The following is a 115,343-nucleotide window of genomic DNA, read 5'->3' on the forward strand; positions in this document are numbered from 1 at the left end:
AGAGGTCACACCCGTTCCCATACCGAACACGGAAGTTAAGCTCTTTAGCGCCGATGGTAGTTGGGGGCTTCCCCCTGTGAGAGTAGGACGTCGCTTCGCTTATTTTTTATGGAGGATTAGCTCAGTTGGGAGAGCACCTGCCTTACAAGCAGGGGGTCGGCGGTTCGAGCCCGTCATCCTCCACCATTTTGGTCCCGTGGTGTAGCGGTTAACATGCCTGCCTGTCACGCAGGAGATCGCCGGTTCGATCCCGGTCGGGACCGCCATTTTTTTATTGCCGGTGTAGCTCAGTTGGTAGAGCAACTGACTTGTAATCAGTAGGTCGTGGGTTCGACTCCTATCGCCGGCACCATTCCCTTGGAGGGGTAGCGAAGTGGCTAAACGCGGCGGACTGTAAATCCGCTCCTTAGGGTTCGGCGGTTCGAATCCGTCCCCCTCCACCATTTTAGGGGCATAGTTCAACGGTAGAATAGAGGTCTCCAAAACCTTTGGTGTGGGTTCGATTCCTACTGCCCCTGCCAGGTATTGAGGTACTCGTTCATATATGGCTGTTATTATATAGTGGCGGTTGTGGCGAAGTGGTTAACGCATCGGATTGTGGTTCCGACATTCGTGGGTTCGATTCCCATCAGTCGCCCCATTTTAAAATTGGGGTATAGCCAAGCGGTAAGGCAACGGATTTTGATTCCGTCATGCCTAGGTTCGAATCCTAGTACCCCAGCCATTTTTTCTTTTACGAGCCATTAGCTCAGTTGGTAGAGCATCTGACTTTTAATCAGAGGGTCGAAGGTTCGAGTCCTTCATGGCTCATCAGTATTTATTATTTTTGCGCCCGTAGCTCAATTGGATAGAGCGTCTGACTACGGATCAGAAGGTTATGGGTTCGACTCCTGTCGGGCGCGCCAATTTATTCATGTTATCGGAATGTAGCTCAGCTTGGTAGAGCACTTGGTTTGGGACCAAGGGGTCGTAGGTTCGAATCCTGTCATTCCGACCATTTATAAATGGGGCCTTAGCTCAGCTGGGAGAGCGCCTGCCTTGCACGCAGGAGGTCAGCGGTTCGATCCCGCTAGGCTCCACCATTTTAATATTTTTGGAGGTATACCCAAGTCTGGCTGAAGGGATCGGTCTTGAAAACCGACAGGCGGGTAACACCGCGCGGGGGTTCGAATCCCTCTACCTCCTCCATTTCGGGTCAGTAGCTCAGTTGGTAGAGCATTAGATTGAAGCTCTAAGTGTCGGCGGTTCGATTCCGTCCTGACCCACCATTATTTGCGGGTGTAGTTTAATGGTAAAACCTCAGCCTTCCAAGCTGATGTCGTGAGTTCGATTCTCATCACCCGCTCCAAAATGGGCCTATAGCTCAGCTGGTTAGAGCGCACGCCTGATAAGCGTGAGGTCGATGGTTCGAGTCCATTTAGGCCCATCATTATTCCGAAGTAGCTCAGTTGGTAGTAGCACCTGACTGTTAATCAGGTTGTCGCAGGTTCGAGTCCTGCCTTCGGAGCCACGGCCCGTTGGTCAAGTGGTTAAGACACCGCCCTTTCACGGCGGTAACACGGGTTCGAATCCCGTACGGGTCATCAAGCATGTAGCACAGTTGTGTGTTACATGCTTTTTTTATATTCTTCATAACAGACATCAAAGCTACGTTTAGTTGCTTTTTAATGTTAGGTCTAAATCCTTTCCTTCTAATAATCCCTCTCTTTCTATAGGCTTGCTATAGGAAGCGTTACAATTCCATTTCAATCACTACGGGAACATTGTTTCATGTAAAATTTGAACAAACTATTTCATATATGAAATATGTATGTTTTTTCACTAGCTATTTTCATGGTGCTTATTGCCTTGTTCCTCTAATATGGGGATAAGTGGAGGAATCAATATGAATATACAGGAGATACAATGTTTTTTAAATCAATACCAGCAAGAACAAAATGAATCCGAACTTTGGTTAGAACATAGATTACAACAGATTAAAAGAGCAGGGGAATATAAGCCTACAACAGAAGAGCTAATTTTTGGTGCACGAGCTGCATGGCGTAATAGCAATAAATGTATTGGACGGTTGTTTTGGCAATCGTTGCATGTAGTAGATGCAAGAGAAGTTTTAGATGAACAGAGCATTTTTCAAAAGTTACTAGAGCATATAGAGTATGCCACAAATCAGGGGAAAATCCGTCCAACTATAACAGTGTTTGCAAATGATAGAGTACGGATTTGGAATCATCAGCTAATTCGTTACGCAGGCTATGAAACAGAAGAAGGCATCATTGGGGATGCACATTCTATCACTTTTACAAAAGTATGTGAATCGATGGGCTGGAAAGGCGAGCGTACACCCTTTGATGTGTTACCACTAGTTATACAGGTAGATGGACATGCTCCACAGCTATTTACAATTCCTACAGAGTATATTTTAGAGGTTCCAATACGTCATCCAGAATCGGAAGCTGTGGAGGAATTAGAGTTAAAATGGTATGCTGTTCCTATTATTTCGAGTATGCGTTTTCAAATGGCTGGCATTGATTTTCAAGCGGCTCCATTTAATGGCTGGTATATGGGAACTGAAATTGGTGCACGCAATTTAGCCGATCATGACCGCTATAATATGCTGCCAGCTATTGCGGACATATTTAATTTGGATACTACTAAACAAGCCTCTCTATGGCGTGATCGTGCATTAGTGGAGCTCAATATTGCTGTTCTTCATTCTTTTAAAGAGGACGGTGTGAGCATTGTAGATCATCATACTGCTGCTCAGCAGTTTAAATTATTTGAGGAAGCTGAGAAATCGGCAGGACGAGAAATTACGGGTAACTGGACATGGTTAATCCCACCACTTTCCCCTGCGACCACTCATATATTTCATAAACCTTATATAAATACTTATCATACGCCCAATTATTTTTATCAAAAACCATGTTATTAACTTGAAAGGAATTGTTTTAAAACCAACAGCTTCTAAGTACCGTTTTGGGGGAGGGGCAATTCAAGATGTTGAACCAAAATATTTCGAATATCCCTTGGCAACAATTGACGACACCTTATGGCAGAGGAACAGACATTCCTCGTTTAATTGAACAAGAACAATATCAAGAGCTGACAGAACTAATCGAACATCAAGGAACACTTTGGCAGGTGACGCCATGGGTTTTACTTATTCTTTTAAAAAAGCTCTCAAGTAAAAATGTAGAGGAAGTCTCCTTAGCTGAAATAAAGCTTTATTTAGCTGTGGCTCATGCAATAACTGAGGATTATCAAGATTCAACACATAACGTTTCAACGATGCAGGAGCTATTGGATACGAAATATTTATGGATAGAAAATGAAGATGATGATGAGCTGGAGTGGGAGGGAGATCCGCCTAGAGGTTATGAGCCAGAAGCTTTTTTAGGCTATTATTATTTTAGTTTTTTACTCCTTCAAGAGGCGATCCCTGTTTTTACTACTATTAAGGCATATATCAAGAGCGCAACAGAGGAACTTTCGGAACTACTAGCCTTACTAAAACATTAGAAAAAAGGAAATGATATAGACAAAAAGCAGATGGTTCAGCTTCCCCATCTGCTTAAATCTAATGGACATATTCATCTTTAGATGCTCGCATGGAGCATAAGAAGAGTGTCATAGCTACAACAACAAAGAGCCAACCTGCAATATTCCAACCACCAAACAGATCATGGAGGTATCCGAAAAGAATTGGACCAATGGCAGCGAATAAATAGCCTAATGATTGTGCAAATCCTGATAGATCAGCGGCTTCAAATGCTGTACGCGTACGGAGTGTGAAGAACATCATTGCTAATGCGAATGAAGCCCCACCTGCTAAACCTAGAAGAATCATCCATAATATCCCCATAGTTGTCCACTCCATCACAACGCCGACAAATCCTACTAAATAGAACGATGTAAACATGAGGACAAGTGGTCTCTGTGAAGTCATTTTACCGGCAATAATAGGGACAACCAATGCCATGGGAACTTGTGAAAATTGCATAATAGAAAACATCCAACCAGCTTTATCAGGAGCCAATCCCTGCGCAATATAAATTTCAGGAATCCAAGCTGCTGTTGTATAAAATAATAAAGATTGTAACCCCATTGCACCTGTTACTGCCCATGTAACAGGTGATTTCCAAAGAGGTTTACCTGTTTTTTTGGAGGTAGTAGCTGGTTTTGGCTTATTTAATTTCAATTGAGGTATCCAGATTAAAATGGTTAATACGACTAATATAAGCGCCACAGCCAATGCCCCTTGCCAACCTAGTGAAGAATTAGCTATTGGATAACTAATACCAGCTCCAAGCCCCGCTGTTAAGTTCATCGACATAGTGAAAAATGCCATCAATAATCCTACATGATAAGGAAATTTTAATTTTAATAATCCTGGAATCAACACATTTCCAAATGATATTGCTACGCCAATGAGCACTGTACCAAATACAAGTAACCCTGTTGTACCGAGGGAGCGTAGTACAATACCTAAGGCCAATAAAATAGTGGATAAAAATAAGGTTAGCTCAAGCCCAAGTTTTCGTGCTACAACTGGTGCGAACGGTGATATGATGGCAAAAGCAAGCAATGGTATAGTTGTAAGAAACCCGGCTAGAACATTGGAAATACCAAGGTCGTCTCGTATAAAGGATACAATTGGACCCACAACAGTTAGTGGCATGCGTAATGTAGATGCTATAAATATTACGCCAAAAACTAATAATAAAGTTGTTCCCTTCCAGCTAATTTTTCTACTTGGGAAGCTGGAGGAATGATCATTTAAAGTCAAAATAATTCCCCCTGTTATAACCATCCTAATTGAACTACTATAACACTTTATCACACTATTAAAAATAGTGGAAAATTCACAAAATACAGAACTTTTATAGTTATATTGAAATGTCTTAGGTCTTATGTTAATATAGTAAACATCATAAATTTAATAATTATATGCCTCATGTTTGTATTGAGGTAGAGGTCGCGATATTTATAAGTAAGCTAATTGAAATGACAAGCATTGAAGAGATTAGCTGAAAGGAAATATTGCCGAAGTGTGAGGGGACTTGAAAACCTCATGCTGGGGCTGTCTCCGAAAGGAACAGAACTGTCACGTTTGTACAACGTGTTGAGCTATCATTTAGGAAAAACTGAGGATTAACTTAGCCATCACATTGTTCATGTGATGGCATTTTTTTGCCTCATAAATAGGAAGGAAGCTATATCGTGAGTGAAATAAAAATCAATCAGCTCGGCCATAAAGCACCGAAGCTGAAAAAAGAATTAAAAAGCCGTCATATCACAATGATTTCTTTAGGCGGTACAATTGGTACGGGGCTATTTTTGGCCAGTGGTGGTGCTATTGCACAAGCCGGTCCGGGAGGCGCATTGCTTGCCTATGCCTTAATCGGTATTATGGTATATTTTTTAATGACAAGTTTAGGTGAAATGGCTGCCTATATGCCGTCCTCAGGATCTTTTAGTACGTATGCGACAAAATTTGTAGATCCCGCTTTAGGTTTTGCACTGGGCTGGAACTACTGGTATAACTGGGCAATTACGATTGCGGCAGAGATTGCGGCAGTATCATTAATTATGAAATATTGGTTCCCAAATAGCTCATCAGCACTTTGGACAGTATTATTTATTGTGATTGTACTGACATTTAATTTATTGTCTGTAAAGAGCTATGGGGAAAGTGAATATTGGTTTGCCATGATTAAAGTGGCTACGGTCATTGTATTTATTATTATTAGCTTATTAATGATTTTTGGTATTTTGGGTGGACAAGCACCAGTAGGTTTTACAAATTTCTTTATTAGTGATGGGCCATTCCATGGAGGCTTCCTTGCAACATTTGGTATTTTCCTTGCGGCAGGATTTTCATTCCAAGGAACAGAGCTACTTGGGATTACTGCAGGTGAAACAGATGATCCAGGAAAAAATATACCGAAGGCAGTAAAATCTGTGTTTTGGCGAATTATTTTATTTTATATTTTAGCCATTGCTGCTATCGGGATGTTGATTCCATTTACAGATGAGCGCTTATTATCGGAAGATATCGCTGTATCCCCATTTACACTCGTTTTTGATCGCTTAGGTATTGCTTTTGCTGCTTCCTTAATGAATGCCATTATTTTAACGGCTATGCTATCAGCAGGTAATTCTGGATTGTATGCATCTTCACGTATGCTATGGCAATTAGCAGTGGATGGTCATGCTCCTAAATTCTTTGCAAAGTTAAGTCGTCGAGGCATTCCAATTTATGCACTAATCGCAACATTAGCTGTAGGCTGTGTAGCGTTTTTAGCGTCATTCTTTGGTGATGGGGTCGTTTATATTTGGCTTTTAAATGCCTCTGGGATGTCAGGTTTTATTGCTTGGCTAGGTATTGCATTTAGTCATTATCGTTTCCGTCGTGCCTTCGAAGCTCAGGGCTTAGATCCAAAGCTATTACCGTATAAAGCAAAGCTATACCCATTCGGTCCACTATTCGCCTTTACGATTTGTATGATTGTTGTAATTGGACAGAATTACACAGCGTTTATCGGTGATACAATCGATTGGTATGGTATCCTTGTTTCTTATATCGGTATTCCCCTGTTCCTATTGCTATGGCTGGGGTACAAAATTAAACATAAAACAAAAATGCTTCCTCTTAAAGATTGTGATTTAAAAGTAGAAAATTAAACGAAAAGCTGTTCTATAAACCGTTGTATGATGGTTGATGGGACAGCTTTTTTATATATAGACCTTTAAAATTATTACTAAACCAATATCATATATATGGTAATATACTATAGATATGGAAGTGTGATTTTTGACTTTCTGGTAGGGAGAGGTGCATGGAAATGCAAAAACATATTTTACTAGTGGAAGATGATGAGGCTATTCGCGATATGGTAGCGAATTTTTTATTATTGGAAGGCTTCGATGTCACCACTGCAAATAATGGAGAAGAGGCATTACAATATTGTTTAAATCAAACTTTTGATTTAGTTATACTAGATATTATGATTCCTAAGCTTAATGGATTAGAGGTTTTAAAAGTAATTCGAGAACAGGCAGCACTTCCAATCATCATTATGTCTGCAAAGGATAGTGATGTAGATAAAGCGCTTGGGTTGGGATTAGGGGCAGATGATTATATTGCTAAGCCATTTTCTATGCTGGAATTCTCTGCTCGCGTAAAGGCCGTTATTAGACGAGCAACAAAATACGCTGGCCAAACAGATCACAAACAAGATGTAGTAGTCATAGGCCATTTAAAGATAGATATTGTTAATTTTTCTATAAATAAAAATGGACTGGAAGTAAAGCTAACATCAAAGGAATTTGCCATCTTAAAGCTATTTGTAACAAACCGAAACCGAGTTTTTACGAAGGAGCAAATTTATCAGCTAATATGGAAAGATGCATATTATGGTGATGAAAATATTATTAATGTACATATTCGAAGGCTACGCGAAAAAATTGAAGATGATCCATCCAACCCCCAGTACATTAAAACACTGTGGGGAATTGGCTACAAATTTGAAGGATAGCAGATATGATCATCATTCTATTCATTATCATTTTGGTGCTTATAGGAATTGTTATTTTTCAATGGAAAACAAAAAAAGAACAAAATCAGACGGTCCAATATATGTATGAAAAACTTCAAATCATCGTTCAAGAACAAAGTAACGAAAAAATTTTGGTAACTACGAGCAATACACAAGTTCAACAGCTACTTATTTCAATAAATGCTTGGCTGGATTATCACCAAAAAGTTCAGGCGACCCATCGGAAAATGGAAGATTCCATGAAAAAAATGTTGGCCAACATTTCACATGATTTAAAAACGCCCTTAACGGTTGTGCTAGGCTATATTGAAATGCTTCAGCTCCAAGGCTCAGCTAGTGAGGAAGAACGCCAAAGACTATTAGCAGGCGTGCATGCTAAAACATTAGAAGTATTAAAAATCATTCATACATTTTTTGATCTTGCCAAATTAGAGGCTGGAGATACAGATTATCCAATCACTAAAATCAATGTTTGTGAAATTAGCCGAAAAAATATATTATCATTTTACGATATGGTGACGTCGATGGGATTAGATATCAATATTACAATTCCTGAAACGCCTATGTATGCCCTTGGCAATGAAGAAGCATTAAATAGGGTTCTCAACAATCTTTTATCCAATGCTCTTGCCTATGGAGCGGATGGCAATGTAATGGGCTTAACTATAAGAAATGATGACACGAGTATTTATATAGATGTATGGGATTGTGGTAAAGGAATTGATGAATACCATATTGATAATGTATTTGAGAGAATGTACACGCTAGAGGACTCTCGCAATAAATCCTTTCAGGGGAGTGGCCTCGGTTTAACGATTACAAAGCGATTAGTGGAAATGATGGATGGTTCCATCCAGTTATCAAGTATTCCCTATAAAAAGACCATTTTTACCATTGCTTTAAAACGAATGACGTATTGAAATCACATGCTTGTAGAGCTTTTATGGTGCTTTACAGGCTTTTATTATTCTCTTAAGAAATTTGTAAGAATCAAGTAATAAATTAGAGAGCTTCATTTTTTATAATGACAATAGCCACATTTGAGGGAGAGATTGACATGACATACATTGTGAAAACAAACCAGCTTACGAAAGTGTACGAAGGAAAAGAAGTGGTTTCTGCTGTCAATATGAACGTGAAGAAGGGGGAGATTTATGGTTTTTTAGGCCCTAATGGAGCGGGTAAAACGACAGTGATGAAGATGCTAACAAATTTGACGAAGCCAACAAGCGGAGATGTTGAAATATTTGGTGAGAGGTTGACCGATCAATCGTATGAGATATTAAAAAGAATGGGAACGATTATTGAATATCCTATTTTCTATGAAAAATTAACGGCTAGAGAAACTTTAGAACTGCATTGCGAATATATGGGGTATTACAATAAGCAGGAAATAGCTCATGTACTTAACCTTGTAAAATTAACAAATACAGAGGAAAAAAGGGTAAAAGATTTTTCACTAGGGATGAAACAAAGACTAGGTATTGCCCGTGCTATTATTACAAAGCCAGAGCTCCTAATTTTAGATGAGCCAATTAATGGACTAGACCCTATTGGGATTAAAGAGTTGAGAGAGCTTTTCAAAATGCTCTGTATGGAGTATGGCATTACAATTATTATCTCTAGTCATATATTAGGGGAAATTGAACAGTTGGCCGATACAATTGGTGTCATCAAGGAAGGTAGACTCATTACTGAAGTAACGATGGATACGATAAATCGTAATCAAGCCGACTATATTGAAGTGATTGTAAACGATGGCAAGAAGGCTGCCTTTATTTTAGAAAGTAAATTAAAAATGGCTAATTTCAAGCTGATGGATGACAATTCTATACGAATTTATGATTTGACAGTATCCCAAAAAGTTCTAACAAAAACATTGATTGAACATGACATTGAGATAGAGGAGATTAGCAAGAAAACAAGCACATTAGAGGATTACTTCCTTAAGCTAATAAATGGAGGGATTGTTCATGCTTAATTTAATGCGTTTAGAAATGAAAAAATATCATTTAAGCTCCTATTTTAAAAGTGCTATGTTTGCTAACATTATTATTTTAGGTTTTATGTTTATGATTTTATTTATTTCTAAAATAGAAGAGGAAGTTGGTATTGAAAATTATGAAATGGCTTTAAGTGTCATTGATTCATTTGTCAGAGCGGTATTTATTATTTTTGCAGCTACTTTAATAGCTAAGCTGATCATTGGAGAATATAAGTTTAAAACAATCACATTGGCCTTCATGTATCCTGTAAGCCGAAAGAAATTAATCGCTGCTAAGCTTGCAATTGTCATGATTTTTACCTTTAGTGTAATCATCATTTCCAATGTCTTGATTACAACCATCTTTTGCATCGTAAGCGATAAATTTGATTTAATTCCTGATGTATTATCTAATACTTTAATCATGCAACATATACCATCTGTATTCATGAATGCAATTGCTGCCTCAGGGATAGCATTAATTCCGTTGTATTTCGGTATGAGAAAATACTCTATTCCAGCAACAATTATTTCAGCTATTCTAATTGTATCAGTGACTTCATCCAATACAGGTAACTTCACATTAAATGACATCATTATTATTCCAATCTCACTAGCAATCTTAGGTGTTAGTATTGCCTACCTAGCTATCCGTAATATTGAGAAGGTCGATGTTTAATGAAAGAGCCAGTATAAGTTTTGTTGATATCGAACGATGATGATAGCAATTTGATCGTTTGTAACACTCACATAGTTGGTCTTGTAAAATAGGTAACTAAACTTATTAAATATAAAAAGAAATTAACGTATAGCAATAAAAATAAGTAATTAGAATCCCATAATAGAAATTTAATTAAAATAGAAAAGGAAGTGGCCAATAAAATAGTTAATAACAGATTTCCTTTTTTGGCATAGTGGCATTGTATAACTATTAATACAATAATAATAAGTATAGGAATATAAAATTTCATGAAAAAAACCTCCTATTTATAATTAAAAAAATTACTAAAATGTAAATGTGTGTCATAAAAATCTTATATTTATTTGTAGGTGATTACAATGAAATTAAGAATTCTACACTTGTTGCTGTATTATCAACTGTAGTTTCTGCAACTGCTTCAGCTGCCCCACAAGATGTGTCTACTTAAGGTTTCCCTTTTGCATGCACCGGTCCTTGTAGGGATAGATAATATCCGAGAGTATTAAAATCAGCTATAATTGTCTCCTATAGATGGTTATAGATTATCAACAAAAAGGCATCGAGATTTTTCTTCTCGATGCCTTTTGTTAGTCTATTAATTCACTATTTTATCCAAATATTGTTTCGCTTAGTAAGTAAATATTTAATGCCACTACGATCACAACTACAAACCAGCCTAAAATAGTAGTAATACGGTGGTTCACTAAACCGCCCATAATGTCCCGTTTGCTTGTAAACATAACGAGAGGGACGAGGGCAAATGCAATACCAAAAGATAACACAACCTGACTAAGAACAAGCGCATAGGTTGCGTTTACACCAGATGCAATAATCGCTAGCGGCGGGACCATTGTAATGGCTCTCCGTAAATAAAGTGGTATTTTTCGTTGAATAAAGCCTTGCATCACTACGTCACCTGCTAATGTCCCTACAGAGGAGCTAGCTAGCCCAGCAATAAGTAAACCAAGACCAAAGGAAACGGCAGCCATTGGACCGAGAGCATCCTTTAATCCGTTATAGGCAACGTCTAAATCCTCTACTACGATTCCTTGTGTGTGAAATACTGCTGCCGCGATAATGAGCATACTCATATTGATGGCTCCAGCAATAATCATAGCGATGATAATATCAATAAATTCAAAACGGAAGATTCTTCTTTTTTCTTCTTCATTACGACCGATAATACGACTTTGTGTTAAAGAAGAATGTAAGTAAATAGCATGGGGCATGACGGTCGCACCTAAAATACCAGTTGCTAATAGTAATGAGTCCACCCCCTCAAACTGAGGTGTGAACATACCAATTGCTACTTCGCCCCATTCTGGCTGAGCTAAAAACGTTTGGAAGGCAAATGCTAAAACCACAATTAAAACCATACCAGAAATGCCTGCCTCAAATGCTCTGAATCCTCTTCTTTGAAGCTCTAGAATAGCAAATGATCCAATCGCTGTAATGATAGCTGCTGGAAGCATAGGGATATTAAATAACAAGTAAAGCCCTAATGCTGCTCCGATAAACTCAGCAAGGTCGGTAGCAATAATGACTAATTCAGCCTGAATCCAAAGAAATATAGATGTTTTTTTAGAAAAATGTTCACGTGCCACCTCAGGTAAATTTTTCCCTGTCGCAATCCCAAGCTTTGCAGATAAGGATTGGATGAGCACCGCCATTAAATTAGAAAAGGCTATTACCCAAAGGAGTAAGTAACCATACTGAGAGCCAGCTGTAATATTTGTGGCAAAATTGCCAGGATCAATATAGGCGACCGCTGCAATGAATGCAGGCCCAAGAAAAGGCAAAAAACGTCGCCAACCTTTTATATCTCCATCTAAAACTGCCTCGGCAGACGATTTTGTGACTTGTTTATATACCATATTGTTCCCTCATTTCAAAAAGTATCGTTCGAGAAATAAAGTTTCCTAGAGGAAAATGAGATAATAGTATTCTAACGCTAGGATTAGAAAAAGGGAAGCGCTTTGCTTAAAACTTTAAAAAAATAAGTATGCACACTTCTCATCAATTTCTAATTAGACTTTCCTTACCTCTATCGTTTACGATGAAAGAAAAGGTGAAGGACTGATTCGACGTGAGCAATCGAATTTTAATTATAGAAGATGAAGAAAATATTGCGAGAGTGCTGCAGTTAGAGCTTCAATTTGAAGGCTATGAAGCGGTGATAGCCCATACAGGAGCAGATGGTTTATTGCAATATCGTGAGGAGCAATGGGATTTAATCTTACTGGATATTATGTTACCCGAAATGAGTGGTATAGATGTGCTAAAGCGGATTCGCGCAACAGAATCAAAGACCCCAGTTATCATGCTAACTGCTAAAAGTGAGGTAGAGGATAAGGTAAAGGGCTTGGATTTAGGAGCTAATGATTATGTGACAAAGCCCTTTGAAATTGAAGAATTACTGGCCCGTATCCGTAATGCACTACGGTTTTCTCAAAATGCTAGTCCAACAAAGGTCGGTGTATCGTTTGGACAGTTATCGATCAATGAGCAGACAAGAGAAGTGATTTATTATGGTAAGGAAATCCAGCTGACTCCTAGAGAATACGATTTATTGCTGTATCTTATGAAGCATCCTAAGCAGGTGCTCACAAGGGAACAAATATTAGAGACTGTATGGGGCTTTGATTACTACGGAGATACAAATGTTGTGGATGTTTATATTCGTTATGTACGCCAAAAGCTTGAAATCGCAAATGCAACGCCCATTATTCAAACAGTTCGTGGTGTAGGTTATGTGCTAAAGGAAAATAAATCATGAAGCTTAAAACAAAAATTCATCTACTGACCACTTTGTTAATGCTAGTAATTTTAGTGGCAACTAATAGTGGAATTTATTTTTTGTACGAGAAATTTGCCTATAATACGGAATATAGTCAACTTCATACACGAGCGAATGATTTAAGCTCAACATTAAGTCAGTTAAATGCACAAACCAACCTACAGCAAGTATTAAGAGCGTACATGCCAGCTGGTGGTGCAATCTATGTTTATGATGGAGAAAATTTGAAGACGAAGGTTCAGGCTACTCTAGATATGCCCGATGTTACTTCCATTACCTATACAATGCCTACTATTTGGATAGATGGGACAATTGTGGACATCACCTTACAACAATCCATGGAGGAAGTAGAAAGTACATTGGATTTATTAAAGGCTATTTTGATAGTCGTGTCCATTATTGCCACCATTCCAATCTTTTTAGCGAGCCTAGCACTTGGTCGCCTAATTTTGTTACCACTAGAACGCTTAAATGCGACAATGCGCAAAAGTGCATCGACGGGGAAATATGAAAAAATGGACATCCCGGCTAAAGGTGGGGATGAATTAGCAAAAATTAATCGAACTTTCAATATGATGATGGAGAAGCTTGAACAGCACTATCAAAAGCAACAGGAATTCGTTTCAAATGCTTCTCACGAATTAAAGACGCCTATTACTGTCATCGAAAGCTATGCAAAGTTACTCTTACGAAGAGGCTTTGACAATCGTGAAGTAGCGCAAGAATCGCTTCAGGCTATTGCAAATGAGTCTTCTCGTATGCATGAAATGGTATTGCAATTGTTAGAGCTAGCAAAAAATAATGAGCATATAGAAATTCATATTGAACAGCTAGAGCTAGCTCCCTTTTTAAATAAAGTAGCTGCACAAATGCAGCAGGCGTATCATAGAGCTTTTATAGTCGATGCAAAAGCACCACAATTTATCTATAGTGATGAAAAAATTTTGAAGCAATTACTCTTTATTTTGCTTGATAATGCTAGGAAGTATAGTGAGGGGGATGTTTATATTTCCACAGCAGAAACTACTACACACGTACGAATGACTATTCAGGACTTTGGCGTCGGTATTCCTAAGGAGCATATTCCGCATTTGTTTGAGCGTTTTTACCGTGTCACAGAGGATCGCAATCGTAAAACAGGTGGTTCTGGTTTAGGGCTTGCGATTGCACATAATCTTGCAGGACAATTGGGCATCACCATAGATGTGGAAAGTACAGTTGGGGAAGGATCAAGTTTTACCTTATGTATACCGAAGGAGGGGCAGCAATGAAAAAGTGGGTTGTACTAATTATTGTAATTGTCCTTCTTTGTAGCGGAGTGCTTTGGTTTATTCAAAATCGCTATTTTCAAAAGGAGTCTCTCAGTGAAGAAGAGGCGATTCGCCATATCGAAGCTATTTATAAAGGTCAAGTTTCAGAAGTAAAGAAACATGGAAATACATTTGAAATACAATTTACACGTGAGAATTTGAAATATACAGCCATGCTTGATGCTACAACACAGCAGGTTTCTGATCTAACGTTGCAAAAAGGGCAAAGTAAATTATTGTTAACAGAAAATCAAATAAGAAAAATGGTGAAAGAAAAATATGGTGAGGTAGAAAGCGTCATGCTCACGGAAACCATTTATACCGCACGTGTTGAAAAGGAACATAAGCAAAAAGATATCACAGTAGATGGCTATTCGGGTGAAGTGTTATCTGAAAAAGATGTAGAACCATTAAATCAGCCTGAAAACCCCCACATTATTACCGAACAGCAAGCCATTGATATAGCGCTGCAACAATTAACCGGGAAGGTGGATTCTGTAGATTTTGAAGATACGGCGGAGGGCGGTTATTATTTAGTTGAAATTGAAACAGAGCATGAAGAAGCCACGTTCCAAATTCATGCTGTATCTGGAAAGGTCCTTTCTGTTTCATGGGACGATTAAAGAGTTTTCTCATGAAATTCTAATGTTCCTCTTATAGTTCTATCATCTTTGCTTGGTAAGCTAAAAGCAGATAAAACAAAGGAGAGATGAACATGAAAAAAATAATTATGATTCCTGCATTAGTGGTGACTCTTGGTGTTGGAGCGGCGATTGGCTCTACAACTTTATTATCAGGAAGTGCACAAGAAAAAAAGGTCCTATCCATGCAAAAAATCGAAAAGAAGGCATTGGCAGTAGTAGAGGGGACAGTAGTAGATATTGAACTTGATCAAAATAACTACCGCTCTGTTTATGAGGTAGAGGTGCATACTGATACAGATGAGTATGATTTAAAATTCGATGCCTATACCGGAAAATTACTTAAGCAGAAGAAAGAGCGTCAAGATGACGACGATAATGAATGGGTTAACACTAATACTGCTACCAACCTTATAAGTAAAGAAAAGGCTATTGAAGCGGCTCTAACAAAAGCAAAGGGTACAGTAACAAAAATTAAATTAGATGATGGGATTTATGAAATCGAGTTAAAAGATGGCCAATATGAATATGAGGTTGATGTTGATCCGATTACAGGAGAAATTGTTAATTTTGAAAAAGATATGGAAGACTAATATTGGTTGTTGCCTTAAAAGTAGAGCATACTTTTAAGGTTTTTTTTGTTGTAAAATCCCTTTAAATTAGGTGTTTGCGAGGAAATTAATTTCTACCACGGATATTTACCATGAGTTCAAAATGTCTATGTATTTCACTTGTGAAAAAGAAAAATTTTCTTCTTTACTTTTTTAATTGACAGGCGTAATATGGCATCATTATTAAAGTTTCAAATTTCTAAATCGCTGAAGCAAACTAGACGCGGGGGACCCATTTTTGACGGAGTGCATAAGCAATTCTAGGGGTGAATCTCTTCTTTTGAAGGGTAGGGCTACTCAGGCCCGAATCCGACAGCTAACCTCGTAAGCGTTAAGAGCAGAAAAGTTGGAGCTTGGCAGACAGATGAGCGTCTACAAGTCTTATTTGGTGATGACTTGTAGGCGTTTTTTGATCTCATTTAGGAAGGCGAAACACAATCTAAGAAACTAGAAGGTGTTTATTGATGAAATCCTCATTTAAACGTTATGTAATCGGCAAACCATTAAGATCCGATGCGTTAGGGGAACAAAAGCTTAGTAAAACAAAGGCATTGGCCATATTATCGTCCGATGCTTTGTCTTCCGTAGCCTATGGACCAGAACAAATTTTAATTGTCCTGATGACTGTGGGAACATTAGCATTTTGGTATTCTTTACCGATTGCTGCAGGGGTTGTTGTCCTTTTGGTGGCACTGACTTTATCATATCGTCAGGTTATTTTCGCCTATCCACATGGAGGTGGCGCTTATATAGTATCTAGGGAAAATTTAGGTGTGAATGCGGGTCTTGTAGCAGGAGGCTCATTGCTCGTTGATTATATTTTAACGGTAGCGGTAAGTGTATCTGCAGGTACAGACGCAATTACATCGGCATTTCCAAGTCTGCATCCATACAATGTGCTAATCGCTATTATATTTGTGATTTTTTTAACGATCTTGAATTTACGTGGTGTAACAGAGTCCGCCTCTGTTTTGGCATATCCAGTCTATCTGTTTGTAGTCGTTATGTTAGTGTTAATTGGGTTGGGGCTCTATAATGTTGCAACAGGTCAGGTGCCAGCAGAGCTGCATCCAAAGATTGGTACTCCAGTAGCAGGGATTAATTTATTTATTTTATTAAAGGCATTTGCGTCAGGAAGCTCAGCCTTAACAGGTGTAGAGGCTATCTCGAATGCCATTCCTAATTTTAGAAATCCTGCCCCTAATAACGCTGCTAAAACATTGTTAGCGATGGGGGGAATCTTAGCGGTTTTATTTATCGGTATTGTTAGTTTAGCGTATTTTTACGGAATTGCGCCAACTTCGGAAGCGACAGTCGTTTCCCAACTGGCAGAAGCAAGTGTTGGTCGAAATATCTTTTATTATATAGTACAGGGTGCAACAGCGATGATTTTGGTACTTGCAGCAAATACGGGCTATTCTGCATTTCCTCTACTTGCTGTCAATTTATCAAAAGACGGTTTTATCCCGAGAATATTTCAAATGCGTGGGGATCGCCTTGGTTATTCGAACGGCATTATGATGCTAGGGCTAGCAGCCATTATCTTAATCATCTTATTTGATGGGACAACGGAACATTTGATTCCACTCTATGCTGTTGGGGTATTTATTCCGTTTACATTAGCGCAAACTGGTATGATGAGAAAATGGTGGCGTGAAAAACCTACTGGCTGGATGGCAAAATTTACGATCAATACAATGGGTGCAGCCATTTCATTCATCGTAGCGATGATGTTTTTTGTGACAAAAATGCCTCAAGTATGGCCAGTGTTTGTCTTTTTACCAATTATCATTTTCGTATTTCATCGAATCAAGCTTCATTATCAAGCCGTTGGAGAGCAGCTGAGATTGAGTAAAGAGGAACTGGCAACCATTGAGGGCAATGTTTTCATTGTACCAGTAGCTGGTATAACGAAGGTGGTTGAAAATTCTCTTCATTATGTGAAATCACTAAGGGTTGATAAAGTTATTGCCTTTTATGTGGCTTTCGATCCAGCAGATGCAAAAGCCTTCGAAGAAAAATGGCAGGCTTGGCAACCAGATATTCGATTAGTAACCTATTATTCAGCATATCGTAGCATCACACAGCCATTGATAAAATTTATTGATAAAGTGGACCATCAATGTGCGAAAACAGGTCATAAAGTAACGGTTGTTATCCCTCAATTTTTACCGAAAAAAGGCTGGCATCATATGCTTCACAACCAATCAAGCTTATTAATACGTACGACATTGTTATTTCACAGAAATGTCGTGATTATGACAGTACCTTTTCATTTATCAAAATAATGCTAGCATGGTAGAAAATTGTCTGTTATAATCAGTACGTTGATTGAAAACACGAACGTTTACAATTAAAAAGTCGCAGAATACCATTAAATTCCGAAAAATCAAACTTTTTTTAGTAGAAGTTATAGGCTTCTACCGAATATAGTGATGAATTGGGTATTCTGATAGATTCATACAATTTTACTCATATAATAGCGAGGATATGGCTTGCAAGTTTCTACCGATTTACCGTAAATAAATCGACTATGGGTAGCAATGCTTTTAGAGAACTTCTTACATGATGTTTTCTATTCCTTTCGACGTTTTAACGCTGAATGCTTTGCTCCACTCGTAGCTGAATGGGACCAAGGTGTTCAGCTTTTTTTATTAATATTTAAGAAAGAAGGATATGACAGAAATGAAGTTATTACACGACAAAATTATGCAAGAGGGTAAAGTTCTATCTTCTTCAGTATTAAAAGTAGATTCATTTTTAAACCATCAAATTGATCCATTGTTAATGAAAGAAATTGGCCACGAATTCGCAAACCGCTTTGCTGACCAAGTAATTACAAAGATTTTAACAATAGAATCTTCAGGTATTGCTCCTTCTGTCATGTTAGGACTAGAAATCGGTGCACCAGTAGTGTTCGCTCGTAAACGTAAATCATTAACACTTTCAGATAACCTTTATACGTCAAAAGTACATTCATTCACAAAAAATGAAACAAATGATATCTCAGTATCACGTAATTTTTTAAGTGAGGACGACAATATTTTAATTGTTGACGATTTCTTAGCAAATGGTGAAGCAGTAAAGGGCTTACTTGATATTGCGGCTCAAGCGGGTGCCCATGTTGTAGGAGTGGGCATTGTTATTGAAAAAGGCTTCCAAGATGGGGGCAAATTATTACGTGAGCAAGGTGTCCGCGTAGAATCATTAGCGATTGTAGATTCTCTTGAAGATGGCAAAGTGACATTTGCTACGGAGGCTCGCGCGTAATGAATACCTTTAAATCAACGACGCTAGCAATTCAACATTTACTTGCGATGTATGCTGGAGCCATCCTAGTGCCACTTATAATTGGAGGGGCAATTGGCTTTAATTCAACACAAATGACGTATTTAGTGGCGATTGATATTATGATGTGCGGGGTTGCAACACTTTTACAAGTTTACTCGGGTAAATTTATTGGTATTGGTTTACCTGTAGTACTTGGTTGTACATTTACAGCGGTAAGTCCAATTATTGCTATAGGTACAAACCCAGAGCAAGGTATCACAGATATTTATGGTTCCATTATTGCATCTGGTTTGATTGTCGTGATTATTGCCGGCTTCTTCGGGAAGCTAGTGAAATTTTTCCCACCAGTAGTAACAGGATCTGTCGTTTCTATTATCGGTATTTCTTTATTGCCAGTAGCTTTAAATAATATGGCAGGTGGACAAGGAGCAGAGGATTTTGCATCCGGCTCAAATATTGCATTAGCATTTATTACGCTAGTAATCATTTTAATCGTCTATCGTTTTTCTACAGGCTTTATCCGTGCTATTTCCATTCTAGTTGGGCTAGTAGCGGGTACCATCTTAGGGGCATTCATGGGCAAGGTTAATTTTCACCCAGTAGCAGAAGCGGATGTATTCCATATGGTACAACCATTCTACTTTGGAATGCCAACATTTGATGTAACAGCTATTATTACAATGACTCTTGTAGCTATGGTATCTCTAGTTGAATCATCTGGTGTTTATTTTGCACTAAGTGATATTTGTAATAAAAAACTAGATTCAAAAGATTTGGCTCGTGGCTATCGCTCAGAAGGTCTTGCATCTGTAATCGGTGGTATATTTAATGCCTTTCCGTACACAACATTCTCACAAAATGTAGGACTTACACGTATGTCAGGCGTAAAAGACCGCAAAGTCATTTACATCACGGGTGGTCTACTGGTAGCACTTGGCTTCCTACCCAAAATCGCAGCATTAACAACGATTATTCCAACGTCTGTATTAGGTGCGGCCATGCTTGCGATGTTCGGTATGGTCATTACACAAGGTATGGGTATGCTAGTACCTGTGATGAACGAATCTGCTGAAAATGCGATGATTGCTGCGATTGCAGTCAGTTTAGGTGTCGGTGTATCAGTCGTTCCTGGTATTTTTGATGCCCTACCAGATAAAGTGTCTATTTTAACTTCTAACGGTATCGTCTGTGGTTCAGTCACAGCGATTATCTTGAATATTTTATTCAATATGATTGGACCAAAGCATAAAAAAGACCCGATGCATGGGGAAGTATAAAGAGATCATTCAATAACATATATCAGAATACAAACACATAAAGAACGATGTCACCTACTTTTATCTATTATTTAGATGGGAGGAGGTGGCATTTTTTTATGCAAAAAAAGGCAGGAAATGTTCGAAGAAAAACATTAGGTACTAATAAGCAAATTTCTTGTTTATCGTGTGTCTGATCAAACTTGGGAAAAATACTTCTTTGACCAATTAAGAGGGGAATGGTTGAAAGGAGAAGAATAGAATAAATCATAAGAGTTGGAAATATATGGATAATCTACTACAACATTTCCGAAGTGTTGGCGTACATTACCTAAAAAAAAATGATAGTGTAATGATGCTAGAGATTTTAGAGGATAGACTTGATTTTACCGCTGAGATAGATGTGTTAATAAATGAGCTTTTAGATAACTTACAGAGTAATGGTTTAGAAAAAGTTAGGTTTGAATGTCCGAAAGTTCTTTTAGATAGCTTGAATTGTACAAGAACTAAAATGAAAATTGTTGATAAAAGAATGGCAACTTGGAGCAGTATTTATCAAAGGACGATTATGAAGGGGTAAAATCTCAATTAGATACTCTAAAAAATCATCCGAAGAAAGATGAACTTTTAGACCGTCTAGAAGCTATTAAGGATAAGATAGACAAATTGACTGCCGAAGAGGAAGCGGAAAAAGCTGTAGATAACGCTGAAAATACTCTTGAAGAAGATGATTATGACAAAGCTAAGGATTTAGTAAACAACCTTGAGGATGAAGTAAAGAAAGGTGAACTTCAAGATCGATTAGATATTGTCCTAGAAAAAATCGATGCTATCGAAGCAGTAGAAAACGCTGAAAAAACATTAACTTAAGAGGACAAAAATTCAGCTCAATCTAAGGTAGATAAACTTCAAGATGGTGAATTGAAGCAAGAACTTCAAACCCGCTTAGATGAGGTACAGAAGAAAATCGATAATTTATCTGCTGAAGAGAAAGCTGAAAAAACTGTAGAGAAAACTGAGTCTACGTTAGATGAGGGTGATTACAATACTGCAAAAGATTTTGTAAACTCCTTAGAAGAAGGTATAAAGAAAGACGAATTAAAAATCGTCTTGATAAAGTTAAAGACCTTATAGATTTAATTAGAGAGATTGATAAAACGTTAAAAGAAGCAGAGAATACTTTAAACACAGATAGTCTGAGTAACGTCCAAGACAAAATTAACGCTTTACCTGACAGTACAATAAAAATAACCTTACAGGCTCGTTTAGATAACCTACTTGAATACAGAGAAGCGGAAAACCTGGTATCTAAAGCGGAAGAAATGAAGGTGCAGTCCTACAAGGATAAAGCTCAGGAGTCAGTTGACCTATTAAAACCTTGGAAGTAAAGATTACTTGCAAGAGCGTTTAGATAAGCTTCAAAATGTGATTGACCAAAAAGAGGGCGACTTAATTGACAAGATATTAAATGACCCTGACAACGTAACTTCTCAGGAATTGGCTGACTACATAGATAATGATGTAGTAGATGAAAAGCTTAAAGATTATATAGACAACATCATTGAAGAAGCCGAACACGGTAATATAGAGAAAGGTGATGATGTACAAATTGTTCGCTTAATCACCTTCTTAGAGCGTTCAAAACGATCATGGCTGAGAAACACATCACTAAATATGAAGCAGAGTTTTTAAGGACAACAGTTTCTGCAAAATCTAAGTCCCCTAATCCGTCTGTACTAAGGTCCTTTCCAAATTATCTTAATGATGCTTTAGATTTGCCAACTCTTGCACAAGAACTTTCAGATCTTTTAAATAGGCCTTTAGAGGATGTATTGGCTGAACTAGAAGCATTATTAGGTTCAGATGAGGTTATTACTTTATCTTACTTAGTTAAGTATGTAACAGAAGATGGTGATGTTATTTTAGAGCAAACTAAAGAAGCACCAACTGGTACGATAACTGTCAATGCTCAAGCTCTTGAAGGATACGAGCTAGTGTCTGAAAGAACACAAACATTTGAATTAAAGGAAGATACAAAAGGCACAGTTATTACTTTTATAGTAAAACCTGTGAAAGACGTAACAGAGATAACGCAAGGAAGCTACACAATCGAATATGTAACACTTGAAAATGAAGTTGTCCATACAGAGACAATCGAAGAGGTTAAATTGGGTAATATCGATATTGTAGCTCAATCTCCTGAAGGTTATGAATTACTCGAAACGGAAGAACCTTCATAAACCATTGAACTATCAAAAGATATTCCGTTTGAATTACTACGTTTTGTAGTAAAACAAAAGGAAACATCTATAGAAACACCACCGACCGATGAGGGTAAAGAAAGTGTCAAAAAACCTGACACAGAAGAAACAACTACTGACGAAACAAATGTAGAATCAAGTGAAGTAGAAGAGACACCTTCAACTCCTGAAGAAATAATTGAAGAAACTTCTGTTGAAACAGTTACGGCGCCAACAATCGGAGAAGAGACGGCACTTGTACGTTCCTTCTTAGTTGCTTCATTAGATAATGCATACTTTACAGCAACTGTTCAAAATACAGGTGTAGGTCACAGTCAATATTTATATGATGTATCTCAATCAACGGTATTAGTTAGGGCATTCTTAGCAAATCCAACCGATGAGACAAGGTTAGAAGCTAAAAATTTCATCTTAGGGAACTTATACGCAGGCGAGTTTAAAACAACATTGTTGAAATTATTAGCATTACCAGGTGAGGAGATTCCTGGTTTTGATGAGGATATTACAATCATACATCCTTCTAAACCACCAGTAGATCCGAACCCACCGGTGGAACCGCCTGTAGTTATTCCAAAACCAGAGATTCCTACTGTTTTACCAAAAATACCAGGAGGTATTACCGTAGCAGAAACTGTTGATTACAATGAAGGTAAGTGGACAATTAAAAATCCTGCATCAGATATCATAGAACTTAAACAAAAAGATATTAAAATTAAAATTCCACTTGAAATCGATGCAAAACTTTGGGAAGTCGAATGGATATTAAAAGCCAATCAACATTATCAACTTCGCATTTGGGCTGATGGTAAGGAAATCACTGTATTTAAGAAGCCAATTGAAATCACAAAAACATCGAAAAAAGCGTATGTGTTCCGCTTTGAAAACGGCCAATATACAGCTATTCCATTTACTTTTGCAGTACCGAACCAAATTCAGTTTAAGGTGACTGAAACAGGGGAATTCCAATTCTCTACAAATCAAATTACATTTAAGGACATTGATGGAGTCTTTAGTCAACGTGCAATTGAGGAGTTAGCAGGCCGACATATTGTTAAGGGTACAGCTCCTGACTACTACAGCCCTTACGAGTCACTAACTAGAGCACAATTCAGTGCGATGTTAGTAAGAAGTTTAGGAATTGATACATCTAATGTTGTAAACGGAGTCTTTAAAGATGTAAAGTCTAAAGATTGGTTTTCTAAAGATGTATAAGCATTGAAAAAATACGTGAGGAATATTTGAAAAAAAGAAAAAACAATAAGATAAATAATATAAATGACAACATAGGAAGGCTATCACTTTAATTATGTCTAATTAGAAATAATATATTTAATTAATGTTAAATTTCGCTTAATTTATACTATATTTGCTTATTTTTGTAAAACAAATTATACTAATGTGTAAGATATTTACTTTAGAGTAATAAATATGGATAAAGAATGTGAGAACATGAGGATAAACTTGCTATATTATTTCCAAGTATAGCTAGTGTAGATACAATTATACTTCAGCTAATAATTTGCAAGAAAAAGTAAGATAAGACTTTTTCATTAGTAGCTAATTTATGATGTGGTTTATACACTAATATATTATTCAGATATAACTTAATTTCAATGCTTCACCAATAAATTAAGAGAATTAAGTTAAATTCCGGTAGAAAAGGATGGAACTAAGTATTGGCCAATCCATTTAAGGTTGATATGTTTGTTTTAATACAAGAAAAACATGTTATAAAATCCATCAACCCCCGTTTCTCCCATTGCTTCCACCAGGTTTCTAAAACTAAGGATTTACCATACTATCTCTCTGTAAAATCTCTGGCAAAAAATATTCCCACTTTAATACAGTTTCTCTTCTATACTATTACGTCTCTTTGGAGTTTTTAGTAGTATGACTATGCATTTGAGGTTAATTGAGATAATTGTACTAGATTTAATATGCTTACTTTACTATTATTATTTGTATAAAATGGGATTTACAGTTTTTATTGTTATAAGTAGGATCAGCATTCAATTATTAGAAAAGTATTCTCGTAATTTTATGGAGAAATGTTTGCACTCTAGATAGAGCAAAGTAAAGTGTGGAGAATCAACTAAAATTTTTCTTGAAACAACCCATAGTACTAATCATGCTAGGAGAATTCTTGTAATGAAGAAAAATATGATCGTTGAAAAAAGCCCCATTAGTAATATAGGGACGGAATTTTCTGAAATGATAATATATAACGAATATTAAGATTTTGACGACAATATTCCATAAAAAAAGCACTTAATAAATTGCAAAGTGTAAATAGTTCTAAAAATTTTATTCAGATTATTCTTTGAATTTCATAATGTTGATAAATACATCCATTGAATATGGTCTGTATGATGATATTCATAAAAATCTTTTTGAATACCTTGAGTGCTGATAGAAAATGGAGGAGGTAATAAATTGTTTTTAGCTGAAAGAATAAGGCAATTAAGAATACATAAAGGAATGAATCAATCAGAACTAGTCGATGGTATTTGTTCTATAGCTTATTTAAGTAGAATAGAAAATGGAAAAATAAAACCCTCAAAACAGTTCCTGGAAAAAATATCAAAAAAACTCGATATTGATTTACATTATCTTTCTGATTTGGATACATTTAATTTTGAGTCTACTATTCAAGACATTTCGAATAAATATAGACTAAATAATTCATTAACAGATAAAGAAGTATCCCTTTTAGAAATTTATTCATTAGAGATGCACTCAGTCCCAATTCTCTTGCAAATTTATGGGGTACTTATTCATTACTATATATTGAATCAAGATATTAAAAATGCAAATCGACATTATGAAAAATCACTAAATCTTTTACCTGATAGAGGGTTAGAATATTTTCCTGAGGATTCACTTTTCTACTTTATAGCTTGCGGTAACTATTTCTATAGTAAACAAAATTTTAATAAAGCAAATGATTATTACACAAATGCTGATAAATTGTTAAAGGAAGAAGATGGAATTCTAAGAGCAAACTTATACTATAGTTTAGGTTTGGCTAAGCAACGCCTCTTTAAAAGTCAACAAGTGAGTAGACAGTATTCATTAAAGGCATATGATTTATATGAAAATTTAAATTATACTTCTAACATGATTTCAGTACTAAATACTCTAGGAGTTCAATATTATTTGGACAATATGTTTGATGAGGCTAAAAAATGTTTAAAAAAAGCTGAGGAGCTTATTAATCTAAATGAGAACCAAACTTTAATGGGCATGATTAAATATAACTATGGTCGAATATATCAGGGAATGAAGGATTTTGATAGAGCTATAGCTTACTTTGAAGACAGCTTGAAGATTAATCAAAACAGTAAAAAAGAAAAGGTATATTCTTTAAGGGGTCTAATTGAAGTATATTCTGAACTGAAAAATTGGAATAAAGTAAACATATATTTAAATGAGGCTATTCAAATAGTGGAAGATCTGAATCATCTTACATATCTCTATGTTGATATTCGTGCTTTAGTTGCAGAGTTATATAAAATACGTGGGGATTGTTATAGTTATGAAAAGGAGATGCAACAAATAATTTCATACTCTCAAAAAAATGATCAATTATTACTGATAAAAAAACTCTCTATTGATTTAGCTAATCATTATTTTAGTGTAAATGCCTATAAAATGGCTGCAAAATACTATCAAACGGCATTGAAGTTTGAAAATTAATTATTGAATCTCTGCTACTACTTTTATTTTCTCCTTTTTTCTTTAAATTCTTCTCCTGCAAATGGTGAATTCTTTTATGATTATTTTTTGTAAGCAAACGTATAAGCATCAGATTTTTCTCTGATAATAGAAACATAATTTAACTTGTAGAATAAACCACCAGTTAGACTGGTGGTTCTTTTTTAATACCAATTTAATGTAGCCTCTTACTCTAGGTAATGTAATATGCTTCTTTATTCCGTTGTACAGTAACCTCTGATTTTAAACTACTTGTCATTAAGTAGTTTATAGAGAGGGCTTCACATTTTATTAGAACTACCAATACTATGATTGAGTATTTACTTTCGAATCACCTTTCTGCAACTGTTTATCCACGACTCTTGATTATCCTCTAGAGATTCTTTCATTCTTTATTTAGTTGTTCCAGATTTATTACTTTGTAAAATTTCACAGGTAAATTTATGAGTTAACCTTAAAATTATTAACATTATTTTACTCGTTTCAATATACAAAATGATTGAGTTATAGTTTTCTTACAAACACATCGCAAAAACTGAAGGGGGGAATAGAGATAAAACCTGTAAATCAACAAATGTCGTCAAAAACAGTTACGAATGCTTCGTTAACTCGAAATGGATATATTAAATTTCGAATTTTCAAAGAGACTGAGCCATTTAGCGAAATAAATTCCTTTGAAGAGGTAGATGTACCAATAATTCATATAAATACATTGGCCCAAATTATGTATGAAGCTCTAAAAGGCTATGATTATGAAAGCTTACCAATAATTCCTACTATTATTATTTTAAGTGGGAATACTGTATGGGGAATCAGTGACGAAGGTATATACTTGATTGATTTCTATAAAGAAATTTTATTTCCTATTAAGTATATTGAAGAAGATTGGAATGCTATAAAAAAAGAATCAAAGTCCACGCTAGCTATAGGCTATTTAGAAAGAAAAAATGTTATTAAAACACAAAAATTTAAAGAAGTTGTTGAGGAGATATCATTAAAGATGAGACAAGTCATAGAATTACATGGTGAACTTTCAGATATCATAACTGAAAAAAAAGTAGGATTGAATATATTGCCTATTTCCTCTATTCAATGGATAAGAAAAAAGAGATTTTAATAAAATTAATAAAATAAAATTTAGAAAATTTTATTTTTCTCTAGTCAATATATTATTAATATTTAAACCCAAGATCGAGGGCCACAGGATATAAAAATAGGAGGAACAAAAAATGGTTGAGAACAAAGAACAAGTAACATTAGAAGATTTAGAAATTCGCTTTTCTGAACTACGTGATGAAGAGTTAGCAGCACGTCCAACACAGCACGTAGGTCACTAAAATTCTAGCTAAAGGAGGAACAAAAAATGGTTGAGAACAAAGAACAAGTAACATTAGAAGATTTAGAAATTCGTTTTTCTGAGCTACGTGATGAAGAGTTAGCAGCACGCCCAACACAGCACGTAGGCCACTAAAATTCTAATTAAAGGAGGAACAAAGAATGGTTGAGAACAAAGAACAAGTAACATTAGAAGATTTAGAAATTCGCTTTTCTGAGCTACGTGATGAAGAGTTAGCAGCACGCCCAACACAACACGTAGGTCACTAATTTTTGGTACATAAGTATCTAAAATTATAAAAAACGTATATTCTGTGGTTTTCGATCTTGAGTTTAAACAATAAGAGGAGGAAATACTTTGAACTTTTATAGTGAATTAAGTAAATCAACTAATAATTTTTTTAGTCCATCATTGTATTCAAATTTATCTGATTTGGATTTAGCTGCTGTTTATGAAGCACCAATCAAAACACTTTTAGAAATGTCTAATTCAGTAGAAGATACAACCTATAAAAACAGCCTACGTATCTACGTCAATGGAGAGTCCAGAGAGGATTTAGAAGAGTATATAATTAAAAATCCACCTCAAAGTTTTTCTAGCCTTGAGGAATGGGGAAAAAAGATATTTGGAGAAGAAGCAGATTATTTAATTATATTAAACCGAGTAGAAAAGTGGCATGACCCTATAGTTAAGTGGTGTGGGGACTTATTCCATTCAGCAAATGGGAAGATTCATGAAGATTTATTACACCTGGAAGCCACATATTTTATTGGTAATACTACCTATACACCATTTGGAGTTCACATTGATGATATTTCTGATGCATTACATTTAAATCTGGGTCCAAATAAAAGGTATATGCATTTATGGACACCAGAGTTGTACAAAGAAAAGAGGGGATCATTGGAGCCTTTAATTAATCCTAATAATAGCTTTTTGGCTAGTTCAGATCGATTTGAGATTAATCCAAATAACTGGTTCTATCTACCAGCCAGTAGATTCTACCATGTTGGAGAAAATACAGATTTTAGTGTATCTCTAGCTATAGCTTTAATTAGATTTGATTCTGAAACAATTTTTAAAAGAGCTATAACAGAAGGTATAGTCAATAAGGAAGAAACTAATTCTTTAGATGTTAATCAACTAATAAATAATGTTTTGAAAGAAGTGGTTCAGAGTAGAGATGGGATAATTTCTTATGAAAAAATTAGTACTCTAAATAATCATATTGAAGAGGAAGTTATAAAATATACATTACGTATTCAAAGTAATTTAGGATTTCGAGTACCTACAAAAAGGACCTCCCTGGATTTAACTGATCAAGTAATATGGGAAAAAAGTTTAGTCTCTATTATGAAACCTTTCAAAATATTGACTCTTGTGAAAGAAGATAAAATACATATCTTTGCTCGGGGAAATATGATTAGTTTAAGTAAAAATTATTCAGTTTTAAGTTTTATTAAGATGTTGAATACAGAAAATAGCATTGAATTTCAACAGTTATTGGAAAAATATAGTCATAGTCTAAGTGAGGAGTCTCTTAATTACCTTATTCAAACATTATATAAATGTGGAATTTTAGAGGTGAAAAGTCTTGAGTATAAATAATGAGAATTTTGTTATTAATCCTAGTGTATTAGTTAAAGATAGTGATAAAGATGTATTTATTATTTTACCTCACGAGAAAAAAAAGATTCAAGCAAGTAAACATATAAATAAAGTATTAAAGACTATTGAAAAACCAATAGATTTATTATCTATGGAGAAACTAGGTATTAATGTTAGTGTTATTAAATTTCTATTAGATGAAACAATACTAATTCCCGAAAATGAAGTTAAATTACATAAAAATGGTCTTATAAGGCACCCTAGAAATACAATTGGTCAAAAGATAGACATTTTTAAAATTGAATCAAATGCTAACTTTCACGGGCAGTTTTGCTTCTTAGGTATCCCGGTTTCTTATGAAGTAAATGGGTTATATAGTCCACTACATGGTACTTCACAAATAAGAGCTAATATTCAACTTTTTGATAGTCTGGATTCTTTTTCAGAATTGCAGAGGAAAGAGGAATATATAATAGATTTAAATTATTCTAAAACATACATTGGTAGTGAAGTGTTGCCTTATGACTTAGGTGATATTAGCTATGATGCACGAATTGAGTCAATAAGTGATATTAATGAAAAAGTTGAATTTCTGGTGAAGAAAATGGCTGAACATAATCTAAAACCACTTGTTCTTGGAGGAGACCATACAATCACTTATCCAGTAGTTGCTACCCTTTTAGAAATCCATAATAATCTAACTATTATTCATTTTGATGCCCATACAGATCGTTATGAAAACCGTTTAAGAAATATACAGGGCCTAACTATAGGAAATGTCTTTAGTGAATTAATGAAAGAGAAAAATTTCCACCAACTAGTACAGGTTGGAATAAGGGAGTTTGAAAAAAGAGATCATATATTAGATCATCTTGATGATAGATTGAAAGTTCATTCTGCTAATAAGATTCACTCCCTAAACGATATAACATCTATTTTTTCTACATTAGATAAAAATAATCCTATTTATCTTTCGTTTGATGTAGATGTTCTAGATCCAGCTTATGCGCCAGAAGTAGCGTGGCCAGTCATCGGAGGTCTTTCGTATTATCAAACTTCTACATTGATTGATTACTTAAGTAGAAATTTTAACATTGTAGGAGCTGATTTTGTTGAAGTTTGTGCTGGAGAGAGAAAACCAAATTTAGCAGCCTTATCCTCCGCAAACCTGGCCACCTTACTTACACTTAATCAAAATAAAAAAGCAAAAGCGAGGTAACATTTCATGCTTATAACAAATGAAAAAAGTAACATAGAAATATTTGCTAAAGATTGGATGGAACAGCTTCTTAAACATACAAAAAATTTAAAAGATTATGCCTTAATACCCGATTTGTTAGTGCAGCCTGAAATTATAAATAGTGAGTTAAAGTACACTATAAGCCAGTTCAAAAAAAGCGATGATAAGCCTATATTAAGGGTTTTTACGGATAACGGGCAACGTTATGATTTATTAGAAAAGATTAAAAGTACAACATTTCTTCCAGAAGCAGATTTGGATTCTTGGATAAAAGAGACAATAGGATATGACGAATATTGTCTTACTATTAATGGTATTACTAAATGGAATAATCAATTACATACTATTTTAACTACAGAAATAGTTAATAAAGTTGTAGAGAGCGTAGGCGTTCCATTAGCGGGAGTTGATACTTATGCATTTATAGCTAAAGGAGGATATACACCATTTGGAATCCATGAGGATCCTGATCATTCTTTGATTTTTCATCTAGGCCCTGATGAAAAACACGTTTGGATTTGGAGAAATGCAGAGTATTTAAAGTTAACAGGTGGGAAAAATGATCGCCGTTTTGATTTTGAAAATCTTGTACCTCATGCGGAGCATCTTGTAATGAAACCAGGTGACTGTTTATTTATTCCTAAAGGCGATTTCCATGTATTTGAGAATGTCGGTTATTCTTCTTTTTTAGGATTTATATTATATCCTTCGAATTCATTAATAATAGGTAATGCTGGTATAAATATGTTAGTGGAAATAAATGGAAATGATTCTTTGTATTTTGTAAAAGAAGAGGAACTAAAGGATTGTATTTATCAACAAATGGACCGGATCACTCAATCACCTATCTCTGTGGAGGAAGGAATAAAGCAGGGGTCGTATTATTATCATTTATTACTCAGAAGCAATGGCTATGCCATACATAAGCCAATATTAAATAAGATTCTAAAGGATGAATATTATGACAAAACGTTAATCAGACCTCTTTGTTTCCCAATTCTATATGAAATTTATAATGGGAAAATAACGATATTTATTAGAGGTAGATTATTAGAGCTTAAACATCTACAGGGTGTAGTTGAAGCTATTGAAGTAGTAAATACTTATCAAGAAGTTACTTATTTAAAATTATTAGAGAATCTGAAAAATATAGTCCCACTAGAAGTTGCAGAGTTCTTATTAGATTGTATTATTCAATATAAGGGATTAACTGTTAAGGAGAATATATATGAATAGAACAGTAATCGATTGTGATTTATTTCAAGAAACAAATGACCTTAAAAATACAAGGTTATGGAGAAATTTTGTCAGTGAGAAAATTGATTGGTTGGAGATTTATAAAAATTTTATATTAAATTTACAGAATAGCGGTAAAATACCGACTGTTAATATTAATGTAAATAATTCTGTAAAGCCTTGGTTAAAAACAAAAATATTTGATCATAAAGTCAGTGACTATAATAACCTTGAGGACTGGTTTATTAAATGGCTGGACGATGATGATTTCTGTATATTATTTGACCGAATTACAGATTATAGTGAGGAAGTATTTAATCTTTTAGTATCAAAAATTATTTCAGGTCTAGGAGATAGGAATTTTAGTATTGGAGCAGATTCTTATGCTATTTTTGGAAATTACGGGTATACTCCATTTGGAATACATCCTGATTCTGAACCAATTTTCCTTATACATTGCGGACCGGGTAGCAAAGATTTATGGTACTGGGAAGAAAAACCTAATGAAGAATATATAGGTAGACATGATATCCTTGAGCTTAATGATGATTGGAAAGAGGATGCGGTTCATGTAGTGCTTGAACCAGGTGACATGATATTCATTCCTAGTCAAGTTTACCATCTACTTTACACTAAAGATTTTTCTATAACGCTTGGCACTGCTATATTTCCTGGAAATGCAAGTTCCTTAGTTCGTACAGGTATTTCTAATTTACCAATCTTGAACTCTACAAATAATGAGGTAACTGTTACATGGTCTAATGAAGAGACTATGAAAAGTGAATTTAATAAAATTTTAACTGAAGATTTTGGCTTTCAATATATGGATTTAGGAGAAGCAGTATATCAAGGACTATTAGACCAACAATATAAGTTGAGAAGTAATGGTGGGTTTATCGGAGCTCCTATTACAAATATGGAAAGCAAAATGGATTATAAAAATAATTGTTTTAAATTGAAGAAAAATACTGAAATTGCCTTTAGAAAGAAAAATGATGAATTAATACTTTATCTAAGAGGTAGAATTTGTAAAATTGGTTACAACTCTCTTATAGAGAACGTTCTAAACTTAATTAATACTAAACCTAAATTTTCCTTTAATAATCTTTTAGAAATAGTAGAAGATGAAAAAGTTGTTTCTAAACTTTTAGATTTATTTTACCAACATAAATGTATTGAGATTGCTTGTTGCTGCAAATTGGAAGGAAATCCTCAGCATGTCTAAGGAATTAACAATTAATGAAGGTAATTATTATCTTGTTAAACGTTTTTTACTTGAGAGTCAAAAATTAGATTGGTTAAAAGTAATAAATAAAATTGAATCAATCAATATAGGGAGAGATAAATGATTTTAAGTAAAAGTAGATATCTCTTTAAAGATAAAAACTTCTTTTTATTTTGGTTATCTCAGGTTATTTCCTCAATTGGAAATACTATGATACCAGTAACGATTACATTTGCTGTATTGGAAGTCACTGGGAGTGCTACCAAACTCGGTATGGTGCTAGGAGCACTTTGGATTTCTCGAGTTATATTTGTTATGTTTGGGGGAGTGCTAGCTGATCGTATTCCCCGAAAAAAGATTTTAATTATTGCAGATTTATTACAAGGAGTTAATCACGTAGTAGTAGGTATTCTATTTTTTGTAGGGTCTATAGAAATGTGGCATTTAACAGTCTCTGCCTTATTTTATGGAGCAGTAAGTGCTTTTCATTCTCCTGCATCTAGCGGAATATTACCTCAACTAATTGATAAGGAAAAATTTCAAAAAGCAAACTCCGTATTGAGTATAGCAAATAGTATCTTCGAAATAATTGGACCTGCATTAGCGGGTGTAATGGTAATTTTTTGGGGCTTTAGCACTATATTTTTTATTGATGCAATTACCTTTTTTATTAGTATGATATTAATGTGCCTTGTTATTGAACGATATAAAAGTGAACCTCGAACGGAAGAATCTTATTGGGCAGACTTGGTTGGAGGGATAAGGGTTGTAAGGAATTACTCCTGGATATGGTCTACGTTAATTATATTTTCTACATTAAACTTTGCAATTGCTTCATTTTACGTTTTAGGACCTATTATTATTTTAGAAAACTTTGGAGACCCTAAAGCTTGGGGACTAATTGTAATGGCTAGTTCAGTTGGAGGATTAATTGGTGGAGTCGTGTCACATAATATTAAGCTTAAAAATCCTTTAAGAGTAAGTTTTATTATTATGCCAATTTTCGTTTCATTAGAGATTCTTGTATTAATTGGTCCTATGTCTTCTTGGATAATAATGTTGGTAGTTATGTTCACTAGCGCTAGTATTGTTATTGGTGGTGTATTATGGGATACATTTGTTCAACATAACTTACCACAAAATCTCTTATCAAGAATTGGATCTTTAGATTCTTTTGTCTCTTTTGTATTTATGCCACTAGGTTTCGTTTTAGCCGGTCCACTTTCCAATTATTTAGGAATGACTTGGACACTACTTATAATCTCTTCTTTAGTAATAGTTTTAAGTTTTTTATTTTTATATCTTGGAGAGAGTTTTAAAATGAGAGCTGAGAATAAAAATGAATTAGCTTAAATACGCATTGTATCTATTTAGCATAGAAAATAATAATAAAGATGACATGGTAAATTATTAAGAAAAAGAGAATCCCACATGAAAGCAATCTTTGCTTTTCGGTGGGATTTTATATTAGAACATACATCCGATGAATGTTTTTATGGAAGTGTCTCTATACTGATGAATCGGTTGGAAATACAGTTAATAAATGTTAAATGAAAAACGAAATATTATCATCACGACAAACCTTCAATCCGGTCTGTCAGTGTAACCACATGCTATTGGGAATCAAACATTCGCAGAGTTGGTCATCCACTTGCTCACTGGCCATTCAACAAATCTGTTCATTTTCACAAGTGAAACGATTGATATCGCAATTCAAATATATGCAGTTAACAATTAGTATTGGCAAGTGGTAACTAAATTATTAACATCCATTCAATTGGTGAAGATATAAAGGTTTAAAAAATTTAAAGGAGCGTATATATGCAATCGATAAAAAAGGATTTAGTAATAGATAATTATCATGGTACACTGGTTGCTGATCCATATAGGTGGCTTGAAAACTTAGACTCGTTAGAGACTATTAAGTGGTGTTCTGAAAGGAAAATAGAATACAACAACTATTTTTTTAAAAAAATAACTCTAAATACAGATAGAGAACGTTTAACTGAATTATGGAATTGTCCAAAATACTTTGTTCCTAAAGTGGTTAAAAATGATATGTTTTACCTTAGAAATAATGGATTACAAAATCAACCGGTTTTATATAAAAAAATGGGAGAAGAAGAGATTACTATTTTAGATTTAAACTCTTTTTGTAAAGATGGAACCGTTGCTTTAATTGATTATTCAATCAGTAATGATGGACGTTATGTTGTATTTACGACATCAAAAAAAGGTAGTGACTGGCAAGAGATAAGGATAAGAGATATATCTACCTTAACAGATTTATCTGATAATCTTAAGTGGGTGAAATTTACTTCGATTGCTTGGTCACCTGATAGCAAAGGTTTTTATTATAGTAGGTTTCCGGAACAAGGAAGTGTAAAATCAGGCGATGAGAATAAATATAATAAAGTTTATTATCACGAAATCGGTAAAAGTCAATTTGAGGATACCTTAATCTTCGAAGATCCTAGAGATCCGGAATTGAGATATTTACCGATTATATCGGAAGATGAGAAATATCTTTGCTTACATGTTAAGAAAGGCACATCATCAAAAAATAAATTTTATTTAAAAAATTTACAATTTGATTCTGAATTTGTATTTTTATTGGACGATCTAGATGCGGAGTACTCATATATTACAAACGTTGATACGACTTTTTATTTTAAGAGTAACATTGATTCACCTAAAGGTTGCGTAATAGCTGTAGATATAAAAAAACCAGAAAGGAAAAATTGGGTTGTAATTCTTCCTGAACAAGAAAATGCGATAGATGGAATTATATACATAAACAATTTATTTGTTATTGCATTTTTGCAAAATGCCTTCCATAAATTAATTGCATTTTCACTAGAAGGGGTACTTGAGTACGAAATTAATCTTCCAAGTATTGGATCCCTAACCGGGTTAACTAGTAAATTGAAGGGTACTGAAATCTTTTTTGGTCTAACTTCCTACTTAACACCCGCATATATCTATAAATTTGATGTAATCAAAAGAAAGATGACGGTTCTTGCAGGATCAAATCTTCCTTACTCTGTAGATAATTATGTAACCAAACAAGTATTTTATCACTCAGGGGATGGTACGAGAATTCCAATGTTTATAACTCATAGAAAGGATATTAACTTAAATGGAGAGAATCCAGTAATTTTATATGGATATGGTGGTTTTAATATCAGTATTACACCCCAATTTAATCCTGCAATTTTGTTATGGTTAGAAAAAGGGGGAGTATACGTAGAGGCTAATATAAGGGGGGGAGCTGAATACGGAGAAGATTGGCATAAAGGAGGTATGTTAGAAAATAAACAAAATTCATTTAATGATTTTATTCATGCAGGAGAATGGTTAATAAAAAATAACTATACAAGCCCCGATAAACTATCTATTATGGGAGGTTCTAATGGTGGTTTACTAGTCGCAGCTTGTATGCTACAACGCCCAGAATTATTTAGAGCTGTAGTTTGCCAAGTACCTGTTTTAGATATGCTTCGCTATCATAAATTTGCTATCGGTCATTATTGGATACCTGAATATGGTTGTGCTGAAAACCCTAAGCATTTTCCATTTCTGTTTGCATATTCACCATTACACAATGTAAAGTACAACCAAAAATATCCATCTATTCTAATAGCAACTGCCGAGGAGGACGATAGAGTTGTACCAGCCCATGCAATGAAGTTTGCAGCCACGTTACTTGAAAAAGGAAAAGAGAATTCAAGGGTTCTCTTTAGAATGGAGCAGAAGGCTGGACATGGAATTGGAAAACCAACTTCTAAAGTGATTGACGAATGGATAGATTATTTTTTATTTTTAGAAACAGAACTTGGGATTTACAAATAATTAAAGATGTTGATAAACAATCTATTATAAAGTGTATTCAGGGGGATTTAAGCTCAAAACAGTACAAAGATTAATCCACAAGTACTAATTAAATTCAAATTGGTACTTGTGGAATTTTACAGATACATCACATCACGATTTTCCAATGCATTAATTTCTTTTATAAACCCTTAGCTTTTCATTTTCTTATTAACTTTTATACTTTTAGAAAGCTGTTTCCATTTTTGCTTTTCCACTAGCAAAGCGTCTTTATTCGATTTAACCTCTATGTAGGCGAGCTCCTTTTGTAATTTTAAATAACTTTTAAATCGTGCGTTCTCCAACTCGCCACATTCAATTGCCTGTTGGACTGCACAACCAGCTTCACCTTTATGCTGACAATCCCTGAAGTGACATTGAGCACTTAGTTCATTAATATCAGAGAAGCTTTCGTTTAAGCTATTTCCTTGGTCCCAAAGCTGTAACTCGCGCATACCTGGTGTATCAATTAAACAACCGCCGTTTGGCAACATTACTAACTCACGATGAGTTGTAGTATGGCGGCCCTTACCATCATCTTCACGAATATCAGATACACGCATTTGCTCTTTGCCACTCAATATATTGACTATTGTCGACTTTCCGGCACCAGATGAGCCTAGTAAGGCACCAGTTACCCCATTATTAAACAGCCCTTTTAGTTGATCGATACCTTCACCTGTTACCGCACTTACTGCTACTACATTGACTCCAATCGCAACCTTTTCCACTTCACGAACGTAGCGGGTAGTATTCTCACATAAGTCTGCCTTTGTAAGGACAACTACTGGCATCGCGCCTGAATCCCAAGCAGCCAACAAATAACGCTCGATTCGACGTACATTAAAATCTGCATTTAAACTCATTACTAAAAATACTAAATCTACATTTGCCGCGACAATTTGTTCTTCCATTTCCCGCCCGGCTACTTTCCTTGTAAACTTCGACTTACGATCAAATAAATGATGAATTATCCCACGCGACTCACCTTGCATTTGTTCAACTAAAACAAAATCTCCAACCGCTGGAAAACCTTCCCGTCCAGTGGAATGATACGCATAGCTACCTGATACGGTAGCTAATAGCTCGCCTACTTTTGTCATAACACGATAAGAGTGCTTATGTTCCAGTGTTACACGACCAATCAACCAATTTTCATTTTTTATTTGCATTTGTTGGTACTGATTTTCAAAAAAATCTGTAAAGCCTAATTTATTTAAATTCAATATTTAACCCCCTAACAATAAAGATCCATATTTAACTAAACGAAGTAATGAAGGTTATAATCTGTTTTTTTACAGAAACCATCTTTTCTTCCTATAATTAGGTTCATTATACCTTAAATATGGAATAAGTAGAAGTGCTTTGATATTCACATCTAGGTAATTGATTTCGGAAAATTTCAGACATAGAATCTATTCTGTTATTTCAATCTTTCCTAAAATTGTAGCATCTCTATTTCTGAAAATTTATTTGCTAGCAGAAAGAAAATATACTTTGAAGTCGATATTTGATTAAATTTTTCAAAATAGATTTTTACATTCGGTGTAAAATAAAGTTTAAATACCATTTTTTAATTAGACTTTATTCCAAAACAACATAAACAAGAAGAAAAATATTGTTAGTGCAAGCAAACATCTTGGTAAAATTATGATTTAACTTTTCATATGTATTCAAAGACGATAAGATTTTAAAAGTGTAAAGAAAACGGATTATTATACGTTATTAGGAACTTAAAAGTGATAGAAGTAAAGATTTTTTTTCAATAACGAGTGCAATTTAAAATAAAGCGCCGAATCAATGGTAACTATTTTATTTAGTAACGTAAGTTGTTTAGTTTAATAAGAAGATAAATCCCTTATATTTATAATATATATAAATGGGGAATACTTTTAAATGAGGTGTTTTATTGAATGAGATAAGAACTGAAACAGAAAGATTAGTTATTCGATTATTAGAAGAGGGAGATTATTCTTCTTGGCTTACCCAATATGAAAATCGCTTACCTTCTCAACATAAATACGACGAAGGTAATTTAGATATGAGCATCTGTACGAAAGAATGGTTTCATGATTTAGTTACTAAACACCATCAAATGGCTGAGGATGACAAGGTATATGTATTTGGAGTGTTTAGAAAAGTAGATAATACTCATATTGGCTTTATAGACTTTTCGACAATTATGAGGGAAGGATTTCAATGGGCCAGGTTCGGATATACAATTCATAACCAATTTTGGAGAAGAGGTTATGGTAAAGAGGCTGTAAAAGCAGCCATTGATCTAGCGTTTGAAAAATTAAATTATCATCGAATAGAAGCTCACATAAATCTTGAAAATATAGCATCTATAGAGCTAGCAGAAAGTGTTGGAATGGTTTATGAATGTACGAGAGAAGGATTCATATTTGAGGACAACCAATGGACTGACCAACTAGTTTACTTTATAAACGCAAAGTAAGTTTATTAAACATATTCGAAGTGAAATGCGAAAAAAGTTCCACTATATGGTATTTTAAACAACTTTATTAATTATTGAAAGATTAAAAAACATAAGATTTGTCGAAGTTAACCAATTTTAAAACCACCTATCAAATTTAACGATGGGCGGTTTTTGATTTCATAAGACAAAAATTAACCAACTTTATTATGCATTTTCAGATGTTGTTGATTTTTGTGCAAAAAAATATCAAATTATTAAATGACTGAAATCATATAAGTTGTTAAATACCTTAAACATCGCCTCAGCCACGGCGTTATCATAAGGGCATCCCTTCATGCTCAGGGATCGCTGGATTCCGAATGTTTCTAGGGCTTTTGAAATGAGTTTATTATCAAACTCTTTTCGTTCAAGTTACCTCTAATACTTACTAGTGCTTGATAAACCAGCTCTGCTGTCTTATTTGCACCAGCACTACGGCCAATGTTTTCATGATTGAAAAGGTCGACAAATAAGCATACATAATGCCATTTTGTTCCGACACGGACATATGTTAAATCACTCACGATGACAGCCATCGGCTCTTCTTGCTCAAATTGGCGCTGTAATTCATTATTTATCGGCGCTTCAATTACATGTTGAATGATGCACCTTATACTGTGCTACTGTATAGTTGATGCTAGTCCAAGACCTTTCATTAAACGACCAATTCGACGACGTGATACGTGTTTTGGCTCTGGTAATTTACTTAGTTCTTTCTTGATTTTACGCGTACCATAATTGTTACGGCTTTCCTTGAAAATACGAGCAATCTCTTTGGAAATCTCTTCATCTTCAGTTTTTAGCGCACGTTTGCCACAAACATCGGCATGATAGTAATACGTACTTTTCGGAATATCAAGGAACACATTGCTGATACTGAATATTTGTGAGCGTTATTTCGAATCACATCTATTTTCGTCCCATGATCAGCGCTGCTTGCTTTAAAATATCATTCTCCGTCAGTCTGGTTTTTAATCCAACGGTCTAAAGCTGAAGACGTTATATCGTATTCTCGGGCAATATCTGCACGGGATTTTCCATTTTCATAAAGTTTTACTAATTGCAATTAAAATTCAGATGTAAAAGTTCGACGTTGACGTGACATAGTAGCACGCTCCTTTAAGTTGGTATTCTAAGTGTACTAGCCCTTATTTTTTATGTCCAACTTAGTGTAGCCGATTCAATTCATAACTAATTGGTAGGAGGGAGATCTTTATGAAAGTAAAGGGATTGGGAGGAATCTTTTGGAGGTCTAAAAACCTAGAAGAAATTAAACAGTGGTATAGCAAAGTTCTAAACATGGAAATTGAAAGTTGGAATGGTACCATGATTACACCACAGCCAGGCAATGAAACAATTTTTTCCTTCTTCTCTGAGCATGACAGCTATTTTCCAACAGATCAGCAAGTGATGCTAAACTTTCAAGTGGAAAATCTAGAAGACAGTATCAAACATCTTGAAAAAATAGGTGTGCCCCTTGCAATGGACAAGACAATTCATGAGTTTGGAAAATTTATTTGGATTGAAGATCCAGAAGGAAGACGTATCGAGCTTTGGGAAAAATAAATCAAAGGAATTAATTTGAAAGTGACAGCAATATGTTAACTTCGTTTAAATAGTGGGGGAAATAGCTTGTGGTTCGCCTTTAAAGTCGTTTGAACATTTTAGTACACAGCTTGTTTTAGCCGTGGATGTTTAGAAATGAGTGGCGAGGGAATTTATAAATAAGGTATTTTTAATAGAATGTAACACTCTATTTCAACATACACTTATATATAACTACTCTTAGAAAGGTCTAGTATAAATGCAAAGTATCGTTTTGATTTTAATACTTCAATTAGTATATGTACCCTTTTTAACGTTACGTACAATATTTTTGGTGAAAAACATTACTTTCCTTGCTGCCATATTCGGTATGCTAGAGATGCTCGTGTATGTATTTGGCCTTTCGCTTGTTTTTAGTGGGAAACAAAGTATGTTAGCTATGGTCGTTTATGCAGTTGGTTTTGGTTTAGGTATTTTTTTAGGAGCCAAAATTGAACGAAAGCTGGCGATTGGTTATGTTTATACAACAATCAATACTCAAAATAAGAATGAAGAGCTTGTAAGGTTTCTCCGTAATGAGGGATTTGCTGTGACGATTTATGTTGGAGAGGGGCGAGATAGTAATCGCTATAAATATGAAATTTTAACAAAGAGAAATCGAGAGACGGAACTCTTTCAAATAGTAGAGCAATTTGAACCTAATGCATTTATAATTTCGTATGAGCCGAAGTCATTTAAAGGTGGTTTTTTACTAGCTCGTATGAAGGCTAAGCAAAAATAATTTTTAAAAGTAAAGACCTTAGCTATTGGCTAAGGTCCTTTTGATATTGCTGTTTAAATTGAGTATCAACCCAGTTTTTAAATAGGTCAAAATCGGAGGAGACTGTGTCTTTGTAGTTCATAGCCTGTAAAATTACTTGATCAACAAATACATGACGATCTTTCCCAATCGTTTTTAAAATCTCATCCTCACTATGATAGGTAAAAACATGGGAATAATCGATATCCGCTCGTGCATGTATTTTAGCGGCTATTTGTCCGATGATTGAAGTTGTTGCATAGTAATCCTCAACATTTTTATAGTTTTTAGGCTTTACTTTCTTTTTATAGGGAGAACGTTCTCGAATGTAAAATTCCTGCTCATTCATAGTGATATAGTCTAAATGAGGGTCCTCTAAATGGTGCATGGCTTTTTGTGTCCCCACTACTCGAGCTCCTTGATGCTCATAATGCTTCCAAAATTCTTGGTTGTAAGGAAGGAAATAGGCAGGGATCGCTGTACGTACCTCTTTCATTTCTAATACTAATTCGCCTACTCCCGATGCACCTTTTTTATTTTCTACTAAAATATAGTATCGTTTTAAGCCGATGGAAGCAGTACCTGAGCCATACTTGCAAGCAATATCTTTAATCTTGTAAGCAGGTAGTGCGCTCGTAATGGCATTATATTCATCGGCAGTAACGGGCTGAATTTCATCATTGCTAATAAATAGTCGTTGCCCGTCTTCATTGACATAGGATATATCCTGTAAAAATTGGGAGCTTTGACGTTTCTCTAGCTTTTTCAACAATTTCTTGGCGGGTCCCTTTGTGTTTTCTTTCGTAAATACGAGCGTTAGAGGATCATCCTGTTTACGCTGAAAACGTTTTAACTGATCCATATAGCTGTTGAGCAGGTGTTGAATAGCCGTTTCCTGAGCAGTCCTATGTACGCCTTGTTCCTCTAAATAGAGTGCGATACTAACACTCATCCGAATAATGTCATACAAATAAGAGCCAACATAACCTTCATCAAAATCATTGACATCAAAGACAATCGTACCATCTTCATTTTGAAAGGCACCGAAGTTATCCATGTGCATGTCTCCTTGAATCCAAGTTGGTTTGAGAGTAGGTGTATGGAAAATGGAAGAAATTTTTGTCATGTCAAAATAAAAGAGATAAGCACTTCCTCGGAAAAAGCGAAATGGACTTTCAAGCATTTTCTGATACTTCTCCAAACGCTGTGCTTCAGTTAACTTCATTCGTTGAGCATCAAACTCCTCAAAGATAGTATTTAATAGCTCCTTTCTTAAAAAAACTCTTGTATGTTTCACCTGTTCCAATAATGCATGCTCCATCTAAAAACCCCCTTTAGGTTACATGTATATACGAAAAATAAATGAATAGGTTTCGAAGAAATTTATCAAAAGTACTCGATAAAAATGGCTAAGGATCTAGGGTTATTTCGTAACATGTTCAATCACCTATTTTCATACTATAAGACATGCTCAGTTACGGAGGGGGGTCATATGTATTTTTTGATAAAAAGCCTTGTCATTATAGTAGGGAGTATTTCTTTGTCGTTAGGAATTAACTTATTCTTAACACCCTATGAAATATTAGATGGGGGAGTAGTAGGTTTAGCGCTGATTTTACATTATTTATATAAGCTAAAGATTGGTTTAATGATTATTATCATTAGTATCCCTATTTTTATTATTGCATGGTTTAAATATAGAGCTTATTTTTACAATAGTATTCATGGCTTAATTACCTCTTCATTGACTATAGACTTGTTAAAGCCAGTCAGAAATCTCATTCATATAGATGCTCTTTACAGTGCTATACTTGGGGGGATTCTGGTAGGCTTCGGAATCGGCTTAATGCTTCGTTTTCAGACAAGCACTGGAGGGACAGACCTCATTGCACAATTTATTAGTGATAAAACAAGTATTAATGTAGGGATATTAATATTTTTTATTGATTCTATCGTTATTGTTGTGGGCGGCTTCCTGTTATCCTCCACTACTTTTTTATTGTCTATTATTACGGTTCTAGTAGTAGGCATAACGACGAGCATCATTACGAGTCGTGCTTCATAACATTCGTTTACTCCTGAGCGTGTTGCATAAAAAAATAGCTCCAGTAAGAGACTGAAACTATTTGGGTGTCTGATTATCGAGTGTTTTCATCAGCTTCTTTTTAGGGTGTGCTGGTTTGATTTCTGCAATGAGTATGGCGAGTAAAATAAGAACAGCTCCTACAACCATACGGCTCGTTAAAATTTCGTGCAGGAAGATAACCGATAAGATCATGCCGAAAAAAGATTCCGTTGATAGTATAATAGCAGCCTTTGTAGCAGTAGTATATTGATTGGCCACATTTTGAAAGAGGTAAGCTATCGTTGTTGAAAAAATACCTAAGTAAATAATCGAATAGATGGCTTCTTTTTCTAGTGATGTAGGGATTTCTCCTTGGCTAATGACCACAAGAATACCTATAAAGGAAGCGGTAAGAAATTGAATGATAGTGAGTGCAATGGCATCTTCCTTTTGAACAAAAAGATTTGTATAAAATATATCAAAGGCAAAAGCAACGGCACAAGCTAACGAAAGGGCATCCCCCATATTCATCGTCAATGAACCTTGTAACGATAAAAAGCCAATTCCAACAATGGCCATAAAGGACCCAATGATTTCATACCCATCAATTCGACGCTTATAAACCGCATAGGCGATTAATGGGACAATAACGACATTAACAGCGGTTAAAAAGGCATTTTTTGATGGTGTGGTATATTGAAGTCCAACCGTTTGAAGAGCAAATGCTATATACAATATCGTACCTAATAAAGCACCTTTCCATATGACAGATCTAGACGCTTTTTTTAATCGGGAACCGAATAAAACAGTTAATATAATTGAAGCTAATAAAAATCTACCAGCCATAACTTGATAAGCGGTTAAATATTCTAAGGCAATGGCTGTTATAACAAACCCACTGCCCCAAACAATGGCTGTAACGAGTAGCATACCATCAGCTATGTAAGTTTTCATGAAATTCTTCCTCCTAACTTCCATTAGGATAGCATAAGAGAGAAGATATTAATTTGATTTTATTTCTAAATATTCAGGCGTTTTTTTGTACTTATTCCAAAGCGATTATTCATCACTCAATTTGCTATGTAATAAGTACAATTTAACGGCTGCAGCTAAACGCTCATAAAATACATAGTCATTCTCTACAGGTACTACTAGCTGACGGATTTTAGCCATACGATAGCGGATAGTATTGGGATGACAATAATGGGCAACAGCTACCTCTTTAATGTTTCCTTTTTTTGTAATGTAGGTTTTGGCTGTTTCTAATAAATCAGGATCTGCCTTATCATCGAGTAAAGGCGCTAAAAAGGAAGATACATAGTCCATCGCAAATGTAGGATCTTTACGATACAGCTCTATTAATAAACGATCTGATGCAAGGGACTTATAGTGGCAGCTTGATATCTTTTCAATTTCGGCAAAAACACTAGCAAAATAGGCTTCTTGTAAAGCAATTGAGATTCCTGTTTGTGTGTCGTACCAATTGCTATAACCAAAGGTGAATGCTTCAGCAGGGATAGTATTTAATGTTAGCCATTCATGTATAAACCTCTCAACCTGAAACTGCTGAGATGGGTGGGTAATAATCATAAAAAGACTTTGCTTATAGGAGCAAATTAAACCCGTTTTTAGTAAAGGCTCCATTGATAAAAAGTTTTGCCTCCAATCACTTCGAGATAAACCCTCTCCTCGAAGATTAGCTACAAATACATACTTGTCAAAGGGTCTCTCGATTTGCTGAAAAATCGACTTCAGCTCCTCCGGTGCAAGATCCTCCTCCATTAATCTTCGTACAATTGTTTCTAAAAAAAACGAGTAATCCTGTGTTTTAGCATAAGCCATCGTTTCTAAAATGATTTTTTCAAAAAACTCATCTCCACCAAATCTAAGGATTGGGAAATTTTGTTCTTCCGCATAAGTTATAACCTCTTCAGGCAAATCTTTATAAATAACAGGCTTATAGGCTAAGGCACTTGCTCCTAGCTCAATTAAGCTTTTGACGGCATTTAATAAATACTCCGGCTTTTGCTTGGCAAATAATAGACTGCTTAACACAACACTGTTAGGGGTGAATATGGTATCTCGCACATGATGTATATCTGGGGAGAATTCAAAGTCTAGTATTTCTACGTTGTGAACTGCTTTATGCAAACCGCTGTGACCAGCTACAACGATAAAATCTTTAGTAATGGGTAATTGTAAAAAATTCTCTACATTCATGAATGGATCATTGCCTTTCTTGTAGTAAGCTACTATCTTCTATTATAAAAGTACGCCACAATAAAAAACCATTAGTTTGATAAGATTATACATACAATAAAAAAATCTGCTCATCGTGAGCAGATTTTAAACATTATTGATAGATTAAATAGTAGCGAAAATATTAGGCTTTCTATTTTTTAATGGGTTCGTCTGTTCAATAGCATACCCAACATTTAAAATTCGTCCTTCTTTAAAGGCAGGACCAATAATTTGTAGACCTATTGGTAAATTTCCTTTAAAGCCGCAAGGAACTGAAAGGGCAGGTAAGCCTGTTAAGTTACTTGGTCCTGTAAAACGAATGATATTATCAATCAAATCTACTTTTTTGCCATTTAGCTCAGCGAAATCATCACCAATGGTATTTGCCACTACAGGTAGAGTAGGGGTAATAAGCACATCTACTTGATTAAAAATTTCGTTAAACTCCTGCTTAATTTGACGACGTACCTGCTGTGCCTGTAAATAATCAACGGCAGAAGGTAGTTCCCCTAGCTCAAATAATAACCGGATATCGTCTCCGAAATCTTGAGGTCTCTTTTGTAAATCAGAATGGTGTATAGCTGCTGCCTCAGAAAGGGATGTTACAAGTTCTGCCCATTCTGCATATTGTAAGGATGGAATTCGCACTACTTCCACTTTAGCACCTTGATCTACTAAACTTTGAATGCTCGCTCGAACAGCCTTTTCTATGTCAGCATCTACGTCTTTAAAGAAGTATTCTTCATTAATGCCGATGACTAAATCCTTACTATTACCTGAAAGTTGCTGCACGTAATTGTCAGTAGGTACATCTATGCAAGTAGGGTCTCGATGATCAAAACCAGAGATGACTTCCAGCAAGCCGGCTGCATCCTTTACCGTCTTTGTCATGGGGCCGATATGGTCTAAGCTCCAAGCGAGTGGGTAACAGCCATATTTACTTACACGACCATGCGTAGGCTTTAAGCCAACGATACCACAGGCAGAAGAAGGGATTCGAATCGAGCCTGCTGTATCTGTTCCTAGTGAGGCTACACTTGCACCTGCTGCAACAGCGGCACCGGAGCCACCACTAGAGCCACCAGGAATTTTATCCAAATCCCAGGGGTTGCGAACGGGCCCGTAATGAGGGTTATTATTAGTAATTCCCCAAGCATATTCATGCATGCTTAATTTTCCAGTGAAAATAACACCAGCATCACGAAGTTTCTCTACTACTGTTGCATCATAATTAGAAACGAAGTCCTTATGAATTTTGGAGGACATCGTTGTAATTTTATCTTTAAAATATAAGTTATCCTTTAAGGCCATCGGAATTCCGTGATACATTCCTTTATATTGCCCTTGGAGAATCTCTTGTTCTATTTTATTTGCTTGAGACAATGCTTCCTCTCGATAAAAGGCCATATAGGCATTAATCTTAGGCTGACTTTCCTCAGCAAAATCTAGAATAGCTTTCGTAAGTTCCACAGGAGATAAGGCCTTCGATTGTAGTAAAGGTGCCAGTTCTTCAACAGATTTTAAATGTAAATCAGTTGTCAATGTGATCACCTCCAGGAATATTGCGTACAGCGATATCCGCGTCATCAATCGCAATACCTTCTAGGTGGCTACGAAGGGACTGCATACCTTCCCAGCGTGTTTTTAATAGTTCAAGGTGTTCAGGTTTCGGTGTAATTCCTTTGTTCTCCAATAATTGTTGAATAGACAAGCTCATTAACAAGATCCTCCCTTGAATAGTTTTATTATCTAAATAGGTTTCCCCATAAAGACCAATATCGTCAATCACAAATAATTATAATAGGTAATATAATCCTATTATTACAATCATACACTAACGATAGTTTATATCAAATAAACAATTTGTAATAGAGTGAATATTGTGAAATAAGAACCATTTAATAGATGTGAACAAAATCTTACTACTCGGAAAAAGGTATCCTGAATTCTAGTGCTAGAGCCTGCTCTTTTTACATGCGATTAACAGTCTATTTACAATGGAAGCGTACAATGAACCATAATAACCAATTGAAGAGGTGCAAGCATGGAGTCAGCTGTGGAACAAACTAGAAAAACGAATAATGTTTTTTCTTTATTAAAATATTTATATGGGCAACATCAACAAAATACGTTATATATCAAACGTTTAAAAGCATTGAAGCAAATTATTCAACAAGGTTCTTTACATACATACTTTCAGCCTATTGTAGATTTACAGACAGCGCAAACAATTGGATTTGAAGCTTTAAATCGTCCAATACCCTCTGAATTGTTTACGAGTGTAGACCAGTTTTATGAATTTGTAGGACAAACAGATTGTGTATTTTTATTTGAGTGTTTTTGTAGAAATCTTTCTTTACAACGTTTCAAGGAACGTATGCACAATGATTTGGTAGATAAAAACCTTTTAGTATTTCTGAATATACACCCGAATGTATTATTAGATAAAAAATATCATAGTGGGGAAACGCTACAATTATTAAAGGAACTCGGCATTAAGCCACAACAAGTAGTTTTTGAATTAACGGAGCGTAGTGCTGTTATAGATTTTGTTGAGTTTGAACGTGTATTATCACATTATAGATCGCAGGGCTATCGTATTGCGGTAGATGATGTTGGCTCGGGTTACAATAGCTTAAAAACACTTATTTATTTAAAGCCAGAATTTATTAAACTAGATCGTTCATTAATTCAATGTATTGATCAGATTAGTGAGCAGCAGCAGCTTGTTACATTGCTAATGAAGTATGCCGAGCAGGCTAAAACTAAAATTATTGCTGAGGGAATAGAAAGACAGGAAGAGCTTGAGTATCTACATCGTATCGGTATTCACTATGCGCAAGGGTATGCGATAGGAAAGCCCGCAAAGGAAATGCATTTGGGGAAAATAAGGGTGGGTGACCATGAAGATTGGGGAAGTCATTGAAAAGGTTCCATGTATTGATGAATTTGTGAAAAATAAAGAAGTAGATGTGCTTTTTACGAGTAACCCATCATTACGGAGTGTGGTTGTAGTTCGTGATAAAAAACCTATTGGGCAGATTACACGTACGCATTTCTATCAAAAAATAGGCACTCAATATGGCTATCATTTATTTATGGGACGGCAAAATCAATTAATTATTAAAAAGAATCCTTTAATTGTAGATCGGAATATACCGATTACTGAGGTTAGTACTCAAGCGATGTCTAGACCCCCAGAGGATTTATATGATGATGTAATTGTCACTAAAAATGACCTATATGATGGAATGGTTAGTATAAGGGAGCTTCTGTTAAAGCTCGTTGACACTCAGGTGGCCATTGCTAGCTTTTTGAATCCACTAAGTAGTTTACCGGGTAATAAATTAATCAATGAAAAGCTTGAGGAAGCATTAAAACTTTCACAATATAGTTTAATATATTTCGATTTAGATCATTTTAAATCCTATAATGACACCTATGGCTTTAATAGTGGCGATAAAATCCTACTATATTTAACAGATATTCTTAAGAGACATATATGTGAGGTAGACGATTTTTTAGGGCATATTGGTGGCGATGACTTTGTAGCGATTTTGCCCCATTATGAGGCAGCCTCGATTTGCCAGAAAATTATTGATGAGTTTGATGCAAATATTTCGAGTTTTTATGAATTAGAGGATCTCGAATATGTGCAGGTAGCCAATAGAATTGGAAAACTGGAGCCATTAACATGTACTACCTTATCCGTTGCGGTTATTACGAATGAATTTCAATATTTTGACTCCGTAGAACAATTATCTAATACAGTGACGCGCGTGAAAAAACAGTGTAAAAAAATTACTGGAAGCTGTTATTTGATTAATAAACAAGAAACCTACTTCGTTCATTAAACGATGTAGGTTTTTGTTAATGTTTAGAGGGGTATTTAGTATTAAATTTGTAATCACAGGGATTGAACCCATTAAAGTGATAATGTTGTCACCAATTGAAGCATGGGAGACTAAAATATTTTAAAGAAGTTTCACTAAAATAATCGTTTTACGTTTCGAGGGCATAATAAATCATGACAAATCGTTTTTGTTGTATGAAATTATTAATCTTAATAAAACATACTTGAATTATAGGGATTATAGGTATATAATTCGATTACATTATTATAAAACACCTTAGGAGGCATTCCATTGTCGAATTTACAAATCATTCTTAACGTCGCAGTTTTGCTTGTGTTCGTTGGAATTTTATATGTCATGAATAAAAAACACGTGAAGTTTTCGAATCGTGTTTTTGCAGGTCTAGGTTTAGGGATTTTACTTGGTCTTGGACTTCATTTTATTTACGGTATTGATTCTGAAGTTTTAGCCAAAACAACATCTTGGTACAATATTATAGGTACTGGGTATGTTAAATTGTTACAAATGGTAGCCATGCCATTAGTATTTATATCGATTCTCATTGCCTTTACAAAAATGAAAATTGGCAAAAATTTTGGGAAAATGGCTGCTCTTATTTTAGCTATTTTAATTGGTACGACAGCTGTCTCGGCAGCAGTAGGTATTCTTTCTGCAACAGTATTTGATTTAGATGCAACACACATTTTACAAGGTGAAGCGGAGACAGCACGTGGCCAATACCTAGAGGAAAAAACGACTGGTTTAGCAGCACCAGATTTACCAACACAAATTGTTGAGTTATTCCCAGCCAATCCATTCCTTGATTTAACAGGAGCTCGTTCAACTTCAACAATTGCTGTCGTAATTTTCTCAGCATTCCTTGGCTTTGCTTATTTACGTGTAGCACGTAAAGATGAAGGGACAGCAGCAACAATTAAAAAAGGGCTAGATGCTATTTATGCCCTTGTTATGGGTGTTGTAACAATTATTTTACGTTTAACACCGTACGGAATTTTAGCTATTATGGCTCGTACTGTAGCAACATCTGATTTCGGTGCCATCTATAATTTAGGTAAGTTTGTAATTGCCTCTTATGCAGCTTTAATAATTGTATTCTTAGTACACTTATTAATCTTGACATTAAGCGGATTAAATCCAATTACGTATATGAAAAAGTCTGCGGAAACATTATTATTCGCCTTTACCTCACGTTCAAGTGCTGGTACTTTACCGATGAATATTAAAACGCAAACAGGTCGTCTAGGGGTATCTGAGGGTATCGCCAACTTCTCAGGTTCATTTGGTTTATCAATTGGTCAAAATGGCTGTGCTGGTGTATATCCTGCCATGCTAGCGATTATGATCGCACCTACAGTAGGCATTAATCCTCTTGATCCTGTGTTCATTATTACAGTTATTGCAGTAGTAGCAGTTAGCTCATTTGGTGTAGCAGGTGTTGGTGGTGGTGCAACCTTTGCAGCAATCCTTGTATTATCAGCCCTTGATTTACCGGTTGCCCTTGCAGGTGTATTAATCTCAGTTGAGCCTTTAATTGATATGGGACGTACAGCTTTAAATGTAAGTGGTTCAATGACAGCTGGTGTTACAACAGCACGTATTACGAAAGAATTGGATACAGAAATGTATAATAATAAAGAGTTAGGCGCGCAAGTATCAGACCTATAAAATCGAATAACCCCCTTTAAAGGTGAAACTTTAAAGGGGGTTATTTTATATGATTTTTACATAAAAATCTTTACCATTAATTATATCAATAATCTCAATATTAAAGTGTTTTTTATAATACTCAAAAATATTGTAGGCTAAACCGGAGTGTCCATTTAAATATGTTCCTTTTTTAATCTCTTTACGTGGGTTATGAAAATCAAAATATAAGCGGGAATCCCTACTCATGGTACTTAAAATGGCTAGAAATTCTTGTTCTTCAATATGAATGCCACGTGTATAGCTACACTCTCTGCGATACGTATCATGAGCAATATTTATAGGAGAAGCTTCAAAAATTACTTCGATTTGTTTCTTCAAATGATGACAGCTCCTTTCGAATGGTGGTAAAAAAGCTGGCTACAGACAACCTATTTCATAATACTAGTATATAATTGTCGGAAAATTATATCAATTATTTTCTACCAATCTTGTTGCTGTATTTCCTCCGCTATCATCTGTAAATCATAGGCATTGATTGTTAAAAGTGAATAGTCATGTGACTCCATAAATTTTTCTGCCAGACGTTTGATATATTTTGGAGAGCCTTCATTCTCTTCATCATAAATTAATAATAGTCCATCTGTATTTTGAATTATAAATTTATCCTTCTCAATAAATTGCCAAGGAGCTTCGTACGGTTTTTTTGTAATGCTTGTAACGAAATCTGCTCGGGCAATTATGGTTTGGTATTTTTCCTTTTTAGGGTCCTGCCAATTTTTCTCTTGTTCTAAAAAGGGTGTGATAACTGCATATTTTAAATGAGGATATTCTTTTTTTAGCGTCCATATAACTTCAGCACTCCAAGATTCTACACCTTGTTGGCCGCTTATAATAACCCATTCGAGCCCTTCATCAAGTAGAAGACGTAGACGGTTTTCCAATGCCTTTTTAATGATGCCAATCCCAGGATGTTTATCATTAAAAATACCAAGTTCATGTGGTTTATAGCCTGTAATCATGATACGCGTTAACAAGAAAATGCCCCCTAGCTGTATAGTTGTAGTAATAGTATACAGTAGGGGGCAAGGAAAACGAATGTGATATTATCGATTAAAATGCAATAGTGTTAAAATTACTGCTACAGCCGCACAAATACCTAAAAACCACCACGAGTCTGTAAAGTCTTCTTTAGAGTCACTATTCATATGAAATAATTCCTTTCTTCTATAAGTAGTTTGTAAGTGTCTTACTTCACCTGACCAGTCCACGACCAATTCGTCCATACACGTAAGACTGTTTCAAATGGGCCGCGTTTAAATTTCTTTAAATAGGCAAGGCTGAAGACACATTGTAGACTATAAACAACGATACCGAATAAGATACCACCAAAGATACCTAGCTTGCCGTATAATCCGAGACCATAACCGTAAAAAACAGTTGTACAAATAATAGTTTGTAGTAAATAATTGGTTAAAGATAATTTCCCTACGCTCTCAAATGCAGGGGCGAGAAGCTGCACAGGGCGTGTTTTATAGAGTAAAGCTGCAAGGCTGACATAGCCGAGTGCTAATAGCTGAGATCCACCCATTAGTAAGATAGAAGAAAAATTACTTTCTATAAAACTTATACTTTTACATGCGAGACCTATAGGAACTAGGAGTGCACCTAGCTTATACCACTTTACTTCCTCGTCCATTTTCACAAAGGCTTGCTTTTTAGCGAGTGCCATACCGAAGAGGAATAGGGGAGCATAAAACATGGGTGCAAAAATTAATATAATAAAGATGAAGGAAGGGTCCTCCATTCCAGGTACTTCTGCATTTGCTCGGAAATCAAAAATTTCTAAGTAGCTTCCATTAGCATAGACATCATTTGCTTGTTCAATGTAAGTATCTAATTCCTTTTGTTCCTTCTTAGTTGCCTCCATAGAACCGTATGTTAAAGCCGTCGTCAGGACAAACAGAATACCTGCCCATATAAATAAAGTTTTAGGTTTACGATTAATAAAGGGAATTAAAAATAAAGTCATACAGCCATAGGAAAAAAGAATATCGCCTTCCCATAATAAAATGGAATGTAGTAAACCGAGGGCAATTAAACCAGTAGCCCGACGTAAAACTGACCAGCGGCTTTTATTTTTTTTTCTTCGAATGGATTCAATTAATTTAATGAGCGAGAAGCCGAATAAAATAGTGAAGATGGGCATAAAGGAGCCTTCAATTACAATCTTTACAAAATATAAAGCTCCGTTATCTAAGGTAGAAAGATTTTTTAATTCATCTTTGCCATACATTCCAAACTGGAATATCAGCAAATTCGCCATTAAGATGCCAAATAAACTAAACCCACGCATTGTATCAATGAAAGTAACACGATTAGTTGTCATTGCGTTTTATCTCCTTAATTGGTTATCTTATACATAGAATAGTTGAGGAAGCTTATGGTGAAATAATGACTACCTTAAAGTAATCTTAAAAGTAGGTGAGGATATGCAGAAAGCATCCATATTAGTATTAGAGGATGAACGAGCGATTGCTGAAATGATTGATATCATTTTAAGAAAAGAAGGCATGACAAGCATTACATTATGTAACACGATAGAAGCAGCAAAATCCGAGATTTATGCTAAAACATTTGATTTTTACCTTTTAGATATTATGTTGCCGGATGGTAGTGGGTTAGAAGTGGCGAATCTTATTCGGGAAAAAAGCGATGCTCCTATTTTTTATTTAACAGCTAAAAGCAGTGACGCCGATAAACTTCGTGGTTTTATGAATGGTGCAGATGATTATATTACAAAACCATTTAATCCACTCGAGCTTGTTGCAAGGGTAAAGGTACAGTTAGCGCGTTATATGAAGAAAAAGCAAGTCACAGAAAATCATCTTTTTACATGTAGCCGTTTTACATTCGATATTGATGCAGCAGAAATCACTGTAGATGGGGTAAGGGAAATCATTAGTGGCCGTTTGTTTCATTTATTGAAATATTTATGTGATAATGCGGGGCAAGTATTATCTAAGGAACAAATTTACGAGCGTGTATGGGGAGATTGTTTGTTTGATGATAATACAGTAATGGTACATATACGAAAACTGCGAGAAAAAATTGAAAAGAATCCTGGTAAACCTACCTGCATTATAACGGTCAGAGGTATTGGCTATAAGCTTGTTGGGGATGTTTCCTCATGAAGCCAGCAGGGAAACTAACGCTTCGTTTTGTATCGTATTTCATTATATTTTATTTATTAATTATTTCGGGCTTTATTATGAGCTTGGTGTTTTTTGCGATCTTTATTAATGATCGTGTAGGAGACAATATTCATGTCATGAGCTCCTTTGAAATTGAGGACGATGCCGTCATAGAAAAGGGAGATTCCGTTAAAATTGCCGATTATTTAGTAGAGCGTGCTGAGGAAAATGCAGGTCAACTTTACTTATTTGATCAGTCGATGACCATTGTAGATTATACAGGGGAAAGCTGTGAACTATGTGGAAGGCCTGATAGTGAAATTTTTGCATTAAAGCAGCCAGGTATGCACACATGGGAACTTCCAAAATATTATTTGTTATTTCTACCTATTTCTCCTGTTCAGCCATTATTTGACGAGGCTCTTGATAATTGGTTAGCTACAGGGACGATTTCAGATGTCACAATTCAGCGTTTAAAAGAACATAAAGCTAGTGTTGAAATTTATGATACGGAATGGAACCGGACGGACATTGTAGGAAAACGTTATGAAGAGCTAAAGAAGCCCCAACTGGTTGAGGAGAAATATGACATATTCGAGCATGAGGAACTTAAGCAAAGTACAACCTTAGCGGATGAGTCCACATTTGTTGTCCGTATGCCTAACCCATCCTATAAACCATTTGAAGAGCCCTTCAATAAGGCGATGATATTGTTTGTTTCCGTTTTCTTTGGTGGGCATATTATTTTATTGCTGGGCGTTATTTTTTTATCTATTAGTATTTCACGACAATTTGTACGTCCACTTGTTTATGTCATATCGCGAATTGAGCGACTTACCCAATTCGATTACAGTGATATTAGTGATAAGAACATCCATCATAAGAAAAGTGGGAAATTGAAACGGAAATTTAAATTATTTCAGCCTGTAGAGGAGTCCTTAAACCATTTATCTGAGCGACTTGATTCAAATGAAAGGCAAATTAAGCAATCAGAGCAGTTACGTGAGGAGTGGATTACAGGTTTATCGCATGATTTAAAGACGCCTTTAAGCTCTATTTATGGCTATTCCACAATGCTTGCCTCGGAGGATTATGAGTGGACAAAGGATGAGATGCGTATTTTTGCACAAACTATGCAGGAAAAGGCAACATATATGGATGCCCTCATACAAGATTTAACGTATACGTATCAGTTAAAAAATAAGGCCATACAGCTTGATAAGGTATTACTGCCATTGACAACATGGTTAACACAATTTGCTGATGAACAGGTAAGCGTAAGGGTTTATGGTGATGTGATGCTGCAGGCAGATGAACTTTTGCTCAAGCGGATTATGGATAATTTAATAACCAATGCGAAAAAATATACACCTGTAGGCACGAAGGTAATGGTGGAGGCGCAACATACTGGTAAAGAAGTGATGCTAACAATTGCTGATCATGGTCCTGGCATTCCTCAGGAAGAGCTCGATAACCTATTCGAACGTTATTACCGTGGAACTAACACGACAGATGATACAACAGGAACAGGTTTAGGACTAGCCATTACAAAACAGCTTATTGACCTCCACAATGGCACCATAAGTGTACGTTCAGATCGTGACGGTACAGTATTTATTTTAAGATTTCAATGTCATTAAAAAAGAGGTATCAAATTTTGATACCTCTTTTATTATTGTCTATTTTTGTTGCAGCGCTCAGCCGGACGCTCAATTTTTACATAGCGCCATAGACTATTGGCGATATCGCGGGCTTCTGCGACATGTTCTGTTCCAACGAATGCTTTACGGAAAGGTGTAAGAAGTGACTCGATGATAAAAAGCTTTGGATTTTCGCGTTGAAGCTCCTCTAATAAAAATTCTGCATACTCCAAGCCTTCCACTGTTTCATTATTCGTTAATCCTTTGGCAAAGCCGCGTAATTGTTCGATGACCATATCTTTTGTAACGGTTTTATAATTAACTACATTTTGAATAGTATTGATCATTTCAACGCTAACGATAATTTCCTTCGATTCAAGCATAGTAGGTATAATAACGCTAATATTGCGCAATGCTACACGTACAATGGCTTCTCGATTGATATATTTATCATAATCAGCTATAAAAACTGCGCGCAATGTGAGGTTAATCATTCCAAGCGTTTGCACAGCACATTCATAGCTTATTGGGCTAATTTCTTCACCGAAGACTTGAACAAGACGATTAGCTAACCATTCTAATTCCTGTAGATGGTAGTTAATAATAATTTTTTTTAGTTCTTTATCTCTCGAATGAAAGATTGATTCAAAAATTTGAATTAAGTTATGTTCGCGATTGACGTACATGAGAACAGCAACTTGCTGTGTTAACACTTCTAAATCTGTAGGATCCTTTCCGTAAATAAGTTCATGTCTACGATTACTTGCTTCCTCACGTCCTTCATCTAAAATGGCGATTAAGCATTCGTTCTTCGAAGAGAAATGATTGTAAAATGTCCCTTTTGAAATTTTAGCATCATGGATGATGTCGTTAATCGATGTATCTAGAAATCCTTTTTCAATAAAAAGTGCACGCGCAGCTGTGATAATTTGTCTTTTTCTTTTGTTCATGACCTCACCTTTTTAAAAATATTATACTCTTATTCTACACCAAAAACGCTGATATATCAACGTTTATAAAAAATATAAACTTATTTGTTGAAAAAAGTAGACTACGAGTATAAAATAAGTTTTATCGAAAAACACACGAAAGAATTGAGGGATATAAATGAATAGTGAGCAGACAATGAAGAAGCCCCCTTATGGCATGATTGCTATATTATTTGTGGGTGCTTTTGTTGCTTTTCTTAATAACACATTGTTGAATGTGGCATTACCAACAATTATGAAAGATTTTGGGATCACATATTCAAAAGTACAATGGCTCGCAACAGGCTATATGCTAGTAAGTGGTATTTTAGTTCCTGCTTCAGCATTTTTTGTGACACGCTTTAAAAATAGACATTTATTTATTACAGCGATGTCTATCTTTACTATTGGTACAATTATGGCAGGCTTCGCTCCCAGCTTTGGCATGCTGTTAGCAGGTCGTATGGTGCAAGCAGCTGGAGCATCCAGTATGTCACCACTGTTAATGAATGTTATGCTAACTAGCTTCCCGAAAGAGAAGCGTGGGGCAGCAATGGGGATCTTCGGTTTAGTCATGATTATGGCACCAGCAATTGGACCGACATTATCAGGTTATATTGTGGAGCATCATGATTGGCGTATGCTTTTCCAAATGATTATTCCATTTGCGATTATTAGTTTATTATTTGGTGTTTGGAAATTAAGAAACGTGATGGAGACACGTGAAGTTCACTTAGATTTCCTATCAGTACTTTTATCAACAGTTGCATTCGGGGGTATTTTATACGGCTTCAGTACAGCAGGGGATAAAGGCTGGTCAAGCCCTTGGGTATATGGCACAATTTCAATTGGCTTTATCGCCTTAATTATTTTCATCATTAAACAATTAAAAATGGATCAACCATTATTGGAATTACGTATTTATAAATATCCAATGTTTGCATTAGGGTCTGTTATCTCTGTTATTGTTTCCATGGCAATGTTCTCAGGGATGATTTTAACACCGGCTTACGTACAATCTATTCGCGGTATTGAACCTTTTGAAGCTGGCTTAATGATGCTTCCAGGAGCGCTTGTAATGGGGATTATGTCACCAATTACTGGTAAGCTTTTCGATAAGTTTGGTCCACGTATATTGGCCATTATCGGATTAACGATTACTACAATCGCAACATTCGGTTTAACAAAATTAGAAATTGATTCAAGCTATACATTTATTGTATCGATGTATACAATTCGTATGTTCGGTATGTCGATGGTAATGATGCCTATTATGACAAACGGTTTAAACCAATTACCACAAATTATGAATCCACATGGTACAGCTATTAACAACACATTACAGCAAGTATCAGGAGCCATTGGTAGTGCGATTTTAGTTACATTCATGAATAATCGTACAAAAGCTAAAGCCGAAGAATTAATTGTCGAGGCGAAAGCAAATGCAGCACAAGCAGGTGCAGCACCTACACCAGAGCAAATGCAACAAATGCAAGATCAAATTATGCAAACTGCTTTATTAGATGGTATTACACACTCATTCTTAATTGCGGCTGGTATAACAGTGATTGCAGTCGTGCTTGCATTCTTCTTAAAACGCGTAAAGGTTGAAAGTGCAGCAGCTTCGATGGATTTGAAAAAAACAACTAAATAATGAAGAAACTCTCTATCAAGTATGCAATGACTTGGCGGGGAGTTTTTTTATATGAAAAAAAATTTTAAGATTGGTGTAATTTTTTATCATTTTATTTTATATGATAATACTAATTTACAGAAAATTTAGATAGTTAAAGCTGCGGGGTGTTCTATTTGGTAGATGCCTATATAAATGATTTAGTGCGAAAAAAGGAAATTCCAGGTGCAGTATTGATTGTTCAACAGCATCATAAAAGAATTTTGTCACGTAGTTATGGGGCTTTTACAGCTGAAGATGGCAGTAAACAATCCATTTTGAGCCATACAATTTTCGACTTAGCGTCATTAACAAAAGTAGTGGCAACGCTACCAGCTACTTTATTGCTCTTGAGTCGACAACAAATGACTGTGGACGATAAGGTTCAAACATATTTACCCAATTTTAAGTATGCCAATATGACAATTCAACATTTATTACAGCATAATTCAGGGCTACCAGCAGACTTAATGCCAGTGGTGCAAAGGCATCATCAACGCGACATAATGACAGAGATATTTTCCAGTAAAGTGGTGTTTCAGCCAGGTGAGCAAGTACTCTACAGTGATCTAGGTATGATTTTATTAGGGAAAGTGATTGAAAAAATATCGGGGGGGTCACTTAGTCAATTCGTTGAACAGGAGATATTGAAGCCTTGGGGGATGAATCGTACTCACTTTCAATTACAGAAGCATCAACGGGGACTAACGGCATCCACAGAGATGGTGGATGGAAAATTTGTTCAAGGAATTGTTCATGATGAAAAATCTCTGCTGTTGGAAGGTGTAGCTGGTAGTGCCGGTTTATTTTCATGTGCGGAAGATTTAGCGAAGTATGCAGAGATTTGGTTAGGACTTACACAACAACAAGTTCTTCCTTATGAGTGGCTAGAACTTGCCTATACGAAGACATTCAGAAATAGGGGACTTGGTTTTGAAGTATGGGATGGAGATTGCTTATCATCTTGTTTTGCTAGGACGTGGAATAAGGGGTCGTTTGGTCATACAGGCTTTACAGGCACAAGTATTTGGATGGACCCTGTTGAAAAGGCCTTTGTTATTTTCCTGACGAATGCAGTTCATTATGGAAGGAATACAAATATGAGAAGTATTCGGGAAAAGCTTCATACGTTGATTTATGAAAAATTTTTTATATGAAGGGTGGATTAGTTGATATGAAACAAAAGAGTAAATGGTTATGGCTGTTTCTATTATTATTCGTTGTAGCTTTAGTGGGGTGTACCTCAAAAGAGAAAACAACGGTTTCAACAACACCTGATAAGGAAGAAGGGGAGGAAATAGAAGAGATTTCTCTCACGATAGGAAGTTGGCGTACTGAAGATGTGGCGAAATATGAAAAAGTTATCGAATTATTTAATGAACAACATCCCGAAATACAGATTTCCTTTAATCCGACTAAAAATACAGAGTATAACACTGTTCTCAATACAGCACTACAGGCTGGAGAAGGCCCAGACATTTTCCACTTACGACCTTATGCAGCTGGATTAAAGCTTGCTGAAGCAGGATATGTCGAGAAAATAAATGGCTTAAATGGTTTACCTTCTTTTCCTGAAGAGGCACTACTAGCATCCCGTGATGAAGATGGAAATCAATATGGGGTACCAATTAATTTGAGCTCAACGCAATTTTTCTATAATAAAAAAATCTTCAAGGATCATAACCTCGAAATACCTACTACTTGGGAGGGGTTCATAGCATTAAATGATCAATTACTTGAAAAGGGTATTACACCAATAGCAATGGGCACGAAGGAAGGCTGGTTATTGTCATTACTGCATGGGATTGTAGGGCCGGCGATTTACGAAGGCAATGATTTCTACCAAGCAGTGCTTGCGGGAGAAAAAGATTTTACTGATGCTCAGTTTATAGAATCAATTCAAGTAATGAATGACTTAAAGAAGTATTTTCCTGCTAATTCAGAGGGGTTAGGAATGGATGATATTCGTACTTTGTTTGCATTAGAGGAGGCGGCTATGTTCCCGTTAGGTAGCTGGGAAATTCCTGTTGTATTAGAAATGAATCCTGATTTAGATTTAGGGTATTTTCCTATTCCCTCTAAAGGGGGTCAGAAAACAGTGACGACTTGGGTAGATGGCTCATTTGCTATTAATGCAAATTCGAAAAATAAAGAGGCTGCAAAGGTATTTTTAGAGTTTTTAACTACAAAGGAATTCGGTGAATTGTTTGTGAAGGAATTTTCCATGATCAGTGCCATACCTGGTATTACCTCTGACAATGCCCTATTAAATGAGATTAGTAAATCCACTGCAAATGAATCGACACCATACATGTGGGTGACTAATTTTACAGGAGGGGACCCAACAACAAAAAGTTTACTTGAAAGTGAACTACAAGGTATGTATTTAGGTCAAGTAACACCTAAAGAGGTCGCTGCCAAAGTACAAGAAAACGCTAAAACTTGGTACACGCCATTTCAAAAATAAATAATGTTCCTACAAGGAATCTTCCTTTCTCAGAATTTTAAAGGGGGCTGCTCATCATGAGGGAGTCTACAGCTTCACCGTTATCAAAAAGAAAATCATGGGCAAGGTGGTCTATCCACCTTTTCCCTATTCCTGCAATTATAATTTATGGAATGTTTGTGCTTTATCCAATTCTAGCAGCTTTATCCTATAGTTTTTTTGAATGGAAAGGAATGTCACGTGGGGATTTTGTTGGATTACGAAACTTCGTGAAGCTTTTCACGACAGAACCTTATGGCTCCATGTTTTGGAATGCATTCAAACATAATGGTATCTATTTTGTTGTGCAAATGGTTGTTATGAATGGGTTAGCTTTCTTTTTAGCGTTTATTATCTACCAAAAAATTAAAGGAGCTGAGTTTTTCAAGGCAGCCTTTTTTCTCCCGCGAGTGTTATCGGTAATTGTTGTAGGTTTTTTATGGAAGCTTATTTTAAACCCTAATTTTGGAACTTTAAATGTCCTTTTAGATAAATTAGGTTTAGAGACGTTGCAAAAGGCTTGGCTCGGTGATCCTGGAACAGCTTTAATTGCCATTATTTTAGTCAATTGTTGGTTTGGGCTAGGCTTTGGCGTTTTAATTTTTTTAGCTGGATTCCAAGGCATTCCCAATGAGTTGATTGAGGCTGCGAGACTAGACGGTGCAAAGGGCTTTACTTTATTACGTATGATTTATTTGCCCTTAATGGTGCCATCGATAATGATCATGGGCATTTTAACATTTATTCAATCCTTTGAGGCATTTGAACTTGTTTATGCCATGCAAGGCTCTATGGGGGAGCCCTATTATTCTACGGATACATTGGCCGTGTTTTTCTATCGCTTAGCCTTTGGTAGTTCATCTGCTTCCGGTGCTACAGCAATTGGTATAGGGTCTGCCCTAGCGACAGTGCTTTTTCTATTTATATTAATTTGTACAACGCTATTTTTACGCTTGGCCAATAAAAAAGACGTCCAAATGTAAGGGGGAGGTATATGAAGCAAGGAGCCATTTGGGTTCGACCATTCTATTATCTTGTTTTGTTTACAGTAGCGACAATTAGCTTATATCCTATTTTGTTAATGATTTTGTCCTCCTTTAAGAAAAGTGTGGACATTTACAAGGATCCATTGGGATTTCCATCTAGCTTTAGCCTTAATACTTATCGCACATTATTGTCTAAAATTCCCTTTACCACATATTTTATGAATAGCCTATTTGTCAGTATTGTATCTGTTGTACTGATTGTTGTTGTGTGTTCATTGGCATCCTTTTATATAGCTCGCTTTAAATTTTCGTGGAACCATGCCTTATTCTTTATATTCTTATTAGGCATGATGATCCCAATAAAATTGGGAATCGTCCCTCTTTTTATTTTAATGCGTGATTTAGGACTAATTAATTCTTTATGGTCTTTGATTTTAATGAATACAGCGACAGGTATACCTTTATCCATGCTCATACTAACAGGCTTTTTTAAAACGATACCTTCTGAATTGGAGGAGGCTGCCCGTATGGATGGTGCTGGGAACCTAAGGGTCCTTTGGTATGTTGTATTGCCATTAATGCGACCTGCACTAGGAACAGTCGTTATTATCAATTTTATTGCAGCATGGAATGACTTTTTCTTTCCGCTTATTTTTATTACAGAAAAGATGAAACGGACAATCCCTGTCGGAATGATGTCGTTATTTGGAGAGCATTCAGCTGACTGGGGCTCACTTTTTGCTGGACTGACATTAGCATCATTACCAATGATTCTATTATTCTTTATTGCTTCAAAGCAATTTATGGAGGGGCTGACGGCAGGTGCCATTAAATAAGTCATATATTATTGGTGTCGATGGCGGTGGAACGAAAACTCGTGCTGTAATTGGGACAAAAGATGGAAGTGTTCTCGCCGTTATGGATGGAGACGGCACGAATATAAAGTCTACTCCATCCTATGAGGTAAGACAACATATTCAACAGTTACTAGAATGTTTAGTGCAAAGGGTAGGTGCTACAAAAAGTGATATTTCAACGGTTTTCTTATGCGTAGCAGGAGGGGATCGTCAAGAGGATTTAATACGCTGGAAGGAGTGGATAGCTCATATTTTCCCCTTCCCGTTCTGTAAGGTTACTGTTACAAATGATGCAGTAGCGGCACTTACTAGTGGGACGTTTACGCAGGAGGGATTAGTAGTTATAGCCGGAACAGGCTCAATTGTTTATGTTGTTCAAGAAAATTTCATTAGTCGCATTGGAGGATGGGGGTATCTATTGGGTGATGAGGGGAGTGGCTACTATATTGGACAAGAAGCATTACGTACCATTACTCGTCAATATGACGCTTGTGGTTTGTATGAGGATGCCTTTTCTAAAGCTGTTTTAGAGCGTCTAGCACTAACAGATCCTACTGAAATTATTACGCTAATTTATGAGCATTCGCAGCCACGCATATGTATATCCTCTATTGCTAGGACGGTATTACTTTTAGCTACCCAAAATAATGAGACAGCGAAGAGGATTGCTGACCATGCAGTTACCCATTTAGTTCAACTTCTCCAAATGATGTTTAGAAAAGAACCACACGTAAAAAAATTTCCAATTGTTACATGTGGAGGCTTATTTGAAAACCATTACTTTGTTCAATGCTTTCAAGCAAAATTGCAACAAGCTACCATTTATAATCAAATCATTCAGCCTGAAGTACCACCTGCTATTGGTGCTTTTATAAACGGGCTCTTTAGTGAAGGAATTCCAATGACAGGGGCTCTACAACAAACAGTAAAGGGAACTTGGATGAGCGTTAAAAATTCGAATGGAGGGATTTGATTTCGATGGAGCGAATGACAAAACTGACGACTGAGGATTATCATCCAGACACAGCTAATTTAGATTTAATGTCCATTGCTGAAATTATAAGGCTCATGCATGAAGAGGATAAAAAAATTCCGCAGGCTATAGACAAGGTATTACCTGAAATAGAACAAGCTATTATGGCTGTTGTACATGCTTTAAAAAATGAGGGTAGATTGTTTTATGTAGGGGCAGGGACGAGTGGGAGAATCGGGCTGCTAGATGCCGTTGAATGTCCACCAACATTTAGTACTTCTCCTAAGCTAGTGCAAGCCATTTTAGCAGGTGGCTCAGAGGCCGTAATGATTGCCATAGAAGGGGCAGAAGATGATTTATCTTTAGGACGACAAGAGTTAGAGAAACAACGGCTAACTAATTTAGATATAGTTATTGGTATTGCGGCAAGTGGTAGAACACCTTTTGTCAAAGGAGCTTTAAATTATGCCCAGCATATAGGGGCAAAAACGATTAGCTTGGTCAGTAACGCTCGTTCCACCATTAGCGAAAATGTAGATATAGCCATTGAGGTTATTACTGGTCCAGAAATTCTGACTGGCTCCACTAGACTAAAGGCTGCAACAGCCCATAAACAAATTCTGAATATGATTACAACCTCCACCATGGTCAAACTAGGTAAAGTCTATAAAAATTTAATGGTGGATGTTCATGCTAGTAATTTTAAATTGCGTGAACGTGCCAAACAAATTGTTTGTGAAGTGACAGGAGTATCCTATATTCAAGCTGAGCAAGTTTTAGAGCAAACCAACTATCAAGTAAAACTGGCTATTGTCATGTTACTAACAAATACAGGGTTAGAAGAAGCAACCGCATTACTCGCCCAATCCGAAGGGCATGTGCGTAGAGCAGTAGAATTACGGAAGTTTTGAAGTAAGAGGTGAATGGAACTGCTCCATTCACTTTTTCATGAAGGCTACATACTAGAGGTGGGGATGGATGTATGGAAAAAATTAATGCCGGTTTAATTATGCTTTCAGAAATGCGAGAGAAGCTACCTCCTTCTGAAAAAAAGGTGGCAAGCTTTATTTTAGAACATCCCACACAGGCGATTAAAATGACCGCTGTAGAGTTGGGAGAGGCAAGCCAGACAAGCAGTGCTGCCGTTGTAAGATTATGTAAATCTTTGCATGTCAGCGGTGTTCAAGAATTAAAATTACGTATTGCTGGTGATTTACAGCGTAAGAACACCGTCGACAGAGATATTGAAGCAAATGAGCCGTTACAATCAATTGTAGAGAAGGTGACCTTGCAGAATAGTGAGATTCTGACACAAACGGCTAATTTAATTGATGAAGCTGAATTAGAGCGAGCTGTATCAGCTTTAGCAAAAGCAAGAAGAATTATTTTTTTTGGCGTAGGTGCTTCTGGAATTACGGCAATGGATGCAGATCAAAAATTTTTAAGAATTAATAGGCATAGTAAAGCATTCATGGATTTACATCTAGGAGCTACATCGGTTGTTAATGCACAGGAGGGGGATGTGGTAGTCGGGATATCCTTCTCTGGAGAAACACATGAAGTGGCCAAAATTCTTGAAATAGCAGGCGAAACTCCTGCTACTACAATAAGCCTAACACGTTACGGTAATTCATTAGTATCTAGTTTAGCTGACATTTGTTTATATGTATCACCGAATGTAGAAGCGACCTTTAGAAGCGGTGCCACTTCCTCTCGTCTTGCCCAGCTTCTCGTCATTGATATTTTATTTATGGGAGTAGTGACCAGTGCGTATAATCAGACAATTGATTATTTAGATGAGACACGAACAGTTATTCAAGGTTTGCATAAAAAGGTAACTAAAAGAAAAATAAAGTAAAACGAAGACGACTCCTTATCATCGTCTTCGTTTTTGTCGCTTTGTCACAAATAGAGTGTTGGTACAGATACAATCTACCTTTTATAGACGTTCTTGTGTTTCAGGGTCGTAGAAATAAAGTGAACTAGCAAAATCAAAGGCATATTTTTCGAGGGTATTGCCTGAAAAGGAGTTAAGCAATGGAAAGCGTTACTGTAATTTAGAATAGTTTAATAAAGTCAATCCTTTAATAGAGATCCTATAAGGCTCAGTTTAGAATAAATATATGACTAATGTTTCTAGTATTAATAAAAAAATAACACGGATATTAGCAAGTGGATTTGCTAATGACCGTGTTATTTATAAAGGTTAGACTTCTTTTTTGAATAGTTTTCCTGGCCAGAAGGCGTATTTGCCTAGAACCGTTGTGATTGCTGGAACAAGCAATGGTCGAACAATGAATGTATCCAGAAGTACACCGATTGCTGTGACAACACCAAATTGAACAAGTACTTGAATTGGTAATGTTGCTAGTACGGCGAAAGTACCTGCTAAAATAAGTCCAGCAGATGTTATGACACTTCCCGTTCGGACAACTCCTTCTTCTACAGCTGTTAAATGATCAGTTGTTTTACGTTTTTTCCAAATCTCTGAAATCATAAAGATATTATAATCTTCGCCGAGCGCTACTAAGAACACGAATGCATACAATGGGATAGCTCCCGAAATGGCTTCTGCCCCCATAATATGATGTAAAATCAACCAACCTGCGCCTAATGCTCCAAAGTAAGAGATAATCACGGTTGCCAATAAATAAACAGTGGCCGTAATGGAACGCAAATAAACAAATAATAATAATGCGATTAAAGCAATCATGGTTGGCATAATAACCGTTTCGTCACGCTTAGTTATTTGTTGGGTATCATACTGACTAGCAGTTTCTCCACCAATCCAAACATGCTTATCAGCATTTTTAAGCCCACTTTGCTCGAGTATTTCGATAACCTCTGCCTTTAACTCAGGAATATGAGCCAACGATTCCTTTGCATAGGGGTTAGCATTTAAAGATAGTTCATATAACTGAATCTCATTATTTTTTTTCCCTATTTGAACATCTGCCACACTATCAATATAAGGAATTGTTGAAAGCTGTTGCTGTAAATTAATTTCATTTCCCCCTGTATCAATCACTAATTGTACAGGTGCTAATTCTCCAGGAGAAAAATTCTCTTCTATTAAAGTGAAGCCTTCTCGTGACGGCATGTCTTTTGGGAAGGATGAGAGTAAATCAAACGTATATTGAATACGTGGAACGAATGCTGCTAATCCGCCAAGTAATATAACGGTTACCGTAATAACAATCCATGGCTTCTGCGTAACAAAATGTCCGATTTTATGACTAATCTTATGTGATGGCTTATGTTGTTTTTTTCCTTTGTTCAGTGCCATTTCTTCTGTACGTGGAACAAATGGGAAGAAAGCTACACGACCAATGATGACAAGAATTGCAGGAAGGACGACGAGAGCTGCAATTCCCATTACAAGTACACCAAAGCTGAATGGCACGGCAAAGCGTTGAAATGCGCCGTAATGAGCCAAACTAAGGGTAGCTAGACCAATGACAACTGTTAGGGCACTCATTAAAATAGCGCCACCTGATTCTTTCACAGCAAGTTTCATTGCGACAGTTTTATCTTCAACATGGAAGAGAATTTCTCGGTATTTAGATATTAGGAATAAACAATAATCAGTACCTGCACCAAAAAGTAATACCGTCATAATAGAGACTGCCTGTGAATCTTTATCAATCCATCCTTGATCCGCAAAGAAGCCTAATGTTGGGCTGATTACTCCATAGGCAAGACCTACAACAAGTAAAGGAATAATAGCCAGTAATGGCGAACGATATATAATTATAAGTAGTACTAAAACGAGTAATACTGTTGCAATCAATAGCTTTACATCTGCTTGGGAGAATAAACTAACAGCATCAGTAGCGATTCCAACTGGTCCTGAATAACGAACATGTAGCATATCATTCGAAAGTTTTTTATCTAATTGGACTTGGTTGCTCTCCATTATTTTGGTTAGTTTATCTAAACTATCCTGTAGGACATCTGTAGCAACCCCCTTTTCAAAAAATACAGGTGTAACGATGGTTGTGCCATTTTCTGAAGTAGCGGCTGATAGAGCCTGGGTTGGCATTTTATCAAATGGTGGAACCATCGTTTGATGAGCTAAGGGTTTAGCTTGAAGCTCACTGTATACACCTTGTATGGCTGAATAGTCTTGATTGGTTAGTCCACTGTCACGATACCAAACCAATAATAATGGTGTACCGGCATCATTAGGGAATTGATCGGCAATTATTGCCGCAGCCTGTTCAGACATTTCCGTGTCAGGTAGGTTTTTGCCTGACTCACTTTCAATACTATTGATTTGTGGCCAAGCAAACGACAATACAATTACTAATAACACCCAAAAGGCTAGTGCTAATAAGCGCCCCTTTTTACTTGCAACCATTGAGCCCCATTGCTCAAGTGGATGTTTTTTCATAAGAAAACCTCCATTCCTGTAAGTGATTTAATTATATATACTAGAAGGTTAATTAATCAATCTAGAAATACCGATATGTTATAATATGAGTAAAAAGATTGTTTTTTATAAAGGAGGTGAACTTGTTGAAACAGTCACCGCGTATGCTTGGAAGACCTCGCCATGATGAAAATGCGAAACCGACAAAAGATCTAGTCCTTGAGACGGCTACAAAACTTTTTATTAAAGAAGGCTACAAAAACATTTCGATGGATGATGTAGCGAAAGCTTGTAACGTAACAAAGGCGACTATCTATTACTACTACCCAACTAAAGGCGAATTGTATACATCGGCACTAATTGCTATGATGGATCGTATCAAGCTATCTATTCTACAAATTTTAGAGCAACAAAAACCATTTAAAGAACGTCTTGAACAGCTCGTTAAGGTTCATTTATCGGCAACTATTGATATTGATATGAATAATTTTATGCGGGAGGCCTCCATCAATTTATCGGAATCTCAGTTGAGACAAGTACAAGCATCCGAAAATGAAATGTACCACACCATTGAGCGGGCTATACAAATAGAAATGGACAAGGGCACGATTCGAAAAGGAAATGCCAAGTTTTTTGCTCATAACTTTATGGCACTGATGACGGTAGGGTATTTTAAAGATGGCGACGGGAAAACTTTGCTAGGTTCAATAGATGTAACGGCAAAAGAAGTAACAAATTTCTTTTGGCTATCTGTTCAAAATAAATAAAGCTTCCTAATTTTTATGAAAGGAGTTATCTCATTAGAATAGAGATAGCTCCTTTCATTGTTATAAAGGTCATTTGAATTTTAAAAAGAGTCTCTAAAAATGACAAAAAAGTGAATGACAGCTACAAAATTTGATGCATTAGAAAATTTATGATAGTAAGGCAGTTAATAGTTGATAAAATCAATGAATTTTGAAAAGATTGTCGAAATTGTGATTTAGCGCATTGAAATAATGTACAAACAGTCTTATAATGAAGGTTGTAATGTCACCAAGACAAGATAAGGATGGTATTATGATGCGCTTTTTGCGACTTAAAGTTAACATTGTAATAACAAGTCATACGAATCGCTATCCAGGCCTTGTGACTGGTGATTGTGTAGGATATACGCTGTAACGACTGTTAAGTTTTACCTTAATGGTCTTTTTTACATGTAAGCAATAAAAAATAGTACTAGTGATGGCAAAGGAGAGTTCAAAATGTCAGAAACGAATAACCAAGCACAGGCTGAACAAGTAACTGTGAGTAAAGAGCAATTAGATGTACTAGATCAATTACTAAAACCTGAAGTTCAAGAATCGCTTACAACTTTAGTTGAGCAATTACCAAAGTTAACTGAAATGATGACTTTATTAACGAAATCATACGAGTTTGCTCAAGCTGTAGCAACAGATGAAGTGCTTAAAAATGATACTGTGGGTGCAGTAACAGAAATCGCTGGACCTGTAGTAGGCTCTGCGAAAAACCTAGCAGCAACTGCAATTGAAGCGAAAGACCGAGCATCTGAAAGCCACGAAGTAATAGGTTTATTCGGTCTTGTGAAAATGCTAAAAGACCCTCAAGTTCAAAATGTATTCCGTTTTGTTAATGCTTTCTTACAAGTAAGCTCAGAACGCAAAGCTAAATAAGACTTAAGGTAAATTCAATTCGTAAGGACGGAGGATTAATTAATCATGTCAAAAGAAATCGTCATCTTAGGTGCAGGTTACGCTGGCGTTTTAACTGCATTAACAGCACGTAAGTATCTATCAGCTGATGAAGCTAAAATTACTGTAGTAAACCAATTCCCAACACACCAAATTATCACTGAACTTCACCGTTTAGCCGGTGGTACCATTGCAGAAGGTGCTGTTGCATTACCACTTAAAAAAATCTTTAAAGGTTTAGACATCGATCTACACATTGCAAAAGTAACGAAATTCAATGTAGATAATAAAAAAGTGGATTTAGATAATGGCTATACATTAACGTACGATACGCTTGTAGTATCTTTAGGAAGCCAAACTGGTTTCTTCGGTATCCCTGGATTAGAAGAAAACTCAATGGTTCTTAAATCAGTAAATGATGCCAATAAAATTAACAAACATATCGAAGATCGCATTAAAGCATATGCACAATCTAAAGATGAAGCAGATGCAACAATCGTTATCGGTGGTGGCGGTTTAACAGGTGTTGAGCTTGTTGGTGAAATCGTGGACAACTTCCCGAAAATCGCTGCAAAACACGGTGTTAACTTTGCTGATCTTAAAATTAAACTTGTTGAAGCTGGTCCAAAAATCTTACCAGTACTTCCGGATACACTTATTCAACGCGCGACTGAAAGCTTAACAAAACGCGGTGTGGAATTTATTACTGGTACACCTGTAACTGGTGTTGACGGTAATGTTATTTCTCTAAAAGACCGTGAACCAATTGTTGCAAACACACTTGTATGGACAGGTGGGGTAGCACCACTTCCAATAGTAGGTGAATCAGGACTTGCAGCTGACCGTGGTAAAGCAACAATTAATGAATTCCTACAATCTACATCACACGAAGATGTATTTGTTATTGGTGACGCATCTGTAGCATTACCAGCTGATGGTGGTCGTCCACTTTACGCGCCAACTGCGCAAGTTGCTTGGCAAATGGGTGAGCTTGCTGGTTATAATGTTTTTGCACAATATAAAAACCAAGAGATGAAATCATTCTCAGCAGTGAACTCTGGTACACTTGCAAGCCTAGGCCGTAAAGATGCGGTTGCTACAATTGGTGCAAGCAACACAGAACTTAAAGGTCTTCCTGCAACATTAATGAAAGAAGCTTCGAATATTCGTTATTTAACACATATTAAAGCTCTATTCGGTTTAGCTTACTAAAAATTTTGGTCCCACTTCTATTAGGAGGTGGGATTTTTTTATGGAAAGTCTACCTTTACGATATTTGTTTATTAATTACTTCAAAGAGAGTAAAATTAATACAAATCTAGTTATGGAGTGATGACATGTGTTAACGATATTTCAATCAAAAAGAGAAGATATAGAGCAATTTAAGGGGAAAATTGACGAGTTGAATGCAAAGCTAGATAAGAAGGATCATGAATTTCAAATTTTTCTCAATGAATTACATAAGGAATTAATTTCAACGATTGGACAGCACGATATAGTTAATCATCAACATGTCATTTTGGGTGAAATGGTTACAAATATTTTAAGCGAATTTAATCGTGTAGAAAACAGCACCATTGAATCCAATACCATATCTGGACATGCTCTAGAAAAAGGAAACTCTTTAATTCATTCATCAGATGAAATGGTTTCTTTATCGATTGAAAGTAAACAAGCTGTAAAGGAAGTTCAGCATGTCATTGATGAGCTTGGTGAGCAATCAAAAAAAACGACGAATAGTATGAACCATTTAAGTGAACGTTCAAAGCAAATAACTGATATCGTCAAAGTAATCAGTGAGATTTCTAATCAAACCAATTTACTTGCCTTAAATGCATCTATTGAAGCAGCGAGAGCTGGGGAGCATGGTAAGGGGTTTTCAGTCGTTGCAGAAGAAGTACGAAAGCTTGCTGAAAATACAAAGTCAAGCACAGAGGATATTGTGAATCTTACGAAAAAAATTGAGGATCAAATATCTGAGGCATATGAGGATAATAAAAATAATATGCAGCTGGTGACAGAAGGACTTCAAAAAAGTACAGATACGTCTGAGCAAATTAACGCATTACTCCAAATCATAATGAATGTCCAAGGTGAAGTGAAGGAATTACTTGATTATATAGATAGCCAAAAAATTTCGACTGAAGATGTCATGAGTAAATTTAAAACAACAACAGCTCTTTTTGATGAAACAAATAAAGTTTTAACTGACCATATTGATGAATCAGATATCGTCACAAAAAAATTACTAGAAGCTGTTGAAAAGGTGAAGGGTTTTCCTCATTCAATTTAACTATAGTTTTACTGGATACATAAAAAAGCACCGTTCTAAAAATAATTAGAGCGGTGCTTTTTCGATATTAAAGATTGGATTTGAATATTTCTTTTGTAGCCTTCTGAATGAGCTTTGGTAGCACGCCGAAGGAATAAGGCTTATAAACTCTCTCAGTCCATTTGTGGCCATCTTTTCCGTATACACCCATTGTAACAGAAGGGATATTCAGCGCCTTTATTTTTTCAAATGGTAGGGGATAGAGTGTATCCCATTTTGGGAAGTTATTGAGCAACTCTTGGAGTTCCTCTTGTGTAGCATGAATAGATAAGAAGCTTCCATCCGCTAAATAAGGGAAAAAGCGTTTAACCTGAAATACTTCGCCTGTTTCTTTCGCTACCTCATGAACGACCTGTGAAATGGCTTGCTTTAATAGCTGGTCTCTTGCCACACTTTCCTTTAAATAATTATGGGGAAGGAATGGTGGTGCAAAGTATAAGACAACTCGAGGCTTATGCTCAGGATCTGCCTTTTGCAGCGCATCAACGATTGCAAACGACTGTTGGCGTAATTCCTTACCTGCATTTTTTTTCAAGACATCAGCAATAATAAGCTCGGTTTCAATACCCTTTCCGTTTAAATAAACAATAAACTCATCATAAGTAACAACGTCTATATGCCAGGATAATGAACGCTTAGGTATGTTGGAACGCTCTATATATTTCTCATACTGAAGCTGTAAATATTGCTTTGCTTCGATACATGCCTGTTGTGCGACAGACTTAAGTTTCTTAACAACATGATCTGGAGACTCTTCATATAAAAAATAGTTAAAATAAATTCGGCTAGTAGACGCGGTTTGAACTGTATAGGATTCTTTGGTGTCTCGTTGATATAAGCATGTAGGTGGAAGGATGGTTTCACCTATAATTGCCTCCATTAATGCTAAATTATTATGAATACGCTCCGTAATTTTTGCTGCCACATAATTGGGGTCGATGCCACTTAATGTATCTCCCACATGTACTTCTCGCCCATAAATGTAGAAGGATGGCAGTAACTTTCCAGCAACACCCGTATAAATATAACGATGAGGGTCATCACCATATAAAGGAGTTGTAAAGTCAGTATTAATGGCCATTAGAAAATCTAGTTCCTGCTCCATTTTTAAACGATTAAGCTCATCTAATGCGTCAATGATGCCATTATGCTCGGCCTCTTCGCCACCATTTAAAATAAGTAATATATTTCCTTCTAGTTCATGAAGATGATTGGTGAAATATTGTACATTGGCAATATGGACAGCAGCTCCGCTTTTCATATCTACAGCTCCACGCCCAAACATCCAGTCGCCACTTTGAGCATCCTTCTGTACATCCGTATTTCCTTCATAGGTTTTAAAGAAATTCTCAAGCTTGGTAGGAGAAAAAGCAAACTCTTTTAAATGACCATAATCCTCTATGTCCACTGTATCCAAATGAGCGTGATAGATAATGGTCCTTTTTGTTTCATTAGGACTTTTTACGAAAGCAAAAAGATTTTTTCGGCCAATAGGGTCCTGTTTTACGTTTAAAGTCCAAAGAAATGCAGGGTTTTCTTGATAGTAAGGGAATTCCTTCATTTTCGCATAGATATACTCAATAATTTTCCCTTCTCCTTGAGTACCATTAATACTATTAATATTTACTAATTCATTTGTAAGCTTTTCAATTTGCTTTGCGATGGGTAACTGTCTTAGTTGTGAATACATGTATATGGCTCCTTTTTTGTTCGATTAGATATCATTCAAAATAGCAACTATACTTACTTCATTGTTTCGTTATGTGAAAATTAATCCGTATTGTGGAATATGATTCATCATATAAGAAAAAACCGTAAACGTCAATTTTCATTTTTATAAAATTCTGTTTCTTTTTATTAATTTATTCGGTTGCAACTCTATATAAATGAGTAAAAATTCGTTAAAATGAATAAAAGGAGGATGAGCAATGATTCAATCTATTGAAAGAGCAATGATGATTATTCATGTACTAGCGAAGAATCCTAAACGATTCTTTTCTGTTCAAGATATATATAATGAAACAGACTTACCTAGCAGTACAATTTATCGATTATTGTATACATTAGAAAACTTTGATTTAGTAGAAAGAAATGAGGAAAAAAAGGAATTTCGTTTAGGGTATACATGGTTACAGCTCGGCATGAAAATGTACCACCATACAAACATCCGAGAAAAAGCCCATCCGTTATTAGAAGAGCTTGCCGTTAATGTGCGGGAAACAGCGTATTTAAATATTCCAAAACTAAATAATTCTATTATTATTGATCGTGTGGATAGCCCCAAAAATGTCCGTATTATTGATATGATAGGTGAAAAAATCCCCTATCCAATTGGAGCAGCGAATAAAGTATTACTTGCATTCTCAGAGAAGGAAATGCAAGCTGGCTTTCTAAAAAATATAAGTGATCTTGAAAAAATAGAGTTAATGGAACAATTAAATGTCATCAAAGATAAGGGATACTCTATTAGCTATGGAGAAAAAACAAAGGGAACAGTATCAGTGGCAGCACCTGTTTTTGATTTGAATAAAGAACCAATTGCAGCAATTAGCGCAGAGTGCTTTGAGTATGATACAGATACTGAAAAATTAGAAAGTATTGCAAAGGAAGTCACACGAGCTGCTCACCTTCTTTCACAAGAGCTAGGTCATGTGTAAATAGGTCTTCTCCACGTAAGGAAAAGACCTATTTTTATTTACCTAGTTATGAGACTCAGAAGTACTTTGATAAAAAGTGGCTTTAGAAGGGCATATCGTTAAAATAAATAAAATGATAGCTACCGTTACCATGACAAATGAGGCACTTACTATAACAAATCGTATAGAAATAATTTCAGCAGTAACTCCAAATGAAGCTGTCAAAATTATGATGAAAAGGGCTTCAAAAAAACCATAAATACTCCCTATACGTCCCATGCTTTCAGCAGGGATATTATTTTGATAAAAAGTATAGAAATCTGTATTCGCAAAAGCTGTTGCGAATGATAAGAGGAAGCAACCTAAAGCTGCCATAAAAAAGGTATAGGAAGAAGTAAACAGTAAATAACCGAAGGCTGTCATTATAGACCCCATGCCGATTAACCAAGCAGTAGAGGTTTTTTCAACAATGGCTGAATTGGTTAGAGAACCAATTAGTACACCGACACCTGCAATACTGACCAAAACCCCATATTCTCCCTCCGATAAAGCAAGTACTTGAGTGGCAAACGCAGCCTCTAAAGAATCAGTCGCTGTCATCAATACAATGGTAGCACTAAATAAAAAATAGACTGCCATCACATAGGCATTTTTAAAGCTAAAATGGACGACCATTTTCCAATCATAGAGCAATATTTTATAAAATGTTGTTGCTTTTTCTGTACGATGAGCAAAGCCTAATTGTTCATGTCCTTCAACGTCCGGCATTTTTATAGTTATGCAGGCAGATAAAAATAAAGCAATAGCATTTAAGTATATAGCCATATTCGGTGTACCTAGTGTAAATAGAAAGCCTGCAATAGCTGGACCTGTTAGGAAGGCACCAGAATCAAGCAGACTACGTAATGAGTTAAAGCGTTTTCTTTGCTCTATCGGTATCAATTTAGTGATATAAGTCATAGAGGTAGGATGATACATAGAACTAGTAGCTGTAATGATAAAGACTAAAATATAAATCCATCCTAAGCTCAAAAAGCTAGGAAGTGCGACAATCAGTATGGACCGGCAAAGATTCAATAGGATCATCAGGTGTTTTTTATTAAAGCGGTCTATTAAACTACCAGACCAAAAATTAGTAAACAATGTGGAGAGAGCTCTGATAATATACAAGCCAGAAACAGCAAGTGCTGATTCTGTCAGATTGAGTACAGTAAGGTTCAAAGCAATAAAATAAATCCATTCACCGATACTAGAAATACCAATACTACTTAAAAGGATAATTGGATAACGCCACGATTTTAAAGATTTTTTCATATAAATTCCTCCTCTTGCAAAAGTGACCTTGCAAAATAAAAAAATCCCACCCCCAAGACAGTAGTCTTAGGGACGAGACGGAAGAATTTATGCTCACGTGGTGCCACCCTAGTTCACTATTATGTTGTTGCCATAATAGCCTTTTCAGTACGACATGAATGAATGTTTATACTGTAACTCTATAACGGGAGTTCCCGTCGCACCATCATTCTAATAGAAATCCAATGCGCTACTCTGAGGCTTGTTTCAATAATTCGTTCTTGCTCGTTTTCAGCAACCGGAGCTCTCTGGGAAGAACAGCCTTATTTACTCTTCTCTTCACTGTATTTTGGTTAGTGTAGCATATATAGATAATTTTGGTAAGTGCTACGGTGAAATAGATGGTCCATTTTTTTGAATGTAAGCTTTTAATTGGATGAAAAGCGACTCGCAAAACGGGATAGTATGAGTTAATTGGAAGTATCCTCAAGGGAATGATATAAGTTCATCAAAACAGCAAGATTGAGAGCTATTTTTCCTGTGAAAAATGCGGGTCTGCTGTGCCAATTGCCAAAAATGCGTGTTTATCTAATAGATTAGCCGTTGTATGGTCCAGTGACAATAGAGGTGATAACAGTGGGTATCCAGGTTTTTCGTAACTATAGCCCTGTACCAGATAACATAAAGCATATACGATTGCTGCCTTAATTAAAGAAATCATACGGTATTCCATTACAGTTCTCTTGCTTAGGTTTAATTTTCACAAAGGTATCTCCATTCTTTGGAAATTTAGTTTATAATTCGACTATAACAAGGAGGGAGAAAAAAATGAAGGCTATCGTAATAAATGAATTTGGTACGTCTGATGTATTAACATATGCCGAATATCCAAAGCCTACAATCTCTACAGGAGAAATCCTAATACGTACAATCTATACGAGTGTGAACTATGCAGATATTAAAAATCGGACAGGTAATAAGGCTAAAGGAAACTTTCCAATGATTCTTGGGTTAGATGTTGCTGGTATTGTAGAAGAGGTTTTTAATGATAACAGCAATTTTCAGAAGGGGGACCAGGTCATTGCATTTCCGATAAATGGTGCTTATGCAGAGTATGTCGTAGCAAAGGAACAGTTGGTCTTTAAAGTTCCGTATGATGTACCGCTAGAGAAGGTAGCAGCTGTGCCAACTGTATCGTTTTTATCGTATATCTTAACACATCAGATAGCACCAATTAGTCAGAATGATTCGGTGTTAATTCATGCTGCATCTGGTGGGGTAGGAACAATGCTTATTCAAATGGCCAAAAAGCTAGGCGCTAAACAAATTATTGGAACTGTAAGTACATTAGAGAAGGCACCGATAGCCTATCAGCTTGGGGCAGATCATGTTCTTACATATGACCAATTTAGTGAGCATGTACGAGACTTTACTGGAGGTATTGGCGTCGATATTATCTTTGATTCGATTGCGGGAGCTATTACGGAGGAAAGCTTAACTTGCTTAGCACCATATGGCACTCTTGTACAATTTGGCAATAGTGGAGGCAAGGCAGGAACTATTATGACATCAGATTTACATAGTAGCTGTCGTAATGTAAAAGGATTTAGTCTGGGTACGACTAGGGACTTAAGACCAGAAATGTTACAACAGGTCGCTCAACATATTTTTACTTTATTAAAAGGGGATAGTTTCCAAGTGCCCATTGCTAAAATATTTCCATTAGAGGATATGCAAAACGCTCATGAACTGATGGAAAGTCGTCAGCATCAGGGAAAAATAGTAATTAAAATGTAGAAACAAGGGAGGGTGACGCTCTTATAAGGAAGAGCGCCATCTCTCATCATCAACTTTCTAATTCATTCAATTTTTCATAAATTCGTCTTTTTCGATATAACATAATACCCGTTTCAGCAACATCTTGAATCATTCCTTTATTTGCGTATGCACCGAAGATCATACCAGCAATAGGTATCATTTGAAACAGTTTTTTCCAGCCCAGCTGGTCCCGATACGTATAAAATACCTCCTGCCAGCCTTGTAGCTGAGAAATCATATTGTCAGTAGCTTTATGAGTACTATTCATAGTGGAAAGCTCCTGTAAGATGGCTTCTTTCCCAACAATATCTGCACTTGTGAATTGCAGGCATTTCACAATAAAAATACGCTCCATTTTATCATTAGGGTCATAGCCATGAATAATAGCAATTTCTTGCAATGTCTTCAGCGCGGTTCCTAAAATAACGGGTATATCAATAGCCAAGGTAAATATTCCGCCAAACCCCGTAGAAGCACCTTGAACAGTCGCAAACTTTACACGCTCATTTTGCAATTTATCACTGAGAGTAATCATATCCTCTAATGGAATTTGACCAATATCTGAAATGCTCAAAATATGCTCTGTGGAAGAATGGTTACGGACTTTTTGAATCATGGCTTGTTCATTGATTAAATATTTTCCACCGGATTGTATGTAGTTCCCTAATTCATCGACTAATAATGCAATTTTATTTTGAATAAAAGTAGGCGTCATTTTATCTAACAACTTAAACGGTATTCTACCTAGTTTCTCCCAAAACCATAAATCCCTTTGATCCTTTTCCCAATCCTGAATTTCCTGCAAGTGCTGCTCTAATAGCTGACGGTTCTCCATTATTGTCTATCCCCTTATGTGTTCATTTACCTTTACATACGAAAAAAACATTATAAGGTTTCGCCTTGTCTCGAAACATCTGTATATTTTTTATGTCTAAAACAAAGTTTCGTGTATAGACTGACTCCGACCATCTAATAAAATGACAGGTTATTGCCAGACGGAAGCAAGGAGTGCAATACCTTCATCAATTTGCTGAAGTGTCAGTCCACCGTAGCCTAAAATGATTAAAGTATCCTCTGTACCATGCTGATAGGAAGTAGAACATGGATAGACAAGAATTCCAATCTTTTGAGCAAGTTGAATCGCATTTTTCTCAGAGAGTCTATTAGGTAACTTCATCACGATATGTAGCCCAGATTTTTCACCGATGATTTGAAATTCCTCCGAAAAATGAGTGGAGATAGCAGTTAGTAGAGCTTGTTGTTTTTTACGATAAACTGTCCGCATTTTCGCTAAATGTTTATCAAATTGACCTTGTGCAATGAAATCAGCTAAAACAAGTTGCTCTACTCTGGAGACAACTGATTTTTGATCATGGTTAAAGGCATTAAACGATGCAATTAATGACTTTGGTAAAATCATATAACTGATTCGCAAAGAAGGCAGCAACGTTTTAGAAAATGTTCCAAAATAAATAACTCGTTGAAGCTGATCCATTTTTGCTAAAGAGGGGATTGGCAGCCCTTTATAACGAAATTCAGAATCATAGTCATCTTCAATAATGTATGCCTCATTCAAATTTGCCCATTGCAACAAGGCGGCTCTTCTCTCTACGGTCATAATCATGCCCAAAGGAAATTGATGAGCTGGTGTTGTGTATAACATGTGAATTGTTTTTGAAGGAAGAGTTATACCGGCTTTATCCACAGGGATGGCCTCTGTAGACAAACCGCATTGTCGTAAAGTAGTATGTGCCCGTTTAAAACCCGGTTCTTCTACTCCGACCTTACTCTGGGGACCTAAAAAGAGACTAAGGGCTTGAAGTTGACTTTGTGTTCCACCATAAACAAACACTTGTGAGGCATCACAAACAACGCCACGTGAACGTTGTACATAGCGCGCAATCTCGGAGCGTAATAGGTCTTCACCTGCCCAGGGACTTATGGATAAATTATTCTTGTTTACATGTTTTTTCAGGAGCTTATGCCAAAGTGAATAGGGAAAAGCCTCGTTATCCACATGCCCGTTATGAAAATCATACTGAATGTCATTGGATATGATTGTCCTTAGAGGAACCTCATGCTGCTGTTCATCTTGTACCCAATCAAATTCAAAGGGAGCAATAAAATAACCCGACCGTTCTTTACTATAAACATAACCTTCTGCCAGTAATTGTTCATAAGCCTCCTTCACAGTATGTACACTTACATCGAGAGTTCGGGCAAGGGCTCGCTTAGAGGGCAATTGCTCATGACCTAATAGCCTTTTAGATAAAATAGACTGTCTAATTTCTTCGTATATCTGAATGTATTTGGCTGAATCTCCTGTCAATGAAATGGATAGCTCCACAAGATAACCTCCTTTGGTATGGTCTGGTTTTTAATAATTGGTACTTTCTATCATATCAAATTTACCGTTAAATAATTAAAAAAGGAGTGATACATCATGGAGTTTATGGCATTAGAAAATGAAATAGTTAAACTGAAGCCTTTAGAGTTAAATGATTTATCGGGGATATTAGAGGCGGCGAGTTATCCAGAAATTTGGTCACATATGTCCACAACGATCGAAAAAATGGTGGATGTGCATAACTTTGTGGAAAATGCTTTATTAATGAGGCGTAATAAAACAGAATTTCCTTTTGTTATTGTGGATAAAAAGACTGGAGAGATCATAGGGTCTACACGTTTTATGGATATAGATGATACACATCAGCGGGTTGAAATAGGAACAACATGGCTGACACCAGTCTACTGGCGTACTGCTATTAATACCAATTGTAAATACCTATTATTACAATACTGTTTTGAAACCCTTCATTTACAGCGAGTTCAAATCAAAACTGATCATGAAAATATTCAATCTCAGAAAGCTATAGAGCGTATAGGGGCGACAAAGGAAGGAATATTACGGAATCATATGATTCGGAAAGATGGGACCGCTCGCCATACAGTGATGTATAGTATTACGTTAGACGAGTGGCCGCAGGTGAAAATTCACTTAAATCAATTATTAGGCGAATCTATTTAATATTTGGGTTTTAATGGATTTTTATTGGCCGCTAAGACTGTTTTTTCTATTAAAAAGTGTCAAAAAATAAGGGGAAGGGTAGAGTACTTAAAAATTGAAAGAGGGTAATCTACTTGAAACCAAAATACACGCTAAGACAAATCTATGGTGAGAATGCAGTTTATACACCAAGAACGCCGTTTAGTGATAATCCATGGATGATGGACGATCCTCATAAACTGGATGCCCTAACCTCTAGAGAAGTAGCTATTGCTGATATTCCTGTATTAGTGCACCGAGCTACCCAAACTGAAAAAGCTCGGGAACTACATCGATTAACAGGTTTACCATGGGTCGAACAGCCTTTTAGTTATGACACACAGGAGGAGTATTTAGCCCATATTCGTTCTTGGTGTGAAGACGACAAAACGATTGTTTGTCAATATATACATGACTTGGAACATATGGACCGTCAATGCTATTGGATGGATGCCGAGAAATTTAATGAATTGAATTCAAAAGCATATATTGATCATTTAATCGATAGCAAATTTGTTCCGAGTCGTCTAAATGTTGAAACCTATAGGCTCTCAGATGCCATCAAAAATTGGCAACCGCCTGTGGTCCTTAAGCCGGGCGATGATTCCCCAACCTCTGGAGGATATGGAGTCATCATTTGCCATAATAAAGAGGAACTGACGGAAGGTCTGCGGCAATTCCGAATGACGGGAACGGAGAGCATAATTATTGAGGAGTTATTACAGACAAAGGACAATTATAGCTGTCAATTTGTCTACTCCGAGGAACTAGGTATTCAATATTTAGGAGCCTCACAACAAATTACCGATGAAAACGGTATTTATCACGGTAATATAATAGTAGATGAAGTTCCTGAAAAGGTAATTGAGGTAGGAAGACATATTATGGAACAAGGTGTTGCAGAAGGTTTTGTTGGTGTAGCAGGATTTGATTTAATTGTCACAGAGGCTGGTGATGTTCAGGCTATTGATTTGAATTTCCGCCAAAATGGCTCCACCTCTATGCTAATGTTTCATGATACTTTAGGTAAGCCTATCAATAAATTTGCCTCCTATGCAGCAAAAAGTCCAAAGGAAAATGACGTTTTCTTTCAAACCATTAAGAGGTTTGTTGAACATAAAATATTATTTCCGTTATCATTTTATGACGGGAATTATTTCGATGAACCTGTTCCCTCTAGATTTGTTGGAATATGGTATGCCGATGAACTTAGCGAGATTGAAAAACTTGAGCAAGAACTATTATAGTAAAAAGAATGGTCATTAATCGACCATTCTTTTTTTATAAATAATTGCAGCGAGAAACCAAGAAAGTAGGGACCAAACAATTATCGTCATCATAGGAATGATTACATCTGTCACTGAATATTTACCTTCTAATGCTTCGGCTAACAGTAATAATTGTGAGCTTGGTAACCATTCTGCAATCTTTAAGATTGGATAAGTAGAAGCAAAATTTAGGGCAATTGGGCCAAAAGAGAAAATAATGATAATCGGTAATACAATGATGGAACCTTCCATTATAGACTTAGAAAATAATCCACAAATCGTTCCAAGTGCAATATAAAATACAGTTGAAAGTATTAATGAAATAGCTAAAATGAGTAGGCTAGATGGGTTATATCCCACAATAAAAATAGACATAGCTACCACGATCATCGTTACGATAAAAACAAATAGGCTTTTACCAATAAAAATATCTGCTAGTGAAGCAGGGGAGAGCATCAGGCTTCGTAATGTGTTTTTCTCCTTCTCCTCTGCAATTAAACAGCATTGTATATAAGCTGTTACCATAGAAAACGTTATATTAATAGGTAAGAGATAAGCGTTGATAGAGGATGCACCAGATTGATTATACAAAAATGCCAAAATTATTGGTAAGAGTACCATCGAAGATACGGCATAGTTACGTGAAAATTCCTTATAATCTTTCATTAATATAGCTTGAATTCTTGTCATTGAAATATTCATACTAAATCACTCCCTGTTATTTGCATAAAAATATCGCCTAATGTTGGTTCATTTGTATGGATTCGAGTAACGTCATTGGCTTGCATCCATTGATACAGTTTCTCGGCATCTTGAGCCCCGTTTTGGATCACTTCTTGTGTACCATTTTTAAGCTCAACAGTCATGGAATCAGTGCCAAATTCCTGCTTCAAGTCGCTTGGAGTGCCAATTGCTCGAATTTTCCCTTTATGCAGGAAAGCAACTCGGTCACAGAGTATTTCGGCCTCGCTCATATCATGGGTTGTTAAAAATATCGTTGTCCCCATGTTATTCAGCTTTCGTAAACCATTATAGATATGTTCTGTATTTACAGGATCAAGTGCAGAAGTAGGCTCATCTAAAAATAATAATTCAGGCTTATGCATTATAGCTCTAGCCAGTGTAACACGCTGTATCATGCCCTTTGAAAGCTGACTTATCTTCTTTTTGCGATCAGCATATAAATTTACAAAATCAAGAGCTTCTTTGACGGCAGTGACTGACAGCTCATATAGCTTACTATAGAGTAATAAATTCTCTTCTATAGATAACCTCGTATACAAACCGCTATTATCTGTTAATATGCCAAAACGTTTACGATTTTGACTTTGCTTCATGTCAGCTGCAGGCTGTCCAAATAATAGAACATTTCCAGCAGTGTTTTCAGTTTGCGCAGTTAATATTTTAATAGTAGTTGTTTTTCCAGAGCCACTCGGACCAAGGAAACCAAATATTTCTCCTTTTTGTATAGTAAAGGAAACATCTTGTAGTGCGATTTCTTTATTAAAAGTTTTTTTCAAATGCTGTACATCAATTACTGCTTTCATGTGTAAGCCTCCTGTTTGTTGTTGATGTCTAAACTATAAACAACAAGTGAAAGGTACACAGCAATAATTAGATGAGAGGAGGAAAAATGACTACCAACAACACGATATGGAAGGTGACAGGAGTCGTTTATTTCCTGGGAAATCTACTATATTCCGAGTATTTTCTTTAAATCTGCTAGTTTATTTTTCGACAAAGGCACAACAGTTTTATCAGTGCTGTTGAGTGCAAGGCTATAGCTATTGCGCGTCCATGTAATGATTTCGCGAACCTTTTGTAGGTTAACAATGTATGAACGGTGGCTTCTGAAAAAGCCGAATGGTGTCAATTTTTGCTCTAGCTCATTCAGTGATAGTGTACATGGGTAGGATTCACCTGCAACATTAACAGAAACGACACCTTCAACACTTTCAATATAATCAATTTCGGGCGGGTTAAATAAAATAATCTTGTCATTTTTCTTTGTTGGAATTTTATCAATGCGAATCGGCGAATTTTCAAATGGGGGAGGTGTTTTGTCTAATTCTTCCTCTTTAACGTCTAGTGTATGTAAGCCAGCCCCATCTAATCTATGTATAGCAGTACTTGCAATCATTAAGTCTTCTAGATTATTAGAAAGTAAAATGATGCTTTTTTGTCTTTCTGTGAGTTTTTTTAGTATTTGTTGGACATTTTGCTTAGAAAAATCATCGATATTTTGAAAGGGTTCTTCTAATACAAGAAGCGATACTTCCTGAAGATAGGTACCCAATAACTTTAATCGTTGTTTTTCACTAGTAGAAAGCTTACTAATTCTCATGTTTTTTTGTTCAGTTAAGCTAAATAGCTTTAATAACTCCTCAGCCTCATTAGGTGTACGTTTGAATAGTTTCAAATTAAACCGTATATGCTCACGAACAGTAAGGCGTTCATAGAGAGCGCTTTCGCGAAAATATGTAAATGTATGATCTCGTTTCATAAACCATTGCATTAAAGTATGTATTTTAGAAACATCTGTGTAGATGCCTATAATCATGCCAGGTTGTAAGGCTATAGGAAAGCTTGGATAAATCACATTACCTCTTTCAATATATGGTTCAACCAAAATATCTATATTTTCTTCCATTGTTTTGTTCCTCCTAATGTTGTTCTACTCCTAAAAAGTTTAAGATATTTGTGTGTGCTTGAAAGTAGCTAGATGGACAAAAATGGGAATTATAAGTATCCATAAAACCATGCTGTCCGTGATATTGCTTTGCTTGAACATTTGATTTATGTTCGAGTACATTTTTTATTGCATTCACATCAAAGCTACTTTCACAGCTTGGTAGAATGACCAAGGTTGGACAAGATGGTTGGACGTCTAGGAATTGGCGTATACGTGAGCCATAAACACAAATAACTCGATGTAGGGGGAGCGTTGATAATCGCCAGGCTAATGTAGCACCTACACTATATCCAATTAGCACAACCTCTTCATATTTTTCACATGCCTCTAGTAGGTTTTTTGATAGCATCTCAAGAGGTGCGTCAAAGCCGACTGTATGGAAGAAAAAATCATAAGCTTGTTGTTCCTGTTTATATGAGAAGGATTTTCCTTCTGGATAAAGCGAAGCACAGCAAACGGAGGTATGTTCATCACGGTAGGCTTCGGCTTGTTCTTTTATAAATTGATTGATGCCATATATTTCATGTAAAATAAATATTTTTCTTTTCATGACGACCTCTTTTGGTTTTTTCCAATAGTGTATCAAAAACTAGCGTTTACGTATATTTTAGTAATTTATGGATTGAGGTTTATTTTAGCTAGAATAAAAAAAGCTGTTCGAACACTCGAACAGCATGAAGGATTATTTAAAGGTAAATAATTTGTAGAGTACCGATGTAGCATCAGCGCGTGATAAAGTGCTTTGTGGTTGAAACAATTGTTGTTTGTTACCTGTAAAAATTCCAGCTTGCTGCAAAATATAAATCGCTTCCTTTGCAGGAGGAGAAATAGCAGCATCATCCTTGAATAATTGTTGAGTATGATGGTTAGGCAAGTCTATTTCAGTTAATTTTATAAAATGATATAGAATTACAGCAGCATCCTCTCTTGTAATAGGCTTATGAGGATTAAACATTTCATTGGATGAATTGATTAGCTTCTTTTCATATGCCCAACCAATAGCATCCTCAAAATAATCGCCTGTTTTTACATCTGAAAAGGGAGCTTTGGATGTTGAATTAATTTTTTGTGCACGACTGAGGACAGTTATAAATTGTGCTCTAGTCATGGGAGCATTTGGATTAAATTGATCCTTAGCTACACCATTCAATAAATGTTTATTTGCTAGTTCCTCAATGGCTGTTTGTGCCCAATGACCTTGTATATCTAAAAATAAACTTTTATATGGACTACCAAATGTAAAAGCAGTAACGGTACCGCTAACCTCATGTGCAGCAAGTAAAGTTGGAAGCCCTGTAGTACTAGCTGAAGCAGGAATGAAAGCTAAACCTTCTGGTGATACATCTCCCTTAATATCTTCACCAAAATCTCTTTTATTTATATATTGAACAAATGATGGTGAATTAGGGTTTGTAATATCATACATCATGATGCCACCAACCCGTTCTATACCAATAAAGGCATACATGCGATCACCGATTTGTCCAATTTTCACATCCTCAGGCTCAGGGCCCTTTTTACCGCTGCGATTATCAAGCTTTGTATTATTATTGGAAGCATTGAAGTAGTCAGGTAATGAATGGGCAATAATCTTTTCAAAATCACTACCACTATCAAATACTTGAGTCATTGATTCTGCTTCATAGATAGAGAAAGATCGACCTCCAAAGCTATACATTTTTTCAGGTTGTAAGCCATCATAGTCTGAGGTATCAAAAAGCACAACTTCATTGCCTCTTAGTTCCATTTCAAGTTCGTTTACATAGCCTTTCCAATCACGTGAGTCACCCTCGTTTGCTGTCACTAAATAGGTTTTACCGTTCACTTCATAGGAAGAAATCCCATCAGGCATATAGATGCCGTAAAGATTTTCAGGAATGATTTCAATTTTTTTATCTTTCATGAAATCAAGCGCATTTTCTTTCTTACGATGATCCTTAAAACCTAGTGATTGCACATTTTTCCATTCACCTGATGTAAGATCTAGCGTAGCGATTGCATTTGCCTCCTGTAAGGTAACATAGGCTGTATTACCTTTTTTATTGACAGCAATATACTCAGGTTCGAAATCTACAGAAGGATTCGTCTTTTTCTTTAAAACGATACCTTTAGCAACAAGCTCCTCACGTTGAGAATCTAAAGCCTCGAAATTAATATCCTTTACCGTTGCTTTAGTAATGTCAGTTGGTAGCTCGATAATACTAACACTGCCTTCTGGATCAACGGCTTTCTCATAACCCTCACGAGGCTCTCCTTCATTTGCTACAAGTACCTTTTTCCCGTCAGGTGTAAAGGTGATCATATCGGGCTGTTTACCAGCTTCTACAATATGAAGAATATTACCGTTGTAATCTAAAAATACTGCTAATCCATTGTCATTATAGTCTTCAGCTTGAACAGCGGCAGCTATCAAATCGGAATCGGTGTTAATACTAATACTTGTCACATCTCCATAAGAGAAGTTTGGTTTGATTTCTTTTAAACCTTTTTCAAGATTGACCGTTTTCTCGACCTTTACGGCAGAGTAGGAAGAGCTTTTTGGTAAAGGGACGATTTCAATTTGCTTTGTTGTCCCATTGATTACATAGTATTTGTAATTGTCCGCATTGTAGGCAACAATTTCTGTGGCCCCTCCATCTTCATTTTTCACGCCAGAATCATAGCGAGAGGAGACATTTAAGTTAAGTTCAGGTGGTAACTCTTCTACCGCATAGGATTGATTTTCTCCTATTAAAAGAGTAGCCATAGCTAAGGAACAGCCTGCTGCTAGGGCAGCTAATTTTTTATACTTCATACATATTAAACCTCCATTAAATGTTAGTTTAAGAGTACATGCTCAATGTAAATACCGTATAAAGATTATTTAAAGAATAGTAAGAATTGACAACATAGCTTCCAAAATGGGAAGTTTTACTTGATAATGATTATCATTATCGTATAATAAGGGAGTAAGAAGTAGTAAGTATTTCTATAAGATGAAAATACAGTAGGGTTTTGTAGTTATGTTGTTACCACGGCCCAATTGTTGAGATAGGAAATAACATAAATGAAAGGTGTGCTACGATTTGTTTGAACAAGAAATGTATGATGTAACGATCATTGGTGGAGGACCGGCAGGATTATATTCTAGCTTTTATTGTGGCTTACGTGAAATGAAGACGAAGCTAATTGAATCACAGCCACAGCTCGGGGGTAAAATCCATGTTTACCCGGAGAAAATGATTTGGGACATTGGGGGCGTTACGCCAATTTCAGGTGGCCAACTAATTAAGCAGTTAGTGGAGCAGGCCTTAACATTTAATCCCTCTATTTACACAGATGAAAAGGTATTATCAATTGCCAAAAACGACGAGGGGATTTTCGTTATTACAGCTGAGTCTGGGAATATTCATTATTCAAAAACGGTCATAGTTGCTATTGGTGGGGGTATCCTTAATCCTCAAAAAATAGAAATTGAGGGAGCAGAACGGTTTGAGGTATCTAATTTAAACTACACCATCAAATCCTATGAAAAATTTAAAAACAAAGCGGTTATCATTTCAGGTGGTGGTAATACCGCTGTAGATTGGGCATTAGAGTTAATGGAAGTAGCGTCAAAGGTATATTTAACCTATCGAAAAGATCAATTGTCTGCACATGAGGCTCAAATTACGGAGCTAACGAATAGTGCCATTGAATGTCATTATAATTCAGAAATTACGAAATTAATTGCGGATGATCAAGAAGGAATGATTAAAGCGATTGCTTTAACGAATCATGAAACAGGTACTATAACGGAAATTCCTATCGATGAAGTTGTTATCAGTCATGGCTATGTACGCGATAAGGAACTATTAGATAATAGTCCATTAGCAATTGAACGTAAAAACGATTATTTCATTGCTGGTACTATAAATAGTGAATCCTCTATTCCGGGACTTTATGCGGCAGGAGATATTTTGCACCATGATGGCAAAATCCATTTAATTGCAGCAGCTTTTCATGATGCATTGCACGCAGTGAATAGTGCGAAAAAATATATTCAGCCCGATGCTTCTGATGGCGGTATTGTCTCTTCCCATAATGATATTTTTAAACAACGTAATCGCAAGCTATTACAGGAAAGCTTAAAATAATTAATCTTAGGAGCACTCGATGTATTTTAGGTGTTCCTTTCGTATTGTTTTAAGAGCATGATAAGGGAATGGAGATAGTAGGCATAGAAGAAATGTTAGAATTTTATTCAATGGCACCTTTAACATGTATGTCTGTCACTATTGACCATATTTCTTCTGAGACGGTTACTAACAGGACAGTGGAAAATGTCGCTAGACTAATCTTCCCAGTCAAAGGTATAGGTGACATAAAAATAGAAGGTACTAATTATCGCTTAAAAAAAGGAAGGATCCTCCATGTTGGTCCCGATTTTCCCATTCAAAACATGGCCGTAAGGGATACCAAATTAGAATATGTAGTGATTTACTTCCAACTATTTGATGGACATGTAAAATTTCCGCTTTATAATAGTCATTTTGTTATACAGGTAGGAGAGCACATGAAATGGATGAACATGGTGCAGCAATTAGTTGAAATGAGTCATAAGGGCAGTCATTTATCACTTATTCAATCCAAAGCTCTCTTTTTAAATATATGAGAGGAAATGATTGTATTGATGAAGTTGAAAGACTATCACATAGCATCCATCTTGACGTATATACAAGAAAACTTTACAAAGAATATTACTGTGAGCGATATAGCGAATGAATGTAATTGGGACCGTAGAAAATTGAGCTATGTATTTGAAAAAAGAATGGGTGTCAGTCCACATGTTTATTTAACCCATTTACGTATTCAAAAATCGAAAATGCTATTAAGGTCGCCTGATTTATCTATAAAGGAAATAGCTAAGCGAGTAGGTTACACAGATTATTTTTATTTTAGTCGTGTATTTAAAAAAGTGACAGGTTTATCACCGAGCATTTTCCGTAAACATATGAATTAACAAACACTCGATGAAATAATTACATTCATTGGGTGTTTTTTGTATAAAACGAACATAGCTTTCTCCTTTTTGGACAACATAAGAAGAAATACTGACATGGTGGGGTGATGATCATGAAAATAGAGAGGTCGTCAGAATGGGTAGAAGGTTTTATCAATCGCGTCAATGATCTTGAACAATGGCAGAGTTGGTCATTATATAAGATGAACTATGATATTGTAAAAATGAGATTAATCCCTGATTTCACAGGATTACAAGCTACAAAGTATTTACCTAATTTAAAACCTCTTGCACATCAGCTAGAAGCAGCTGAAACAGTCATTCAGCGCATGAATGGAAAAGCCATTTTAGCAGATGAAGTAGGTTTAGGTAAAACCATTGAAGCTGGTTTGATTTTAAAGGAGTATCTTTTAAGGGGTCTTGTAAAAAAAGCGTTAATATTAGCGCCGGCTTCTCTGATTAATCAATGGATTGAAGAGTTAAACTTAAAATTTCATATACCTGCTATCGCTTATAAAAAAAATTGTCCAATAGAGCGCTATGACGTCATAATCATGAGTATGGATACAGCGAAAAAAAGCCCTCATAGGGAACGTATTTATGAGCAGGATTACGATATGATTATTATTGATGAGGCCCATAAATTAAAAAATAATAAAACACAAATTTATGAGTTCGTCCAAGGATTAAAGAAAAAGTTTTGCTTATTATTAACTGCTACTCCTATACAAAATGATGTTTTCGAATTATATTATTTAATTTCCTTATTAAAACCAGGACATTTAGGAAGCTACGATACCTTCCAATCAGCCTTTTCAGCCAGTAAGCATCATCTAGAGCATGATGATTATTTGAAAGAATTGGTCAACCAGGTGATGGTGAGAAATCGAAGAGAAGATACAGGTATTGAATGGACCAATCGTTGCGTTCAAATTGTACCGATTACATTTACGGAAGAGGAAAGAGCCGTTTATGATCTCCTTGGCTCACTTGAAAACAAAGGATCTTTTGCGTTAATTACGTTGCAGAAGGAAATGTGCAGTAGCAAGGAAGCTACAGCATTAACAATAACAAATATGCTGAAGGAGCATGGACAATCACAAGAAATGGAAGACATTTTAGCCAAATTAATGGCCTTAGAAGTGAATTCTAAAGCAGAAAAAACAATTGAGATTATTGAACAGGCGAAGGATAAGGTTATTATTTTTACAGAGTATCGTGCAACTCAAATCTACTTACAATGGTATTTACATTCTAAAGGAATTTCGAGTGTGCTGTTTAACGGTAAATTTAATAAAAGTAAACGAGATTATATGAAGCATTTATTTAAAGAAAGAGCACAAGTACTCATTGCCACAGAGGCTGGTGGGGAGGGGATAAATCTCCAATTTTGTCATCATGTCATCAATTATGATTTACCATGGAATCCTATGAAGCTAGAGCAACGAATTGGTCGTGTCCATCGTTTGGGACAGGAGCATGATGTTCACATATATAATCTTGCTATTGAAGATACCATTGAAGAAAAAATCTTGGAATTACTTCATACCAAAATCGATGTGTTTGAAAAAGTGGTTGGTGATTTAGATGCCATTTTAACAAACTTAAAAAAATCAGTGTGAGGTAAGGAGGGAAACTATGTATCCGCAGCAAGTTCATGAGTATTTAAAGGGATTTTTCTCCGAAAATGACTGCCCTATTTTAGGGGAAGAGGAACATTCTTTGACCGTGCAGTTGACGGTAGATATTGATAAAAGAATTATGAATAGACCATTTTATTGGCAATATATAGAGGCCACTAATAGTGAGCCAAACCCTGCTCAGGTGACCTTTATTACAGATCAGACAGCTATGGCTGGTAACTTATTTGGTGAGGTTATTCATTATGGCTCACCACGGTTAAATCAGCTTTTTCATGCGACAGGAGAACTAGGTGCCTATGTTCAATTATTTGAAAAAGTTGATCATGGAATGGGGCAGGTTATCCTAACACCATGGCTAGGTGTTAACTTTAAAGTCTCCTATTGCTGTGATCGGACAAAAGAAATGATGTACTCATTTGGTATTAACTTGTTAACGGGTGTTATCAAGGAGGATTTTCATGAAACGATTTATGCCTCAGATTTTGACACCGAACCAGCAGAGAACGTTTTTCATGTGCAATATATTATTAAACCAGCACGTGCACTTGAAAGATTAAATGCAGCGGTGGATTCCATTATTGAAAAGGATGATCACTCGTGGGCCATTGAAGCGCAAAAAAGATGGCAACGTGATCAACGAGTATTGGATTATTTTTATGAGGATGTAGAGGATAAACCCGAATGTTATGAAATTGAAAGAAAAGCATTAGAGGAGCAATACGAATCTAAAATTAAAATTGACATTATTAATGGAGGATTATTCTACCTCTTTTAAAGGAGGAGCTGTCCCAATTAGACAGCTCCATTTTTTAATTGTCTTCCACCAGACTTTGTAGCTGAGCCAATTTATTGTCCCAAAACAAATGAAAGTATTGGAGCCAATCCTCAATTTCTTTTAAACGCTCACTATGCAACGTGTATATCTTTTCGCGGCCCTTTTTTTGAGCAGAAACAAGCTCTGCCTGTTCTAATATTTTTAAGTGCTTTACGACAGCTGTTCGACTAATTGCAAAATGCTCTGAAATATTAGAGATAGGTCTATCATTAGATGCAAGTAGCTTTAAAACATTTCTTCTTGTAGGATCTGCAATTGCTTGAAAAACATCATATTTCACTGCTTCTTGAATCATTAGGCTTCTGCAACTTCTTTTAATTTATGATGGATAATCATTGTCCAACCGCCATCCATTTTTGTGCGAATGGCCTCAGTAGCAGCGTTAGCTTTTGGAATAATATGTGAAGCTTCCTTCCAGCCACCATGTGTTAAAGTAAATTCTGTTTGTTCTCCGACTTCTTTTAGCTCAAAAGTAACGAACCAACCATCCTCATCCCAAGCAAATCTTAGAAAATGTGGCGCATCTACACGTTCAACTTTACAAGGTGAAGGACCAAACGGTGATTGAATCGTAAATTCATGTCCCTCAATAGGTTGAAAATTATTGGGCATAAACCAAGAAGCAATTTTTTCTGCAGTTGCTACAGTGTCCCACACCTTTTCTATAGGTGCATTAAGTGTAATTGTTTTAACAATATCGGGTAATTTTCCGCTCATGTGTAAATCTCCTTTATAGATAAAATGAAACCAATAGGTGTTATGAATATATAACACCTATTGGTTATATGTCAAGTCAAAATAAAAATTAGTATCTTTCTGTAAGGAAGTACATATGCTACAATTATTTTTATAATTTTCTGACAGAAAGTGAGGGAGAGAAATGGTGAACATCTCTGTTTTCTTAGTTATGTGCATTTTACTTATAATTTTACCTGGTCCAGATACAGCCATAGCGACAAAGAATACCTTGACTGTAAGTAGGAAAGGAGGCTTGCAGACTATTTTAGGGTCCTGTGGTGGTTTATTGATTCATACATGCGCAGCTGTCATTGGGCTATCCGCTATCATTGTGAAATCAGCTTATGTATTTGCCGCATTAAAGTATATTGGTGCAGTTTACTTATGTTATTTAGGTATTAAAACATTATGGACCTTACGGACAATTCGCGCACAATCAACCGAAGTGCAGAATGAAGCTAATATGGATCATAAATACTCGCATCAATCATGCTTTAAGCAAGGGTTCCTCACGAATGTCACGAATCCGAAGGTTGCTGTATTTTTCCTAACATTTCTTCCTCAATTTGTGGATGGAACGGGTGGAACATTTCTACCATTTTTAATCATGGGATTAATCTATACAGCTTTAACGATGCTTTGGTTTGTATTTTATGTCTATCTGTTAGATCGCATTAGTGCATTTATGAAAAGGCCAACTACTAAGGCAGTAATCGAAGGATTGACGGGTGCTGTATTAATTGGTTTCGGCATTAAATTAGCATTGGAAAAGGCCCACTAATAGTAAATACACCACTATATTTAGATGTGAAATCTAATGATACGTGGTGTATTTTTTGTTGAAGAGGTCTTTGGGGAATAAAGGAATATCCTCTCGACTACAGTTGTAGGTTCAGTGCACTTAATTTTTGTAGAAGGATTACTATAGATGAAGAAGAATTAATTACTATAAGAGAATTTTGCTAAGTCTTTCATCAAAAAGAATAAATGGGGAAGATGTTTATGGAATTACGAGATTTAAAAGCATTTATGTCAGTTGTCGAGCATGGTAGCTTTACGAAGGCTGCGAATGAATCCTTTGTATCTCAGCCATCATTAAGTAAAAGCATAAAAAAATTAGAAGATACATTACATGTAGAATTATTAAATAGATCTACTCGCAATGTCGAGCTAACAGATGCAGGGAGTATTGTCTTTAAACAGGGGCAAAAGATCATGCTTTCCGTTCAAGACTTGCACATTTTACTAGATGATTTATTAAATATAAAGACAGGTTCAATTAAGCTAGGGATTCCACCTTTAATTGGGACATTATTTTTTCCGAAAATAGCTAGAGAATTTCATCAGCAATATCCTGATGTGCATTTGGAGCTTGTTGAACGAGGCGCAAAAACAGTGGGTACGTTAGTAGAAAACGGTAATGTGGATATGGGTATTGTCGTATTACCGACGGATGAAAGAAAGTTTTCGGTGCAGCCATTTGTAGAAGATCAATTTTATGTATTTATAAATGAATTACACCCATTAGCTCAATTTAAAGAAATACAATTGCAAGACTTAAAAAATGAAACCTTTATTATCTTTGCTGAGGAGTTCGCTTTACATGATTATGTTATTAAGTCATGTGAAAGTGTTGGATTTTCACCACATGTAGGCTATAAAAGTTCACAGTGGGATTTGATAGTTGAATTGGTATCATCAAATTTAGGGATAACATTACTGCCATATTCTATCGCTGCTAAGCAAACAAATAAAAATGTCAAAATGATTCCTTTAGCTAATTTTGATATGCCCTGGCGTTTGGGTATTATCACCAAAAAAAATACATATCAATCGTATGCCTTAAAACAGTTACTGAACACGATGCGTAAGTAAGAGGTGGGGAGATTTATTCTATTTTGGAATAAGTGGTATTCTAATTAATTCCTTTACTTGTAAAATGTTAATGAGGTAGAATTTTCCTTAATAAACGAGCAATTTTAGGAGGTTTCGAGATGAAGGATGGGAAAGTATGGCGTTCATTTGAAGAAGCGGTTGCTGATATTAAGGATGGGGATATGTTAGCAGTAGGAGGCTTTGGTCTATGTGGTATACCAGAAAAGTCTATTGCGGCTTTAGTACAAAAGGGTACAAAGGATTTAACGGTAGTTAGTAATAACTGTGGTGTAGATGATTGGGGTTTAGGCTTACTATTAGCGAATAAGCAAATAAAAAAAATGGTTGCCTCTTATGTAGGCGAAAATAAAATTTTTGAACAACAATTTTTAAGTGGGGAGCTAGAGGTAGAGTTAACACCTCAAGGAACGCTTGCTGAGCGCCTACGTGCAGGAGGAGCGGGGATTCCAGGATTTTATACAGCTACTGGAGTTGGTACGCCAATTGCTGAAGGCAAAGAAGTAAAGGTTTTTGATGGGAAAGACTATATTTTAGAAGAAGGAATTGCTGCTGATTTTGCTCTAGTTAAAGCATGGAAGGCAGATAAGCTAGGAAATTTAGTGTACAGAAAAACATCACGTAACTTCAATCCGCTAGCTGCGATGGCAGGTAAAATTACCATTGCTGAGGTGGAAGAAATTGTAGAAGTTGGCGAGTTAGACCCTGATCATATTCATACACCAGGAGTTTTCGTTCAGCGTGTTTTATTGGGTGAAAATTATGAGAAGCGTATTGAGCGTCTGACAGTGAAAAAGGGGGAAGAGTGATGGCTGATACAAGACAAAGAATCGTAAATAGAGCAGTGAAAGAAATCCAAAATGGCATGAATGTAAATTTAGGTATTGGTATTCCAACTTTAGTTGCCAATGCTATTCCAGCCGATTATGAAGTGCTTTTACAATCAGAGAACGGATTACTTGGTATCGGTCCCTATCCAGTTAAAGATGACGTTGATCCCGATTTAATTAATGCTGGGAAAGAAACAGTAACAGCTATGCCGGGGGCTTCCTTTTTTGATAGTGCAGAATCATTTGCTATGATTCGTGGTGGCCATATTGACCTTGCTATTTTAGGTGGTATGGAAGTATCAGAGACTGGAGATCTGGCAAATTGGATGATTCCAGGGAAAATGGTCAAAGGAATGGGGGGCGCCATGGACCTGGTGGTAGGAGCAAAGAGAGTCATCGTCGTTATGGAGCATGTTAATAAAAATGGTGAATCCAAAATTAAAAAACAATGTGATCTCCCATTAACAGGTAAAGGTGTTGTCCACCGGTTAATTACAGACTTAGCTGTATTTGATTTTACTAAAGAAGGGATGCAGCTTATCGAATTAGCAGAGGGCGTTACTTTAGAGGAAGTAAAAGCAAAGACTGCGGCTTCGTTTCATATAGCGTTAGCACAATAATTCAGACTTAGGACTGTTTTCAACGTGATTGTACCATTCTATACTCGTTTAAAAAGGGAGAGTTTCTGATGGAACAACAATGGACGAATGAACTAGCAGTTGCACAGGTCAGAGTAGCAAGGCCAACTGATCAATTAAAAGAAATTGAACGGTTTTATTGTGAGGGCATTGGACTAAAAAAAATTGGTTCTTTTTCAGGTCATCGTGGCTATGATGGAATAATGATTGGTCTTCCAAATGTACACTATCACTTGGAATTTACAGAACATGTTGAAGGGAGCCCTTGTCCTGCTCCAAGTAAGGACAATCTTTTAGTACTCTATATTCCAAATCAAGAAACAATCCGTAGTATTGCTAAACGCTTATCACAAATGGGGTACCCTGAAGTAGAGCCTGAAAATCCATATTGGATGCAGAAGGGTATTACCATTGAGGATCCTGATGGCTGGCGCCTTGTATTAATGAATACAGAAGGCATTTAAGTAGAGGAAGAAATGCACGAGCTATAAAGGTAGCCTCGTGTGTTTTTTTGTTACAACAAATACCCTGTGTAGTATATAATTGCAAGGGAGGTATTCATATATGCAACGAATTAAAACTTTGGTTAGTTGGGGAGAAGTGTTAGAACAGTCTCACAAAAAGCCCTGTCTTGTCTTAAAATTTAGTCTGACATGTATAAGCAGTATTTCAGCTTTAAAAGAGTTCAAAGCCTTAGCGACAGAACTCCCTAAATATCTGGTCATTATCCAAAAGGAACGTGATGTTTCCAACGCTATAGAACGTGATTTACAGGTAAAACACGAATCACCTCAGTTATTAATTTTGCAGGATGGCAAAGGAATTTGGCAAGCAACCCACTATAAAATAAAACGACCTCTTTTAACAGAGGGGCTGAGAATGTATGTAAAATGAGCAAAAAGATACCCCTCCATACATGGAGGGGTATCTGTCCTTTTAATAAAATTAATCCTCTAAAGCTTCACTTTCATGATAATTTGTAGCAGTTGACTCGATATCAACTTGTAAATAATTGGCCCAATCTACTTTATGATAATCCTCTTCACTAAAATAAATATTCAATACTTCTGTCATGGTTTTATCTCCATCTGGTTGGGTAAGTGGAGCATACCAAGTAACAGCAGGTGTTTTTACATCTTTCAGCTTCGACAAATCAGCAAAAATTTTAGTGGAGTCCTTCAGCATTTGACTTTTCGATCCCTCTGTCACATCTGTATCCTGTATGGATATGGTGACAACACCTTTGGACTCTTCAACCGTAAACTTATTTTTAACAATTGCTCCGACAATATCTTCAACAGAAGTGTTTTGATCTACTGCTACCTCCTTTGGATTGTCACTCTTTCCGCAAGCTGTTATTAGAATTGAAGCAAATACCATTACATACATTAACTTTTTCAATATCATTACCTCCCTTGTTACTCCATATATGCGCAAAATGAAAGGGAATTATACAAAATATGAGAAGGTTGTATGTACTTTTTATAACTAGGATTTCAAAACATTACATGAGCACGTGCGTTTGAGGAATTTATTAGAAATAGGATATATCAAATTGGAGATATAGAAGGTGCTGTAAGGTATTTTTTATAAATAAAAAAGTACCTTAACCATATTGGCTAAGGTACTGTAAAGGTTGATATTCAACAATCAGTTGATAAAGGATTGATAAGATTTGGCTAGATAAGTTTGACGCTGGCACGCTGACAAATGGAGATTTAAAAGGATTAGAAATTATCATTTACAACGTAGTGCTTAACAGCACATGCCCGTTACCATAATTGGTATTGTTTTTTTTTGTATATCTGAAAGTCAATTTACTGTCAACAGATACTTAAGTACAAATTGTTAATTTATGATTACAAAGTGAATAAATACTACAATGTAATTAAGGTCAAACAATAGGTTTTATAAATGTTGATAATGTAACTTTAGTATCACTTTATTTTATAAGAACCGCCAAAATATGGCGTTCTTGATGGCGTTATGTGGCGCTTAATGTAAATTTAATGTAAATTCCACGCCGGAAAATGGCGTGAATCAACAATTGAAATGAAAAAGTTTCCAATGATAGGATGATAATAACTCGAGGGAAAGTGAAAATGTTATAACGTTTTTTTCAAAATGTAATAAATGGAGGACAAAAAAATGTCGAAATTAAATTTTTTTAAAGGTTTTGTAGCATTAATTTGTTTTGCACTAGCATTCAGTATAATTTCTCCAAGTTTGGCTTTTGCAAGTGAATCACAAGCAGTAGAATTAGAAGATTCTTTAAATCAAGAACCCAATATTATCGAAGTAGAAAATGAGTCACAAATTGATAATCAAGAAATAAATACAGATGTAAATACTTCTATAGATGACTTAAATGGTCCTAGGGCTGATTTCGAATCCGAAGTACAACCACATGCATTACCTGTCATTCCATTATTAGCCGGCCTTGTAATTAGGCAAGGAGTTTCATATATTGTAAAGACTTCTTCGAAACGAGTACTTAAATTAAGAAGCCATGCTTCTGATCAAGCGGTAGATCGCGGTATTACTGGAAAAATGATAGATGATGCTTTGACTAATGGTACTAAATATGTCGATGTATTAAGCGGAGAACGTGTTGCTTGGATTGACACAGGAGGCAACCAAGTTGCTGTATTACTTAAGAAAGATACTGATGTTATTGATACTGTTTATTTTGAAGATCATAAAAAGTTAAAGTGGTTCAAGAGTAATTGGAAATATGTAGGAGATTATGAGTGATAATACTTTTGTAAAATTTAACTCCTGACAATTTTCAGTTCAAAAGTTATGCTAACATTCCGTAGTATAGTAGAATATGGACCGATGGAATTAATATTAATTTAAAAGGTTAATAAAAAAGGAGAATTAATTATGGTTATATTAAAAGATTACTCAAATGATCCCAATTGTGAAGTTGAAATAATCTTAAAATTAGTAAATGATTCAAGTGTGAAATTCTCCATAAATTTCAGATCAGGTGATAATTTTCCTAGGTTGCATAAAGAAATTACATGTTTAAAGGATGACTTCATAAAATTATTAGATGATATAAAACATCTTGATAGTTCACACCTAAGTATGTTGGAGCCACACGATCCTGGATTATGTATCTATCATATTCCTCACTACGGTAAATATTATTATCCTCAATATGGTTTTTTACAAATACCTGACAATGAGAGGATAGAATCTGAGACTCGTTACAAATTAATTTTTGTATTAGACGCCAATGATAAGAATAATCTTGGTCCAAGAGAATGTGGTCCTGCATTTTGTATAATAGTAAAAAGGGAACAAATTAACGAGTTCGTTCAAAGTTTAAAATCAGAATTAAGTAGCTTTTAAGTTTATAAGAAATCACATGTTTTATTAAAGTAGAATTAAGCAAGCTGTATTCGGAAATAAAAATAAAGCCAGGCGCTCAATGTGAACTGCACCCCGTCAAGTAGACAGTGGTAATAATAAAAAATGTATTAAACGGCTTGTGTCCTGAATTCTAAAGGACTCAAGCCGTTTAATCGTCCCTGACACCGATAGTAATTATAAAAATGAATATAATCATCAATCGCTAGTTATAACCCTTCAATGAATCGTACTTATGTAAATGAGAAATAACAAAAGAGATAAGTTTTACTTGAAACTATATAAAATTTAAAACGTAATAAATATATGGTTAATATAACCAATTATTAGTATTACCACTTTTTTTTGAGGATAAGAAAAATGACAGTTAGTTATTGGACAGGGAAAAATCTTACATTACGAGCGATACAACCAGAAGATATCATTATATTTGATTTTCTAGATGATGAAATTCTTAGAAATATGGATTCGATTCATTTTCCTCGCTCAACTGATAAAATGACAGAATGGGTAGAAGAACAATTATCTGAAGATGATGACGAATTCCGTTTTGTTGCAGTAGATAGAAACAATAATATTGTTGGTATGATTGAAACTTTTGATTGTGATTTTAAAAATGGTATCTTTGATTATTATTTAGCTGTATTCGAGCCTTACAGAGGTAAAGGGTATGCAAAAGAGATGATTCTCATGGTTCTTCGATTCTTCTTTTCGGAGCGCGCTTATCAAAAAGTAAATACAACGGTTTACTCTTTCAATGAACCATCAATGTGTCTACATGAAAAATTAGGTTTCATGAAAGAGGGGCAACTTAGAAAAATCATTTTCACGAAAGGCGATTATTTCGATGGTATTTGTTATGGAATGACAAGAGAAGAATTTGAACAAAATCATGGATCTCTTATTAATCGATAAATATGCGATATAAATGGAATTAGCTGATTTTCCTAATAGAGAAGGTTAGCTTTTTTGTATAAAATAAATCTTCCACAAATGTTAGTAAGCCTGTTGATAAAAAGGGGAAGTTGAAAGGTCCATGAAAGATTGGGTATATTTTGCGGAGGTAAATAGTTGATTATGTTTATTTATTATTAATTGCAAATAAGTTTAACCCCTTGGCTATTTTGGAATGAAAAAAGTACCTTAACCATATTGGCTAAGGTACTGTAAAGGTAAATGTAATATAAAAAGCCGCGTATGCCGTAGTTATTATAGAAAGTTTTAAACCACCACTCCTCAAAGTGGGTGTTCGCAGAAGTTTTCCTGCTTATCCTCATGCACCGTAGTGTGAGGCCCGTCATTCCAACTCCAATAATAAAACTCCCTTTTACAGCTTAAAGGTTAAAACTTAATATTATACGAACAATGCAGCCTTTATGGATATAATAAAGCATGATCGACAAACATGCAAGTAAGATGATTGCTTGAAATAAGTCAATGGGCGGGTGTCCCAAATCATGCAATACGTAACGGCAAATGTATTTAGAAAGGTACTGGGCTTCATATTATTTTCACAAATACGAACAAAAAATACGAACAACCTTTGCTTATTATGGACGACTGTGTAAAGATAGGAGCATATAGAGGATTTATCTAGCAAAAAAGTAAAGGGAGGAAGCAGGAATGGCAGCTTATCCAAATTGTCCGAAATGTAATTCTGAATACACATATGAGGATGGAACAAATTATGTATGTCCAGAATGTGCGAATGAGTGGAGCATGGACGCAACGGAACCCGAATCAGATACACTTATTGTCAAAGATGCAAATGGTAATTTGTTAGCTGATGGTGATTCAGTTACGGTTATTAAGGACCTAAAGGTAAAGGGAAGTTCATCTACTTTAAAAATAGGGACAAAGGTAAAAAGTATTCGCCTTGTAGAAGGGGATCATAATATTGACTGTAAAATTGATGGCTTTGGCGCTATGAAGCTGAAGTCTGAATTTGTAAAAAAGGCATAGGGAAGTGTAAAGCGTCTAAACGTTAGTTTGAGTTTAGGCGCTTTTTTATTCTAAAAATTTTGCGTAATAAAATGGCAAAGGCCGCACCCACTAAGGCAAAAATCGTATGGAGGAGAGCGATATAACTTGCTCCCATCACAAGTGCCCCAAATTCTGTCAAAGAGTAGGCGGTAATATAGAGCTCATTCGTAAGGTTGTCGATAATCGCCCATACCAATACAGGTACAGAGCTAATGATAAAAACAATCCAAATGTTTTTATAAAAAAGGTAAGACAGACAACCGAAAATGGCATATGAAATGACAAAGCCCATTTGGTTTCCAAGTAACGATGAGTTAATAGCAAACATGAATGAAAGTACAATAAATATAATATGGAAAAAAGATAATGTTTTTTTCATGGGTATGTACTCTTTTTGAATTTGTACTGAGCTAAAGAGCTGCTGACAGTGCGGACATTTTGCCAAATGCTGCTCTACATATATTAATGTTGATGCTTGGAGCATTTGTTTCTTATATAACGGTAATAAATCTTCTATAATTGGGCATTCTTCTGACAAAACTCTCCCTCCATTCAATCACCTTTCATTATACGATTTTTTTAGAGGAAATAAAAAAAGCCTTCCTGAACTTTTCATTCGGAAAACTTGTACATGCACCTGACTATTTGGCTGTTAGTACTTCATTTGTTAATGCTTGTATATCAATATGAGTTTTTTCCTGTACGGCGTCTTTTAATATTTCAGTGCGGAAATATTGGACAGTTGCCTCAAGTGGAATGGCTAAAAGCTTCGATAAAGCATTTTGATACATATAGACGAATTCTTTGTCAGTATTGCCACGCTTTAATTCTGCAAAAGCTTCGTAAAATTGGTCCAGTTTATCTGCAAATTCAAGTAGACGCCCTTCTATCGTACTATCCTTGCCTTCTTTCATGCGCTCAAAGAAAATGCCTTGAAATTCTTCTGGAATCTCATTGCTAATAAACTTTTCCATCATTTTCTCTTCCACATGTGCTAGCATTTGTTTTAGCTCGGGACTAGCGTGTTTTACTGGAGTTTTAATGTCGCCAATAAAAACTTCAGCAAAGTCATGATTAATTGTTTTTTCATATAAAGATTTCCAATCAATCTTTGCTCCATTCATTTCTTCTAATGTCGCAAAAAACATCGCATATTGTGATACTTTCCAAGAATGTGCTGCCACGTTATGTTCTTCAAATTTGAATCGCCCAGGGCACCGAATAATTCGTTCTAAATCATTGAGGCTTGTAAAAAATTGATGAATTCCTATAAAAATCACTCCTTTTGTTCTTTAAGTGCATGTTACTATAAACGATACCCTCTTTGTGAGGTTTTCAAACAATTTAACAATGATTCAATTTGTGTTTACAAAGGATTCACAATTACTGAATAAGCAGACAGAGGTTGAATGCTATAATGTAGGGGACTGATGAAAGGGGGAGTATACATCATGTTTTCCATTTATACGCTTCTTCTTTATATACATATTTTAAGTGCTGTTCTTTCGATTGGGCCATTGTTCGTTGTACTAACGATTGTAAAAAAAATGCGTACAGCTTCAAGTGGTGAAATGCCACCATATATAGAATCTTTTAAAGGGGCTATTGCCATTGTCAAACATTCAGGACATGTACTTGTAGGATCGGGTATTTTACTAATGTGGCATGCGGGTTATCATTGGAGTACTTCGTGGATTGTTCTCACTTTCCTTGTGATGTTTGCATCTATTATCTTTTTAGCCAGAGCGTTTAAGCCAACATTACGTACTTTTAATACACAAGCTTATAATCAGCAACAATTTGTTGCACTATTACAGCGCAAGGCGTGGATGTACATTTTGCTACTGCTTATTATGTTATGGTTAATGGTGGCAAAGCCAATTATTTGGTAACAAGTCTTTTATTATTGAAAAATCGCACCCCCCAAGGAGTGCGATTTTTTTAGTTCACTAGACGTTTGAAATAGCTTTGTCGTATCCATAAATAACTGATGAGGAACAGCACAAAGAAACAACAAGAACTGGCAATGGAAACCTGTAAAAATGCTGTAGAGACCATTGTACGCATAGCTAATAAAGTAGTGAGTAATAGAGAAATTGCTATAGTGAACGGAACAAATATAAGAATGCCCAGTTCCTTTGCAATAACGGCGGCTAATTCTTTCTTAGACAGTCCCAGCTTACGAATGCCCATATATTTTTCTTTTTCCTGTAATAATGTTGTCTGTAAATAGAAGTAAAGTATACTCATGGCTGCACTTAAGAAAATTAAACTTAACATAGAGCCAATGAAGAACATAACGCTTTTTACAAACATTTCTGTATCATATAATTCGATTTTGGATGTAACGTAACGTTCACCAGGTAAGGATGGTATGTCCTCGGTAATGGTATTTGCCAATTCTGTATGTGCTGTCCAATTATCTAATTCATAGATATAGGTTTTATAAACAGGGTAGTCAATCGACTGATAAATAGAATCTGGCACAATGAAGTATGTTTCCTGAAACCCTGTAGATAGTAGGTTCTTTTCGTTCATTTCAGCTAGTTTGAATGATTTTATATAACGGTCACTAGCATTGTTGGTTATCGGAGCTATACCATGATTCCCAGCGACAGCAATAAATTCATTTTCATTCAGGCTAATTTCCTTTTGCTGTAGCAGGTTGTAATCAGATAATGACATATAGCCAAGGCGTCGATTCTCATCTGATTTAAATTCAATAAAATACTTGTTAGCTTTTACTGTTGCTAGCTTCTTTTCAAGATAGTCTAAATCTTCCTTTATTATGTTGTCATTAGCTTTTGGATCCGTAATATATTGAAAGCTATACGGATAATTTCCTTCACTATCTTTTTGAACATTGTAATATGAGCTAAACAAAATGCTTGTACATAAAAATACGCCACTTAACAAAATGGTAATTAGAAATAGCATATTTGCATGAGATTTCATTTTTGCATTTAAATTTGACGCTAAAAGCATATTTGTTTTGCGAAGATAAACAGGGGATTTCTCAAATATTTTCAAAAATAGACGTAAGCCTTGAGCAATGATTAAATAAATCGTACAAAGTATGCTAGCAAAAAATAATAAATAATAGAGAGCACCTAAAGACGTTACAATAGCATGCTCAATCTTTAGTAAATAAGCTAAAAGTGAGGTCATCATAATGCTAGCAGCTAATAAAATATAATGTGGTTGAATCGATTTTTCAATCACAGTATCACTTTTTAATAGCTGTATGGAGGCTTCTTTATTAATAAATTTAGTGACGACTTTAGAAATTATCATAAATAAGATTAAAAACAAACCTATCGTTAAACCAATTGCTTGTAGAGGAATATACATACTAAATGTTTCTGCTTTTAACACTACTTTAGCCGCCATTAAGAACAGGGGGGTCATGACAAGACCAAGAACGATTGCTGCTATAATCGCCATTATTCCAATGAATAGGTTTTCACGGAATATTAGCTTTCGTACTTGTTTCATGGAAGCCCCTGTAATCATGAAAATGCCAAGAGTCTTTGTCTTTTTGCGTAAAAATGCCATGATTGAATAAGTAATATAAATAAATGAAAATAAATAAACAAGCATACTGGCAAGCATTAATGAAATGCCAAGTGTTGAGTCGGGATCTAGGTCTTTTAAGCTGGGATGAAAGACAATTACAGAAAATAAAAAGAATATAATGATGGAAAACATACTGCTCAGAAAATAAGATACATATGTCCATTTATCTCGTATAATGTTTTGGATAACAATATGGTTAAAGGTCATGTTGACCCCCACCTAAGAAAGCAAGAGTGTCCATAATTTCTTGATAAAACTGCTTACGATTGTTGCCTCGATGTATTTCATTATATAATTTGCCATCCTTGATAAATATAATACGATTAGCAAAGCTTGCTACGTAAGGATCATGTGTGACCATAAGAATGGCAGTTTGTAGTTCTTGATTGATGGAGGTGAATAAATCCATCACATCGTTGACAGCCTTTGAATCCAAATTACCTGTAGGCTCATCTGCTAACAATAAGCTCGGTTTATGGATAACAGCACGAGCAATAGCTACTCGTTGCTTTTGCCCACCTGAAATTTCATAAATGCGTTTCGATAATAGCTCCTCAATTCCAAGAAATTGCGCTACATGCTTTAAACGGTGACGCATTTTGGCGCTAGGTAAGCTATCTAATGTCAGCGGTAATAAAATATTTTCCTTTACCGTTAAAGTATGAACAAGATTAAAATCCTGAAAAACAAAGCCTAATTCAGAACGTCTAAATTTTGCAAGTTCCTCATCATTTAAAACATAAGGATTTCTATTATTAATAACAATATCTCCAGCAGTGGGGCGATCAATGGTGGATACACTATTTAAAAATGTCGTTTTGCCACTTCCGGAGGGCCCCATGACGGCTACGAACTCCTGCTGTTGTAACTGGAAATCAATACCGTTTAATGCCTTGTAGGTAATCTCTCCGATATATTCTTTTTGCAAATTGGTCACTTGAAGAATGATGTTTCCCAACTTGGAACAACTCCTTTAAATTGATTTGATAGCTTTAGTATAAAAAAGGAGCGATCAATAACCCATTTCGCTTGATGACGGGAATATGACAAAGTTGTCATATTCATTTTATAAGACTGCTTGAGAAATTGATGGAAAACGTAGTGTGATCATGTGAGGATTGTAAGGTGAACGGATGGTTTAGTATAGTTAAAACCTTTTTCACTAAAAATAATCCTATGCCTGTTGCTTCTCCATTTGTTCGTCCCTTTTTACCTGTATAAAACAAATCAAAGACACGTGCAATTTCGCTAGTAGGGATTGTCTCACCACGGTTATCTATGTGCAAAGTGTCGTTGTCATAATCAATATGAATAGTGCTTTCTACTTCACTGTATTTGACAGCATTATTTAATACTTGATAAAGGACAACCTTTAACCATTTACGATCGGAGTAAATCATTTGATTTTCTGTAAGCGTTAATTTTGGGAAAACTTCTTTTGTAATAAAATAATCCTTCAAATCATTAATAACTTCTTTTACAAGCTCTTTTAAAACAATAGGCTCAATTTTTAAATCAGCTACTAAATTTGAACTTCGCTCATACGTTAATAGCTGATTGAGTGTAAATGCCAGCTTATCACACTCCTTGCTGATTGTTTGCCATTGCTGTAATTCGTTCGAAGTTTTGAAGGACGCTGATTGTGTAATTAATTGAATGACAGATAACGGTGTTTTCATTTGATGAGCAAAATGTGATAATACAAGGTGCTTTTCCTCTGCTTGCTCTATTAATTGTTGCTGTTGCGTTAAATATAGATATTGCATTTGTCTTAGTTTTTCACTATAGGCTTGTTCCATCGATGCTTGGGGCTCATACAGATGAAGGTCTTCCTTTGACAGATCAACTTTTTCTAAGTGTGTATATAGTCGTCTTCTTCGGTAATAACGGCCTACAAACCAAAGGATAAACAGAAAGCTAACGAGAAAAATAAAATAAAAATAATGCGATGTTAAATCATCTAATGCTTGAATCATCCAAGGTAAGAGAAGGAAGCTAATACAATAAAGAATAATAATACTCACATGATCTTTAAAAAACAGCTTCATTTTCTCTCCTCCACAAGTTGATAGCCTAGACCACGAATGGTTTTAATTTCAAGCTGTGAGTGGATAGCTTCCAATTTTCTTCGTAGTCGACCAATGTTTACAGATAAGGTGTTTTCCTCCACAAAGGTTTCATCATCCCAAATAGCACTTAATAGTTTTTGACGAGCTACAACATTTGGGTAGGCTTCGAATAATAGCTTACTAAGCTGCATTTCTTTTAATGTTAACAGGCTTTCATGGCTATTTGTTTGGAGACGGACAGTGTCTGGGTTTAATGTAGTATTGGCTATTGTAATGGTAGACGTATCGAAGGAAGCATACTCACCATATGTACGCCGAAGTAAACCATTAACCTTTGCCATAAAGACATCTAGCGAAAATGGCTTAGTAATAAAGTCATCAGCACCATTTTCGATACCGTATACTTGATCGATATCGTTGACTCTAGCAGAGACAATGATGATAGGACAAATGGAAAGCTGACGAATTTTACGTGACCAATAATATCCATCAAAGATGGGGAGATTTATATCCATAATGACTAAATGTGGTTGGATGTCATTAAATTCTTCTATGATGTGCTGAAATTGTTGCACTGCATGGCATTCAAACTGATATTTCGATAAATGTTCGACAATCAGTGAAGCTATATTGCTATCGTCCTCTACTATGTATATCTTGTACATTTTTATCGACCCTTCCCTCATTCTTTACTTTATAATGTACCCTGATTCCATAAATCTTATAGAAGAATTGTACCCTGGAACATAAAAAAAGAGCTACCACAAACTTACTTGAAGCTATTTAAGGTTAAACTCCTTGTTAGACCTTTAGAATTATAAAGAATACTTTAAGAATGAACAGAAAGAACTAATTAAGATGTATGTTTTCTTTGAATTCAAGCGCTTTTCTCATTAAAGTAAAAAATGCCCAGCTGTTAAGTTTTCTTTAAGAAGTATGGCGTATGATGATTAAATAGATATATTAAATAAAGTTTAAGTTAAAACATAGATAAGATTTAACGAAAAAATCATCTCAATGGGAGAAATGATCTATTGTGGGTAAATTCAAGTTAAAGTTATCATTTCTTATTGTTAGTATGACAATAATGGTTGTACTCGCGACGTCTAGTGTTAGTATTTGGAGTAGCTATCAAAGTTTTAATGAAATTTTGATGGAAAATCAACGTGTAATGCAAGATACATACGTAAAGGAATCTTCGGCAATGAAGGACGGCTATCTAGAGGGCTTGCTGAAGGAAGAGGCTACAAATGAAAAGGTTATTCCTTTTAGCCTGTTTTTAAAAAAGGTTATTGTCCCGATTATTTTAGTCATTGCTGTAGTATTAGTGCTCGCTATATGGCTAGTTTTAAAAATAGTACGCCCCCTAAATGAACTTTCAACGATGATAGAAGCTGGGGAAAACGGGCAGGAGAAGGAACAAATTGCTGATTGGTATTATGAAGCAAAGATACTGAAAAGAAGCGTACAAAATATGATGATTTGCGCAGAAAGTAAAATTACTGATTTAACGGAGCAATTAAATGTTGACTCATTAACAGGTATTCCGAATCGCAGAATAATGGATCAAACTCTCCATGAATTAATTATTAATAAAGTTCCGCATGCGGTAATACTAATTGATTTAGATGATTTTAAAAGTATAAACGATACGTATGGTCATACCGTAGGGGATGAAGTATTAAAAGCCTTTGCTCATCATATGCAGCTTAATATGGGGGAGCAAGGTATGTGCTTCAGATATGGTGGAGAAGAGTTTATGATTATTTTGCCTTCAAGGAGTATAGATGAAGCGGTAGAACTAGCAGAAAGCTTGCGGGTTAAACAAGCCTTACAGGAAACTGCGTGTGGTAGACCCGTTACGATGTCTGCCGGAATTACTGCCTTTACACCGAATGTACAGAGCCCAAATCAATTGATAGAAATTGCAGATCATGCTCTGTATAAAGCTAAACAATCAGGAAGAAACTGTTTATGCGTAGTAAGGAATATGAGACAAATGATTATTAAATCATGAGTAAAAGCATGCTAGCTTTCTACACTAGCATGCTCTTTTTCGTCACTCTTGTTCTGAAATGATTTGAAAAAGATTGGTTGTTTCCTGCATAGGCAAAGCATTCAAGACAATTGAGTATGTTGAAAAGAGTTATAAATCTTTATAGCCTCTGAACGGTTCCCAATATTAGAATAGTGCTTGATTAATCCCTGGACAGCTTGATCAGAATACGGATTTAACTCTAGAGCTATAAGTAACGTTCGTTCTAGATTTTTGACAACCTATATTTGTTCACAATAATGGGCGAGTTCTTTCAGGAATTGAGTAAATAATTTATTCATCAAATTAACTTTGCTAGCTATCCATGGATAGGCCATCGTTGCCATAAATTCCCCACGATAATTTTGAAGAAGTGCTTCAGCCCTTTTAATATCTAATTTTTCAATTTGTTCTTTTTTATTCAAAATAATCTCTAAATCAATAGCATCACATTCAATATTGTCTAGTGTTAAAATATAACTCCCGTTCGTATACGTTTACCTCTAAAAAGCCATATGCTGAAAGAGAGGAGCGAAGATATGAAAGAGTGATATGCTATTGAACCCTTGCTTTATTAAATTCAGTATAACCCTAAAATTATCAATAATAGTATCACGAGAAACAGGGGGATTAAGATGTGAAAACAGCAATGCAAACAATTCTTTCGTTTTAAATACGCCAATGAAGAGGTTTTCCCTCATAGGAAACAACAAATTCTCCGAAGCATTTTATTTTTAACAACGGTGCTGAATGACATAATGTTGGTAAGGACGTTATTTTTGGGTGAAGTAGTTCCTCAATTCTATAAATAGTCGTTGCTAAGCGAGATGTTGAAGCAGGCTTTAACAGGTAATCAATTGATGGTAGCTCGAAGGCTTGCACAGCATAGTCTCGATAAGCAGTAACAAAAACAATATAGATGCTATGATTCCACGATGTTAATAATTCCGCAATCTCTAATCCATTCATACTTGGCATTTCAATATCTAGAAATGCTACTTGAAAGTCTAAGTTCGGTCCCTCGATAAGGAGTTCTTTTACAGATGTAAAAGTTTCAATAACCTCAATCCTATCAAATTCTTGCAAGTGTTTATTCATACTGACAAGTGCTAAAGGCTCATCGTCCACCAATATCGCCGGAATCACAATAAAACAAGACCTTTCCATTCCAGTCTAGAGGTTATTAGATTGAGATAACTAACCTTGTACAGATGTGTAGAGACTGGCTGCTGAGATAAATTGTCCAGATTGAAGGGCAGCAGACTATTTAGATTCCTTGTATGTTACTTACGATTATTATCTTCTGGATTAATTTCCGATATTTATGTCATCTCTTTCTCTTCTATTGCCCTTAAATAGTAAATATCTAATATAAAAAATACTAGTCTAAACAATGATTATTTTCCATCTAATTGGACAATTTGCTAAAAAAATAATCGAAATTGTATAATTTTCCGTTTTTATAGTAATAATTCCTAATATCAGGCAGATAGCCCTGAGTTATTAATTTGCGAGCTTACTGTTGATTGCATACTAGATTATTTAACTCTAGCGTGCTAACGGCAGACTTGCAAAAAATAATAAAATATTGGAGGTATTACTAAACATGAAGAAGAAAGCTTTAGCTTTAGCAGTAACTTTGACCGTTGGTTTGAGCCTATATGCCAGTCCTTCCTCTGCGAAAGACAATTCCGGCAATATATTGTGGGCACTCCCTCAAATTTATAATTTAACTGTTGGAGAATTTCAACAATTTACAGAAATGGACTCGTTATGGTTTTATCCAGAGCAAGATTTAGTGAAGGATACATCAAATACAGAAAAAACATTGGAAGATGAATATGTCATAAAAGGTGGTGACACATTATTTTCAATCGCACGTAAAAACGATATAACAGTAGATGAACTAAAAGCATGGAATAACCTTGCTACAGATTTAATCTTTGCTGGTGAATCAATAGCTATAAAAGCTTCGGCTGCTAAACCGAAACCTAAAACATCCGAAGCAGTTACACCTAAGGCTGCTACAACAGCAAAAACAAAACCTGTGAGTGCTCCATCAAATGGTTCTGGAAGAACGTTAACAATGCGTGCTACTGCCTATACAGCATATTGTGAAGGTTGCTCAGGAATTACAGCGAATGGAACGGATATTCGATCCAATCCAAACTTAAAGGTAATTGCAGTTGATCCTCGTGTCATTCCACTTGGTTCAAAGGTATGGGTTGAAGGCTATGGTGAAGCGATTGCGGCTGACACGGGTGGAGCTATTAAGGGAAATAAAATTGATGTATTTATTCCTACCGAGGGACAGGCTCTTCAGTGGGGCGTCAAAACTGTAACCGTTAAGATTTTAGACTAAATAATGAAGGGATTTCTCATTAGAGAAGTCCCTTTTGTGCATGTAACAACCTCGGTAAAATTTATAAGAAGTGCATAACTATTGATTAACTTGGAAACCATCAGAAATAAGAGGAGGTATTTTTATGAAAAAAACAAGCTTAATTAGCCTTTCTTTATTAGTTTTAGTGGGTGGTTGTGGTTTCTTTGATAAGAAAGAAGAAAAAGTACAAGTAAATGCGTCATCCCCCTTAACAGCTACTGCAAAAGTAATTGGTGCAAATAACGAAAGCTATGGGAATGCGTATTTTCAGGAAGAAGATAATGGTGTTATGATGACACTGGCATTAACAGGACTACCCCCAGGTACACATGGAATTCATATTCATGAAGTAGGGAAGTGTGAGCCCCCTAAATTTGAATCGGCTGGTTCGCACTTTAATCCGACCAAGAAAGAGCATGGTAAGTTAAATCCCAATGGTTATCATTTAGGGGATTTACCAAATCTAGAGGTTGGTGACGATGGCAATGTCGATTTAAACTTCTTAGCAGAAGGGCTAACACTACAAAAAGATCAGCCAAATTCTTTGTTAGACAGTGATGGTAGTTCCATCGTTATTCATGAGTCAGCAGATGATTATAAAACAGATCCAGCAGGTAATTCAGGGGCAAGAATTGCTTGTGGTGTCATTCAATAGAAGAAATATGTAAAAAACTGTATCCACTATTGGATGCAGTTTTTTGATTTCATCATTCATATACAGTTTTAATACATAAGGGGAGAGTCTTGAACTTAGAAATTAAAGGTTTTTTATAGATAAAAATAGGTTAATTAAATAATAAACTGCTGATGAATATCAATGAAGTTTATAAAGGGGTGCATAAACATAAAATTCAGAATTTACTATAAACTAATTGACATAATAATACTAAATTTGATAATTTTAAGTAGATTGCCTTTACTATTATACAGAGGGGGAAAATACTATGAAAAAGACACAATTTAAATGGTTGCTATTATTAAGTGCGTTTGCACTAATGATTTTAGCTGCATGTGGGTCAGATGGGGGAAGTGGCTCTAAGGATACGAACGAGAACGCTTCGGAGTCATCTGAAAAGCCCAAATTTTTAAGCTTATTAACTGGTGGAACACAAGGTACTTACTATGCACTTGGCGGTACATTTGCTGATTTAATTACGACAGAAACGGATATCAAAACAACTGCTGAGGTGTCTCAGGCATCTGCTGCTAATATGACTGCTTTGCAAGAAGGTAAAGGCGAAATTGCATTTGTTCAAACGGATATTGCTTACTATGCTACGGAAGGAAAGTTAATGTTCGATGGAAAGAAAATTGATACAATTTCAGCTTTAGGTGCTCTTTATCCTGAAACAGTACAATTAGTTACTACAGAAGCAACAGGCATTAAGACTTATGCGGATTTAAAAGGGAAAAAAGTGTCTGTAGGGGCACCTGGTTCAGGTACTTATGCGAATGCCGAGCAATTACTGGAGATTCACGGCTTAACGATGGATGATATCAAAGCTCAAAATTTAGATTTTGGGGAGTCAACAGATGGTCTTCAATCAGGCCAAATTGATGCGGCATTTATTACTGCAGGTACGCCAACAGGTGCAGTTGAAGCGTTAAATGCTACAACGAAAGTAAATATTGTTGGTGTAGATGCAGGTAAAGCAGATGAATTAATTGCTAAATATCCTTATTATGCAAAGGATACAGTAAAAGCAGGGACTTATGGAATTGCAGAAGATACAGAAACAGTTTCAGTTCTTGCTATGTTAGCCGTGAAAAAGGAACTACCAGAGGATGTTGTCTATGCTATGACAAAAGCTATCTATGATAATACTGATAAAATCTCTCATGATAAAGGTAGATTTATCAAAGCTGAAACAGGTTTAGATGGAATTAGTATTGACATTCATCCAGGCGCTCAAAAGTACTTTGATGAGAAAAAATAGACAAAACGATTACTAAAATATGAAGGGGGCTCGGATTGCGTAAAGCTTCGAGTCTTTTTCCTACTATACGGTGAAGTATAGGCGAGTAGCTTTTAAAGTGGGGAGAAGGATGAAATGCAACAGGGGAAAGTTAGTATTACAGTAGTTTTAGTAATCTTCTGCTTAATTATTGTAGTTATTCTTCCATTTCAAAAGGTATTCAGCTTTACAGAAACGCGCATGGCAAATCCGAGAGTGCACTACATACCAATTACTGAAAGTGAAAAATTTCAAATTAGATATACCCACTCCATACATAATTCAGATGTATACGAATCCTATCAATATGTTAAGGGAAATCGTATTCAGATGATAGAGATGGAATATGAAGATTTAGCAATAGGTATGCCAGGCTATGCCGAGGAGGGCCAAACGTTTATAGAAAGGGACGGCAAATACGTTCTTCAATTTGATGACCATCGTGAAATTGACAATTTTACCATTTTAATTGGCGATTTGGGTTTAGACCTGGTATTCAACTACGAAGACGTGGAATATGATTTAAAAAAAGATTTACAAAGGGGAAAATCCTATTTATTTGAAATCAGGCACCTATCACTATACGAACAGTGGAAAGGAGTAAGAATGAAATGACAACACAGGAAAAAGCAAAGAAAGAAAGAGTAGAAGAATTCGAGCAAATTTCTGCTGAAGAGCAACAAGCTATATTAGAAAAATATGATATTGAATCCAACGTAAGAGCTGTAACAGGTATTATGAGGCATGTCATTTTCTATGGTCTTTTAGCATTCTCTTTGTTTCAACTTTATACAGCCATTTTCGGGCAATTCCCAGCACAAATTCAACGTACCATCCATTTAGGCTTTGGTTTGACACTTATTTTTCTACTATTTCCTGCTCGTAAAAAAGCACCAAAGTACAAAATTGCATGGTTTGATTATTTATTGGCTTTGCTTTCAGTGGGAGTAGGGTCGTACTGGTCTTTAAACTATACTGAGCTTGTGAATCGCAATGGCTCCATCACACAAATGGATTTTATTGTAGGTCTTATCGCTGTTGTATTAGTGCTTGAAGCCGCTCGTCGTGCCGTTGGGATACCAATTACGATTATTGCAGCTTGTTTCTTAATTTATGCTTACTATGGTCCATATTTTCCGGCATTTATGGCACATAGAGGACAGGATTTAGAGAGTATTGTAAACCTTATGTATTTT

At 35.8% G+C, this 115,343-nt stretch carries 110 protein-coding genes, 17 tRNA genes, 1 rRNA gene, 1 other RNA gene, 2 pseudogenes, 3 riboswitches and 1 other annotated feature (1 of these 135 running past the window's edge); of the genes and pseudogenes, 93 read left to right on the plus strand and 38 right to left on the minus strand.

Features of this window, described 5'->3' with window-relative positions; translation table 11 throughout:
* The 20 genes from rrf to ACOZBY_RS17195 form a co-directional block, all read left to right on the plus strand.
* A 5S ribosomal RNA gene (gene rrf / locus ACOZBY_RS17100) occupies window positions 1-99 on the plus strand; the annotation flags it as partial.
* Window positions 100-110: 11 nt separating this feature from the next.
* A tRNA-Val gene (locus tag ACOZBY_RS17105) sits at window positions 111-186 on the plus strand.
* Window positions 187-190: 4 nt separating this feature from the next.
* A tRNA-Asp gene (locus ACOZBY_RS17110) sits at window positions 191-266 on the plus strand.
* Between the two features lie 10 nt (window positions 267-276).
* Window positions 277-352, plus strand: a tRNA-Thr gene (locus ACOZBY_RS17115).
* A 7-nt stretch (window positions 353-359) separates the two neighbouring features.
* Window positions 360-443: transfer RNA gene (locus ACOZBY_RS17120), tRNA-Tyr, on the plus strand.
* A 4-nt stretch (window positions 444-447) separates the two neighbouring features.
* Window positions 448-521 (plus strand) — tRNA-Trp (locus tag ACOZBY_RS17125).
* Window positions 522-564: 43 nt separating this feature from the next.
* Window positions 565-640: transfer RNA gene (locus tag ACOZBY_RS17130), tRNA-His, on the plus strand.
* 9 nt (window positions 641-649) lie between these two features.
* Window positions 650-724, plus strand: a tRNA-Gln gene (locus tag ACOZBY_RS17135).
* Between the two features lie 13 nt (window positions 725-737).
* A tRNA-Lys gene (locus ACOZBY_RS17140) sits at window positions 738-810 on the plus strand.
* A gap of 18 nt (window positions 811-828) precedes the next feature.
* Window positions 829-905, plus strand: a tRNA-Arg gene (locus tag ACOZBY_RS17145).
* Window positions 906-920: 15 nt separating this feature from the next.
* Window positions 921-997 (plus strand) — tRNA-Pro (locus ACOZBY_RS17150).
* Between the two features lie 9 nt (window positions 998-1,006).
* Window positions 1,007-1,082: transfer RNA gene (locus ACOZBY_RS17155), tRNA-Ala, on the plus strand.
* 13 nt (window positions 1,083-1,095) lie between these two features.
* Window positions 1,096-1,188 (plus strand) — tRNA-Ser (locus tag ACOZBY_RS17160).
* Window positions 1,189-1,192: 4 nt separating this feature from the next.
* Window positions 1,193-1,268, plus strand: a tRNA-Phe gene (locus ACOZBY_RS17165).
* Window positions 1,269-1,274: 6 nt separating this feature from the next.
* A tRNA-Gly gene (locus ACOZBY_RS17170) sits at window positions 1,275-1,348 on the plus strand.
* 4 nt (window positions 1,349-1,352) lie between these two features.
* Window positions 1,353-1,426, plus strand: a tRNA-Ile gene (locus tag ACOZBY_RS17175).
* Window positions 1,427-1,433: 7 nt separating this feature from the next.
* Window positions 1,434-1,510 (plus strand) — tRNA-Asn (locus ACOZBY_RS17180).
* A 1-nt stretch (window position 1,511) separates the two neighbouring features.
* Window positions 1,512-1,583: transfer RNA gene (locus ACOZBY_RS17185), tRNA-Glu, on the plus strand.
* Between the two features lie 302 nt (window positions 1,584-1,885).
* Window positions 1,886-2,932 carry a nitric oxide synthase oxygenase gene (locus ACOZBY_RS17190; RefSeq protein ID WP_422762570.1) on the plus strand — a complete coding sequence of 349 codons (1,047 nt, stop codon included), beginning with the start codon at window positions 1,886-1,888 and terminating at the stop codon, window positions 2,930-2,932.
* A 65-nt stretch (window positions 2,933-2,997) separates the two neighbouring features.
* Window positions 2,998-3,519 (plus strand): hypothetical protein, encoded by a 522-nt coding sequence (locus tag ACOZBY_RS17195; protein ID WP_036166605.1) that lies wholly within the window; start codon window positions 2,998-3,000, stop codon window positions 3,517-3,519.
* A gap of 58 nt (window positions 3,520-3,577) precedes the next feature.
* On the opposite strand, the gene ACOZBY_RS17200 is transcribed toward ACOZBY_RS17195, so the two are convergent.
* Complete coding sequence (locus ACOZBY_RS17200; protein ID WP_031417685.1) at window positions 3,578-4,810, minus strand: CynX/NimT family MFS transporter; 1,233 nt, start codon at window positions 4,808-4,810, stop codon at window positions 3,578-3,580.
* A gap of 151 nt (window positions 4,811-4,961) precedes the next feature.
* A riboswitch (Lysine riboswitch) is annotated at window positions 4,962-5,138 on the plus strand.
* A gap of 82 nt (window positions 5,139-5,220) precedes the next feature.
* Between ACOZBY_RS17200 and ACOZBY_RS17205 the strand changes: the two genes are divergently transcribed.
* The 5 genes from ACOZBY_RS17205 (at window position 5,221) to ACOZBY_RS17225 (ending at window position 10,222) form a co-directional block, all read left to right on the plus strand.
* On the plus strand, window positions 5,221-6,684 hold the full coding sequence (locus tag ACOZBY_RS17205; protein WP_031417683.1) for an amino acid permease: 1,464 nt from the start codon (window positions 5,221-5,223) through the stop codon (window positions 6,682-6,684).
* 161 nt (window positions 6,685-6,845) lie between these two features.
* Entirely contained in the window at window positions 6,846-7,538 is a 693-nt protein-coding gene (locus ACOZBY_RS17210) for a response regulator transcription factor (RefSeq protein WP_031417681.1), read from the plus strand.
* A 5-nt stretch (window positions 7,539-7,543) separates the two neighbouring features.
* Complete coding sequence (locus tag ACOZBY_RS17215; RefSeq protein WP_012292501.1) at window positions 7,544-8,479, plus strand: sensor histidine kinase; 936 nt, start codon at window positions 7,544-7,546, stop codon at window positions 8,477-8,479.
* A gap of 137 nt (window positions 8,480-8,616) precedes the next feature.
* Entirely contained in the window at window positions 8,617-9,540 is a 924-nt protein-coding gene (locus ACOZBY_RS17220) for an ABC transporter ATP-binding protein (RefSeq protein WP_031417680.1), read from the plus strand.
* Window positions 9,533-10,222 (plus strand): ABC transporter permease, encoded by a 690-nt coding sequence (locus ACOZBY_RS17225; protein ID WP_031417679.1) that lies wholly within the window; start codon window positions 9,533-9,535, stop codon window positions 10,220-10,222. The genes ACOZBY_RS17220 and ACOZBY_RS17225 overlap by 8 nt, the downstream gene beginning before the upstream one ends.
* A 629-nt stretch (window positions 10,223-10,851) precedes the next feature.
* Here ACOZBY_RS17225 and ACOZBY_RS17230 read toward each other — a convergent pair.
* Entirely contained in the window at window positions 10,852-12,117 is a 1,266-nt protein-coding gene (locus ACOZBY_RS17230; protein ID WP_012292505.1) for an Nramp family divalent metal transporter, read from the minus strand.
* A 212-nt stretch (window positions 12,118-12,329) separates the two neighbouring features.
* On the opposite strand from ACOZBY_RS17230, the gene ACOZBY_RS17235 reads away from it, so the two are divergent.
* The 21 genes from ACOZBY_RS17235 (at window position 12,330) to ACOZBY_RS17335 (ending at window position 36,621) form a co-directional block, all read left to right on the plus strand.
* Complete coding sequence (locus ACOZBY_RS17235) at window positions 12,330-13,019, plus strand: response regulator transcription factor (RefSeq protein WP_012292506.1); 690 nt, start codon at window positions 12,330-12,332, stop codon at window positions 13,017-13,019.
* Entirely contained in the window at window positions 13,016-14,311 is a 1,296-nt protein-coding gene (locus ACOZBY_RS17240; protein WP_036160615.1) for a sensor histidine kinase, read from the plus strand. Before ACOZBY_RS17235 ends, ACOZBY_RS17240 begins: the two co-directional genes overlap by 4 nt.
* Window positions 14,308-14,973: a PepSY domain-containing protein gene (locus ACOZBY_RS17245; protein ID WP_036166615.1), complete on the plus strand. Its 666-nt coding sequence runs from the start codon at window positions 14,308-14,310 to the stop codon at window positions 14,971-14,973. Before ACOZBY_RS17240 ends, ACOZBY_RS17245 begins: the two co-directional genes overlap by 4 nt.
* 92 nt (window positions 14,974-15,065) lie before the next feature.
* Window positions 15,066-15,584, plus strand: coding sequence for a PepSY domain-containing protein (locus ACOZBY_RS17250; RefSeq protein ID WP_036160619.1), 519 nt, complete (start codon window positions 15,066-15,068; stop codon window positions 15,582-15,584).
* 213 nt (window positions 15,585-15,797) lie between these two features.
* Window positions 15,798-15,947, plus strand: a riboswitch (cyclic di-AMP (ydaO/yuaA leader).
* Between the two features lie 119 nt (window positions 15,948-16,066).
* Window positions 16,067-17,890 (plus strand): APC family permease, encoded by a 1,824-nt coding sequence (locus ACOZBY_RS17255; RefSeq protein ID WP_031417666.1) that lies wholly within the window; start codon window positions 16,067-16,069, stop codon window positions 17,888-17,890.
* 164 nt (window positions 17,891-18,054) lie between these two features.
* Window positions 18,055-18,156, plus strand: a riboswitch (purine riboswitch).
* Window positions 18,157-18,287: 131 nt separating this feature from the next.
* The gene (locus tag ACOZBY_RS17260; RefSeq protein ID WP_036162548.1) at window positions 18,288-18,872 is read left to right on the plus strand and encodes a xanthine phosphoribosyltransferase; all 585 of its coding nucleotides are present in this window, start codon (window positions 18,288-18,290) and stop codon (window positions 18,870-18,872) included.
* Window positions 18,872-20,170: a nucleobase:cation symporter-2 family protein gene (locus tag ACOZBY_RS17265; protein WP_197224077.1), complete on the plus strand. Its 1,299-nt coding sequence runs from the start codon at window positions 18,872-18,874 to the stop codon at window positions 20,168-20,170. The genes ACOZBY_RS17260 and ACOZBY_RS17265 overlap by 1 nt, the downstream gene beginning before the upstream one ends.
* Before the next feature lie 265 nt (window positions 20,171-20,435).
* Window positions 20,436-20,729, plus strand: a complete 294-nt coding sequence (locus ACOZBY_RS17270; protein WP_031417660.1) for a hypothetical protein — start codon at window positions 20,436-20,438, stop codon at window positions 20,727-20,729.
* Window positions 20,690-21,019, plus strand: a complete 330-nt coding sequence (locus ACOZBY_RS17275; protein WP_422762571.1) for a hypothetical protein — start codon at window positions 20,690-20,692, stop codon at window positions 21,017-21,019. Before ACOZBY_RS17270 ends, ACOZBY_RS17275 begins: the two co-directional genes overlap by 40 nt.
* Before the next feature lie 51 nt (window positions 21,020-21,070).
* Window positions 21,071-21,283 (plus strand): hypothetical protein, encoded by a 213-nt coding sequence (locus ACOZBY_RS17280; RefSeq protein ID WP_197224078.1) that lies wholly within the window; start codon window positions 21,071-21,073, stop codon window positions 21,281-21,283.
* A gap of 261 nt (window positions 21,284-21,544) precedes the next feature.
* Window positions 21,545-21,841, plus strand: coding sequence for a hypothetical protein (locus ACOZBY_RS17285; protein ID WP_197224079.1), 297 nt, complete (start codon window positions 21,545-21,547; stop codon window positions 21,839-21,841).
* Window positions 21,799-22,389: a hypothetical protein gene (locus ACOZBY_RS17290; protein ID WP_422762572.1), complete on the plus strand. Its 591-nt coding sequence runs from the start codon at window positions 21,799-21,801 to the stop codon at window positions 22,387-22,389. Before ACOZBY_RS17285 ends, ACOZBY_RS17290 begins: the two co-directional genes overlap by 43 nt.
* Before the next feature lie 468 nt (window positions 22,390-22,857).
* On the plus strand, window positions 22,858-23,622 hold the full coding sequence (locus ACOZBY_RS17295; protein WP_422762573.1) for an S-layer homology domain-containing protein: 765 nt from the start codon (window positions 22,858-22,860) through the stop codon (window positions 23,620-23,622).
* A gap of 1,221 nt (window positions 23,623-24,843) precedes the next feature.
* Window positions 24,844-26,106 (plus strand): helix-turn-helix domain-containing protein, encoded by a 1,263-nt coding sequence (locus ACOZBY_RS17300; protein WP_422762574.1) that lies wholly within the window; start codon window positions 24,844-24,846, stop codon window positions 26,104-26,106.
* Window positions 26,107-26,698: 592 nt separating this feature from the next.
* A complete protein-coding gene (locus tag ACOZBY_RS17305) occupies window positions 26,699-27,241 on the plus strand; it encodes a hypothetical protein (protein WP_031417645.1) in 543 nt (180 codons plus the stop codon).
* 576 nt (window positions 27,242-27,817) lie between these two features.
* Complete coding sequence (locus ACOZBY_RS17310) at window positions 27,818-29,068, plus strand: hypothetical protein (RefSeq protein WP_031417643.1); 1,251 nt, start codon at window positions 27,818-27,820, stop codon at window positions 29,066-29,068.
* A complete protein-coding gene (locus ACOZBY_RS17315) occupies window positions 29,055-30,287 on the plus strand; it encodes an arginase family protein (protein ID WP_031417635.1) in 1,233 nt (410 codons plus the stop codon). Before ACOZBY_RS17310 ends, ACOZBY_RS17315 begins: the two co-directional genes overlap by 14 nt.
* A gap of 6 nt (window positions 30,288-30,293) precedes the next feature.
* A complete protein-coding gene (locus tag ACOZBY_RS17320; RefSeq protein WP_031417633.1) occupies window positions 30,294-31,544 on the plus strand; it encodes a hypothetical protein in 1,251 nt (416 codons plus the stop codon).
* Window positions 31,537-32,769 carry a JmjC domain-containing protein gene (locus ACOZBY_RS17325; RefSeq protein ID WP_031417631.1) on the plus strand — a complete coding sequence of 411 codons (1,233 nt, stop codon included), beginning with the start codon at window positions 31,537-31,539 and terminating at the stop codon, window positions 32,767-32,769. The genes ACOZBY_RS17320 and ACOZBY_RS17325 overlap by 8 nt, the downstream gene beginning before the upstream one ends.
* A gap of 120 nt (window positions 32,770-32,889) precedes the next feature.
* Complete coding sequence (locus tag ACOZBY_RS17330; RefSeq protein WP_422762575.1) at window positions 32,890-34,122, plus strand: MFS transporter; 1,233 nt, start codon at window positions 32,890-32,892, stop codon at window positions 34,120-34,122.
* 468 nt (window positions 34,123-34,590) lie between these two features.
* Window positions 34,591-36,621 carry a prolyl oligopeptidase family serine peptidase gene (locus ACOZBY_RS17335; RefSeq protein WP_031417627.1) on the plus strand — a complete coding sequence of 677 codons (2,031 nt, stop codon included), beginning with the start codon at window positions 34,591-34,593 and terminating at the stop codon, window positions 36,619-36,621.
* A 170-nt stretch (window positions 36,622-36,791) separates the two neighbouring features.
* Here the strand turns inward: ACOZBY_RS17335 and rsgA are convergent, their stop codons facing one another.
* Complete coding sequence (rsgA, locus tag ACOZBY_RS17340) at window positions 36,792-37,865, minus strand: ribosome small subunit-dependent GTPase A (RefSeq protein WP_031417625.1); 1,074 nt, start codon at window positions 37,863-37,865, stop codon at window positions 36,792-36,794.
* Window positions 37,866-38,548: 683 nt separating this feature from the next.
* Between rsgA and ACOZBY_RS17345 the strand changes: the two genes are divergently transcribed.
* Complete coding sequence (locus tag ACOZBY_RS17345) at window positions 38,549-39,097, plus strand: GNAT family N-acetyltransferase (RefSeq protein ID WP_031417623.1); 549 nt, start codon at window positions 38,549-38,551, stop codon at window positions 39,095-39,097.
* Window positions 39,098-39,367: 270 nt separating this feature from the next.
* Here ACOZBY_RS17345 and ACOZBY_RS17350 read toward each other — a convergent pair.
* Window positions 39,368-40,184 (minus strand): annotated as a pseudogene (locus ACOZBY_RS17350) (IS3 family transposase); the annotation flags it as partial.
* Window positions 40,185-40,333: 149 nt separating this feature from the next.
* Here ACOZBY_RS17350 and ACOZBY_RS17355 point away from each other — a divergent pair.
* On the plus strand, window positions 40,334-40,684 hold the full coding sequence (locus tag ACOZBY_RS17355) for a VOC family protein (protein WP_031418286.1): 351 nt from the start codon (window positions 40,334-40,336) through the stop codon (window positions 40,682-40,684).
* A gap of 238 nt (window positions 40,685-40,922) precedes the next feature.
* Entirely contained in the window at window positions 40,923-41,444 is a 522-nt protein-coding gene (locus ACOZBY_RS17360) for a DUF2179 domain-containing protein (RefSeq protein ID WP_012292513.1), read from the plus strand.
* 22 nt (window positions 41,445-41,466) lie between these two features.
* Here the strand turns inward: ACOZBY_RS17360 and ACOZBY_RS17365 are convergent, their stop codons facing one another.
* Window positions 41,467-42,783 (minus strand): DUF2252 family protein, encoded by a 1,317-nt coding sequence (locus ACOZBY_RS17365; RefSeq protein WP_422762576.1) that lies wholly within the window; start codon window positions 42,781-42,783, stop codon window positions 41,467-41,469.
* A 171-nt stretch (window positions 42,784-42,954) separates the two neighbouring features.
* Between ACOZBY_RS17365 and ACOZBY_RS17370 the strand changes: the two genes are divergently transcribed.
* Window positions 42,955-43,527, plus strand: coding sequence for a YitT family protein (locus tag ACOZBY_RS17370; protein ID WP_012292515.1), 573 nt, complete (start codon window positions 42,955-42,957; stop codon window positions 43,525-43,527).
* A gap of 57 nt (window positions 43,528-43,584) precedes the next feature.
* Here the strand turns inward: ACOZBY_RS17370 and ACOZBY_RS17375 are convergent, their stop codons facing one another.
* From ACOZBY_RS17375 to ACOZBY_RS17390, 4 genes are all read right to left on the minus strand, one after another.
* Window positions 43,585-44,481: a DMT family transporter gene (locus ACOZBY_RS17375; RefSeq protein ID WP_031418289.1), complete on the minus strand. Its 897-nt coding sequence runs from the start codon at window positions 44,479-44,481 to the stop codon at window positions 43,585-43,587.
* 105 nt (window positions 44,482-44,586) lie between these two features.
* Window positions 44,587-45,747: a PucR family transcriptional regulator gene (locus ACOZBY_RS17380; protein ID WP_036166626.1), complete on the minus strand. Its 1,161-nt coding sequence runs from the start codon at window positions 45,745-45,747 to the stop codon at window positions 44,587-44,589.
* Window positions 45,748-45,891: 144 nt separating this feature from the next.
* Window positions 45,892-47,310 (minus strand): amidase, encoded by a 1,419-nt coding sequence (locus tag ACOZBY_RS17385; RefSeq protein ID WP_031418293.1) that lies wholly within the window; start codon window positions 47,308-47,310, stop codon window positions 45,892-45,894.
* Window positions 47,300-47,485 carry a hypothetical protein gene (locus tag ACOZBY_RS17390; RefSeq protein ID WP_031418294.1) on the minus strand — a complete coding sequence of 62 codons (186 nt, stop codon included), beginning with the start codon at window positions 47,483-47,485 and terminating at the stop codon, window positions 47,300-47,302. Before ACOZBY_RS17390 ends, ACOZBY_RS17385 begins: the two co-directional genes overlap by 11 nt.
* A 327-nt stretch (window positions 47,486-47,812) precedes the next feature.
* On the opposite strand from ACOZBY_RS17390, the gene ACOZBY_RS17395 reads away from it, so the two are divergent.
* The 3 genes from ACOZBY_RS17395 to ACOZBY_RS17405 all read left to right on the plus strand — a co-directional run bounded on the left by ACOZBY_RS17395 (window position 47,813) and on the right by ACOZBY_RS17405 (window position 51,308).
* Window positions 47,813-48,694 (plus strand): EAL domain-containing protein, encoded by an 882-nt coding sequence (locus ACOZBY_RS17395; protein WP_031418296.1) that lies wholly within the window; start codon window positions 47,813-47,815, stop codon window positions 48,692-48,694.
* Window positions 48,672-49,622, plus strand: a complete 951-nt coding sequence (locus ACOZBY_RS17400; RefSeq protein WP_031418297.1) for a GGDEF domain-containing protein — start codon at window positions 48,672-48,674, stop codon at window positions 49,620-49,622. Before ACOZBY_RS17395 ends, ACOZBY_RS17400 begins: the two co-directional genes overlap by 23 nt.
* A 291-nt stretch (window positions 49,623-49,913) precedes the next feature.
* Window positions 49,914-51,308 (plus strand): L-cystine transporter, encoded by a 1,395-nt coding sequence (locus tag ACOZBY_RS17405; RefSeq protein ID WP_031418298.1) that lies wholly within the window; start codon window positions 49,914-49,916, stop codon window positions 51,306-51,308.
* A gap of 45 nt (window positions 51,309-51,353) precedes the next feature.
* On the opposite strand, the gene ACOZBY_RS17410 is transcribed toward ACOZBY_RS17405, so the two are convergent.
* The 4 genes from ACOZBY_RS17410 to ACOZBY_RS17425 form a co-directional block, all read right to left on the minus strand.
* Window positions 51,354-51,668 carry a hypothetical protein gene (locus ACOZBY_RS17410; protein WP_012292521.1) on the minus strand — a complete coding sequence of 105 codons (315 nt, stop codon included), beginning with the start codon at window positions 51,666-51,668 and terminating at the stop codon, window positions 51,354-51,356.
* A 101-nt stretch (window positions 51,669-51,769) separates the two neighbouring features.
* Complete coding sequence (locus ACOZBY_RS17415) at window positions 51,770-52,309, minus strand: DUF1273 domain-containing protein (RefSeq protein ID WP_418936752.1); 540 nt, start codon at window positions 52,307-52,309, stop codon at window positions 51,770-51,772.
* A gap of 84 nt (window positions 52,310-52,393) precedes the next feature.
* Window positions 52,394-52,558, minus strand: coding sequence for a hypothetical protein (locus ACOZBY_RS17420; RefSeq protein ID WP_422762577.1), 165 nt, complete (start codon window positions 52,556-52,558; stop codon window positions 52,394-52,396).
* Window positions 52,537-53,676, minus strand: a complete 1,140-nt coding sequence (locus ACOZBY_RS17425; RefSeq protein ID WP_012292523.1) for a DUF418 domain-containing protein — start codon at window positions 53,674-53,676, stop codon at window positions 52,537-52,539. The genes ACOZBY_RS17420 and ACOZBY_RS17425 overlap by 22 nt, the downstream gene beginning before the upstream one ends.
* A 103-nt stretch (window positions 53,677-53,779) precedes the next feature.
* On the opposite strand from ACOZBY_RS17425, the gene ACOZBY_RS17430 reads away from it, so the two are divergent.
* Both ACOZBY_RS17430 and ACOZBY_RS17435 read left to right on the plus strand, forming a co-directional pair.
* On the plus strand, window positions 53,780-54,481 hold the full coding sequence (locus ACOZBY_RS17430) for a response regulator transcription factor (protein ID WP_012292524.1): 702 nt from the start codon (window positions 53,780-53,782) through the stop codon (window positions 54,479-54,481).
* Window positions 54,478-56,121: a sensor histidine kinase gene (locus ACOZBY_RS17435; protein ID WP_099805784.1), complete on the plus strand. Its 1,644-nt coding sequence runs from the start codon at window positions 54,478-54,480 to the stop codon at window positions 56,119-56,121. The genes ACOZBY_RS17430 and ACOZBY_RS17435 overlap by 4 nt, the downstream gene beginning before the upstream one ends.
* Before the next feature lie 32 nt (window positions 56,122-56,153).
* On the opposite strand, the gene ACOZBY_RS17440 is transcribed toward ACOZBY_RS17435, so the two are convergent.
* Window positions 56,154-57,071 (minus strand): TetR/AcrR family transcriptional regulator, encoded by a 918-nt coding sequence (locus ACOZBY_RS17440; RefSeq protein WP_012292526.1) that lies wholly within the window; start codon window positions 57,069-57,071, stop codon window positions 56,154-56,156.
* A 157-nt stretch (window positions 57,072-57,228) separates the two neighbouring features.
* Between ACOZBY_RS17440 and ACOZBY_RS17445 the strand changes: the two genes are divergently transcribed.
* The 8 genes from ACOZBY_RS17445 to ACOZBY_RS17480 all read left to right on the plus strand — a co-directional run bounded on the left by ACOZBY_RS17445 (window position 57,229) and on the right by ACOZBY_RS17480 (window position 65,920).
* Window positions 57,229-58,743, plus strand: coding sequence for a DHA2 family efflux MFS transporter permease subunit (locus ACOZBY_RS17445; RefSeq protein ID WP_012292527.1), 1,515 nt, complete (start codon window positions 57,229-57,231; stop codon window positions 58,741-58,743).
* Between the two features lie 146 nt (window positions 58,744-58,889).
* Entirely contained in the window at window positions 58,890-59,918 is a 1,029-nt protein-coding gene (locus tag ACOZBY_RS17450) for a serine hydrolase domain-containing protein (RefSeq protein WP_422762578.1), read from the plus strand.
* Entirely contained in the window at window positions 59,915-61,228 is a 1,314-nt protein-coding gene (locus ACOZBY_RS17455) for an ABC transporter substrate-binding protein (protein WP_012292529.1), read from the plus strand. Before ACOZBY_RS17450 ends, ACOZBY_RS17455 begins: the two co-directional genes overlap by 4 nt.
* Window positions 61,229-61,284: 56 nt before the next feature.
* Window positions 61,285-62,229, plus strand: coding sequence for a carbohydrate ABC transporter permease (locus ACOZBY_RS17460; RefSeq protein WP_051563172.1), 945 nt, complete (start codon window positions 61,285-61,287; stop codon window positions 62,227-62,229).
* Between the two features lie 11 nt (window positions 62,230-62,240).
* Window positions 62,241-63,068, plus strand: a complete 828-nt coding sequence (locus tag ACOZBY_RS17465) for a carbohydrate ABC transporter permease (protein WP_036160646.1) — start codon at window positions 62,241-62,243, stop codon at window positions 63,066-63,068.
* Window positions 63,055-64,062, plus strand: coding sequence for an N-acetylglucosamine kinase (locus ACOZBY_RS17470; RefSeq protein WP_031418310.1), 1,008 nt, complete (start codon window positions 63,055-63,057; stop codon window positions 64,060-64,062). Before ACOZBY_RS17465 ends, ACOZBY_RS17470 begins: the two co-directional genes overlap by 14 nt.
* 5 nt (window positions 64,063-64,067) lie before the next feature.
* Window positions 64,068-64,973, plus strand: a complete 906-nt coding sequence (murQ, locus tag ACOZBY_RS17475; protein WP_031418311.1) for an N-acetylmuramic acid 6-phosphate etherase — start codon at window positions 64,068-64,070, stop codon at window positions 64,971-64,973.
* A gap of 71 nt (window positions 64,974-65,044) precedes the next feature.
* Complete coding sequence (locus ACOZBY_RS17480) at window positions 65,045-65,920, plus strand: MurR/RpiR family transcriptional regulator (protein WP_031418312.1); 876 nt, start codon at window positions 65,045-65,047, stop codon at window positions 65,918-65,920.
* A gap of 348 nt (window positions 65,921-66,268) precedes the next feature.
* On the opposite strand, the gene ACOZBY_RS17485 is transcribed toward ACOZBY_RS17480, so the two are convergent.
* On the minus strand, window positions 66,269-68,455 hold the full coding sequence (locus tag ACOZBY_RS17485) for an MMPL family transporter (RefSeq protein WP_012292536.1): 2,187 nt from the start codon (window positions 68,453-68,455) through the stop codon (window positions 66,269-66,271).
* 116 nt (window positions 68,456-68,571) lie between these two features.
* Between ACOZBY_RS17485 and ACOZBY_RS17490 the strand changes: the two genes are divergently transcribed.
* From ACOZBY_RS17490 to ACOZBY_RS17505, 4 genes are all read left to right on the plus strand, one after another.
* Window positions 68,572-69,201: a TetR/AcrR family transcriptional regulator gene (locus ACOZBY_RS17490; protein ID WP_230584527.1), complete on the plus strand. Its 630-nt coding sequence runs from the start codon at window positions 68,572-68,574 to the stop codon at window positions 69,199-69,201.
* Window positions 69,202-69,678: 477 nt separating this feature from the next.
* On the plus strand, window positions 69,679-70,107 hold the full coding sequence (locus tag ACOZBY_RS17495) for a DUF1641 domain-containing protein (RefSeq protein ID WP_012292538.1): 429 nt from the start codon (window positions 69,679-69,681) through the stop codon (window positions 70,105-70,107).
* Between the two features lie 45 nt (window positions 70,108-70,152).
* A complete protein-coding gene (locus tag ACOZBY_RS17500; RefSeq protein ID WP_012292539.1) occupies window positions 70,153-71,337 on the plus strand; it encodes an NAD(P)/FAD-dependent oxidoreductase in 1,185 nt (394 codons plus the stop codon).
* A gap of 127 nt (window positions 71,338-71,464) precedes the next feature.
* Window positions 71,465-72,418 (plus strand): methyl-accepting chemotaxis protein, encoded by a 954-nt coding sequence (locus ACOZBY_RS17505; protein WP_012292540.1) that lies wholly within the window; start codon window positions 71,465-71,467, stop codon window positions 72,416-72,418.
* 67 nt (window positions 72,419-72,485) lie between these two features.
* On the opposite strand, the gene ACOZBY_RS17510 is transcribed toward ACOZBY_RS17505, so the two are convergent.
* The gene (locus ACOZBY_RS17510; RefSeq protein WP_031418315.1) at window positions 72,486-74,147 is read right to left on the minus strand and encodes a M20/M25/M40 family metallo-hydrolase; all 1,662 of its coding nucleotides are present in this window, start codon (window positions 74,145-74,147) and stop codon (window positions 72,486-72,488) included.
* 238 nt (window positions 74,148-74,385) lie between these two features.
* Here ACOZBY_RS17510 and ACOZBY_RS17515 point away from each other — a divergent pair, with 238 nt between their 5' ends.
* Window positions 74,386-75,114, plus strand: a complete 729-nt coding sequence (locus tag ACOZBY_RS17515; RefSeq protein ID WP_012292542.1) for an IclR family transcriptional regulator — start codon at window positions 74,386-74,388, stop codon at window positions 75,112-75,114.
* A gap of 42 nt (window positions 75,115-75,156) precedes the next feature.
* Here ACOZBY_RS17515 and ACOZBY_RS17520 read toward each other — a convergent pair whose 3' ends face one another.
* Together ACOZBY_RS17520 and ACOZBY_RS17525 are read right to left on the minus strand one after the other, a co-directional pair.
* Entirely contained in the window at window positions 75,157-76,407 is a 1,251-nt protein-coding gene (locus tag ACOZBY_RS17520) for an MFS transporter (RefSeq protein WP_422762579.1), read from the minus strand.
* A 65-nt stretch (window positions 76,408-76,472) separates the two neighbouring features.
* Window positions 76,473-76,738 (minus strand) — a binding site (T-box leader).
* Between the two features lie 177 nt (window positions 76,739-76,915).
* Window positions 76,916-77,119 (minus strand): hypothetical protein, encoded by a 204-nt coding sequence (locus tag ACOZBY_RS17525; RefSeq protein ID WP_031418317.1) that lies wholly within the window; start codon window positions 77,117-77,119, stop codon window positions 76,916-76,918.
* A gap of 95 nt (window positions 77,120-77,214) precedes the next feature.
* Here ACOZBY_RS17525 and ACOZBY_RS17530 point away from each other — a divergent pair, with 95 nt between their 5' ends.
* Window positions 77,215-78,183: a quinone oxidoreductase family protein gene (locus ACOZBY_RS17530; RefSeq protein WP_031418319.1), complete on the plus strand. Its 969-nt coding sequence runs from the start codon at window positions 77,215-77,217 to the stop codon at window positions 78,181-78,183.
* Between the two features lie 49 nt (window positions 78,184-78,232).
* On the opposite strand, the gene ACOZBY_RS17535 is transcribed toward ACOZBY_RS17530, so the two are convergent.
* Both ACOZBY_RS17535 and ACOZBY_RS17540 read right to left on the minus strand, forming a co-directional pair.
* Window positions 78,233-79,039, minus strand: coding sequence for an EcsC family protein (locus ACOZBY_RS17535; RefSeq protein WP_012292545.1), 807 nt, complete (start codon window positions 79,037-79,039; stop codon window positions 78,233-78,235).
* Between the two features lie 150 nt (window positions 79,040-79,189).
* Window positions 79,190-80,551 carry a PLP-dependent aminotransferase family protein gene (locus ACOZBY_RS17540; RefSeq protein WP_031418321.1) on the minus strand — a complete coding sequence of 454 codons (1,362 nt, stop codon included), beginning with the start codon at window positions 80,549-80,551 and terminating at the stop codon, window positions 79,190-79,192.
* A 96-nt stretch (window positions 80,552-80,647) separates the two neighbouring features.
* Here ACOZBY_RS17540 and ACOZBY_RS17545 point away from each other — a divergent pair, with 96 nt between their 5' ends.
* Window positions 80,648-81,232 (plus strand): GNAT family N-acetyltransferase, encoded by a 585-nt coding sequence (locus ACOZBY_RS17545; RefSeq protein WP_012292547.1) that lies wholly within the window; start codon window positions 80,648-80,650, stop codon window positions 81,230-81,232.
* 113 nt (window positions 81,233-81,345) lie between these two features.
* A complete protein-coding gene (gene ldmS / locus ACOZBY_RS17550; RefSeq protein ID WP_031418324.1) occupies window positions 81,346-82,497 on the plus strand; it encodes an L-aspartate--L-methionine ligase LdmS in 1,152 nt (383 codons plus the stop codon).
* A 15-nt stretch (window positions 82,498-82,512) separates the two neighbouring features.
* Here the strand turns inward: ldmS and ACOZBY_RS17555 are convergent, their stop codons facing one another.
* The 5 genes from ACOZBY_RS17555 to ACOZBY_RS17575 form a co-directional block, all read right to left on the minus strand.
* Window positions 82,513-83,220, minus strand: coding sequence for an ABC transporter permease (locus tag ACOZBY_RS17555; protein WP_422762580.1), 708 nt, complete (start codon window positions 83,218-83,220; stop codon window positions 82,513-82,515).
* Complete coding sequence (locus ACOZBY_RS17560; RefSeq protein ID WP_012292550.1) at window positions 83,217-84,065, minus strand: ABC transporter ATP-binding protein; 849 nt, start codon at window positions 84,063-84,065, stop codon at window positions 83,217-83,219. Before ACOZBY_RS17560 ends, ACOZBY_RS17555 begins: the two co-directional genes overlap by 4 nt.
* Before the next feature lie 146 nt (window positions 84,066-84,211).
* On the minus strand, window positions 84,212-85,168 hold the full coding sequence (locus tag ACOZBY_RS17565) for a LytTR family transcriptional regulator DNA-binding domain-containing protein (protein ID WP_031418327.1): 957 nt from the start codon (window positions 85,166-85,168) through the stop codon (window positions 84,212-84,214).
* A gap of 13 nt (window positions 85,169-85,181) precedes the next feature.
* Window positions 85,182-85,796 (minus strand): dienelactone hydrolase family protein, encoded by a 615-nt coding sequence (locus tag ACOZBY_RS17570; protein ID WP_080717416.1) that lies wholly within the window; start codon window positions 85,794-85,796, stop codon window positions 85,182-85,184.
* A 96-nt stretch (window positions 85,797-85,892) separates the two neighbouring features.
* Window positions 85,893-88,004: a choice-of-anchor I family protein gene (locus tag ACOZBY_RS17575; protein WP_051889616.1), complete on the minus strand. Its 2,112-nt coding sequence runs from the start codon at window positions 88,002-88,004 to the stop codon at window positions 85,893-85,895.
* 271 nt (window positions 88,005-88,275) lie between these two features.
* On the opposite strand from ACOZBY_RS17575, the gene ACOZBY_RS17580 reads away from it, so the two are divergent.
* The 5 genes from ACOZBY_RS17580 to ACOZBY_RS17600 all read left to right on the plus strand — a co-directional run bounded on the left by ACOZBY_RS17580 (window position 88,276) and on the right by ACOZBY_RS17600 (window position 92,609).
* Window positions 88,276-89,325: an NAD(P)/FAD-dependent oxidoreductase gene (locus ACOZBY_RS17580; protein ID WP_031418330.1), complete on the plus strand. Its 1,050-nt coding sequence runs from the start codon at window positions 88,276-88,278 to the stop codon at window positions 89,323-89,325.
* Between the two features lie 68 nt (window positions 89,326-89,393).
* Window positions 89,394-89,843, plus strand: a complete 450-nt coding sequence (locus ACOZBY_RS17585; RefSeq protein ID WP_031418331.1) for a hypothetical protein — start codon at window positions 89,394-89,396, stop codon at window positions 89,841-89,843.
* A gap of 18 nt (window positions 89,844-89,861) precedes the next feature.
* A complete protein-coding gene (locus tag ACOZBY_RS17590; RefSeq protein ID WP_196243953.1) occupies window positions 89,862-90,191 on the plus strand; it encodes a helix-turn-helix domain-containing protein in 330 nt (109 codons plus the stop codon).
* Window positions 90,192-90,298: 107 nt separating this feature from the next.
* Window positions 90,299-91,813 carry a DEAD/DEAH box helicase gene (locus ACOZBY_RS17595; protein WP_012292559.1) on the plus strand — a complete coding sequence of 505 codons (1,515 nt, stop codon included), beginning with the start codon at window positions 90,299-90,301 and terminating at the stop codon, window positions 91,811-91,813.
* A gap of 16 nt (window positions 91,814-91,829) precedes the next feature.
* Window positions 91,830-92,609 (plus strand): YqhG family protein, encoded by a 780-nt coding sequence (locus ACOZBY_RS17600; protein ID WP_012292560.1) that lies wholly within the window; start codon window positions 91,830-91,832, stop codon window positions 92,607-92,609.
* Window positions 92,610-92,643: 34 nt separating this feature from the next.
* On the opposite strand, the gene ACOZBY_RS17605 is transcribed toward ACOZBY_RS17600, so the two are convergent.
* Both ACOZBY_RS17605 and ACOZBY_RS17610 read right to left on the minus strand, forming a co-directional pair.
* A complete protein-coding gene (locus tag ACOZBY_RS17605) occupies window positions 92,644-92,964 on the minus strand; it encodes an ArsR/SmtB family transcription factor (RefSeq protein ID WP_012292561.1) in 321 nt (106 codons plus the stop codon).
* Entirely contained in the window at window positions 92,964-93,386 is a 423-nt protein-coding gene (locus tag ACOZBY_RS17610) for an SRPBCC family protein (protein ID WP_031418335.1), read from the minus strand. Before ACOZBY_RS17610 ends, ACOZBY_RS17605 begins: the two co-directional genes overlap by 1 nt.
* A gap of 163 nt (window positions 93,387-93,549) precedes the next feature.
* Between ACOZBY_RS17610 and ACOZBY_RS17615 the strand changes: the two genes are divergently transcribed.
* The 6 genes from ACOZBY_RS17615 to ytxJ all read left to right on the plus strand — a co-directional run bounded on the left by ACOZBY_RS17615 (window position 93,550) and on the right by ytxJ (window position 97,662).
* Window positions 93,550-94,188, plus strand: coding sequence for a LysE family translocator (locus ACOZBY_RS17615; protein ID WP_031418337.1), 639 nt, complete (start codon window positions 93,550-93,552; stop codon window positions 94,186-94,188).
* 221 nt (window positions 94,189-94,409) lie between these two features.
* A complete protein-coding gene (locus ACOZBY_RS17620) occupies window positions 94,410-95,282 on the plus strand; it encodes a LysR family transcriptional regulator (protein ID WP_031418339.1) in 873 nt (290 codons plus the stop codon).
* A 119-nt stretch (window positions 95,283-95,401) separates the two neighbouring features.
* A complete protein-coding gene (locus ACOZBY_RS17625; RefSeq protein WP_012292565.1) occupies window positions 95,402-96,109 on the plus strand; it encodes a CoA transferase subunit A in 708 nt (235 codons plus the stop codon).
* Entirely contained in the window at window positions 96,109-96,750 is a 642-nt protein-coding gene (locus ACOZBY_RS17630; RefSeq protein WP_012292566.1) for a 3-oxoacid CoA-transferase subunit B, read from the plus strand. Before ACOZBY_RS17625 ends, ACOZBY_RS17630 begins: the two co-directional genes overlap by 1 nt.
* Window positions 96,751-96,818: 68 nt before the next feature.
* Window positions 96,819-97,232, plus strand: coding sequence for a VOC family protein (locus ACOZBY_RS17635; protein ID WP_012292567.1), 414 nt, complete (start codon window positions 96,819-96,821; stop codon window positions 97,230-97,232).
* Between the two features lie 100 nt (window positions 97,233-97,332).
* Window positions 97,333-97,662 carry a bacillithiol system redox-active protein YtxJ gene (gene ytxJ / locus ACOZBY_RS17640; protein WP_012292568.1) on the plus strand — a complete coding sequence of 110 codons (330 nt, stop codon included), beginning with the start codon at window positions 97,333-97,335 and terminating at the stop codon, window positions 97,660-97,662.
* Window positions 97,663-97,713: 51 nt separating this feature from the next.
* Here ytxJ and ACOZBY_RS17645 read toward each other — a convergent pair whose 3' ends face one another.
* On the minus strand, window positions 97,714-98,175 hold the full coding sequence (locus ACOZBY_RS17645; protein ID WP_012292569.1) for a hypothetical protein: 462 nt from the start codon (window positions 98,173-98,175) through the stop codon (window positions 97,714-97,716).
* A gap of 741 nt (window positions 98,176-98,916) precedes the next feature.
* Between ACOZBY_RS17645 and ACOZBY_RS17650 the strand changes: the two genes are divergently transcribed.
* Together ACOZBY_RS17650 and ACOZBY_RS17655 are read left to right on the plus strand one after the other, a co-directional pair.
* Window positions 98,917-99,522, plus strand: coding sequence for a hypothetical protein (locus tag ACOZBY_RS17650; protein WP_139015309.1), 606 nt, complete (start codon window positions 98,917-98,919; stop codon window positions 99,520-99,522).
* A gap of 132 nt (window positions 99,523-99,654) precedes the next feature.
* Complete coding sequence (locus tag ACOZBY_RS17655; protein WP_031418344.1) at window positions 99,655-100,128, plus strand: hypothetical protein; 474 nt, start codon at window positions 99,655-99,657, stop codon at window positions 100,126-100,128.
* Between the two features lie 128 nt (window positions 100,129-100,256).
* Here the strand turns inward: ACOZBY_RS17655 and ACOZBY_RS17660 are convergent.
* Window positions 100,257-100,352, minus strand: a pseudogene (locus ACOZBY_RS17660) (IS3 family transposase); the annotation flags it as partial.
* 154 nt (window positions 100,353-100,506) lie between these two features.
* Between ACOZBY_RS17660 and ACOZBY_RS17665 the strand changes: the two are divergent.
* The gene (locus ACOZBY_RS17665) at window positions 100,507-101,061 is read left to right on the plus strand and encodes a GNAT family N-acetyltransferase (protein WP_422762581.1); all 555 of its coding nucleotides are present in this window, start codon (window positions 100,507-100,509) and stop codon (window positions 101,059-101,061) included.
* Window positions 101,062-101,330: 269 nt separating this feature from the next.
* Here the strand turns inward: ACOZBY_RS17665 and ssrS are convergent.
* Window positions 101,331-101,523: non-coding RNA, 6S RNA (ssrS, locus tag ACOZBY_RS17670), on the minus strand.
* 246 nt (window positions 101,524-101,769) lie between these two features.
* Between ssrS and ACOZBY_RS17675 the strand changes: the two genes are divergently transcribed.
* Complete coding sequence (locus tag ACOZBY_RS17675) at window positions 101,770-102,108, plus strand: zinc ribbon domain-containing protein YjdM (protein WP_012292572.1); 339 nt, start codon at window positions 101,770-101,772, stop codon at window positions 102,106-102,108.
* Window positions 102,109-102,130: 22 nt separating this feature from the next.
* Here ACOZBY_RS17675 and ACOZBY_RS17680 read toward each other — a convergent pair whose 3' ends face one another.
* Both ACOZBY_RS17680 and ACOZBY_RS17685 read right to left on the minus strand, forming a co-directional pair.
* The gene (locus tag ACOZBY_RS17680) at window positions 102,131-102,667 is read right to left on the minus strand and encodes a zf-HC2 domain-containing protein (RefSeq protein ID WP_012292573.1); all 537 of its coding nucleotides are present in this window, start codon (window positions 102,665-102,667) and stop codon (window positions 102,131-102,133) included.
* A 103-nt stretch (window positions 102,668-102,770) separates the two neighbouring features.
* Window positions 102,771-103,409 carry a YfbR-like 5'-deoxynucleotidase gene (locus ACOZBY_RS17685; protein WP_031418347.1) on the minus strand — a complete coding sequence of 213 codons (639 nt, stop codon included), beginning with the start codon at window positions 103,407-103,409 and terminating at the stop codon, window positions 102,771-102,773.
* A 171-nt stretch (window positions 103,410-103,580) separates the two neighbouring features.
* Between ACOZBY_RS17685 and ACOZBY_RS17690 the strand changes: the two genes are divergently transcribed.
* On the plus strand, window positions 103,581-104,021 hold the full coding sequence (locus tag ACOZBY_RS17690) for a hypothetical protein (protein ID WP_012292575.1): 441 nt from the start codon (window positions 103,581-103,583) through the stop codon (window positions 104,019-104,021).
* Window positions 104,022-104,070: 49 nt separating this feature from the next.
* Here ACOZBY_RS17690 and ACOZBY_RS17695 read toward each other — a convergent pair whose 3' ends face one another.
* From ACOZBY_RS17695 to ACOZBY_RS17710, 4 genes are all read right to left on the minus strand, one after another.
* The gene (locus ACOZBY_RS17695; protein WP_422762582.1) at window positions 104,071-105,912 is read right to left on the minus strand and encodes an ABC transporter permease; all 1,842 of its coding nucleotides are present in this window, start codon (window positions 105,910-105,912) and stop codon (window positions 104,071-104,073) included.
* Complete coding sequence (locus ACOZBY_RS17700; RefSeq protein ID WP_031418349.1) at window positions 105,902-106,663, minus strand: ABC transporter ATP-binding protein; 762 nt, start codon at window positions 106,661-106,663, stop codon at window positions 105,902-105,904. The genes ACOZBY_RS17695 and ACOZBY_RS17700 overlap by 11 nt, the downstream gene beginning before the upstream one ends.
* Before the next feature lie 103 nt (window positions 106,664-106,766).
* On the minus strand, window positions 106,767-107,753 hold the full coding sequence (locus ACOZBY_RS17705; RefSeq protein WP_012292578.1) for a sensor histidine kinase: 987 nt from the start codon (window positions 107,751-107,753) through the stop codon (window positions 106,767-106,769).
* Window positions 107,750-108,439 (minus strand): response regulator transcription factor, encoded by a 690-nt coding sequence (locus ACOZBY_RS17710; protein WP_031418350.1) that lies wholly within the window; start codon window positions 108,437-108,439, stop codon window positions 107,750-107,752. Before ACOZBY_RS17710 ends, ACOZBY_RS17705 begins: the two co-directional genes overlap by 4 nt.
* Before the next feature lie 371 nt (window positions 108,440-108,810).
* Between ACOZBY_RS17710 and ACOZBY_RS17715 the strand changes: the two genes are divergently transcribed.
* Window positions 108,811-109,791, plus strand: coding sequence for a GGDEF domain-containing protein (locus ACOZBY_RS17715; protein WP_036160660.1), 981 nt, complete (start codon window positions 108,811-108,813; stop codon window positions 109,789-109,791).
* Between the two features lie 260 nt (window positions 109,792-110,051).
* Here ACOZBY_RS17715 and ACOZBY_RS17720 read toward each other — a convergent pair whose 3' ends face one another.
* Window positions 110,052-110,234 (minus strand): hypothetical protein, encoded by a 183-nt coding sequence (locus ACOZBY_RS17720; RefSeq protein WP_012292581.1) that lies wholly within the window; start codon window positions 110,232-110,234, stop codon window positions 110,052-110,054.
* A gap of 244 nt (window positions 110,235-110,478) precedes the next feature.
* Window positions 110,479-110,955: a LytR/AlgR family response regulator transcription factor gene (locus ACOZBY_RS17725; protein ID WP_422762583.1), complete on the minus strand. Its 477-nt coding sequence runs from the start codon at window positions 110,953-110,955 to the stop codon at window positions 110,479-110,481.
* A gap of 460 nt (window positions 110,956-111,415) precedes the next feature.
* On the opposite strand from ACOZBY_RS17725, the gene ACOZBY_RS17730 reads away from it, so the two are divergent.
* The 5 genes from ACOZBY_RS17730 to ACOZBY_RS17750 all read left to right on the plus strand — a co-directional run.
* Entirely contained in the window at window positions 111,416-112,171 is a 756-nt protein-coding gene (locus ACOZBY_RS17730; protein WP_031418351.1) for a 3D domain-containing protein, read from the plus strand.
* Window positions 112,172-112,295: 124 nt separating this feature from the next.
* Entirely contained in the window at window positions 112,296-112,847 is a 552-nt protein-coding gene (locus tag ACOZBY_RS17735; protein ID WP_012292584.1) for a superoxide dismutase family protein, read from the plus strand.
* A gap of 289 nt (window positions 112,848-113,136) precedes the next feature.
* Window positions 113,137-114,129, plus strand: coding sequence for a TAXI family TRAP transporter solute-binding subunit (locus tag ACOZBY_RS17740; protein ID WP_031418354.1), 993 nt, complete (start codon window positions 113,137-113,139; stop codon window positions 114,127-114,129).
* A 114-nt stretch (window positions 114,130-114,243) separates the two neighbouring features.
* Entirely contained in the window at window positions 114,244-114,762 is a 519-nt protein-coding gene (locus ACOZBY_RS17745; protein WP_207889594.1) for a DUF1850 domain-containing protein, read from the plus strand.
* On the plus strand, window positions 114,759-115,343 hold the 5' end (the start) of the coding sequence (locus tag ACOZBY_RS17750) for a TRAP transporter permease (RefSeq protein ID WP_012292588.1). 1,455 nt of this gene lie beyond the right edge of the window; only the first 585 of its 2,040 coding nucleotides appear in the window; its start codon is at window positions 114,759-114,761; the stop codon falls past the right edge of the window. Before ACOZBY_RS17745 ends, ACOZBY_RS17750 begins: the two co-directional genes overlap by 4 nt.

It is taken from the genome of Lysinibacillus sp. NPDC056220 (genome assembly GCF_049315265.1).
In the GTDB taxonomy this organism is placed as follows: domain Bacteria; phylum Bacillota; class Bacilli; order Bacillales_A; family Planococcaceae; genus Lysinibacillus; species Lysinibacillus pinottii.

What these genes read in the sequence shown, in the direction of transcription:
- ACOZBY_RS17190 (WP_422762570.1), top strand. Translation starts at nt 1,886, where the DNA reads ATGAATATACAGGAGATACAATGTTTTTTAAATCAATACCAGCAAGAA.
- ACOZBY_RS17195 (WP_036166605.1), top strand. Translation starts at nt 2,998, where the DNA reads ATGTTGAACCAAAATATTTCGAATATCCCTTGGCAACAATTGACGACA.
- ACOZBY_RS17200 (WP_031417685.1), bottom strand. Translation starts at nt 4,810, where the DNA reads ATGGTTATAACAGGGGGAATTATTTTGACTTTAAATGATCATTCCTCC.
- ACOZBY_RS17210 (WP_031417681.1), top strand. Translation starts at nt 6,846, where the DNA reads ATGCAAAAACATATTTTACTAGTGGAAGATGATGAGGCTATTCGCGAT.
- ACOZBY_RS17215 (WP_012292501.1), top strand. Translation starts at nt 7,544, where the DNA reads ATGATCATCATTCTATTCATTATCATTTTGGTGCTTATAGGAATTGTT.
- ACOZBY_RS17220 (WP_031417680.1), top strand. Translation starts at nt 8,617, where the DNA reads ATGACATACATTGTGAAAACAAACCAGCTTACGAAAGTGTACGAAGGA.
- ACOZBY_RS17225 (WP_031417679.1), top strand. Translation starts at nt 9,533, where the DNA reads ATGCTTAATTTAATGCGTTTAGAAATGAAAAAATATCATTTAAGCTCC.
- ACOZBY_RS17230 (WP_012292505.1), bottom strand. Translation starts at nt 12,117, where the DNA reads ATGGTATATAAACAAGTCACAAAATCGTCTGCCGAGGCAGTTTTAGAT.
- ACOZBY_RS17240 (WP_036160615.1), top strand. Translation starts at nt 13,016, where the DNA reads ATGAAGCTTAAAACAAAAATTCATCTACTGACCACTTTGTTAATGCTA.
- ACOZBY_RS17245 (WP_036166615.1), top strand. Translation starts at nt 14,308, where the DNA reads ATGAAAAAGTGGGTTGTACTAATTATTGTAATTGTCCTTCTTTGTAGC.
- ACOZBY_RS17250 (WP_036160619.1), top strand. Translation starts at nt 15,066, where the DNA reads ATGAAAAAAATAATTATGATTCCTGCATTAGTGGTGACTCTTGGTGTT.
- ACOZBY_RS17255 (WP_031417666.1), top strand. Translation starts at nt 16,067, where the DNA reads ATGAAATCCTCATTTAAACGTTATGTAATCGGCAAACCATTAAGATCC.
- ACOZBY_RS17260 (WP_036162548.1), top strand. Translation starts at nt 18,288, where the DNA reads ATGAAGTTATTACACGACAAAATTATGCAAGAGGGTAAAGTTCTATCT.
- ACOZBY_RS17265 (WP_197224077.1), top strand. Translation starts at nt 18,872, where the DNA reads ATGAATACCTTTAAATCAACGACGCTAGCAATTCAACATTTACTTGCG.
- ACOZBY_RS17270 (WP_031417660.1), top strand. Translation starts at nt 20,436, where the DNA reads ATGGATAATCTACTACAACATTTCCGAAGTGTTGGCGTACATTACCTA.
- ACOZBY_RS17290 (WP_422762572.1), top strand. Translation starts at nt 21,799, where the DNA reads ATGGCTGAGAAACACATCACTAAATATGAAGCAGAGTTTTTAAGGACA.
- ACOZBY_RS17305 (WP_031417645.1), top strand. Translation starts at nt 26,699, where the DNA reads ATGTCGTCAAAAACAGTTACGAATGCTTCGTTAACTCGAAATGGATAT.
- ACOZBY_RS17320 (WP_031417633.1), top strand. Translation starts at nt 30,294, where the DNA reads ATGCTTATAACAAATGAAAAAAGTAACATAGAAATATTTGCTAAAGAT.
- ACOZBY_RS17325 (WP_031417631.1), top strand. Translation starts at nt 31,537, where the DNA reads ATGAATAGAACAGTAATCGATTGTGATTTATTTCAAGAAACAAATGAC.
- ACOZBY_RS17330 (WP_422762575.1), top strand. Translation starts at nt 32,890, where the DNA reads ATGATTTTAAGTAAAAGTAGATATCTCTTTAAAGATAAAAACTTCTTT.
- ACOZBY_RS17335 (WP_031417627.1), top strand. Translation starts at nt 34,591, where the DNA reads ATGCAATCGATAAAAAAGGATTTAGTAATAGATAATTATCATGGTACA.
- ACOZBY_RS17355 (WP_031418286.1), top strand. Translation starts at nt 40,334, where the DNA reads ATGAAAGTAAAGGGATTGGGAGGAATCTTTTGGAGGTCTAAAAACCTA.
- ACOZBY_RS17360 (WP_012292513.1), top strand. Translation starts at nt 40,923, where the DNA reads ATGCAAAGTATCGTTTTGATTTTAATACTTCAATTAGTATATGTACCC.
- ACOZBY_RS17365 (WP_422762576.1), bottom strand. Translation starts at nt 42,783, where the DNA reads ATGGAGCATGCATTATTGGAACAGGTGAAACATACAAGAGTTTTTTTA.
- ACOZBY_RS17370 (WP_012292515.1), top strand. Translation starts at nt 42,955, where the DNA reads ATGTATTTTTTGATAAAAAGCCTTGTCATTATAGTAGGGAGTATTTCT.
- ACOZBY_RS17375 (WP_031418289.1), bottom strand. Translation starts at nt 44,481, where the DNA reads ATGAAAACTTACATAGCTGATGGTATGCTACTCGTTACAGCCATTGTT.
- ACOZBY_RS17380 (WP_036166626.1), bottom strand. Translation starts at nt 45,747, where the DNA reads ATGAATGTAGAGAATTTTTTACAATTACCCATTACTAAAGATTTTATC.
- ACOZBY_RS17390 (WP_031418294.1), bottom strand. Translation starts at nt 47,485, where the DNA reads ATGAGCTTGTCTATTCAACAATTATTGGAGAACAAAGGAATTACACCG.
- ACOZBY_RS17395 (WP_031418296.1), top strand. Translation starts at nt 47,813, where the DNA reads ATGGAGTCAGCTGTGGAACAAACTAGAAAAACGAATAATGTTTTTTCT.
- ACOZBY_RS17400 (WP_031418297.1), top strand. Translation starts at nt 48,672, where the DNA reads ATGAAGATTGGGGAAGTCATTGAAAAGGTTCCATGTATTGATGAATTT.
- ACOZBY_RS17415 (WP_418936752.1), bottom strand. Translation starts at nt 52,309, where the DNA reads ATGATTACAGGCTATAAACCACATGAACTTGGTATTTTTAATGATAAA.
- ACOZBY_RS17425 (WP_012292523.1), bottom strand. Translation starts at nt 53,676, where the DNA reads ATGACAACTAATCGTGTTACTTTCATTGATACAATGCGTGGGTTTAGT.
- ACOZBY_RS17430 (WP_012292524.1), top strand. Translation starts at nt 53,780, where the DNA reads ATGCAGAAAGCATCCATATTAGTATTAGAGGATGAACGAGCGATTGCT.
- ACOZBY_RS17435 (WP_099805784.1), top strand. Translation starts at nt 54,478, where the DNA reads ATGAAGCCAGCAGGGAAACTAACGCTTCGTTTTGTATCGTATTTCATT.
- ACOZBY_RS17440 (WP_012292526.1), bottom strand. Translation starts at nt 57,071, where the DNA reads ATGAACAAAAGAAAAAGACAAATTATCACAGCTGCGCGTGCACTTTTT.
- ACOZBY_RS17445 (WP_012292527.1), top strand. Translation starts at nt 57,229, where the DNA reads ATGAATAGTGAGCAGACAATGAAGAAGCCCCCTTATGGCATGATTGCT.
- ACOZBY_RS17455 (WP_012292529.1), top strand. Translation starts at nt 59,915, where the DNA reads ATGAAGGGTGGATTAGTTGATATGAAACAAAAGAGTAAATGGTTATGG.
- ACOZBY_RS17460 (WP_051563172.1), top strand. Translation starts at nt 61,285, where the DNA reads ATGAGGGAGTCTACAGCTTCACCGTTATCAAAAAGAAAATCATGGGCA.
- ACOZBY_RS17465 (WP_036160646.1), top strand. Translation starts at nt 62,241, where the DNA reads ATGAAGCAAGGAGCCATTTGGGTTCGACCATTCTATTATCTTGTTTTG.
- murQ (WP_031418311.1), top strand. Translation starts at nt 64,068, where the DNA reads ATGGAGCGAATGACAAAACTGACGACTGAGGATTATCATCCAGACACA.
- ACOZBY_RS17480 (WP_031418312.1), top strand. Translation starts at nt 65,045, where the DNA reads ATGGAAAAAATTAATGCCGGTTTAATTATGCTTTCAGAAATGCGAGAG.
- ACOZBY_RS17485 (WP_012292536.1), bottom strand. Translation starts at nt 68,455, where the DNA reads ATGAAAAAACATCCACTTGAGCAATGGGGCTCAATGGTTGCAAGTAAA.
- ACOZBY_RS17495 (WP_012292538.1), top strand. Translation starts at nt 69,679, where the DNA reads ATGTCAGAAACGAATAACCAAGCACAGGCTGAACAAGTAACTGTGAGT.
- ACOZBY_RS17500 (WP_012292539.1), top strand. Translation starts at nt 70,153, where the DNA reads ATGTCAAAAGAAATCGTCATCTTAGGTGCAGGTTACGCTGGCGTTTTA.
- ACOZBY_RS17510 (WP_031418315.1), bottom strand. Translation starts at nt 74,147, where the DNA reads ATGTATTCACAACTAAGACAGTTACCCATCGCAAAGCAAATTGAAAAG.
- ACOZBY_RS17515 (WP_012292542.1), top strand. Translation starts at nt 74,386, where the DNA reads ATGATTCAATCTATTGAAAGAGCAATGATGATTATTCATGTACTAGCG.
- ACOZBY_RS17520 (WP_422762579.1), bottom strand. Translation starts at nt 76,407, where the DNA reads ATGAAAAAATCTTTAAAATCGTGGCGTTATCCAATTATCCTTTTAAGT.
- ACOZBY_RS17525 (WP_031418317.1), bottom strand. Translation starts at nt 77,119, where the DNA reads ATGGAATACCGTATGATTTCTTTAATTAAGGCAGCAATCGTATATGCT.
- ACOZBY_RS17530 (WP_031418319.1), top strand. Translation starts at nt 77,215, where the DNA reads ATGAAGGCTATCGTAATAAATGAATTTGGTACGTCTGATGTATTAACA.
- ACOZBY_RS17535 (WP_012292545.1), bottom strand. Translation starts at nt 79,039, where the DNA reads ATGGAGAACCGTCAGCTATTAGAGCAGCACTTGCAGGAAATTCAGGAT.
- ACOZBY_RS17545 (WP_012292547.1), top strand. Translation starts at nt 80,648, where the DNA reads ATGGAGTTTATGGCATTAGAAAATGAAATAGTTAAACTGAAGCCTTTA.
- ACOZBY_RS17555 (WP_422762580.1), bottom strand. Translation starts at nt 83,220, where the DNA reads ATGAATATTTCAATGACAAGAATTCAAGCTATATTAATGAAAGATTAT.
- ACOZBY_RS17560 (WP_012292550.1), bottom strand. Translation starts at nt 84,065, where the DNA reads ATGAAAGCAGTAATTGATGTACAGCATTTGAAAAAAACTTTTAATAAA.
- ACOZBY_RS17565 (WP_031418327.1), bottom strand. Translation starts at nt 85,168, where the DNA reads ATGGAAGAAAATATAGATATTTTGGTTGAACCATATATTGAAAGAGGT.
- ACOZBY_RS17575 (WP_051889616.1), bottom strand. Translation starts at nt 88,004, where the DNA reads ATGAAGTATAAAAAATTAGCTGCCCTAGCAGCAGGCTGTTCCTTAGCT.
- ACOZBY_RS17585 (WP_031418331.1), top strand. Translation starts at nt 89,394, where the DNA reads ATGGAGATAGTAGGCATAGAAGAAATGTTAGAATTTTATTCAATGGCA.
- ACOZBY_RS17590 (WP_196243953.1), top strand. Translation starts at nt 89,862, where the DNA reads ATGAAGTTGAAAGACTATCACATAGCATCCATCTTGACGTATATACAA.
- ACOZBY_RS17595 (WP_012292559.1), top strand. Translation starts at nt 90,299, where the DNA reads ATGATCATGAAAATAGAGAGGTCGTCAGAATGGGTAGAAGGTTTTATC.
- ACOZBY_RS17600 (WP_012292560.1), top strand. Translation starts at nt 91,830, where the DNA reads ATGTATCCGCAGCAAGTTCATGAGTATTTAAAGGGATTTTTCTCCGAA.
- ACOZBY_RS17605 (WP_012292561.1), bottom strand. Translation starts at nt 92,964, where the DNA reads ATGATTCAAGAAGCAGTGAAATATGATGTTTTTCAAGCAATTGCAGAT.
- ACOZBY_RS17610 (WP_031418335.1), bottom strand. Translation starts at nt 93,386, where the DNA reads ATGAGCGGAAAATTACCCGATATTGTTAAAACAATTACACTTAATGCA.
- ACOZBY_RS17615 (WP_031418337.1), top strand. Translation starts at nt 93,550, where the DNA reads ATGGTGAACATCTCTGTTTTCTTAGTTATGTGCATTTTACTTATAATT.
- ACOZBY_RS17620 (WP_031418339.1), top strand. Translation starts at nt 94,410, where the DNA reads ATGGAATTACGAGATTTAAAAGCATTTATGTCAGTTGTCGAGCATGGT.
- ACOZBY_RS17625 (WP_012292565.1), top strand. Translation starts at nt 95,402, where the DNA reads ATGAAGGATGGGAAAGTATGGCGTTCATTTGAAGAAGCGGTTGCTGAT.
- ACOZBY_RS17630 (WP_012292566.1), top strand. Translation starts at nt 96,109, where the DNA reads ATGGCTGATACAAGACAAAGAATCGTAAATAGAGCAGTGAAAGAAATC.
- ACOZBY_RS17635 (WP_012292567.1), top strand. Translation starts at nt 96,819, where the DNA reads ATGGAACAACAATGGACGAATGAACTAGCAGTTGCACAGGTCAGAGTA.
- ytxJ (WP_012292568.1), top strand. Translation starts at nt 97,333, where the DNA reads ATGCAACGAATTAAAACTTTGGTTAGTTGGGGAGAAGTGTTAGAACAG.
- ACOZBY_RS17645 (WP_012292569.1), bottom strand. Translation starts at nt 98,175, where the DNA reads ATGATATTGAAAAAGTTAATGTATGTAATGGTATTTGCTTCAATTCTA.
- ACOZBY_RS17650 (WP_139015309.1), top strand. Translation starts at nt 98,917, where the DNA reads ATGTCGAAATTAAATTTTTTTAAAGGTTTTGTAGCATTAATTTGTTTT.
- ACOZBY_RS17655 (WP_031418344.1), top strand. Translation starts at nt 99,655, where the DNA reads ATGGTTATATTAAAAGATTACTCAAATGATCCCAATTGTGAAGTTGAA.
- ACOZBY_RS17665 (WP_422762581.1), top strand. Translation starts at nt 100,507, where the DNA reads ATGACAGTTAGTTATTGGACAGGGAAAAATCTTACATTACGAGCGATA.
- ACOZBY_RS17675 (WP_012292572.1), top strand. Translation starts at nt 101,770, where the DNA reads ATGGCAGCTTATCCAAATTGTCCGAAATGTAATTCTGAATACACATAT.
- ACOZBY_RS17690 (WP_012292575.1), top strand. Translation starts at nt 103,581, where the DNA reads ATGTTTTCCATTTATACGCTTCTTCTTTATATACATATTTTAAGTGCT.
- ACOZBY_RS17695 (WP_422762582.1), bottom strand. Translation starts at nt 105,912, where the DNA reads ATGACCTTTAACCATATTGTTATCCAAAACATTATACGAGATAAATGG.
- ACOZBY_RS17705 (WP_012292578.1), bottom strand. Translation starts at nt 107,753, where the DNA reads ATGAAGCTGTTTTTTAAAGATCATGTGAGTATTATTATTCTTTATTGT.
- ACOZBY_RS17710 (WP_031418350.1), bottom strand. Translation starts at nt 108,439, where the DNA reads ATGTACAAGATATACATAGTAGAGGACGATAGCAATATAGCTTCACTG.
- ACOZBY_RS17730 (WP_031418351.1), top strand. Translation starts at nt 111,416, where the DNA reads ATGAAGAAGAAAGCTTTAGCTTTAGCAGTAACTTTGACCGTTGGTTTG.
- ACOZBY_RS17735 (WP_012292584.1), top strand. Translation starts at nt 112,296, where the DNA reads ATGAAAAAAACAAGCTTAATTAGCCTTTCTTTATTAGTTTTAGTGGGT.
- ACOZBY_RS17740 (WP_031418354.1), top strand. Translation starts at nt 113,137, where the DNA reads ATGAAAAAGACACAATTTAAATGGTTGCTATTATTAAGTGCGTTTGCA.
- ACOZBY_RS17745 (WP_207889594.1), top strand. Translation starts at nt 114,244, where the DNA reads ATGCAACAGGGGAAAGTTAGTATTACAGTAGTTTTAGTAATCTTCTGC.